The sequence below is a fragment of the Tenuifilum sp. 4138str genome, assembly GCF_041102575.1.
Classification (GTDB): Bacteria; Bacteroidota; Bacteroidia; order Bacteroidales; family Tenuifilaceae; genus Tenuifilum; species Tenuifilum osseticum.
In genome coordinates this window covers 57672-166518 of sequence record NZ_JBGCUE010000008.1, presented here as the reverse complement: position 1 = coordinate 166518, position 108847 = coordinate 57672, and the positions used below count along the sequence as shown (strand labels likewise).

General features: G+C 42.0%; 95 protein-coding genes (1 of these 95 running past the window's edge). 39 read left to right on the top strand and 56 right to left on the bottom strand.

What is annotated here, in order from left to right; all coding sequences use genetic code 11:
* Window positions 1-145 precede the first annotated feature (145 nt).
* Window positions 146-580 (top strand): hypothetical protein, encoded by a 435-nt coding sequence (locus AB6811_RS09310; protein ID WP_369490179.1) that lies wholly within the window; start codon window positions 146-148, stop codon window positions 578-580.
* 43 nt (window positions 581-623) lie between these two features.
* Here the strand turns inward: AB6811_RS09310 and AB6811_RS09305 are convergent, their stop codons facing one another.
* Window positions 624-1517, bottom strand: a complete 894-nt coding sequence (locus AB6811_RS09305) for a DUF3800 domain-containing protein (protein WP_369490178.1) — start codon at window positions 1515-1517, stop codon at window positions 624-626.
* 441 nt (window positions 1518-1958) lie between these two features.
* Here AB6811_RS09305 and AB6811_RS09300 point away from each other — a divergent pair, with 441 nt between their 5' ends.
* The gene (locus AB6811_RS09300; RefSeq protein WP_369490177.1) at window positions 1959-2381 is read left to right on the top strand and encodes an Hsp20/alpha crystallin family protein; all 423 of its coding nucleotides are present in this window, start codon (window positions 1959-1961) and stop codon (window positions 2379-2381) included.
* Between the two features lie 48 nt (window positions 2382-2429).
* Here AB6811_RS09300 and pyrI read toward each other — a convergent pair whose 3' ends face one another.
* The 4 genes from pyrI to AB6811_RS09280 all read right to left on the bottom strand — a co-directional run bounded on the left by pyrI (window position 2430) and on the right by AB6811_RS09280 (window position 5375).
* A complete protein-coding gene (pyrI, locus tag AB6811_RS09295) occupies window positions 2430-2888 on the bottom strand; it encodes an aspartate carbamoyltransferase regulatory subunit (RefSeq protein ID WP_369490176.1) in 459 nt (152 codons plus the stop codon).
* 12 nt (window positions 2889-2900) lie between these two features.
* The gene (pyrB, locus tag AB6811_RS09290) at window positions 2901-3812 is read right to left on the bottom strand and encodes an aspartate carbamoyltransferase (RefSeq protein WP_369490175.1); all 912 of its coding nucleotides are present in this window, start codon (window positions 3810-3812) and stop codon (window positions 2901-2903) included.
* A 63-nt stretch (window positions 3813-3875) separates the two neighbouring features.
* Window positions 3876-4493 (bottom strand): IMPACT family protein, encoded by a 618-nt coding sequence (locus tag AB6811_RS09285; RefSeq protein WP_369490174.1) that lies wholly within the window; start codon window positions 4491-4493, stop codon window positions 3876-3878.
* A complete protein-coding gene (locus AB6811_RS09280; protein ID WP_369490173.1) occupies window positions 4494-5375 on the bottom strand; it encodes a hypothetical protein in 882 nt (293 codons plus the stop codon).
* Window positions 5376-5791: 416 nt separating this feature from the next.
* Here AB6811_RS09280 and AB6811_RS09275 point away from each other — a divergent pair, with 416 nt between their 5' ends.
* The 8 genes from AB6811_RS09275 to AB6811_RS09240 all read left to right on the top strand — a co-directional run bounded on the left by AB6811_RS09275 (window position 5792) and on the right by AB6811_RS09240 (window position 11415).
* Complete coding sequence (locus AB6811_RS09275) at window positions 5792-5926, top strand: hypothetical protein (RefSeq protein ID WP_369490172.1); 135 nt, start codon at window positions 5792-5794, stop codon at window positions 5924-5926.
* Between the two features lie 5 nt (window positions 5927-5931).
* Window positions 5932-6126 carry a hypothetical protein gene (locus AB6811_RS09270; protein WP_369490171.1) on the top strand — a complete coding sequence of 65 codons (195 nt, stop codon included), beginning with the start codon at window positions 5932-5934 and terminating at the stop codon, window positions 6124-6126.
* 554 nt (window positions 6127-6680) lie between these two features.
* Window positions 6681-7496 (top strand): hypothetical protein, encoded by an 816-nt coding sequence (locus AB6811_RS09265; protein ID WP_369490170.1) that lies wholly within the window; start codon window positions 6681-6683, stop codon window positions 7494-7496.
* A 105-nt stretch (window positions 7497-7601) separates the two neighbouring features.
* Window positions 7602-7964, top strand: a complete 363-nt coding sequence (locus AB6811_RS09260; protein ID WP_369490169.1) for a hypothetical protein — start codon at window positions 7602-7604, stop codon at window positions 7962-7964.
* Complete coding sequence (locus AB6811_RS09255; RefSeq protein WP_369490168.1) at window positions 7961-8401, top strand: LexA family protein; 441 nt, start codon at window positions 7961-7963, stop codon at window positions 8399-8401. Before AB6811_RS09260 ends, AB6811_RS09255 begins: the two co-directional genes overlap by 4 nt.
* Window positions 8402-8403: 2 nt before the next feature.
* A complete protein-coding gene (locus tag AB6811_RS09250; RefSeq protein WP_369490167.1) occupies window positions 8404-9666 on the top strand; it encodes a Y-family DNA polymerase in 1263 nt (420 codons plus the stop codon).
* An 81-nt stretch (window positions 9667-9747) separates the two neighbouring features.
* Complete coding sequence (locus AB6811_RS09245) at window positions 9748-11010, top strand: sugar MFS transporter (protein WP_369490166.1); 1263 nt, start codon at window positions 9748-9750, stop codon at window positions 11008-11010.
* Window positions 11011-11022: 12 nt separating this feature from the next.
* Window positions 11023-11415 (top strand): acyl-CoA thioesterase, encoded by a 393-nt coding sequence (locus tag AB6811_RS09240; protein ID WP_369490165.1) that lies wholly within the window; start codon window positions 11023-11025, stop codon window positions 11413-11415.
* 80 nt (window positions 11416-11495) lie between these two features.
* Here AB6811_RS09240 and ppk2 read toward each other — a convergent pair whose 3' ends face one another.
* Window positions 11496-12398, bottom strand: coding sequence for a polyphosphate kinase 2 (gene ppk2, locus AB6811_RS09235; protein WP_369490164.1), 903 nt, complete (start codon window positions 12396-12398; stop codon window positions 11496-11498).
* A gap of 103 nt (window positions 12399-12501) precedes the next feature.
* Window positions 12502-13395, bottom strand: a complete 894-nt coding sequence (locus tag AB6811_RS09230) for a DMT family transporter (protein ID WP_369490163.1) — start codon at window positions 13393-13395, stop codon at window positions 12502-12504.
* A gap of 136 nt (window positions 13396-13531) precedes the next feature.
* Between AB6811_RS09230 and AB6811_RS09225 the strand changes: the two genes are divergently transcribed.
* Window positions 13532-13975 carry an alanyl-tRNA editing protein gene (locus AB6811_RS09225; RefSeq protein ID WP_369490162.1) on the top strand — a complete coding sequence of 148 codons (444 nt, stop codon included), beginning with the start codon at window positions 13532-13534 and terminating at the stop codon, window positions 13973-13975.
* 12 nt (window positions 13976-13987) lie between these two features.
* On the opposite strand, the gene AB6811_RS09220 is transcribed toward AB6811_RS09225, so the two are convergent.
* The 4 genes from AB6811_RS09220 to AB6811_RS09205 form a co-directional block, all read right to left on the bottom strand.
* Window positions 13988-14185, bottom strand: a complete 198-nt coding sequence (locus AB6811_RS09220; RefSeq protein ID WP_369490161.1) for a hypothetical protein — start codon at window positions 14183-14185, stop codon at window positions 13988-13990.
* Between the two features lie 18 nt (window positions 14186-14203).
* A complete protein-coding gene (locus AB6811_RS09215) occupies window positions 14204-14488 on the bottom strand; it encodes a sll1863 family stress response protein (RefSeq protein WP_369490160.1) in 285 nt (94 codons plus the stop codon).
* Window positions 14489-14500: 12 nt separating this feature from the next.
* Window positions 14501-14965 carry a methylglyoxal synthase gene (locus tag AB6811_RS09210; protein WP_369490159.1) on the bottom strand — a complete coding sequence of 155 codons (465 nt, stop codon included), beginning with the start codon at window positions 14963-14965 and terminating at the stop codon, window positions 14501-14503.
* A gap of 735 nt (window positions 14966-15700) precedes the next feature.
* On the bottom strand, window positions 15701-15883 hold the full coding sequence (locus tag AB6811_RS09205) for a hypothetical protein (RefSeq protein ID WP_369490158.1): 183 nt from the start codon (window positions 15881-15883) through the stop codon (window positions 15701-15703).
* A gap of 596 nt (window positions 15884-16479) precedes the next feature.
* Here AB6811_RS09205 and AB6811_RS09200 point away from each other — a divergent pair.
* The 3 genes from AB6811_RS09200 to pepT all read left to right on the top strand — a co-directional run bounded on the left by AB6811_RS09200 (window position 16480) and on the right by pepT (window position 20193).
* Window positions 16480-18465: an OPT family oligopeptide transporter gene (locus AB6811_RS09200; protein WP_369490157.1), complete on the top strand. Its 1986-nt coding sequence runs from the start codon at window positions 16480-16482 to the stop codon at window positions 18463-18465.
* Window positions 18466-18529: 64 nt separating this feature from the next.
* Complete coding sequence (locus tag AB6811_RS09195; RefSeq protein ID WP_369490156.1) at window positions 18530-18916, top strand: four helix bundle protein; 387 nt, start codon at window positions 18530-18532, stop codon at window positions 18914-18916.
* 38 nt (window positions 18917-18954) lie between these two features.
* Entirely contained in the window at window positions 18955-20193 is a 1239-nt protein-coding gene (pepT, locus tag AB6811_RS09190) for a peptidase T (protein WP_369490155.1), read from the top strand.
* Between the two features lie 213 nt (window positions 20194-20406).
* On the opposite strand, the gene AB6811_RS09185 is transcribed toward pepT, so the two are convergent.
* The 9 genes from AB6811_RS09185 to AB6811_RS09145 form a co-directional block, all read right to left on the bottom strand.
* The gene (locus tag AB6811_RS09185; RefSeq protein WP_369490154.1) at window positions 20407-21264 is read right to left on the bottom strand and encodes a hypothetical protein; all 858 of its coding nucleotides are present in this window, start codon (window positions 21262-21264) and stop codon (window positions 20407-20409) included.
* A gap of 25 nt (window positions 21265-21289) precedes the next feature.
* Window positions 21290-22846, bottom strand: coding sequence for a SusD/RagB family nutrient-binding outer membrane lipoprotein (locus tag AB6811_RS09180; protein ID WP_369490153.1), 1557 nt, complete (start codon window positions 22844-22846; stop codon window positions 21290-21292).
* Between the two features lie 19 nt (window positions 22847-22865).
* Window positions 22866-25904 (bottom strand): SusC/RagA family TonB-linked outer membrane protein, encoded by a 3039-nt coding sequence (locus tag AB6811_RS09175; RefSeq protein ID WP_369490152.1) that lies wholly within the window; start codon window positions 25902-25904, stop codon window positions 22866-22868.
* 225 nt (window positions 25905-26129) lie between these two features.
* Complete coding sequence (locus AB6811_RS09170) at window positions 26130-26987, bottom strand: hypothetical protein (RefSeq protein ID WP_369490151.1); 858 nt, start codon at window positions 26985-26987, stop codon at window positions 26130-26132.
* Window positions 26988-27016: 29 nt separating this feature from the next.
* Window positions 27017-28558, bottom strand: a complete 1542-nt coding sequence (locus tag AB6811_RS09165; protein ID WP_369490150.1) for a SusD/RagB family nutrient-binding outer membrane lipoprotein — start codon at window positions 28556-28558, stop codon at window positions 27017-27019.
* Window positions 28559-28578: 20 nt separating this feature from the next.
* Window positions 28579-31689, bottom strand: coding sequence for a SusC/RagA family TonB-linked outer membrane protein (locus AB6811_RS09160; RefSeq protein ID WP_369490149.1), 3111 nt, complete (start codon window positions 31687-31689; stop codon window positions 28579-28581).
* Between the two features lie 662 nt (window positions 31690-32351).
* Window positions 32352-33755 carry a RagB/SusD family nutrient uptake outer membrane protein gene (locus AB6811_RS09155; protein WP_369490148.1) on the bottom strand — a complete coding sequence of 468 codons (1404 nt, stop codon included), beginning with the start codon at window positions 33753-33755 and terminating at the stop codon, window positions 32352-32354.
* A gap of 6 nt (window positions 33756-33761) precedes the next feature.
* Window positions 33762-36851, bottom strand: coding sequence for a SusC/RagA family TonB-linked outer membrane protein (locus tag AB6811_RS09150; protein ID WP_369490147.1), 3090 nt, complete (start codon window positions 36849-36851; stop codon window positions 33762-33764).
* A 211-nt stretch (window positions 36852-37062) separates the two neighbouring features.
* Window positions 37063-37344 carry a hypothetical protein gene (locus AB6811_RS09145; RefSeq protein ID WP_369490146.1) on the bottom strand — a complete coding sequence of 94 codons (282 nt, stop codon included), beginning with the start codon at window positions 37342-37344 and terminating at the stop codon, window positions 37063-37065.
* A gap of 351 nt (window positions 37345-37695) precedes the next feature.
* Between AB6811_RS09145 and AB6811_RS09140 the strand changes: the two genes are divergently transcribed.
* The 5 genes from AB6811_RS09140 to AB6811_RS09120 all read left to right on the top strand — a co-directional run bounded on the left by AB6811_RS09140 (window position 37696) and on the right by AB6811_RS09120 (window position 41458).
* Window positions 37696-38295 carry an RNA polymerase sigma factor gene (locus tag AB6811_RS09140; protein ID WP_369490145.1) on the top strand — a complete coding sequence of 200 codons (600 nt, stop codon included), beginning with the start codon at window positions 37696-37698 and terminating at the stop codon, window positions 38293-38295.
* Between the two features lie 107 nt (window positions 38296-38402).
* Window positions 38403-39860, top strand: coding sequence for an RtcB family protein (locus AB6811_RS09135; RefSeq protein ID WP_369490144.1), 1458 nt, complete (start codon window positions 38403-38405; stop codon window positions 39858-39860).
* Between the two features lie 241 nt (window positions 39861-40101).
* On the top strand, window positions 40102-40308 hold the full coding sequence (locus AB6811_RS09130; protein WP_369490143.1) for a hypothetical protein: 207 nt from the start codon (window positions 40102-40104) through the stop codon (window positions 40306-40308).
* Window positions 40309-40393: 85 nt separating this feature from the next.
* A complete protein-coding gene (locus tag AB6811_RS09125) occupies window positions 40394-41251 on the top strand; it encodes an SPFH domain-containing protein (RefSeq protein ID WP_369490142.1) in 858 nt (285 codons plus the stop codon).
* Between the two features lie 6 nt (window positions 41252-41257).
* Window positions 41258-41458, top strand: coding sequence for a type II toxin-antitoxin system antitoxin (locus AB6811_RS09120; protein ID WP_369490141.1), 201 nt, complete (start codon window positions 41258-41260; stop codon window positions 41456-41458).
* Between the two features lie 347 nt (window positions 41459-41805).
* Here the strand turns inward: AB6811_RS09120 and AB6811_RS09115 are convergent, their stop codons facing one another.
* Window positions 41806-42513, bottom strand: a complete 708-nt coding sequence (locus AB6811_RS09115; RefSeq protein WP_369490140.1) for a 16S rRNA (uracil(1498)-N(3))-methyltransferase — start codon at window positions 42511-42513, stop codon at window positions 41806-41808.
* A gap of 231 nt (window positions 42514-42744) precedes the next feature.
* On the opposite strand from AB6811_RS09115, the gene AB6811_RS09110 reads away from it, so the two are divergent.
* On the top strand, window positions 42745-43242 hold the full coding sequence (locus AB6811_RS09110; RefSeq protein WP_369490139.1) for a metallophosphoesterase family protein: 498 nt from the start codon (window positions 42745-42747) through the stop codon (window positions 43240-43242).
* On the opposite strand, the gene AB6811_RS09105 is transcribed toward AB6811_RS09110, so the two are convergent.
* The 6 genes from AB6811_RS09105 to AB6811_RS09080 form a co-directional block, all read right to left on the bottom strand.
* Entirely contained in the window at window positions 43239-47810 is a 4572-nt protein-coding gene (locus AB6811_RS09105) for a hypothetical protein (RefSeq protein WP_369490138.1), read from the bottom strand. The genes AB6811_RS09110 and AB6811_RS09105 overlap by 4 nt on opposite strands.
* Window positions 47811-47849: 39 nt before the next feature.
* A complete protein-coding gene (prmA, locus tag AB6811_RS09100) occupies window positions 47850-48686 on the bottom strand; it encodes a 50S ribosomal protein L11 methyltransferase (protein WP_369490137.1) in 837 nt (278 codons plus the stop codon).
* Window position 48687: 1 nt separating this feature from the next.
* Window positions 48688-49443 (bottom strand): triose-phosphate isomerase, encoded by a 756-nt coding sequence (gene tpiA / locus AB6811_RS09095; protein WP_369490136.1) that lies wholly within the window; start codon window positions 49441-49443, stop codon window positions 48688-48690.
* An 81-nt stretch (window positions 49444-49524) separates the two neighbouring features.
* A complete protein-coding gene (locus AB6811_RS09090; protein WP_369490135.1) occupies window positions 49525-50607 on the bottom strand; it encodes an ABC transporter permease in 1083 nt (360 codons plus the stop codon).
* A gap of 12 nt (window positions 50608-50619) precedes the next feature.
* Complete coding sequence (gene mazG, locus AB6811_RS09085) at window positions 50620-51414, bottom strand: nucleoside triphosphate pyrophosphohydrolase (RefSeq protein WP_369490134.1); 795 nt, start codon at window positions 51412-51414, stop codon at window positions 50620-50622.
* Entirely contained in the window at window positions 51414-52217 is an 804-nt protein-coding gene (locus AB6811_RS09080) for an SAM hydrolase/SAM-dependent halogenase family protein (protein WP_369490133.1), read from the bottom strand. Before AB6811_RS09080 ends, mazG begins: the two co-directional genes overlap by 1 nt.
* A gap of 174 nt (window positions 52218-52391) precedes the next feature.
* Here AB6811_RS09080 and AB6811_RS09075 point away from each other — a divergent pair, with 174 nt between their 5' ends.
* Together AB6811_RS09075 and AB6811_RS09070 are read left to right on the top strand one after the other, a co-directional pair.
* Window positions 52392-53393 (top strand): PhoH family protein, encoded by a 1002-nt coding sequence (locus AB6811_RS09075; RefSeq protein ID WP_369490132.1) that lies wholly within the window; start codon window positions 52392-52394, stop codon window positions 53391-53393.
* A 10-nt stretch (window positions 53394-53403) separates the two neighbouring features.
* A complete protein-coding gene (locus AB6811_RS09070) occupies window positions 53404-54351 on the top strand; it encodes a phosphoribosylaminoimidazolesuccinocarboxamide synthase (RefSeq protein ID WP_369490131.1) in 948 nt (315 codons plus the stop codon).
* Between the two features lie 83 nt (window positions 54352-54434).
* Here AB6811_RS09070 and pckA read toward each other — a convergent pair whose 3' ends face one another.
* From pckA to AB6811_RS09055, 3 genes are all read right to left on the bottom strand, one after another.
* Window positions 54435-56051: a phosphoenolpyruvate carboxykinase (ATP) gene (gene pckA / locus AB6811_RS09065; RefSeq protein ID WP_369490130.1), complete on the bottom strand. Its 1617-nt coding sequence runs from the start codon at window positions 56049-56051 to the stop codon at window positions 54435-54437.
* 149 nt (window positions 56052-56200) lie between these two features.
* Window positions 56201-57103, bottom strand: a complete 903-nt coding sequence (locus AB6811_RS09060; protein ID WP_369490129.1) for a cation diffusion facilitator family transporter — start codon at window positions 57101-57103, stop codon at window positions 56201-56203.
* 23 nt (window positions 57104-57126) lie between these two features.
* Window positions 57127-58977: an amino acid ABC transporter substrate-binding protein gene (locus AB6811_RS09055; protein ID WP_369490128.1), complete on the bottom strand. Its 1851-nt coding sequence runs from the start codon at window positions 58975-58977 to the stop codon at window positions 57127-57129.
* Window positions 58978-59159: 182 nt separating this feature from the next.
* Here AB6811_RS09055 and AB6811_RS09050 point away from each other — a divergent pair, with 182 nt between their 5' ends.
* The 10 genes from AB6811_RS09050 (at window position 59160) to uvrA (ending at window position 72166) form a co-directional block, all read left to right on the top strand.
* Window positions 59160-62045, top strand: a complete 2886-nt coding sequence (locus AB6811_RS09050; protein WP_369490127.1) for a DEAD/DEAH box helicase — start codon at window positions 59160-59162, stop codon at window positions 62043-62045.
* 183 nt (window positions 62046-62228) lie between these two features.
* Window positions 62229-62879, top strand: a complete 651-nt coding sequence (plsY, locus tag AB6811_RS09045) for a glycerol-3-phosphate 1-O-acyltransferase PlsY (protein WP_369490126.1) — start codon at window positions 62229-62231, stop codon at window positions 62877-62879.
* A 102-nt stretch (window positions 62880-62981) separates the two neighbouring features.
* The gene (thrS, locus tag AB6811_RS09040; RefSeq protein WP_369490125.1) at window positions 62982-64922 is read left to right on the top strand and encodes a threonine--tRNA ligase; all 1941 of its coding nucleotides are present in this window, start codon (window positions 62982-62984) and stop codon (window positions 64920-64922) included.
* Window positions 64923-64966: 44 nt separating this feature from the next.
* Window positions 64967-65503: a translation initiation factor IF-3 gene (gene infC, locus AB6811_RS09035; protein ID WP_369490181.1), complete on the top strand. Its 537-nt coding sequence runs from the start codon at window positions 64967-64969 to the stop codon at window positions 65501-65503.
* A 34-nt stretch (window positions 65504-65537) separates the two neighbouring features.
* Window positions 65538-65735 carry a 50S ribosomal protein L35 gene (gene rpmI, locus AB6811_RS09030; RefSeq protein WP_321586054.1) on the top strand — a complete coding sequence of 66 codons (198 nt, stop codon included), beginning with the start codon at window positions 65538-65540 and terminating at the stop codon, window positions 65733-65735.
* A gap of 111 nt (window positions 65736-65846) precedes the next feature.
* Complete coding sequence (gene rplT, locus AB6811_RS09025; RefSeq protein ID WP_369490124.1) at window positions 65847-66191, top strand: 50S ribosomal protein L20; 345 nt, start codon at window positions 65847-65849, stop codon at window positions 66189-66191.
* Window positions 66192-66322: 131 nt separating this feature from the next.
* Window positions 66323-67045 (top strand): 4-hydroxy-tetrahydrodipicolinate reductase, encoded by a 723-nt coding sequence (gene dapB / locus AB6811_RS09020; protein ID WP_369490123.1) that lies wholly within the window; start codon window positions 66323-66325, stop codon window positions 67043-67045.
* 11 nt (window positions 67046-67056) lie between these two features.
* Window positions 67057-68394: a signal peptidase I gene (lepB, locus tag AB6811_RS09015; RefSeq protein ID WP_369490122.1), complete on the top strand. Its 1338-nt coding sequence runs from the start codon at window positions 67057-67059 to the stop codon at window positions 68392-68394.
* A gap of 79 nt (window positions 68395-68473) precedes the next feature.
* A complete protein-coding gene (locus AB6811_RS09010) occupies window positions 68474-69115 on the top strand; it encodes a WbqC family protein (protein WP_369490121.1) in 642 nt (213 codons plus the stop codon).
* A gap of 255 nt (window positions 69116-69370) precedes the next feature.
* A complete protein-coding gene (uvrA, locus tag AB6811_RS09005) occupies window positions 69371-72166 on the top strand; it encodes an excinuclease ABC subunit UvrA (protein WP_369490120.1) in 2796 nt (931 codons plus the stop codon).
* Window positions 72167-72613: 447 nt separating this feature from the next.
* Here the strand turns inward: uvrA and AB6811_RS09000 are convergent, their stop codons facing one another.
* Together AB6811_RS09000 and AB6811_RS08995 are read right to left on the bottom strand one after the other, a co-directional pair.
* Complete coding sequence (locus AB6811_RS09000) at window positions 72614-73057, bottom strand: hypothetical protein (protein ID WP_369490119.1); 444 nt, start codon at window positions 73055-73057, stop codon at window positions 72614-72616.
* 10 nt (window positions 73058-73067) lie between these two features.
* On the bottom strand, window positions 73068-73985 hold the full coding sequence (locus AB6811_RS08995; protein ID WP_369490118.1) for a hypothetical protein: 918 nt from the start codon (window positions 73983-73985) through the stop codon (window positions 73068-73070).
* Window positions 73986-74141: 156 nt separating this feature from the next.
* On the opposite strand from AB6811_RS08995, the gene AB6811_RS08990 reads away from it, so the two are divergent.
* Window positions 74142-74648 carry a hypothetical protein gene (locus tag AB6811_RS08990; protein WP_369490117.1) on the top strand — a complete coding sequence of 169 codons (507 nt, stop codon included), beginning with the start codon at window positions 74142-74144 and terminating at the stop codon, window positions 74646-74648.
* Between the two features lie 33 nt (window positions 74649-74681).
* On the opposite strand, the gene AB6811_RS08985 is transcribed toward AB6811_RS08990, so the two are convergent.
* The 8 genes from AB6811_RS08985 to gcvT all read right to left on the bottom strand — a co-directional run bounded on the left by AB6811_RS08985 (window position 74682) and on the right by gcvT (window position 82593).
* Window positions 74682-75659, bottom strand: coding sequence for a dihydroorotate dehydrogenase-like protein (locus tag AB6811_RS08985; RefSeq protein WP_369490116.1), 978 nt, complete (start codon window positions 75657-75659; stop codon window positions 74682-74684).
* Window positions 75660-75703: 44 nt separating this feature from the next.
* On the bottom strand, window positions 75704-76375 hold the full coding sequence (locus AB6811_RS08980; protein WP_369490115.1) for a YggS family pyridoxal phosphate-dependent enzyme: 672 nt from the start codon (window positions 76373-76375) through the stop codon (window positions 75704-75706).
* Between the two features lie 140 nt (window positions 76376-76515).
* A complete protein-coding gene (locus AB6811_RS08975) occupies window positions 76516-77757 on the bottom strand; it encodes a DUF1015 domain-containing protein (protein ID WP_369490114.1) in 1242 nt (413 codons plus the stop codon).
* Window positions 77758-77788: 31 nt separating this feature from the next.
* Window positions 77789-78136, bottom strand: coding sequence for a four helix bundle protein (locus AB6811_RS08970; protein ID WP_369490113.1), 348 nt, complete (start codon window positions 78134-78136; stop codon window positions 77789-77791).
* 49 nt (window positions 78137-78185) lie between these two features.
* On the bottom strand, window positions 78186-79109 hold the full coding sequence (locus tag AB6811_RS08965; RefSeq protein WP_369490112.1) for a 3-phosphoglycerate dehydrogenase: 924 nt from the start codon (window positions 79107-79109) through the stop codon (window positions 78186-78188).
* 412 nt (window positions 79110-79521) lie between these two features.
* Window positions 79522-80592 carry a 3-phosphoserine/phosphohydroxythreonine transaminase gene (serC, locus tag AB6811_RS08960; RefSeq protein ID WP_369490111.1) on the bottom strand — a complete coding sequence of 357 codons (1071 nt, stop codon included), beginning with the start codon at window positions 80590-80592 and terminating at the stop codon, window positions 79522-79524.
* Between the two features lie 131 nt (window positions 80593-80723).
* Window positions 80724-81437: a 2-phosphosulfolactate phosphatase gene (locus AB6811_RS08955; protein ID WP_369490110.1), complete on the bottom strand. Its 714-nt coding sequence runs from the start codon at window positions 81435-81437 to the stop codon at window positions 80724-80726.
* 46 nt (window positions 81438-81483) lie between these two features.
* The gene (gcvT, locus tag AB6811_RS08950) at window positions 81484-82593 is read right to left on the bottom strand and encodes a glycine cleavage system aminomethyltransferase GcvT (protein ID WP_369490109.1); all 1110 of its coding nucleotides are present in this window, start codon (window positions 82591-82593) and stop codon (window positions 81484-81486) included.
* 160 nt (window positions 82594-82753) lie between these two features.
* Here gcvT and AB6811_RS08945 point away from each other — a divergent pair, with 160 nt between their 5' ends.
* The 3 genes from AB6811_RS08945 (at window position 82754) to AB6811_RS08935 (ending at window position 86167) form a co-directional block, all read left to right on the top strand.
* Window positions 82754-83116, top strand: coding sequence for an Hpt domain-containing protein (locus tag AB6811_RS08945; protein ID WP_369490108.1), 363 nt, complete (start codon window positions 82754-82756; stop codon window positions 83114-83116).
* A 25-nt stretch (window positions 83117-83141) separates the two neighbouring features.
* Window positions 83142-83474 (top strand): STAS domain-containing protein, encoded by a 333-nt coding sequence (locus tag AB6811_RS08940; RefSeq protein ID WP_369490107.1) that lies wholly within the window; start codon window positions 83142-83144, stop codon window positions 83472-83474.
* Between the two features lie 110 nt (window positions 83475-83584).
* Window positions 83585-86167 carry a M14 family metallopeptidase gene (locus AB6811_RS08935; protein WP_369490106.1) on the top strand — a complete coding sequence of 861 codons (2583 nt, stop codon included), beginning with the start codon at window positions 83585-83587 and terminating at the stop codon, window positions 86165-86167.
* A gap of 39 nt (window positions 86168-86206) precedes the next feature.
* Here AB6811_RS08935 and AB6811_RS08930 read toward each other — a convergent pair whose 3' ends face one another.
* The gene (locus AB6811_RS08930; RefSeq protein ID WP_369490105.1) at window positions 86207-87331 is read right to left on the bottom strand and encodes a hypothetical protein; all 1125 of its coding nucleotides are present in this window, start codon (window positions 87329-87331) and stop codon (window positions 86207-86209) included.
* Between the two features lie 110 nt (window positions 87332-87441).
* A complete protein-coding gene (gene nhaD / locus AB6811_RS08925; RefSeq protein ID WP_369490104.1) occupies window positions 87442-88854 on the bottom strand; it encodes a sodium:proton antiporter NhaD in 1413 nt (470 codons plus the stop codon).
* A 288-nt stretch (window positions 88855-89142) separates the two neighbouring features.
* Between nhaD and AB6811_RS08920 the strand changes: the two genes are divergently transcribed.
* Entirely contained in the window at window positions 89143-90471 is a 1329-nt protein-coding gene (locus AB6811_RS08920) for an alpha-L-fucosidase (RefSeq protein ID WP_369490103.1), read from the top strand.
* Between the two features lie 52 nt (window positions 90472-90523).
* Here AB6811_RS08920 and AB6811_RS08915 read toward each other — a convergent pair whose 3' ends face one another.
* From AB6811_RS08915 to AB6811_RS08865, 11 genes are all read right to left on the bottom strand, one after another.
* The gene (locus AB6811_RS08915; protein ID WP_369490102.1) at window positions 90524-93025 is read right to left on the bottom strand and encodes a TonB-dependent receptor domain-containing protein; all 2502 of its coding nucleotides are present in this window, start codon (window positions 93023-93025) and stop codon (window positions 90524-90526) included.
* A 161-nt stretch (window positions 93026-93186) separates the two neighbouring features.
* The gene (gene nuoE, locus AB6811_RS08910; protein ID WP_369490101.1) at window positions 93187-93675 is read right to left on the bottom strand and encodes an NADH-quinone oxidoreductase subunit NuoE; all 489 of its coding nucleotides are present in this window, start codon (window positions 93673-93675) and stop codon (window positions 93187-93189) included.
* Window positions 93676-93688: 13 nt separating this feature from the next.
* Window positions 93689-95464, bottom strand: coding sequence for an NADH-dependent [FeFe] hydrogenase, group A6 (locus AB6811_RS08905; protein ID WP_369490100.1), 1776 nt, complete (start codon window positions 95462-95464; stop codon window positions 93689-93691).
* Window positions 95465-95478: 14 nt separating this feature from the next.
* Entirely contained in the window at window positions 95479-97272 is a 1794-nt protein-coding gene (locus AB6811_RS08900; RefSeq protein ID WP_369490099.1) for an NADH-ubiquinone oxidoreductase-F iron-sulfur binding region domain-containing protein, read from the bottom strand.
* A 20-nt stretch (window positions 97273-97292) separates the two neighbouring features.
* Window positions 97293-97691 (bottom strand): (2Fe-2S) ferredoxin domain-containing protein, encoded by a 399-nt coding sequence (locus AB6811_RS08895; protein WP_369490098.1) that lies wholly within the window; start codon window positions 97689-97691, stop codon window positions 97293-97295.
* Window positions 97692-97798: 107 nt separating this feature from the next.
* Window positions 97799-98353, bottom strand: a complete 555-nt coding sequence (locus AB6811_RS08890; protein ID WP_369490097.1) for an ATP-binding protein — start codon at window positions 98351-98353, stop codon at window positions 97799-97801.
* A gap of 44 nt (window positions 98354-98397) precedes the next feature.
* The gene (locus tag AB6811_RS08885; RefSeq protein ID WP_369490096.1) at window positions 98398-99138 is read right to left on the bottom strand and encodes a PHP domain-containing protein; all 741 of its coding nucleotides are present in this window, start codon (window positions 99136-99138) and stop codon (window positions 98398-98400) included.
* A complete protein-coding gene (locus AB6811_RS08880) occupies window positions 99135-99473 on the bottom strand; it encodes a serine kinase (RefSeq protein ID WP_369490095.1) in 339 nt (112 codons plus the stop codon). Before AB6811_RS08880 ends, AB6811_RS08885 begins: the two co-directional genes overlap by 4 nt.
* Window positions 99474-99485: 12 nt before the next feature.
* Window positions 99486-100853 carry a [Fe-Fe] hydrogenase large subunit C-terminal domain-containing protein gene (locus tag AB6811_RS08875; protein ID WP_369490094.1) on the bottom strand — a complete coding sequence of 456 codons (1368 nt, stop codon included), beginning with the start codon at window positions 100851-100853 and terminating at the stop codon, window positions 99486-99488.
* A 12-nt stretch (window positions 100854-100865) separates the two neighbouring features.
* The gene (locus AB6811_RS08870; protein WP_369490093.1) at window positions 100866-101282 is read right to left on the bottom strand and encodes an ATP-binding protein; all 417 of its coding nucleotides are present in this window, start codon (window positions 101280-101282) and stop codon (window positions 100866-100868) included.
* 6 nt (window positions 101283-101288) lie between these two features.
* Window positions 101289-101633 carry a DRTGG domain-containing protein gene (locus AB6811_RS08865; protein WP_369490092.1) on the bottom strand — a complete coding sequence of 115 codons (345 nt, stop codon included), beginning with the start codon at window positions 101631-101633 and terminating at the stop codon, window positions 101289-101291.
* A gap of 508 nt (window positions 101634-102141) precedes the next feature.
* Here AB6811_RS08865 and AB6811_RS08860 point away from each other — a divergent pair.
* A complete protein-coding gene (locus AB6811_RS08860; protein WP_369490091.1) occupies window positions 102142-104427 on the top strand; it encodes a hypothetical protein in 2286 nt (761 codons plus the stop codon).
* Between the two features lie 270 nt (window positions 104428-104697).
* Here AB6811_RS08860 and AB6811_RS08855 read toward each other — a convergent pair whose 3' ends face one another.
* Genes AB6811_RS08855 through nuoE (AB6811_RS08845) form a run of 3 tightly spaced genes read right to left on the bottom strand, consistent with a single transcriptional unit; the run spans window position 104698 to window position 108154 of the window.
* A complete protein-coding gene (locus AB6811_RS08855) occupies window positions 104698-106491 on the bottom strand; it encodes an NADH-dependent [FeFe] hydrogenase, group A6 (RefSeq protein WP_369490180.1) in 1794 nt (597 codons plus the stop codon).
* A gap of 17 nt (window positions 106492-106508) precedes the next feature.
* Window positions 106509-107672 (bottom strand): NADH-ubiquinone oxidoreductase-F iron-sulfur binding region domain-containing protein, encoded by a 1164-nt coding sequence (locus AB6811_RS08850; RefSeq protein WP_369490090.1) that lies wholly within the window; start codon window positions 107670-107672, stop codon window positions 106509-106511.
* Between the two features lie 17 nt (window positions 107673-107689).
* Complete coding sequence (gene nuoE, locus AB6811_RS08845) at window positions 107690-108154, bottom strand: NADH-quinone oxidoreductase subunit NuoE (protein WP_369490089.1); 465 nt, start codon at window positions 108152-108154, stop codon at window positions 107690-107692.
* 495 nt (window positions 108155-108649) lie between these two features.
* Between nuoE (AB6811_RS08845) and AB6811_RS08840 the strand changes: the two genes are divergently transcribed.
* Window positions 108650-108847, top strand: partial view of an SH3 domain-containing protein gene (locus tag AB6811_RS08840; protein WP_369490088.1) — the 5' end (the start) only. The gene runs 699 nt beyond the window's last position; 198 of the gene's 897 nt are visible here — the first part of the coding sequence; the start codon lies at window positions 108650-108652; its stop codon lies off the right edge, out of view.

Below are 108847 nucleotides of genomic sequence, written 5' to 3'. Positions count from 1 at the left end.
TAAATCTATGAAATTTATAGAAACTAAAGTACCTGCAATGAAATTGCAGGGTTTTAACCAATTCCTATGATAATAAACAAGCCTTTTGGTGTTGCTAATGAGGATATTGATGAATTGATTAATTTCTATAAAAATATTTAAACCTATGAAGCCGATTAAAATAATTTACAAATTATTAATATCAATAGGGGTAATTATGTTTTTTTCATATGCCAGTTGTGATAAGTGGGTTTGTGGCGATTGGTGGTTTATAAATTTGACAGAACATAAAATATCTGTTGATGTATATTGTTTTGGCAGTATCAGTACTGAATTATCATTCTCATTAATGCCTAATGATTCCCTAAAACAAATAACATGTGACATAGGGTCTTCACCACCGCCATTCGTTTCGAGTACTTGCAGAATAGATTCAATACTGTTAGTTTTTGATGATACTCTAGTATTTAATACCTTAAATTATTGGGAATTCAATCCAGAGAACATTGAGAAGTGGGAAAATTACAACAGGAAAAGTAATAAAAAGTATAACTTTACCGAGTCGCACTACCAAAAAGCGCTTGAGGTGAACGGGTATTAATAATGTAGAAAGTCGTCATCAAACACTTCTGTTACCTTCAATTCTAACATGCACAGAACATACATTTACAAGTTGTATCAGTAAAGTGACGTACGCCAACTATTTTTCCATTTTTTCTATCAAATCGACTTTGAATTCTGTTTAATAGGTCAGTTTCATTGTTTTCAAAATATCTCCTTAATGAATAGCTGCATAAATCAGCTATTTGGATAAGACTTGTAAGTTCTGAATTAACAAAGAATGGGGTTTCAATAATATGTTCAATACTTGTCCATAATGTACCTTGATTATGAAATTTTTTCATTAAAGCCGTATGCTTTTTGGATACTGTTTCATTATTATCATGTACAAGAGTTCCAAAAAGTTCTGAATCATTTTTGCTTTTGCTGATAATTTTCATGTATTGTTCAAACCGTGAAACTAATTGTTCAAATGCTTGTTCATCTACTGTTTGTTTGGCTCTAATAGGATCAAAGTGTATTTTATTTATGCATTCGGCAAATAATCTTGCAAATTTCCAACTACCAATTAAATCGGCTAATTCTTGGATAAAAGCAACTCTTTCATAATATGTTAAGTGAATATAAGCTTCTGTTTGATGATAATTCTTTTTAGTTTGTTTATAGTGACTTTTATTTTGACTCTTTTGAAGTTTGAGAAGTTCTGCATTTCTAAATTTTTGTACCTCATGTCGTCTTTGAGCATAATTCATAGTTTCAAATCCTACAATTCTGCTTTGCTCAATATATTTACGCATTATCCACCCTGTATGGATTTCAGAGCCTTGTAAATCGTATTTTTGTTTTAATGATGATATCCCCCTTTCACATCTCTTCCAATAACATATTGGGATTGACAAACCAGCTAAAACGTAATGACTTGTATTTCCTGGAATGTCAGGAGTTCCTGATTCATCAATGTAACAGAAGTATACCATTAGTGTCAAAAATAAAAAAAGCGACTGGTTTCAAGGAATGATTCCCATGATTGAGACGCTTGGCGACTCTTCCCAGACGCATGTTACAAAATTATAGATTTTTTTTGTAGTATGCAAGTGAAATTATAAAAAATAGTGTTAACACGCAAACATAGCACATGCCAGTATTAGTTGATGTTCGTGCGTTCCAATTAGTCTTGTAGTTTAGTTAATTTGTATATTTTAATAGTTCTGCAATATGTTCTTGTGTTATGAATGTTTCAGGTTCATATTGCTCTTGTTAACGTCTAATTCATAATATTTTTTGCGACAAATTGGCTTGTTTTTGCCTTGTGTGGTGAAAAAATGGCACGAATAAAGGGTTGGCATACGGTTTGAAAAATGCTAGGTGAAAGCATTGATGTCTAACCAAAATAATGGGAGGGTAAAACTATGATGCCAATGTTACGTCGCAGAAGCACTCTACCAAGTCTGGTAGATGAGTTCTTTGGGGATGATTTTATCAGCCGTTTCTTTGACGACAGCGAGAGTGTAACAATCCCTTCGGTAAACATCAAGGAAGGGAAGGACGATTACACCATTGAGGTGGCTGCTCCCGGGTTCGACAAGAAGGACTTTAAGGTTGACTTGAACAACAACGTGCTGGAGATTTCCAGCGAGAAAGAGGTTAAGGAGGAGAATAAGGACGAAAAGGTAATGCGTCGTGAGTTCCGTTACTCCTCATTCAAAAGGTCGTTCACCTTACCCGATACAGCCGACACCGATAAGATTAAAGCTTCGTACAAGGACGGCATCTTAAGCATTATCATCCCAAAGAAGGAAGAAGCTAAGGTTAAACCCGTACGTCAGATCTCGATATCGTAACGGGAAAATGTTAAAAACAGCGAAGCCCCGTTCCCGGGGCTTTACTGTTTATAGGTACTCCATGTGTTCCTGGTCGGTAATTTTTTCGCAGTAGTGGCACTTTAACGACACGCTATTCTTGTCAACCACCTTGAATTTAGGGGTAACCTTTTCAACGTTGGTGATACACTTTGGGTTAACGCATTTTACAATGCCACTTATATCGTTGGGTACTTCAACCAGCATTTTCTCCGTTACCTCATAGTTTTTAATGATGTTGAGCTTGGCATGAGGCGCAACAAGGGCTATTCGGTTAATCTCATCGCGCTCAAAGTACTTATCGGCAATCTTAACAATAGCCTTTTTGCCGAGTAGTTTACTCTCCAGGTTTGTTCCAAAGGTTATTTGGTTTGGTATCCTATCGAGTCCGAGGATGGTGATAACCTTAAACAGGTTTTGCGCCGGTATATGGTCAATTACTGTTCCATTCTCAATGGCGCTAACACTCAGATGTTTCTTGTCTTTCATATCGATATTCTTTTACTTTTTTAGACCTAAAATAAGAGCCATGATCGCCATACGGGTGTAAACGCCGTTTAGAGCCTGAGTAAAGTAGTATGCCATTGGCGATTCATCTACATCAGTATTTATTTCGTTTACCCTGGGCAGCGGATGTAGCACTCGCATGTTTGGCTTTGTGCCTTCAAGCATATAGTTTTTCAGGATGTAGGCGTTTTTAACCTTTTCGTATTCCATGGGGTCGGAGAAGCGTTCGCGCTGAACCCGGGTCATGTAAACAATATCGGCATCCTTAATGTTTTCGGCCAAATCGGTATGCTCCTCATAATTTAAGCCTAACTCATCGAGATACATTTTATACTCCAATGGCATTCGGAGTTCGGCGGGCGAAATAAATGTAAACGAGGCGTTAAACTGGCTCATGGCCATCAGCAGGGAGTGAACGGTTCGACCATACTTAAGGTCACCTACCATTACAATCTTCAGGTTATCGAGTTTGCCCTGCGTTTTGCGAATGGAGTAAAGGTCGAGTAGGGTTTGGGTTGGATGCTGGTTGGCACCATCGCCTGCATTAACAATGGGAACCGGCGATACCTCGCTTGCATAGCGTGCGCTACCCTCCACGGGGTGTCGCATCACTATCAGGTCGGAATAGTTGGCTACGGTGAGAATAGTATCCTTAAGGGTTTCGCCTTTGGATACACTACTGGTTGATGCCTCCGAAAAGCCAATTACCCGTCCGCCTAACTTGTTTACAGCGCTTTCAAAGCTCAAGCGGGTTCGGGTCGACGGTTCAAAGAAAAGTGTTGCCACCACTTTCCCTTCCATGATTCGCTGAATAGGGTTTTTCTCAAACTCCTCGGCAAGGTCGAGCACTCTGAATATCTCATCCCTGCTCAGATCGTTGATTGCTACCAAACTTCTGTTTTTCATAGTTTTTATTTTGTGTTTAAGTATATGGTTCAAAAAAAAGCCCCGATAAACGGGGCTAGTACATCAATCCTCAAATTCAAAATCGGCAATAAGTCCTTCAATCTTGGAGCATCTGGATAGGAACTCGCCTTCCAGTGAGCGCCGAATCCTTACCCTGATAATGCAGGTATTATCAAATTGCTGCTCTAGTAGTTGAAGGTTTAAGTCCTTGGCTAATCGCATCACCTCGTTCATCATGGTGTAACCAAAGGTTACACTGTAAATGGCATCAACGGTTCGGGTGATAATTTTTGCATTGGTTAAGGCATCGTGGGTTGCCGTTTTATAGGCATTTATCAAGCCCGATACGCCTAGCTTTGTTCCCCCAAAGTAACGTATTACCACCACTAAAACGTTGGTTAGGTTAAAGCTGAGCAATTGCCCGTGAATGGGCTTGCCGGCAGTACCCGATGGTTCGCCGTCGTCGTTAGCCCTCCATTTGTCGCCCTTTGGCCCTAAAATATATGCGTAGCAGTGATGTCGGGCATCATAGAATTCTTCCTTAAGCTGCTCAACTATTGCTTTTACTTGCTCCTCGGTTCTTACAGGGTATGCTTTAGCGAGGAACTTACTGCCTTTTTCCTTGTAAATTCCCTCGGCAGGCGAATCGATGGTTTTGTATGTGTCAGCTACTTCAACCATTTAGCTTTGCATAAGTATTACAATTGCCAATACAGAAAGGGCTATCCCGGAAAGATTTGTTTTGCTTGGCCTTTCACCAAATAGTAGCAGCCCAACCAGCGTTCCTGCCAGAACTACCCCCAAATTGTTTATGCCGAAAAGAACCGATCCCTCCAGGGGAGTTCCTTTGCTTCCAACATGGTTCAGCGCAGCAACCATAAAAAACATCGATCCAAAATTTGCCAACCCCAGCAATGTTCCTAGTAGCCATGTTTTGAATTTATGAAAATCTTTGGCTGCATGGGTATTAAAAGGTAGCAGTAGTGAGCCTGTAATGCCAGCCATGGCAAATACAATCGCATTGAACAAGGGATTTAGCTCGTTGGTTACAAAGTATTGCTGTGCAACCTTAACCGATGCATCTACCATTCCAATACCCAAAAAGATTATTAGTGGAAGATATGTTTTAACCGGTTTAAATTTTTCTGTTTTTCTTGGTATTACAAGTAAGAGAACTGCAATTAAGGCAAGTGTAATGCCTGCTAATCGTACTGCATTTAACTTATCGTTTGGGTCAATCAGTACCGATACCAGTATGGGGATTATTACCGACATCTTAGCTGCTACCGATGTTATGGCAACACCGGCTGTTTGCGTACTCTTACCCAGGAAATGGAACATGGTTATGAAAAGGACACCCATAGCCACCATCAGTAGTATGGGTAGTATGCCTAGCTGATAAAACCCCGATAGTTCACCTTTGGCCAAAAAAAAACCAGCTACGCTGGCTGCCAAATAGTTAATGATGATTGCGCTAAAGTTGTTGACTGAAAAGCGGTTGAGTAACTTAAAGGTGATTAAAACTACTGTAGATGATAATATGCAGAGCAGCAAGTAGAACATCCTTTTAGGTTTGTGCAAAGTTATAGCATCTTTCCTTACCCCACAAATTTTTTTAGAGGTAAGTATTAACATACAATTAACATGCAATGTAGTTTTTAAATGAGAACAACCGCAAATTGTCAGCCAGAGTTTTAGCAAAGGAACTCATATTGGCGTCAATGAGATGTTTCGCTACCGCTCAACATGACAATAGTTTCACGAGCAACGAACTCCGTTTCTAGCCCCGTAGGGGCTAAATATTTGTAACTCTAGGGCAGCTCCCCCTCATATGGCGATGCAGGCCATGCATAAGCCAAAGAGCAAGGGGGAAGCGTTGCATCGCAACGGAAAAGCATGGCAAAGAGCGATTTTCGCGTTCTTTCTTGTCTTGATACAAGAAAGAACCAAAGAAAATCAAGGCTGAAAAGCCCGACCCGATGGGTACCCCGTGGGTGGAACTGCTACGCGATACTATTCGCCACGCCTGTGGCGTGACTCATGTGGTATCGCTTACTAAGCCCACCGCCACGTTCCACCCCCGACCCATTGCCGGGTCAGGCTTTTATGCCTGACTCATGTGGTATCGCTTACTAAGCCCACCGCCACGTTCCACCCCCGACCCATTGCCGGGTCAGGCTTTTATGCCTCTGCTTGCTTCTTCCGCTCCATTCCCCCCTTATGGAAAATGGTTGGGGTGAGGTTTTTTTCCACATTCAACCTAGATGACCCCTCTAAATCTCCCCTGAGAGGGGAGACTTTAGTCCTGCAATAAGGTTTCCTAATTGCTTCTCCCCTCTCCTGACAGGAGAGGGGCGGGGGTGAGGTCAATTTCACGTACAACGAACAACGTGCAACTTACACAAATAACTTCTTTTGTCATCCTGAGCGCAGCGAAGGATCTCTAATCGGCCCTAAAGAGATGTTTCGCTAACGCTCAACATGACAATAGTTATACGAGCAACGAGCAACGATTCACGAATAAAGCATACCGTCATCCCGAACACAGCGAGGAATCTCGTTTTTAACCCAACTGGGGTGATCTTCCATTTCAATTGTTCCATAGGTGTTTTTCAACATCAAATTAATGTATGAGAATGTTTGATTTTTTTAGGTTCATGGCATGTTATTTGACGGCTTACGTTAAACCAACTACCTAAAATCTATGAAACACCCATGTAAGGCAGCTTGCACAAATACAGATGAACAACCGAGCGTTTTTTGCGAGCTCGACGAAGTCAAACTATGGGTGTTCCATCCGCTCGATAAAGTTTGTTAAAAGCAAGAGAGTAACGAGTTAGTAATTAATAATATAAATATTTTATACGGATGAAACCTTTTAAAAAGTTAGCCAGTTACATCCTTGTAGTAAGTTTATTGGCTTCTTGTGCAACTCCAAACCCAGTTATCAGGTTAAAATCTAAGGAATCAAATACAACCTGGGAAAGCGGGAAAGAATTTACCAGTTACTTTAAGGATAGCTTTGTGGTTCATTGCGCTTACCATGGTACTACAGATGCCTACATGGTGTTCGATATAGAGGTGATTAACGCTACCGATGAGGATTTTCTGGTTTGCCCCGAAAAAATGGTGATGTTTACCGATAGTGGGAAGTGGGATCCGGTAATCAACCAGATTGTGTACAGCACATTCCCAATCTATGCCGCTGATCCCGAACTAGAAATTCTTAAAAATGAATTGGCGCAATCGCAGATTGAGGCTAATCAGAAAAACCTTGCTACTGCTTCAATTGCAGTAGCTGCATTGGCATTACCGGTAATGGTTGCAACAGCCTCAGCCGATGCCAAGGGTACCAAACAGCGTGCAGTTAACCGAACCGAGGTGGCTGCTGCAGCGGCAGGGACAACCCTTAACTTTGCCGATTTCTCCCAGGAGATGAATAATATCCGAAGCGATCTGATTTACGCATCAACAGATGCATGGATCAATAACTCGCTCCGCAAAACAACCCTATCCAAAAACGAGTCAGTCCGTGGGTTGGTTTACTTTAAAAAGCCCGATCTGAAAAAGTACAGGGATTTACGCATTGATGTTCCCATTGGCGAGAATAATTTCATATCCTTTAACTACAAGGTAAACCTGTACTACCCCTCAAATCCGAATGTTAATCCCGCATATAGGTAGATTTGCTTAACAATCAAGGGAAAAGTCCTGAGGGCCTTTTTTCTTTTTAGCATTCCTGCTAAGTTTATGGTTTAATGTAGTAAATTTGTAAAAAATCTGAATGTTATGGACAGCAGTTCAGCAATTAAGATATTGGTTGATAACGAAAAGGGATTGTCGGCCGATGAACGAACAAAACTTATTGAGGGCGCTGATAGTATTTACATTGATTCAAGGCTCGATTACCACAAGCGGTTAGCCCGAAGGCAAACTGTAAGCTTTGTTTTGCTGATACTTTTTGCACTATTTGCCTTTGGCGTGGTAATGTTTCCTAGCGCCGATCCTTTTACTGCAGGAGTACTAAAAGGATTGGTTGCAGGGTATCTTGCTGCACTCTTTGTTCTTGTTCCTAAAACAACTAAAAACCATTCGCGTATTGCATTTGTTATTAGTGTAGTTAAACAGATTAACTCCCCTAAACAAGCATGAGGCTGATAAAAGCTACACCTAAGATAGATTTCTTTACTGCCGACACAACATCCGACCTTTCACTTCCTTTGGCCGAAGGAATAAAGGCTGGTTTTCCGTCGCCAGCGCAGGACTATATCGATTTAGCCTTTGATTTAAACAAGGAACTTGTCAAGAATCCAAGTTCAACCTTTTATGGTCGAGTCCGTGGCGATTCAATGGTTGATGAGGGGATTAACGATGGCGATATTCTGGTTATCGACAAATCGTTACCACCCACCGATGGGCGTAAAGCAGTTTGCTATATCGATGGTGAGTTTACGCTTAAAACCATTCGGATTAAAAAGGATGGAATCTACCTTATGCCGGCAAATCCGGCATATAAACCCATAAAGGTTACTGAGGAAAACGACTTTGTGGTATGGGGGATTGTAACCTACGTCATCCATAAGTTTTAGCCATGTACGCTCTTGCCGATTGCAATAACTTTTACGCTTCGTGCGAGCGTGTTTTTGACCCTTCGCTCATTGGGAGGCCTGTTGTTGTTCTGTCGAACAACGATGGTTGTGTAATTGCCCGCAGCAACGAGGCAAAAGCTCTTGGTATCAAAATGGGTGAGCCAGCCTTCAAGATTAAGGAACTGATTGAGAAGGCCAATGTTGCTGTCTTCTCATCAAACTATACGCTTTATGGCGATATGAGCCAAAGGGTGATGAATACCCTTGCCAGCTTTACCCCCGATATCGAAATATATTCCATTGATGAGGCTTTTCTTGGGCTGCACGGTTTCAGCTATGTTGATTTAATGGATTATGCCCGACATATTCGGAAAACCACCATGCGGAATACCGGTATTCCCATAAGCTTGGGCTTAGCCCCTACCAAAACGTTAGCAAAGGTTGCTAACCATATCGCAAAAAAGCAGCCACAGCACCAGGGAGTTTATATGATTGCCAACGACCAGCAGCGTGTTGACGCGCTAAAAGGGTTCGAGATTGGTGAGGTTTGGGGAATAGGCCGGCAGTACAGTAAGTTTCTGTCCCGCTATGGTGTAAATACAGCATACGATTTTACCCGAATGCCCGCAGGTTGGGTAAGGCAGCACATGTCAGTGGTTGGACTCCGAACCCAAAAGGAGTTACTGGGAATACCCTGTATTGATTTGGAGCATGCTGCTCCACCCAAAAAGGCAATTGCAACAACCCGTTCCTTTGGCGAGATGCAAACTGACCTTGGATACCTGAGTGAGGCGGTGGCATCGTTTGCGGCGAGTTGCGCCCAAAAATTGCGTAAGCAGCAGTCGGTTGCGCAAGTGGTAATGGTTTTTGCACACACCAACTATTTCCGCGACGATTTACCCCAGTACTCGGCAAGTAAAACCATAACCCTGCCTGTGCCCACGAGCAGCACCATGGAGCTGATACACTACGCCCTTATTGGATTGAAAAGTATATACAAGCCGGGATTCCGGTACAAGAAGGCAGGAGTAATTGTAACGGGTATTTCAACCAACCAGCATATTCAAACCTCGCTCTTCGATAGCATTGACCGGGAAAAACACAGTAAGCTAATGGTGGTTGTGGATAAACTAAACGATAAGTATGGAAGACATACGGTTAAAGTAGCCGCCCAGGGGGCTGGGCGTAAATGGAAATTACGCCAGGAACGTATATCGCCCATGTACACCACTCGCTGGGACGATATTATTACTGTAAAGGTTTAAGTTCCCTTTTTTATTTTGATTTGGCCTCTTCGCTCATCAATATTTTCTATTTTTGGGGTACCTTAACCTAAAACAACTGCAATGAACTCTCAAAAAAGTAAAGGCAATTTTCTGCCTATGCTCATTATTGGAGCGTTATTCTTCATTTTTGGTTTTGTAACCTGGTTAAACGGCATCCTTATTCCGTATTTTAAAATTTCGTGTGAGCTTAGCGATTTTGAGGCTACCCTGGTAGCTTTTGCCTTTTATATCTCCTATACCGTAATGGCTTTGCCGGCATCGTGGGTGTTGAAAAAGACAGGTTTCCATAGGGGCATGACAGTTGGTTTACTGGTGATGGCTATAGGAACCCTCGTGTTTGTTCCCGCAGCGTTGAGCAGAGCATACTGGATGTTTCTGAGTGGCCTGTTTATTATGGGAGCAGGGTTGGCTGTGCTGCAAACAGCTGCAAATCCGTATATCACTATAATTGGACCCCGCGAGAGTGCTGCAAGGCGTATAAGTATAATGGGGATTTGTAATAAGCTAGCTGGAGCCATTGCTCCGCTTATACTGGCCTACTACATCCTTAACGATGGCGATGCCTTTGTGAAATCACTTGAGGGGATGGACAGTATTGCCCGCGCTGCGGCTCTCGATGGCCTAGCGCACAGAGTGATTGGGCCGTACCTGGTAATGACATCAATACTTGTTTTCCTGGGAATTGCCGTACGTTATGCCCCGCTGCCCGACGTGGAAACAGAGGATGATTCCGTAGATTCTGTTACTGATTTCACTAATAAATCAAGTATTTTCCAGTTCCCGCAACTAATACTTGGTGCTATTGCCCTGTTTTTCTATGTTGGTGTTGAGGTAATAGCAGGCGATACCATAATTCGCTATGGAATATCGCAAGGTTTTAAAATTGAAACCGCAAAGGTTTTTACAACATATACCCTTATTGCCATGATAGTTGGGTACCTGGCTGGAATATTACTGATACCAAAACTCATTTCGCAGCGCACGGCTCTCATTGCATCTGCTTTGCTGGGTATCGCTCTAAGTATTGTCGTAGTTTTGGCATCGCCAACTTACTCAATTCTTGCACTTGCACTGCTTGGTTTAGCAAATGCATTGGTTTGGCCTGCCATCTGGCCTTTGGCCATTCACGATTTAGGCAAATTTATTAAAACGGGTTCGGCGGTGCTTATCATGGCCATTGCGGGTGGTGCCATTCTGCCCTTGCTTTGGGGCCGACTATCCGATTCTATTTCGCCCCAAATGGCCTACATTATTCTGATACCATCGTACTTTATAATTCTTTACTACTCTGTGAGCGGCTATAAGTTAAGGAACTGGAAGTAAAACGTAAAAATTATGGAAGTTTTTGAGTTAGAGTTTGAGGTTCGTGATTACGAATGCGACTTGCAGGGTATTGTTAACAATGCTCGCTACCTGAACTACCTTGAACATACCCGTCACAAGTACTTGTTGAGCAAGGGAATCGATTTTGCCAGGTTGCACAATGAGGGCATTGACCTTGTGGTGTCACGTATTGAAATTGACTACAAGTACTCGCTAACCAGTGGCGATATATTTGTTGTCCGGTTAACCACCCACAAGGAGGGCCATTTACGAATGATCTTTGATCAGGAAGTGATTAAAATGCCCGAGGGGAAATTAGCCGTTAAGGCTAAGGTAATTGGCGTTGGGCTAAAAAATGGTCGTCCAATCAAGATTGATAGTATACCGGGCTTTGACAACCTTTAACCGCGATTTATCAATTGATTTTTTTTCAATTGGCGATTTTAAACATTTTGGGCTGCCCGTGCGAGCAGCCCTATTTGCAATTAATAAATTTCGGGAACAAAGTTCTGGTCGGTGATAGGTGGACGAACATAGCTCTCGTCAATCCTTCGGGGTTGGAGCTTAACCGGTGGTGGGGTAAGATCTTCGTAAGGTATGAGGCTTAGCAGGTGATGGATACAGTTAAGGCGGGCACGCCTTTTATCGTCGGCTCGAACTACCCACCAGGGAGCTTGCTTTATATCGGTATGGGCGAACATAACATCCTTTGCCTTGGAGTATTCCACCCAGCGGTTACGCGATTCAATATCCATGGGGCTGAGTTTCCATCGCTTGGTTGGATCGTCGATACGCTCCTGAAAGCGACGTTCCTGTTCCTTGTCGCTAACGGAGAACCAGTATTTAATGAGTATTATACCCGAACGAACCAGCATGCGTTCAAACTCAGGGCATGAGCGTAGAAACTCAGTGTACTCCTCCTCAGAACAAAATCCCATGACCTTTTCAACGCCAGCCCGGTTATACCAGCTTCGGTCAAACAGAACCATCTCGCCAGCAGCGGGTAGATGGGCTACATATCGCTGGAAATACCATTGGGTTTTCTCTTTTTCGGTAGGCACACCTAGAGCAACAATTCGGCAAAAACGAGGGTTTAGCCGTTCGGCTATGGTTTTAATTACACCGCCCTTTCCGGCAGCGTCGCGCCCCTCGAACAGTAAAACAACCTTCAATTTTTGGTGCTTTATCCATTCAAGGAGTTTTACCAGTTCCACATGGAGTTTTTCAATTTCATGCTCATAGGTCTTTTTATCCATCCTATCAACATGCGCCTCTACCGCTTCGTAATGGTCGTTTCCTAAATCAGGCAGGTGATGCTTTTTGGCTTTTTTTGTTTCTTTTGGTTTATCGGCCTTTTTCTTTTTTTTATCCTTTTTGTCCTTTGTCATGTCAAACAAGGTTTTTGACTTTAAAATAAAGGTATGGACAAATAAGGGTAAAGTCAACCCTTTTTGGATAAAATTGATTTAATTTTATTAAAATGACCTGATTTTAAAGCAATTTTGGCTTGCGGCGTAAGCTTGAGAGGTAAACCCCAATCAGGATTATTACCAACGAGACAATCTGTAGTGCTCCAATATGGTCGCCATCAAGAATGCCCCATAGTAGTGCAAAGAAAGGAATAATGTAGGTTACCGATGAAGCAAAAATTGCACTGGTGTGGTGAATAAGGTTATTAAACACAAATAGAGTAATTACTGAGCCAAATGTTGCTAGCACAATGGTAGCCAGAATGCTCGTTGCAAATGCCGGGTGCTGCATGGCAGCCCCAATATCTGTTGATATAAGTATAATACCGGCCGGAATGCCAATCAGGAAAAAGATTAGCGATGTAATTTGCACTCCGGTTAACCCCGATAGTTTAAACCGAATAATATTGGAATTAATGCCATACATCATAGTGGCCAGCACAACTAGCAGTGCATAAAGGTTTACATGGCCAAACGACGAAAAATTTCCGTTGGTTATTAGAATTGATGCCCCAACAAATCCGATTAGAACGCCTATACTTTGGAAAGCATTGGGCCTATGTTTGAATAACAACAAACCCGCAATTACCGTAAAGAAAGGGGTAAGCCCGTTGAGAATGCCTGCTAGCGAGCTGGAGATCTGGGTTTCCGAAAGTGTAAAAAGGAATGCTGGGAAAAAGTTACCCAGTAATCCGCATCCTAGTAGCGGCCAAAAATTCTGGTGGTTTAAAAGCTTTAGGTTTTTTATTGAAATAGGTAGAAGTATCAAAAAGCTAACAAATATTCGGAGCGCAGCCACCTGAACGTAGCTTAGCGCATCGAGACCGCGCTTCATCAGGATGAACGAGGCTCCCCAAACAAAAGCCATGAAAAGCATGGCAGTCCACTGCCAGCGTTTTTTGGATAAATCGAACATTTGACAAGTTTTACCCGGCAAAAGTAATTGTTTTTGGCCTGATGGGTGCTTTTTCCTGTCAACATTTAACAGCCTATTTGTTTCTGCTAATATTGCTTCTCCTTTTTACTATTTTTACAGAAAAATTTACACTGTAATGAGCGAAAAGAACTACGATCCCCGGATGCATACCGCCGAACATATTCTCAACCAAACAATGGTGAGGCTTTTCAATTGTGGTAGGGCGTTCAGTAGCCATGTGGAGAAAAAAAAGTCCAAGTGCGACTATCGCATCCCAAGAGCCCTGACTGATGAGGAACTAAAAACAATTGAGAGTAGGGTGAATGAAGTTATTTCACAAAACCTAAATGTAACCGAGGAGTTTACCGATAAAAGCAATGCGTCAACTTTCCTTGATTTAAGCAAATTACCCGCTGATGCCCCGGAATCAATCAGGGTTATTAGGGTAGGAAACTACGATGCATGTGCCTGCATTGGTCCACACGTGGCTAACACCAAGGAAATAGGGAGATTCAAAATTATCTCGGCCGATTACTCCGATGGAACTGTACGGATAAGGTTTAAGCTTGAAAATGAGTAATTTCAACTCATACTATTTTTTTGCATTTCTTAAAAGTTTTTCCCGAACTATGGGATATACTAACACAGCTAGGGGAGGAGTAATGATTAAGTAAATTATCCACATATTCCGTTCAGGGAATCTGCTACGAAGGACATCGGTAAGAACAATAATCCAAGCAATTAGTAGTAGTACAATCCCTACAATTAGGGAAAGTTTAAATGCATTCATTTGTAAGCGTAGTTTTGGTTAATCGAAAAGCGACCCTAACTTCTTGAAACCCTCCTTGAACGATTCAAGGCTGGAATTTACAGTATCTTTCACCTCGTCCCACTTGCTATCGGCTGCCTGGGCAAGTTCATCGAGTTTGCTTTCCATTTGATTACGAAGCATTTCAAGCTCCTTGACTTTTTCATTGTATTCCTGCCGTACCTTATCGGAGGCATTGTCGGCTTTAGCCCTCAATGCTTCAATTTGGTCGAAAATTTCGTCAATGGCTTTTTTTACATTTTCGCGGTACTCGTTACGTTCCATGGCTCAATATTTTTAGTAAACGTCTCTGTTTATGTACTGGCTGTAATCCTTTAGTTTTGGGGCGTACTCCTGTTCAATAAGTGGCGAACTTATTAGGAAGTCGGCTGTTGAACGGTTGGTGGCTGTGGGAATGTTGTAAACCGTGGCAATGCGAAGCAAAGCCTTAACATCCACATCGTGAGGCTGAGCCTGCATGGGATCCCAGAAAAAGATTAGGATGTCAATCTTCCCTTCCGCTATTAAAGCGCCTAGTTGCTGGTCGCCACCAAGTGGACCCGATTTAAGGCGAGTAAGCTGCAGATGATTCCCGGCATCGTTATTCATCTTGGTTAGGGCCTCCTCAACAAGACGGCCGGTTGTGCCTGTGCAAATGAGCTTGTGCTTTAGTAATTTTGCCCAGTTCCACTCAACCCATTCCACAAGGTCGCGTTTGCGGTTATCGTGTGCTACTAGGGCTATGGTTTTGTACTTATTCACTTTTAGTCTTCATTATTAATTAAATTCTAAGCAAATATAACTAATCCATGTTAGTTTAATCCAAGCGTTAGGTTAAATTACATTTACAAATGGCTTAATCAATGTTGTTTAGTTAAGGTTGTATTTCATGTTGCGCGCAAGCGAAACATTACGCTGCCGTGCTGAGTCCCGATTTATCGGGATAGACTTCGCCGAAGCATCTCATTGCTCTTTTCTCTTCAATCCTTTGAAGAGGTCCCTCGACTTTGCTTGGGATGACAAAAACCCTATCTTCCTTTCTGCTCCCTTGTCATGCTGAGCTAGCCGAAGCATCTCTTTGCCTTTAACCCTTTTTGTTTTTTAGTAACCGCTCTTCGCCATGCCTTTCCGTTGCGATGCAACGCTTCAGGATTGTTCTTTGGAAAATGTATTGCGTGCATCGCAAAATAATTTGAACACCTCAATACCCCGGGTTAAAACCCAGGGCTAATGTGATTTGCCCTTTCAGGGAGAATGATGCACGCGTCGGGAGACGAGCACTAACAGGTGGGGTTACAGATATTACGCCCCTACGGGGCTGGAAGCGTTGCTAGTAACTCGTTGTTCGTTGCTCGTTGTACGTGAAATTGACCTCACCCCCGCCCCTCTCCTGACAGGAGAGGGGAAAAGCAATTAGGAAACCATGTTGCAGGGCTAAAGTCTCCCCTCTCAGGGGAGATTTAGAGGGGTCATCTGGGTTGGATGTGGAAAACAACCTCACCCCAGCCTCTTTTCCTGAGAGGGAATGGAACGGAAGAAGCAAGCTGAGGCATAAAAGCCTGACCCGAGAATGGGTCGGGGGTGGAACGTGGCGGTGGGTTTAGAAAGCGATACCATATGAGCCACGCTGCAGGCGTGGCGAATAGTATCGCGTGGCAGTTCCACCCACGGGGTACCCATCGGGTCGGGCTTTTCAGCCTTGATTTTCTTTGGTTCTTTCTTGTATCAAGACAAGAAAGAACATTTAAATAATTCTTTGTATAGATTTTTCTTTTGCGATGCAACGTCTCAGGATTGTTCTTTGGAAAATGTATTGCGTGCATCGCAAAATAATTTGAACACCTCAATACCCTGGGTTAAAACCCAGGGCTAATGTGAATTGCCCTTTCAGGGCGGATAATGCACGCGTCTGGAGACGCGCTCTAACAGGCTGGGGTACAGATATTACGCCCCTACGGGGCTGGGAACGGCGTACGTTGTTCGTGAATCGTTGTTCGTAAATGCCATTCTGTGTAACACCTTGTTACACTGTGAAACCCTGTGAGACTTATTTAGTTGATGGTTGATGGTTGACAGTTGATGGTTGTTAGTGAGGGTATTGTCATGTTGAGCATTAGCGAAACATCTCATTAGGTCGGTCCGAGATCCTTCGCTGCGCGCAGGATGACAGGTATGTATATTTTTGTTAACTAAACGACATTGAAATTGGATTAAACATTTACTAAAAATTAGTAGGTTTGGGATATTTTGAATCTCAAACCTAAACCATAAAGACTATGTCGCACGAACCTGTAGAAAAAATCAAAGGCCTTCCGGAAAATGCCTACACTGAGCTCCGCGAAGGCGAAGAGTATCAACCAGTAATGCCACCAAGCAAGGCAGTACCTGAGGTTACTGCTTGGAGTGTTATTTGGGGGCTAATCATGGCTATTGTTTTTTCGGCAGCCGCTGCCTATCTCGGGCTAAAAATTGGTCAAGTATTTGAGGCAGCAATTCCAATTGCAATCATTGCTGTAGGGCTATCAACCCTTGCTAAACGCAAAGGGGCACTGGGAGAGAATGTAATTATCCAATCCATAGGCGCAAGTTCTGGGGTAATTGTTGCTGGTGCTATTTTTACATTACCAGCTCTATACATCCTGAACCTTGAGGCAGAATTCTATCAGGTATTCCTGTCATCGTTGTTTGGGGGAATTCTTGGAATTCTATTCCTCATCCCATTCCGTAAATATTTTGTGGCCGACATGCATGGTAAATTCCCTTTTCCGGAGGCCACTGCAACCACTGAGGTACTTGTATCGGGCGAGAAAGGGGGAAAACAAGCTCGTTTACTTGTGGTTAGCGGGTTAATTGGGGGTATCTACGATTTCATTATTGCCACATTTGGTTGGTGGAGCGAGGTGGTTACCACCCGAGTGATACCTGCTGGCGAGGCTCTTGCCGAGAAAGCAAAGCTGGTATTTAAACTTAATGTTGGTGCTGCCGTTATGGGTATTGGTTATATTATTGGCCTCAAGTACACCGCAATAATTGCAGCAGGGTCGTTTGTTGGGTGGTTTGTTATCATACCCATAATCAACTACTTTGCGCCCGGTTTAACTGAGGCAGTAGGCAGTAACATTACACTAACCGTTGGTCAGATGAGCGCCGAGCAGATTTTCAGTAACTACGTTCGCCCAATTGGTATTGGCGGTATTGCCATGGCGGGAATAATTGGGATTATTCGCTCAAGCGGCATTATTCGTAAAGCATTTGGCCTAGCCGTTAGTGAGCTAACCGGAAAGCACTCGGCTATCCCCAAGGAGGAACTCCGCACCCGAAGGGACCTTCCCATGTCCATTATTGCTGGAGGTATCCTATTCACTACCATTCTGCTTTTAGTATTCTTCTACTTTGGAGTAGTTCATAATATTACCCATGCTCTTATAGCGCTTGGTATTGTAATGGTTATTGCTTTTCTGTTCACCACCGTTGCTGCCAATGCCATTGCCATTGTTGGCACCAATCCTGTATCGGGCATGACACTCATGACTCTGATTATCACCTCATTGGTGATGGCATCGGCCGGATTATCGGGAACTTCAGGAATGGTTGCTGCGCTCATTATTGGAGGAGTGGTTTGTACAGCACTCTCAATGGCTGGTGGCTTTATCACCGATCTTAAAATTGGTTACTGGCTTGGCTCCTCGCCCTATAAACAGCAAACCTGGAAGTTCCTTGGGACATTTGTTTCAGCAGCAACTGTTGGAGGCGTAATAATCCTGCTTAATAAAACATACGGTTTTACGGGCAAGGACGCTCTTGTTGCCCCACAAGCTAATGCAATGGCAGCAGTAATTGAACCCATGATGAGCGGAAAGCCTGCACCTTGGGCACTTTACGCTGCAGGGGCCTTCCTTTCGCTTATCCTTACCATGATTGGCGTTCCGGCTCTTGCATTTTCGCTGGGTATGTTTATTCCCCTACACCTTAACACGCCATTACTGGTTGGAGGAATTATTGCACACATTGTATCCACCCGTTCAAAGGACACTTCATTGAACAGAGCCAGGAAAGAGAGGGGAACACTAATTGCATCGGGCTTTATTGCAGGTGGGGCCCTAATGGGAGTAGTTAGCGCCTTACTCCGCCATGGCGGCATTAACTATGTAAACCCAGAATGGTTTGAATCGCACTCCGCAGAAATTCTAGGCTTTGTGATGTTCCTGATTTTATGTGGATATCTGATTTGGAAAAGCCTAAGAGCAAAGGTTGAAGAATAGAGAATCGTGTTTAGTTTTTGGTGTTTAGTTTTTAGGAACTATTGCAAAATTTTATGAGATTAGTATGATTGATTATAAACAATTAGATGTTTGGATAGCTAGCAAACAGCTTGCAAATTCTATTTATACAATTTCAAAAGATTTCCCTAAAGATGAAATTTTTGGATTGACACAACAAATAAGAAAAAGTGCCATTTCAATTCCTTCAAATATCGCGGAAGGCATTGGCCGCAATCATTTAAAGGAGACAACCCAATTCCTTTACATTGCAAGGGGATCGTTATTTGAATTGGAAACGCAAATATATATAGCTTTTGATCAAGGTTATATTGATGCTACAGCTCTTGAACAAATAACGGATGACATTGAGAAATGCAAAAAACTGCTTAACGGATTTATCAACTATTATCTTAAGAAAAAACATGAAGACCACACTAATACTAAACACTAAAAACTAAACACTAAACACTACAAACTAAATAATCCGCCATGATAAACAAACAATTTCTTATCGACCGCTTTATTAGGTATGTAAAGATAGATACCCAAAGCGACGACACTGTAACCGAAAGGTTTCCGAGCACTGAGAAACAGCTGGTTTTGAGCAATTTATTAGTACAGGAACTCAAGGAATTGGGGGCTCAGGAAGTAGAAATTGACCAGTATGGTTATGTGATGGCAACAATACCCGCAAACACCTCAAAAAAGGTTCCGGTTTTGGGTTTTCTTGCCCATGTTGATACTTCGCCCGATATGCCAGGGAAAGATGTTAATCCACGCTTCGTTGAGAATTACGATGGATCCGAAATTATTCTGAACAAGGAGTTAGGAATTGCACTTTCGCCTAAGGAATTCCCTGAACTTAAGAATTATGTTGGGCAAACCCTGATTGTAACCGATGGCACTACGCTACTTGGCGCTGATGATAAGGCCGGAGTAGCCGAAATTATGACAGCAGTTGAGTACCTCATCAAAAGCCCCAGCTTTGAACATGGCAAAATTCGTATCGGTTTTACAGTTGATGAGGAGGTTGGTCGCGGAGTTGACCATTTTGACGTAAAGCGCTTTGGTGCCGATTTTGCTTATACGCTCGACGGTGGCGCAATAGGTGAGCTAGAATTTGAGAACTTTAATGCCGCAAGCGCCAAGATATCAATCCAGGGACGTAACATCCATCCTGGATATGCAAAGGATAAGATGTTAAATGCAATACTTATAGCCCAGGAATTCAATGGCCTGCTACCTGCACATGAACGCCCTGAACACACTCAAGGTTACGAGGGGTTCTACCACTTAATCAAAATGGATGGATCAGTTGAAAAGGCAACTTTTCAATACATTATCCGCGACCACGATCGTAAAAAGTTTGAAGCCCGAAAGGTTTATATGCAGCGCATAGCAGAATATTTAAATACCAAGTACGGCGAAGGTACTGTTACTTTGGAGCTAAAGGACCAGTACTACAACATGCGCGAAAAGGTTGAGCCGGTTTACCATGTTGTTTCAACTGCCATTGAAGCCATGGAAGCAGTTGGCGTTAAGCCAAAGGTTAAACCCATTAGAGGGGGAACTGATGGCGCCCGCCTTTCCTATATGGGACTCCCCTGCCCCAACCTATTTGCAGGCGGCGAAAACTTTCATGGAAAGCATGAATACGTAGCCGTAGAAAGTATGGTTAAAGCAACCGAGGTAATGCTCAAAATAATTGAGCTATACGCATCAAAGTAAGAAAATTCAGCGATAAAAAAACGAGGGAGAAAACTCCCTCGTTTTTTTTCTGAGATTAGTCAATAGAAACACAATAAAACATTAAAACAACTTGTTTCTATTGACTTATCGAGGCAATCCCGACTTATCAAAATCTTTCATTCCGAGATCTCGGAATGATTAGATTTTGTTAGTCGATTCGTCAATTGAAAAATTCAATTGACGAATTTGGGTTTATTTTTTGGTAATGGGTTCCAAAACCTCATAAAATACTCTATACCCACCAGGGGCCAGGTAATGATAGTTAAGGTAGATAAAATCAGTTACCGGATCGTAATGGGAGTAAACCAAGGGATTATTTGGATCACCCTCTTCTACAATATAATCGAACCCAAAAACATTGAAGGTAATGCTGTTGTCAGGATTAATGGTAAGGTATATTGTCTCGCCATAGCTTCCCCATACTGCAAAATTTGTTGAACAGGTATTACCACTCTCAGTAATCAGTTCCTTTATTAGTTGATACTCTCTAGTTGGAAAATTAGGGTGTATATAGGTAATACTGGACAAGTAATACCCCGAAAAACTATTAGCTACCAATACCTCGGTTTGTGAATTGCTGGTAACCTCCCTGCCATCGTCCATTACGGAAACATACTTAAGCATGAAATAGTCTCCAATATCGGCGTTTAAAGGGTCATCGGGTAGAGTATAGCTATCAAGGGTTAATCCCTGTTTCAGCTGTTCCCACGTAAAGGTCTGGCTAAGCAACAATGTGTCGTTCAAGTTCTGGCCACTTACACTAAAGCTGCCGAGTAGTTCAACATTAGAGGCTTCGTCGGTTGCGATGTGGTAAAACTGCTTGTAAACCTTAACCTCTTGTATGGCTGGTCCCAAATAAACCTTAAGTTCGACATCAACACTATTTGATTTCTTTGGTACCAGTTGCACCAACGATGCCGACTCAACCAAACCACCAGTTTTTGCATCGGCAGTCATTAAATCATCATCCTTCAGGCAGGAACTAAAAAGCATGGCAAAAATTGCCAGGAGCAATGTTCCCTTTATGACTTTTGTTTCATATAATCTCATACTCTAATCAATTAATGGTGTTCAACTAATTGTTATCGGCAACATCCCACCAAACCCGAGTATTAAGGTTATCGGCACCCTGTCGAGCAACTGCAGCAGCCAGGTTTGATCCGTTACGGGAATACTCGTCGGAGGGGTAACGTAATCGCTGGGGTATCATCCCTCCATTTAAGCCATCCTCGGCAGGTGTTAGCTGGGGATAACCCGTTCTTCGCCATTCAAACCACGCCTGCAAGCCCTGGTCGAACATGGCAACCCATTTCTGGGTATAAATCTTTTCAAGTTCTTTCCCTGCTTCCCATTTGCCATTGTTGGCAAGAAAATCATTGATATAATCGTCAATATTTCTGGAAACCCCTCCTAAATCGTAGTAGTATGGAACGTTTTCGACAATCTCGTTTGCAAACTGCCTGTACGACTCTTGAATTCCCAATTCATAGTAATCCTGTGCTGTTTCTGTTCCAAACGTTAGCAAACCACGATACTTGGCTTCAGCCAGAAGGAAGCAAACCTCTGCGCGGCTCATAAACATACCGGGAGCATTGGCTTTACGGAAGTATTCACCCAGCTTTGAGGTTCGTTTAATGCCATTACCCAGGTAAGCGGCAGCCTTTGCCGATGTCAATCCATTGGGTAACCCTATCCAGAAACCACCCGCTTGGGGTGTTTCAGCGTAAACTACTATTCGCCAGTCGGGATGATCGTGGTTATTGGTATTGTACATGGCATCAATTAGCGTTTTGCTAACCCTATGATCATCGCGGGTTTTATAGGTCTCGTTAAGCGGATGGTTATTGGGGTATGAACCCATGTAGATTAATGCAGCATTCTGTGAGTTATTGCTGATAATTGGATAGGTTGTGGGATCGGATATAATACCATCTATTTCATTTCTAATGAAGTTTTGTAAATCAGCTTCAGGCCTGTTGGACATTCGCATAAGCAAACGTAAACGCAGCGAGTTGGCAAATCGTTTCCATTTGGTAATATCGCCTCCGTATAGAATATCGCCCTCTACTATTGGACCACCAACCTGGAATAAGTCGTTTGCTTCTTTTAGCTTTTCATTCAATGCAATATAGATTGATTCCTGCGTATCGTACTTAGGGGTATAGGTACTATCAACCTTTAATGCCTCCGAGTAGGGTATATCGCCATACAAATCGGTAAGTACCGAAAAGACATAGCATTTAAGCACAAGGGCTACTGCCTGGTAGTTCCTATTCCCTAAACGTTGCCCCATTTCGTAAATGCGCTGGGCTTCAATTGCGGGCCCTGAATAGAGGTTAGTCCAAACCGAGTTGATAACATCGTTGCGTGGTACATACCTATCCTCATCGGTGTACTGTACTTTGGCCATGTGTTGTACCCAGCATGAGCCAATCTCATGCCCCAGCCAAACATCAAAAACAATATCGGCAACATCCTCAATAGCATTAGCCAATAGCTTATCGGGATAATCCTTGTTTATATCAATTGCATTGGGGTTATTGTTTATTTCATCAAAACTTTTTGTGCACGACTGCAAGGAAACTACCCCAAATACAACTAAGCTTACCATCAATAATCTATATAGTTTCATACTTCATATTTTTAACAAACTAGAACTTAAAGCTTAAATTTACCCCTAAACTGCGCGCTGTAGGATGTTGACCAAACTCTAACCCCTGAACATTGGAGTTGCTAAATGCGGTTTCGGGGTCAATATGAGGTACCCTAGCGTAAAGTATAGCCAAATTACGTCCTACTAAAGAAATGGAAACATTCCGTATTGAGCTTTTACCTATTTTAGGAATGGTATAGCCAATTTGAACCTCCCTAAGCTTAATAAAACTTGCGTCAAAAATGCTGGAGTAGGCTATATTGTTATTATAGGCAGCTTTGTTGTACTCCTCAGCCGAAACAACCACATCATTCTCGGTCCATCTACCCTGTCCATCGGACATTACTCCAACACCCACAATTCCTCCCTCGCGCCCCTTGAGAGTTTCCTTCAAAACCCCAGCATATCGGCCCCAAGTGTTGGTCATAGAGTATATCTCACCACCCCAACGGGCATCAATAAGGGCACTAAGGATAAGGTTTTTAAACCTAATTGAGTTAGTTACCCCAGCAACCCAATCGGGTGTGTAGTTTCCTAACTTCTTAATATCACCCTGTAAGGGTAATCCTTCAATGTGAATTACTTTCCCTTCTTCGTTCCTCATAAAGTCATACCCATAAAGAACTCCAAAGGGTTCACCAGGTATAGCCAGCACATCAAGGCTCCAGTAGCCACCCAGCACATACTGGTCGAGCCCTTCAGCTAACTTCCTAACCCTGTTTACATTCCTGGAAAAGTTTATGCCAATGTTCCACTCAAAACCCGATCGGGTTTTTACGGGTATTCCATTTACCGACAGTTCAACCCCCCTGTTGTCAATCTGACCAGCGTTTACTATGGTAGATGTATAACCGGTTGTTGCGCTTATGGGCATACGGATAATCTGATCATAGGTACTTTGGGAATAGTAGGTTAAGTCAAAAGCTAGTCGGTTCATAAAGAATCGTATGTCAGCCCCTATTTCAAATGAGTTGGTTCGCTGCGGTTTAAGATTTGGATTAGGCAAGTCGTTTGGAATGTAAATTTGTGCCAGCTTGGTACCGGAATTCCAACCATCGTCGAATCTATACACGGGTTGCAACTGGTAGGGATCAGTATCGGCGCCAACCTGTGCCCAACCGGCACGCAGCTTAGCAAAGCTAAATTTTCTGGATTGTATATTGAACAAATCGGTAAGAACGGCCGATACGTTAACCGAGGGGTAAAAGTATGAATTGTTACCCGCTGGTAACGTGCTCGACCATTCGTTGCGCCCGGTAAAATCAAAGAATAATGCATTTTTCCAAATAAACTGACCGTTAAAGTATAAGCTGTTAATTCGCTTTTTGGTAATGTAGTTCATGGTAACAACGGGTACCCTGGCATTCTCAAAGGTGTAAACATCGGGTACGCTAAGTTCAGTAATGTAGGCGCTCAGCGATTGGGTGAACTGTTCCATCCGGTTGCCCCCAAAGTTGAACGAGAAAGCAAGTTTTTCAGTAAACGACTTATTGATCATGAACATAAAGTCGGTATTAACCTCACGGAACGTGCGCTTTGACTCGCTCAGAAAACCATAGGGACTTTCAATATCGCCATAAGCGGAACGCGCATTGTTATAGTTTGTGTAGTAATCAACTCCTATACCTGTCTTTAGGCTTAACCAGTCAGTAAACTTTATGGTTGATGTTGCTTGACCCAACAGCCTGTCCCTATCAAGACCATTAAGGTTCTCATAAAGGGTAAAGTAAGGATTATTGTGATAGCTGTAGTTCCAGTTACGCTTGCTACCATCGGGATACGTGTACTGTTTCAAATCGGCCACATCAACCTGTCGGCCAAACCACATGAACTGCTGCATAACATTCTGCCCGCTATAACCGTATGCAGGAAGGTTTTTACTATATGTATTAATGTACGTTGCATTTGCAGTAAATGCCAGAAATTTATAAGGCGATGCTGTAGCATTCAGGTTAACACTATTCTTTTCCTGGTCAGTATTAGGAATCATGCCCGTTTGCATGGAGTTAGTGTAGGAAAAGCGAACTGCATAGTTGTCGGCAGCGCTCTCAATGGCAATGTTGTTGGAAAAAGTTTTCCCAAGCTCAAAAAAGTTTTTCACATTATCAGGGTGCGACACCCAGGGTGTGGGTTGACGAACACCGCCAACAACAGGCGAGTTCCATTGCGGGATCATCAGCCCAATATCGAGTTTTGGCCCCCAACTCTCATCCACATGGTCGTTGATGCCACCACCTTTACCATCGTAAAATTCAAATTGGCCGTTTGTTCCTTGCCCATAAACATTCTGAAAATCGGGTAAACGCAAAGGCCTTTCGAATGTTGTGGTTGAGTTAAAGCTAACGCCAAAGCGTTTATCGGTATCGGCTGAACGGGTTTTAATAATGATAACCCCATTGGCAGCTCGCGATCCATAAAGCGCTGCAGCATTGGGCCCTTTAAGGACGGTAACACTCTCAATATCGTTTGGATTGATGTCAGCAATACCGCTTCCGCGGTTTACCCCTTCGGTGTAAGTGCCACCAAAGTTTGAATTGTTGAGCACTACCCCGTCAACCACGAAAAGGGGTTGGTTATCGGTACTTAGCGAGTTAACCCCACGAAGCACGATACGCGTTGAAGCCCCAACTGCACCAGATGTGTTGGTAATGATTGCGCCGGAAATTCGTCCCTGCAATGAATTCACTATATTCAGTTCAGGAGTGCGAGCTAACTCTTCGCCTTTTACACTCTGAATGGCATACCCCGTTGCCTTTTCAGCCCGCATGATACCCAACGCTGTAACCGTAACCTCCTTCACTTCAATGGCTTCCTCCTCCATTTCCACATCGATTACAGTACGGTTGGCTATTTCAACCTCCACTGTTTTGTAACCAATGTAGCTAAAGCGAAGCTTTTTAGCAATGGCAGGAACACTAATCTCATATCGCCCTTCCATGTTGGTAACCGTACCAGTAGTGCTACCAACAACAACCACAGTAACTCCCTGCAAAGGCCATGCACCATCGACCGAAGTTACTGTTCCCGTAATTCTCACAGTTTGTTGGGCTAAGATATTCAAAGAACCTATAAACAAAAAAGCTGTGAGAAAGGCACACAGTTTCCTCATAAAATACAAGTTAATAGTTTGGTTTAGGTTTAGTTAATTAATTCACAAACCAAATTTATGATAAATAAGAATATGAGTCAATTTTTTTTGTGAGGATAGTAGCCATAAAAAAAAGCCGCCCCAGTTGGGGCGGCTTAACTAAAAACTTAAGAACTATTCCTTTAAGGTGAATGTTTCCCAGAATACTCTATATCCACCAGAACCCATATAGCTATAGTATAACTCTAATTTCCCGGTTTCGGGATCATAGTTGGATACCTTAGTTGGATCATAGGGATCACCTAGCTGTACATCATAACTCCAATTCTCAACCGATATCGATATCGCATAGTTATTATCAGGGTCAATGGTTATATATATCTTTTCAGCTGGTCCCCAAGTAGCAAAACTTGTCACACAGGTTTTGCTATTCACTGCTAACAGGGTTTTATCATTATCCTCCTCAACGTAAATATTATCAGGGTAAGTACCATATGCGGGGTGCCTGTAAATGAGATGAGCGGTATAATCACCAGCAAAGAAATTTGCAATGGAAATTAGCGTTTGGGCACCAATCACCTCACGCCCATCGTTCCTGAGCGCTTTCAAAGAAAGTGTAAAATAGTCACCAATCTCAGCATTATCAGGATCGGTTGGAACAACATATCCTTTAGGTAAAGTAGGAATGTTTTCAACCAGCTGTTCCCAAGTTACAGTAAAGCTCTTTTCAACAAAATCCTGTGCATTTTCCTCGTTAATATCAATTGAAGTGAGGAATACCTCATCTGAGGTAGCTGTATCGGCATTGTGGGTAAAACTCTTATACACATTTACCTTTTGAACAGGAGTACCTTTATACACCTTGAAATTAATGGTTACAGGCACACCCTTCCAAGGCACAACTGAGGGTGCTTCTATTTTGCCACCTGCAGTTGCATTGGCAGTAATGAGATCATCTGGTTCTATACACGAACTAGCACCAAATGTCATCGCACCAAGAAGCAAGTAGATAAACAATTTATATGTTTTCATATTCAAATGTTTTTAAAATTAATAAATTATTAGTTGGTAGCCCACCATACAGGGGTATTTAAATTGTCTGGCCCCTGACGGTTAATTGCCTCCTGAAGGTTTGCATTATTTCTAGCTCCCTCATCGGAAGGATAAAACAAACGAACAGGAATCTTACCATCGTTTAAGCCATCTTCAGCAGGAGTTAAAACAGGATAGCCAGTTCTCCTCCACTCAAACCAAGCTTGTAAGCCTTGATCAAACATAGCTAACCATTTTTGGTAGTAAATCTCAGGCAAAGGATCGCCGTCACCATCATAATCCCATGCTCCATCACCATTTGTGAAATAATCAGCAATATAATCGTCAATAGTAACACCAGTATTGCCGAAAATTTCTTCACCAAGGCTAACTATTTCATCACCAAACTGGTAGTACGAAGCAGCAACACCATCTTGATAATAATCCTGAGCAGTTTTTGAACCTCCAACTATATAACCTTTTTGAACTGCTTCAGAGAGTATAAAGTTAAGTTCAGCATAGCTCATAAGCATACCTGGAGCATCTGCTTTGGTAAAATAATCACCCAGTTTAGATGTCATTTTCAAACCATTGCCGAGGTAAGCTGCGGCTTTTGCCGAGGTTAAACCATTTGGAAGCCCTACATAGTCACCACCCCCTTCAGAAAGGTTAGCATAAACCATTACCCTCCAATCTACATATGGATTGTTTGTCCACATAAAATCGATAATGGTTTTACTTACCCTGTGATCGTCGCGAGTTTTACGGTTCTCATTAATTGGATTATTGTTAGGATAAGAGCCCAGATATTTAAGAGCAGCATTGTCATCGTTAGATTCAAAAATAGGGTAAAGGCTATTCTGCTGAACTACCATTTTGGTCATTTCTTGAGTTACAAAAGTTTCATTCTTTTTAGACATCCTTAAAAGTAGGCGCAAACGTAACGAGTTGGCAAATTTCTTCCATTTTAAAATATCGTTACCATAAAGGATATCGCCTTGAATCTCTTGTCCATCAGGATCAAGAAGAGTATTAGCAGAATCGAGCTTTGCAATTAACCCTTCATAGATAGCCTGTTGAGTATCATATTTTGGGGAAATTATTCCGTTTTTAGCCTGAAAAGCTTCGCTATAAGGAACATCACCCCAAAGGTCAGTTACAACAGACATGATATAGGCATGGAGAACGTATCCAACACCAAGGTAATTGTTATGACCACGAGCCTTGGCAATCTCAATAATGGTAGCTACATCGTTTCCTGAAGCAGCATAGAAACTTGACCAAACTGCATTAATTACGCTAACACGGGGAACATACCTATCCTCATCGGTATATTGCACCTTAGCCAGGTGTTGTACCCAACATGAGCCAATTTCACCTCCTAACCAAATATCGTGAACACGGTCGGTCATACTTTCAATGGCGTTGGTTAGAAGCATTTCTGGGGCAGCAAGTTCAGTTGTAGGAGCGTTTTTATTGGTGTTTATCTCCTCAAAATCTTTAGTACAAGATACAGTAAGGGATAACAATGCTACCGCAATGATCCCAAACCTTATATATATTTTTCTCATAATCATTTATTTTTTAAGTATTAAAATTTAACACTAACATTAAATCCAAGGCTTCGAGCAGAAGGAAGCTGACCGAACTCTAAGCCCTGAACATTAGTATTACTAAAAGCAGTTTCAGGATCTATATGGGGAACCTTGGTGTAAAGGATAGCAAGATTTCTACCCACAACAGAAATAGATAAGTCGCGGAATGGGAGGTTTCCAATTTTGGGGAAGGTGTATCCCAACTTTATCTCACGCAGCTTAACAAAACTTGCATCAAAAATACTTGAGTAAGCAATATTATTGTTGAAAGCGGCCTTGTTGTACTCTTCGGCAGAAACAACAACATCGTTAGGAACCCAAGACCCATCGAGAGCTTGCTTAACCCCATCACCTACGATTCCATCTTCACGACCAAGTAATGTTTCTTCAAGAACACCAGCATAGCGACCCCAAGTTGTGGTCATTGTATAGATATCGCCACCCATACGGGCATCAATCAAGAAACTGAAGTTTAAATTCTTATAGGAGAATTCATTATTTATACTGCCAATCCAATCGGGAGTATAATTACCTAATACTTTAAGATCACCTTGTTGAGGCAGACCGTCAATATGAACAACCTTACCCTCTTCATTCCTTAGGAAATCATAACCATATAGGGATCCGAAGGGTTCACCAGGAATGGCCATAACTTGGAGGCTCCAATATGAACCTAATACATAACGATCTACACCTGGGGCAAGCTCTACAACCTCGTTATTATTTTTAGCATAGTTGAATGTTAGATTCCACTCAAAACCTGAAGTTGATTTAACAGGCACTAAGTTCAAGGAAACCTCAATACCACTGTTATTGATTTGGCCTGCGTTTATGTTTTTATAGAGGTAACCACTTGCTGGTGAAACGGGTACGCTAATAATTTGGTCAAAAGTTTTTTGGTTATAGTAGGTAACATCAAGGTTAACACGATTCATGAAGAACCTAAAATTACCACCAATTTCAATTGAATTGGTATATTGAGGCTTTAATTCAAGGTTAGGTAAGGTGTTTGGAACATACATGTTGAGGAGTTTAGTTTGATCGTTCCAACCATCACCAAAAGCCATGGTTTCCTGTAACTGGTATGGTGAAGTGTCGTCACCAACCTGAGCCCAGCTGGCACGTAGTTTAGCAAAACTCAATACATCCGATTCAATTTGGAATAAATCGGTTAAAATACCCGATAAGCTAAATGATGGATAGAAATAGGAATTGTTATCTTTAGGTAAAGTACTCGACCAATCGTTGCGACCAGTAAAATCAAAGAAAAGAGCATTGCGCCAAGCGAATTGACCACTATAATACAAGCTGTTTATTCGTTTTTGGCTCATATAGTTGCTTGTACGCTGTGGAACTTTGGCGTTTGATAATGTATAAACACCGGGAACTGCTAACTCATCGGCCGAACCAAAGATATTTTGATAGAACTGATCCATTCTATTACCACCAAAGTTCAGAGTGAATTCAAGATCATCGGTTACCTTCTTGTTAACTAAGAACAAGAAATCGGTATTAACCTCCCGGAAAGTAGTCTTATTTTCATTATAGTATCCATAGGTATTATCAATATCACCCCAAGCAGCGCGACTGGTAGCATGGTTTGTATAGTAGTCAGCTCCTATACCTACGCGTGCGCTTAACCAATCGGTAAATTTGAAACTGAGTTTGGTGTTACCATAAAAACGATCGCGACGATTGCCGTTTAGGTTTTCATGTAGTGTAAAGTATGGGTTGTTGTGATAGTTGTAGTTCCAGTTTCGCTTTGAACCATCAGGGTAAGTATAATTTTTTAGGTCTTTAATATCAACCTGACGTCCAAACCAGAAGAACTGCTGCATTACGTTTTGAGCATCGTAACCATAAGCTGGGATATTGTTACTGTAAGTGTTAACATAGTTTCCTACTGCAGTAACTGTTAAGCGCTTATGGGGGGTTACACTTGCATTCAGAGAGAAATTATTTTTCTCTTGATCGGTATTAGGAATCATACCCTTTTGTGTGGTATTGGTGTACGATAAGCGGAATGAAGCATTTTCACTACCACCATCAATTGCTATGTTATTGGTATAGGTTTGCCCCAGCTCAAAAAAGTTTTTAACATTATCGGGATAAGAAACCCATGGAGTTGGAACCCTATTTCCAAGACTATCAAGAGGTGAGTTCCACTGGGGAATCAACAGTCCGATGTCAAGTTTTGGTCCCCAGCTCTCATCGGTACCATCATTGATTCCACCACCTCTACCATCAAAAAATTCGAACTGGCCATTTGAACCTTGCCCGTACTCATTTTGAAAATCGGGTAAACGAAGAGGTGTTTCAAAGGTTGTGGTGCTATTTACTGTTACACCCAAGCCTTTAGCCTTTTGTCCACCTTTTGTTGTAATAATAATAACACCATTTGCTGCACGAGAACCATAAAGTGCGGCAGCATTGGGGCCTTTTAGAACCGAAATGCTTTCTATATCATTAGGGTTGACATCGTTGATACCACTACCACGATTAACGCCATAAGTACCGGTGTTACCAAAGTTGCTGTTGTTTATTATAACGTTGTCAACAACAACTAAGGGTTGGTTGTCACCCGACAGCGAATTGGCACCACGAAGAACAATACGTGAAGAAGCACCAACGCCACCTGAAGTGTTAGTAATAATTGCACCAGCAATTTTACCCTGTAGCGAGTTAACCACATTGGTTTCACGTGCTTTGGTAATTTCATCACCTTTTACACTTTGAATGGCATAACCAGTGGCCTTTTCAGCCTTTTTAATACCCAAAGCGGTAACAACCACCTCCTGCATCTCAACAGCTTCGGATTCCATTACCACATCGATTACCGATCGGCCGGCAATGGCAACCTCCTGGGTTTTAAACCCCACAAAGCTGAAGGTGAGGGTTTGAGCATTGGCGGGTACGGCAAGCTCATACTTACCATCAGCATTGGTGGTTGCACCAATGGTTGTACCCTTTACGAACACTGAAACACCCGGCATGGGCATTCCATCCTCGGAACTAGTAACCGTTCCGGTAATCCTTACCGTTTGTGCCTGCACAATGGTTAAGCCAGCAAGCAGCAAACCTGCAAGAAAAACGCTTAGTTTTTTCATAGAACAAGTTTTAGGTTTACAATAGAGGTTAGTAAATTTTCAACAGGGCTAATATATGCTAAAGAATTCAAAAAAACAAGCCATTCTATTAAATTTATTTAACAATCTAATGAAATGAATTTTAAAGCCTAAAAAAGAAAGGCGAAATGTACAAAATACAGGCTGTTGTTAAGATGAATTATTCTAATGGAAACATATGGGCTCTTCAAAAAAGAAACTATTGTGTTGATAGCCTTTTGTCAGTCAACTAGAAACCAGCTCTGGTGGGGAGCAACCTGTCAGGAATACCTTGATCAACTATTATGGTTATAAATGCTGGCGTTTGTTTGCCTTTATTCATTGAACATTCCTAATGCATACAACCCATTTATACCTTATCTTTTCGTTTTTGGGCTTAAACCACCAAAAAGTTGTTGGCAAACGTTAATCCTAAACGTTTAGATACGATTGTTTAATAAATTTTTCTTCGTCATTTCCAAAACAAAAACATTTATTTCCTTACTTTCACTTACTCCAAAGTTCGATATTTATTGGAGTTAAACACTATGTCATCCTGAAATATGTCCATTAAGCCTAAAATTACAATCAAAAAAATGGTACAAAGCAAAGAGGGTGCCATATAAAAACCACGACACCCTCTCAGAAAGAAATACTATTTATTATTAATTATATCCGTAGTTTTGCTGCATGTTAGGGTTGGCATTTAACTCTGATTTAGGAATTGGGAAAGCATAATTATAAGAACCATATGTAGGTCCATTATGACGCTGATTTAATGGATCAACCAAGGGAATATCCTTGCCTGTTCGAGCTAAATCATCAAATCTAAAACCCTCAAAGCATAACTCACGCCTACGCTCATTTAAAATATTGTCTTTAGTAATCGTGGCATAGGCGCTTGCTCCACGTTGGGCAGGAATTAGATTCAGATAATCTAAAGCAGTTAATCCATTCAAACCAGATTGTCCCAATTCAAATAGAGCTTCGGCATAATTTAAAATTACCTCCTCATACCTGAACAGAATAATATCATCAGAATAGTCACTTGCAGGATATTTCCCTAAATTTGTAAGATATGCAGGTGCTTGGGGGTCATATCCAATCATACTAGCCGATGCCCTTACATCAGTTGGTTCAAAGATTGAAAGTAAATCATCTAGCACTCTCACATCACCATATGATGCACCTCTATATATGTATTGCAATCCATTAATATTATTATTATCAACACTGCTATACGCTAATTCAAAAATTGAATTTACGGGTGCATCCTGTTTCCACATATCAACAAACCCAGCTTGAGGTACAATTTGAAATTGCTCTGAAGAAATAATAGCTTCACAAGCAGTTTTTGAAATGTTCCAATCTCCAAAGTAGGTAGCAACTCGAGCCTTTATAGCATTAACAGCATATGTGGTAACATATTGTTTTGATGCCTCATTGTATGAAGCATTCATAAGCGAAAGTGCTTCATCTAAGTCATCATAAATAAATTGTTTTACCTCAGCAACAGTATTACGAGCAGGAGCTATATTAGAACCTTTATATTCCTTGATATAAGGAATACCAACATTATTACCATTTGTAACATGTTGTTGACCGTAAAGTTTAAGCAAATCGAAATGAGCTAAGGCTCTGATAGCTAATGCCTGGCCAACGTAGTGATTAATTTGACCTTCGTCACCATCTAAACCAGCATTCTTTTTAGATATAACTATATTGGCAGAAGCTATCACTCTGTAAATTTGAGTCCAAGTATCAGTTGCATAGGCATCCGTATTACCCATATCCATTGAAGCAGGAGTGATTATACGACCTGAATTACCATTTGCATAGCAATTATCTGAGCGAACTTCTCCGTAAACAATAAAGTCTCGACCATAGTATGGGGTTGTAGTAATACGATTGTACATGCCGTTTAAAACACCCCTGAGATCTTCAACCGTTTTGATGCTTGTTTCCACATCTTTATTTTGCGCTAAAGTAGGCTCTAGGTCATTTTCAGTGCAAGAAAACATAGAAAATGATAGCGCAAAAACTGTTAGTATTAATATTTTCTTCTTCATTTTATACTAGAAATTAAGATTTATACCAAAGGTCATAGTTTTTACAGGAGGGTTAGTAAACCTGGTAAAGCCGTCAGCTCTAACTTCGGGGTCATACTTCATGTCTTTATCCTTAACCCATGTGTAAAGATTATTACCTCTTGCAAAAATAGATATAGTACCCTGATAACCAATTTTTGTTAATAGGTTCTTGGGTAGATTATATCCAATAACTATATCTTTTAACCTTACATAATCTCCATCAAAAAGGAACCGGGTAGAAGAACGCGAAGCATTATAGCCAGTACCATCAAATGTAACCATTGGAACATCAGTAACATCACCTGGATTCTGCCATCTCCTCATCAAATCCTCCACACCTTGATAGAGGTCAAATGAATATCTACCAGAATGCCATGTATAAAATGACCAATCTTCAAATACTTGATGACCTCCAGCAAAGTATAAATTGGCATCAAAATAGATTCCTTTAAAATCTATATGAACAGAAGCACCTCCTGAATAGGTAGGAGTTGCACTCTTTCCTTGTAGTGCCTGTCTTGCTGCATAATAATCATTGGTAATTCCTTCTGAATCGTCTTTTCCGTTGATATACCATTGAGGCAATCCAGTATTTGGATCAACGCCTGCATACTTTCTAAGATACCATTCGTAGATTGGATGCCCTACATCAATCTTTCGTGTACCAGTTTCAATCACGATGTAGTTACCCTCACCATCTTTTGCAAGTTTTGTTACTTCATTAGCGAGTGTAGCAAAATTGAACGAAACATTAGCGTTGAAGTCTTTAGACTTAACAATGTCAACGTTAATGATGGCTTCAATACCCTTATTGACAACTTCACCAACATTTCGAGTAACAGTACTATGGCCTGAAGTTAGAGACAAGGGTACATCTTGTAAAAGGTCAAAGGTTTTCTTGTTAAAGTAAGCAATTGAACCACTAAAACGATTCAAAAATCCAAAATCGATACCTAAATCATAGTTGTTATTTTTTTCCCAGGTAAGGAAATTGTTGCCATAGCCCGAAGGGTAAACAGCACCCTCTCCTGCATAATCAGCATCAAATGCGAGTAACGCTTGGTATGCATTAAGACTAATGCCTGAGTTACCACTTATACCATAAGAAGCTCTTAAACGAAGGTTGTCAATGAAAGTAACATTTGACAGAAACTCTTCTTTACTGATATTCCAAGCAGCACCAAAAGACCAGAAGTTACCAAACCTATTACCCTTGGCAAATCTTGAAGAACCCTCACGTCTGTAAGTAAAGTCTGCAATATATTTACCTTGGTAGTTGTAATTTAACATACCTAGATATGAAGCATTCATCCAATCGGTGTAGGATGATGATGCATCTTTATTAGCTCCAGCAGAAGCAACATTTGTTAAACCATCGGTAACAAAACTTTCACCATAAGCATATACATAACGATCTTTATTCTTTTGATATTCAACCAAAGCCATTGCTTGAATATTATGATCACCAAAAGAATAATTATAGGAAAGAGAGTTTTGGAATACGTAATTAAAAATTCGTTGCATACTCTCTTCAACAGTACCATTCTCACCAAAACTATCACCGTAGTTTCTATTCTGATAATTTTTATAGTTAATAAATGAGAAGTCAAGAGATGCAACTGTCTTGTATTTTAACCCTTTAATAATTTCCCATTCCAATTCGTTATTGGTAATACCTCTGGTGAAATCATTATATTTAACATCGTGATCCTTAAGGTATAACCAGTTATAAAGGTTTCCAACATTTAAATTTGGAGTTCCATCTGGGTTTTTAGGGGCATACCAAGGCGACATGAAATACTTTGACATCATTGGGTTGGCAAAGTAAGCCGACTGTTCCAAAAGCAAACCATTTTGGAAAACATTAGATACATTATTGTTACTTGAAAGTTTAATCTTCTCCGTTAACTTTTTGGAATAATTTAGCACTCCGCTAACCCTTTTAAAATCAGCGCCTACTGTAATAGATTCAGTTTTATTGTAGCCTAACGAAGCATAGAAAGAAGATGAGTTATCGCCTCCAGTAGCTGAAATCTGAATATTTTGCATAGGGGCATTTTTATTTCTCATTGCATCATCCCAATCGTTAACTGGTCTTCCGGCGTCAATCCATGCTTTTAATAGTTGGGCTCTAACATAAGGTGTTGATGAAGTTGGTAATGATAAAGCCCAATTATATGCTTGATCTTCAGTAAATCCATAAACAGTACCATAAGTATTATAAAGGGCTTCAAGGAAAAGCTCTTCGCGTTGTGATCCTGTAAGAACCTTGCGACCTTCAACAGCCTTATTCTGGAATCCATAAAACGCGGTTGCTGAAAATTGAGTCTTTCCTACTTTCCCTTTTTTTGTAGTAATTACAATAACACCGTTTGAACCACGAGCACCATAAGCTGAAGTGGCAGAAGCATCTTTCAATACCGAAATTGACTCAATGTCGTTGTTGTTAATCGCAGATAAAGCGCTTAGAGTACTCATATATGAACCAGCTCCTGACAAGTCACCGTTAATAACGGGTACCCCATCAATTACAACTAACGGTTCATTTGATGCACTTAAAGAGCCTGCACCGCGAATTCGAATATCTTGAATTGAACCAGGAGTACCAGAAGATGCAGAAATTGTCATACCTGCAACCTTACCTTGCAGTGACTGATCAACAGAAATTACAGGAATATCCTTAAGAGCCTCACTCTTTACCTGAACAGTAGAACCAGTTAAAGAATTTTTAGTTCTTGTCGTATATCCTGTAACAACAACCTCCTCTATCTGCTTCGATTCGGGTTTCATAACCACATCGATAACACTGCGGCCAGCCACAGCAATATCCTGTGTTTCGTACCCCACAAAGCTGAAGGTGAGGGTTTGAGCATTAGCGGGTACGGCAAGATCATACTTACCATCCACATCGGTGGTTGCACCAATGGTTGTACCCTTTACAACAACTGAAACACCCGGCATGGGCATTCCATCCTCGGAACTAGTAACTGTTCCGGTAATCCTTACCGTTTGCGCCTGAACCAAGGTTATACCGGCCAGAAGCAAACTTGCAAGAAAAACGCTTAGTTTTTTCATAGAACAAGTTTTAGGTTTACAATAATAGTTAGTTAAGTATATTATTTCCGCTGCTAATATATGTAACACTTTTTTAAAAAGCAACCGTTTTCGATATATTTTGTTAACAAAACGAGTGTTAAAAATGAAAAACTGAAACACTTTTTGTTTATTAAATTGATATACAATTTCTTATAAATATCTTAGAATGTTGAAATAATCCAACTGTTCGTTATAATCTGTAGGGCAACTTGGGCAGAACCTGAAGTATTGTTGCCGTAGAATAGATGTGCCAAGTAACACCCATATCCCTTTTATTTGGATTTCCCAAAATCGCACTTTGGAATGCTTCCCTTTTGCAATGCAACCTTGATACGCCACCCTTTGTATTAAAATAGCGTGCATCGCCATAAATATTTGGAATATCGCCATTCCCCAAAACGCTGGCTCTCAATTTGTCGTTACGGGGTGTATTTCCCCTTGGTAATGGGTAGCGAGGCTGTTCGGCATTCATGATATGATACGGAACACAAATGATACGGATTTGGGGGATTTGCACGGTGAAATACTGCAAGTAACCCTATGTGAATCGGTGACAATGATTTAGTTAGCAGAACTAATGATAGTCCTTAACCGTTAAACGCTAACTGTTAACCGCTCATGCGCCACAATTAATCTTTTACCCCTTAACTTTTCACTTTTCCGTCCGGTCTGTGTAACCTTTTTCACCTAAACCTGGTATAAGTTTAAAAGAAATTTGCACTAAACTACAATTATTTGTATTATTGCATTGAAGTTTAACCCTAAAAAACTAATTGCCTATCGATAGAAACTCTACGCGCTAACCAAATTTAGGGAGGTAGCCGTGAATACTACAAGTCGTTCCGACTGTGAGTTTTTGTCGGATTTTATTGCGGGCAATAATTCAGCTCTTGAAGCATTATATAAAAGGTATGAACGTAAGGTTTACACCTATGTGTTGCTAATGGTACGAAAACCCCAGTTGGCTGAGGATATACTTCAGGAGACCTTTATAAAAGCCATTAAATCGGTTAAGGAAGGTAAGTACTCCGAAACAAACCGTTTTGGCTCGTGGCTAATGCGTATAGCGCATAATATGGTTATTGACCATTTCCGGCAAAATAAGCAGTACCGCGTAATATCCAACAACGATTTCCCGATGGATATTTTTAGCACACCGCGTTTTGCTGAAGCTACGGTTGAGCAACGCTTGGTGTATGAACGCGTGCTGTACGAAGTACGAGCGCTTATCGACTTTTTGCCCGAAGAACAGCGCGAGGTGGTCATGCTGCGCTTTTACGGCGACCTTAGCTTTAAAGAAATTGCTGAGATTACCAATGTTAGTATCAACACAGCTTTAGGACGTATGCGTTACGCGTTAATCAATCTGAGGAAAATGGTGAAAGAGAAAAACCTTAACCTTGAGTTTGAAATGGCTTGGTAGGTTGACCTACTGGATTATGGTTGTTAGCTGACGGCTGATGCTTGATAGTAATTGCTATACCACCCGTAAAACAAAGCGCTAAACACTAATCCCTAAACACCGAACCCGTGGGAAAGAACAAGCTAAAACCCAAGGAACTTCACTTTCTGAAAACAAAAGGGAACTTCGATGTTGCTGCTATTTGCCGTGAAGCCAATATCATACTCCGTAGCCAGCGTGTTACAAAAGGTGAACTACTACAATACCTAAGCAATGCTGTTGAAACACCTGAAGTAATTGATACCGACAATCGGTTTAAAACGCTTGCCCTTTACCTACAGACTAAAAATATTAACAGTGTTGATTCAAAAAGCAATGAGCTGCAAGGTGAGGTTACATTACGTAAGCCACTTAGCTACACAATTTATGGAGCCGAGGGTATAGAGCCCGGAGCAATTGAACAAATGGAAAACGCCATGAGTTTGCCCGTTACTCTTGCGGGTTCACTTATGGCCGACGCCCACGAGGGGTACGGTTTGCCCATTGGTGGTGTTTTAGCCACAACCGGAAACGTTGTTATTCCATACGCCGTTGGTGTTGATATTGCCTGCCGGATGTGCATGTCCGTTTATCCGATTAATCCACAGATTTTTGGAACCAAAAGTGAGATGTTAAGCCAAATCCTGCTCCGAACTACCATTTTTGGAGTGGGAAGTAAGAATAAAAACCATATCGACACTTCGCTTTTTGACAAAAAGGAGTGGTCGGCAACAAAGGTTATAAAGCAGTTCCGCAATCTGGCTTACAGCCAGTTAGGAACATCGGGTGGCGGTAACCACTTTGTGGAATGGGGCGAGTTGCGCATTACCGAGTTCGACCCTTTGCTTGGAGTTGAGCCCGGTTGCTACCTGACATTGCTATCACATTCAGGATCGCGGGGGTTTGGCAGTGAGATAGCCCTTTACTACTCAAAGCTTGCCATGGAAAAGGTGAAACTACCAGGCAAAGCCCGTCATTTGGCCTGGCTCGATTTGAATAGCCAGGAAGGACAGGAATACTGGCTCGCCATGAACCTGGCCGGGGAATATGCATCGGCTAACCACCATGAAATCCACGCCAAGGTTGCAAGTGAGCTGAATGAGAGTCCCCTAAGGATGATTGAAAATCACCATAACTTTGCATGGATTGAGAGCCTTCCCGATGGACGTAAGGCCATTGTTCACCGGAAAGGCGCTACACCCGCCCACCCTAATTCACTCGGAATCATTCCAGGCTCAATGGTTCATCCTGCCTTTGTGATAAAGGGCAAGGGCAATCCGGCTTCGCTTTCATCGGCATCGCATGGAGCTGGCCGTAAAATGTCCCGATCCAAAGCGTTACAAACGTTTACCCAGGCTGATCTAAACTACATCTTAGAGAAATGGGGCGTAGAGCTTATAGGTGCAGGGCTCGATGAGGTGCCAATGGCATACAAAGATATCGATACAGTAATGGCCTACCAATCCGACCTTGTAAGTGTGCTTGCCAAGTTCTACCCCAAAATTGTGAGAATGGCTAACCCGGAACGGAAACATCGCTGGGAATAATCCCAGACTCGCCAATTGAAAAATTCAGTTGACAAATCGAACATCAAAGCTTTATCATTCCCAAATTTCAGAATGTACGATTTGGATAGGCAGGGATTACCTGAACAAGTCGATAAAACCAAAACGTTTGAGGACTTATAGGGTGCCTACTGAACTATTCTGAATAATTTTTTTTCAACTTTAAGCAATACCTTACGGTACATATACGTTTTGATATTGAAACCAATCAACCAATTTGCCTATGGTAAATTTCTACGCAGTGCGAAACAAAAGAGTTGATAGTAAATCCAAAAAAGGGGCATCGCGTAATGATGCCACAGGGCATAATACATATAAGCAAAGAGAAATTGAAAGGTATTTTACTGATTACCTAAGTAAACTCGAAAAGGTAACACCGCCAGCACCCGAAAAACAATTCTATCAACTTTTATCAAAAATTAAAGATTAAGGCCGAAAAAAAAATCGGCCTTTTTTGTTGACTTTTCTATAATTGATTAATATATTTACAATATCATTTTAATATCATTTTAATAATGACAACTATGGAAAAAGAATTTCATCCCAAATCGGGCTACCTGATGCTGGCAGCCTGGTTTATTCTGGTAGCAGCAACCATTAGCCTGTTGATTTTAACAGAATCGCCATGGTACGCTATTGGCTTTTTACCAATAGTGCTGATTATGCCAGGGTTTATAGTGGTAAACCCAAACGAATCGGCAGTGCTGATACTTTTTGGAAAGTACATGGGCACCATAAAGCGCAACGGTTTTTTCTGGACAAACCCATTCTACCTAAAAAAGCGAATATCGCTTAGGGCACGCAACTTTAACAGCGAGCCCATTAAGGTTAATGACAAAGTTGGTAATCCCATAATGATTGGGTTGGTGCTTGTTTGGCGCGTAAAGGATACCTACAAGGCATCATTTGAGGTTGATGAATATGAACACTTTGTGGTGGTGCAAAGCGATGCTGCACTCCGGAAACTGGCAGGAATGTTCCCATACGACAACTTTGAACACGAGGAGGAAGAAATTACCCTACGAGCAGGCGGCGAAGTTGTTAACCATAAGCTCGAAAACGAGCTAATAGAAAGGTTAACCATAGCAGGTATACAGGTGATTGAGGCCAGAATCAACTATATTGCTTACGCATCGGAGATTGCGGGGGCAATGCTTCGCCGACAGCAGGCAACGGCAGTAGTGGCTGCCCGAAGCAAAATTGTGGAGGGTGCTGTTGGAATGGTTCAAATGGCGCTCGACCAGCTATCGCAGAAACAAATTGTTGACCTTGACGAGGAGAAGAAGGCGGCAATGGTTAGCAACTTGATGGTTGTGCTATGCTCCGATGAATCGGCAAGGCCAATTGTAAATGCCGGAACACTTCACCAGTAGTCATCCATGAGTAAAAAGAAAACATTTGTGTTACGAATCGATCACGAAAAGTTTGCTGCCCTGGAAAAATGGGCAGCAGACGAATTTCGTAGCACCAATGGGCAAATAGAATGGATTATTGACCAAGCACTCAGGAAAGCCGGAAGGCTTAAAAAATCCAGGTTAAAGGAGAAGGGAAATCAAAGCGATGAAAACCAAGAGGGTTAGAGCCAAGTAAACATGCCCAAAATGAGGCTGTGGAGACTTTGTGAAGGGTCAAGCTTTAATGGCTGGTAATACTGGCGCTAAGCTTTTTAATCCGAATTATGCGTTTTACAAAGCGTAATCGATTAAGATTTGTATTTTTTCAAAACATCTTTAAAAACACAAAATCGCTATTAAACCAAATACATAATGTAGCTTGGTAAAAATTGTCTCCTAACGATTAAGTTGGTTTTAACATTCAGAATCGAAAATTTACCACCCTTTACTTGTGCAGCTACAAATACACGTATTTTTTTTCAGTTTGCGATGTGTAAAGCACTAAATGTGCTCGATTTACTTGAGGCATAAGGTTATACGCCATTGATCAGGTTTGCGGTATGGCAGGCTACAACGCCAGCCGTTTCGGTCCGTAACCTCGATGTGCTTAGGCTAACCTCCCTGAAACCACTATTTAGCGCAAGGTTTACTTCGGCTGGAGTGAAATCGCCTTCGGGGCCAATGAGAACCAGTACACTCCCACCCCTCTGGATAACCTGCTGAAAAGGAGGTAAATCCCAGCTATTACAATGAGCTATTGTTTTAAAATCGGCCTGATGGGTTGATTTTATGAAATTTTTAAATGGTTGAATTGCATTAATAGTTGGCAGGTATGCCTTTACCGATTGCTTCATGGCTGAAATCAAAATCTTTTGCAGCCTATCAACCTTAATATCTTTACGCTCCGACCTATCGCAAAGCAGAGGGGTAATGGTATCAACACCAATCTCGGTAGCCTTTTCCAAAAACCATTCAAACCTTTCTATGTTTTTTGTAGGCGCAATGGCAATATGCAGATTAAAAGGCCTTTTACCGAACTCATGCTGGGTTGAAACAATTTGAACTAAACAGCGTTTGGGGTTGTCATCGGCAATACGGGCTTTATGCAGATTTCCACGACCATCGGTAAGGAAAAGCTCATCGCCTAACTGCATCCGTAGCACCCGAATGCAATGCTTGGACTCGTCCTCAGGTAGCCTATACTCATCGCCTTCAATTTGTGGGGCATAAAATATCTGCATGGGAATAGCGATTCAAGGTTTAAATTGTAATACCGTGATTATTTTTTGTCAAGCTAAACATAGCGCAATACCTCGTTGGTCATTCAGTAGTTCAATTTTTCCTGCTATAGTTGAACAGATTGATTAGAAATACAATATTAGCTCAGGAGCAATACTTAACCAGCATTGATGCAAATTTACAATTTCGACCGAAGTTTTTAACTTTGAGTTGGCAAATTTCAGAATAAAAAGATGAAAGCAATTGGCATCCTATCGGATACGCACGGATTTTGGGACAAAGGGCTTACCGAATTTTTTGAAACATGCGATGTGATTTGGCATGCAGGTGATATTGGATCGCTTGAGTTGGCCGATAATTTGGCTAAGTTTAAACCCTTGCGTGCCGTTCATGGCAATATTGACGACTACAAAACCCGACTGGTTTATCCCGAAACACAGCTGTTTACAACAGAAAACGTAAATGTACTGATTACCCATATAGCGGGTACCCCAGGACATTACGATCAAAAAGTTAGGGAAATCCTTAAGGAGAAAAGGGTAAATATCTTAGTGTGTGGACACAGCCATATACTGCGTGTAAAGTACGATAAGCATTGGGATATGCTATACGTAAATCCGGGAGCAGCGGGTAACAGCGGTTTCCATCAGGTAAAAACAGCAATTAGGCTAAAAATTGATGGTTCTAATATTTTTGAACTAGAGGTTTGGGAAAAAAAGAGGGGCATTTAATCATCTTCATTCCTCTCCTTATTTGGGTTTTCGTCATCGGATTCAACCGGAATATCGGACTTAATGCCAAAGGCTAACTCCTTATAGCGGCGCTGAGCTATGTTTAGCTCACGTTTTGATCCAATCATATACTTATAACCCATCATTCCTTTTGAAGGTTTTACCTTTCGCTCTCTTGATTTTTGGGAGGCAATGGGATTATAAAATTCAGGATTGGTGGCACTGACAAACATTACCCCATTGGCATAGTAAAACGAGTAATACTCGTTGTCGCCAAGATGGATGTAAAGGATTAACCTATCGTTAAAGCGTCCTTTGTAGTACTCAATGAACCCATTCACAAAACGGTTTACCTGAATATTACCAATTGTACCCACACCAATTTTCCCAACTGAAACAAACGATTTATTCTGAGGATCCCACCTCAATTTAACATCGGAAAGCATAATGGTACTCTCCAGGCTTTTGGGCATCTGTGTAAATGAACCAAAAAGGGAAAGTTGACTTAACGCTTCGGGCAACTCCTTGGGATCAAGCCAATCGTATAGCATTTTACGGTAAAGCTTACGGCTTAAGTCAACCTTATCGAGAGTGATGGAACCGCTTAGCTGGGCGGCTATAGCCTCAAGGGCTTTTTGGTTGAAATGAAAGTTCAAACGGACGATTGCATCAATGGTTACGTCGTTTTTCTCCAGTTTATGGATTACGCTACCGTAAACCTGCGAGGTAACATGGCCTAACTTTATGGGTAATCGCACGTTGCCCTCACCAAAAGCCCAGCAGTAGTCCTTTTGGAGGCTAACGCTATTCCCTGATGAATCGGGGTTATCTAACTTGTATAGGGGAGCAATGGTAAAACGGCGGTTTTTATTGTTGAACTCCATGTATCCTGTAGCTGTTACCAGCGATGAATCCTCCCAGAACTTGCGACTGCGCAAAAGACCACCATACAATTTTAAAGAATCCTCGGCAATGGCTGTTCCGCTAATTAAGCGATGGAGGTTCATGTTGCGAGGATCAGGGCCAATTGGGATTAAAACCCGCTTGGGATTGATTGACGATTCAAATCGAACCCACTGACCAATGGTTCCTGGGCAGTTGTAAATTGGCTTTGCCCCACCCTTAAAGGAAAGGAACTTTTCAGGGGCACTGAGGCTAACGCTACCAATGTAAGCAAAATTTGGGCTTAACCTAAAACTATCGGGCTCAGTTATCGTACCCTCGGCATAGGTATTCATATTGTTATCAGAGTAAACCTTTGGAAAGTAGATGGTTTGTATTGAATCGCGTTCATCAACGTAATCGTAGTATGCCGAACCACCGTAGCTTTTCCGTCCGTTAATCTTAATCTCAGCGTCATGCAAAACATGGTACGCCGTTGCATTGTTAGCCCTAACCTTGGCATTGGTGAACTTATACATACGTTTGGTAGCATCCACCTCAACCTTTTTGTTTTTTGGAAAAACCGTAGCATCGGCAGTTATAATATACTTAACACTATCGGCAACCAAATGTATTCTATCGGTATTGTAAACTGCCCTTGGTGCGAAGAAGTATAGTGAGTCCTCGGCCGGCTTGGTACTGAAAAACAGATTTCCACGGGGTATGCTGTCCCTATCAACCATGTTGCTAACCCTAAACTTTCCGGCCAAAACATCTTCCTGAACCATTAATGTTTCAAAGTAAACCTTATACCCTTTGAGGTCCCATTTAAAACGGTCGTGGTAAGTACTATACCTTAAAGCATCGAGCGAAGCAAAAATGCTTTTGCCAACTCGGCTGACCTCGCCAAGCATGTTTGCAAAGTTAATAGTCGCCTTGACCTGTGCAGTTTCAAGGGCAACGCTATCGGTATTAGTTTTAAAAATAGTTAGTGTTGACTCGTTAGTGGCTAGCGCATTTGAGGAGTACTCGAATAGCGATGACGAGAGTTTGCCATTGGGCACATTCAGTAAACCAGCTCCGGTCAAGCCCAAGGGCTGAAGCTGTAGGTCCCCGCTAAAAGTTGCCAAGCTATCGTAAAGCACAAAGGGTTTTTCACCTTTGGATATAAACATCCTATCAGCCTTAGGGAGCCATTTGATGCTATGTTTATTGCCTTTAACATTTGGAAACTCAATGCCAGTCTCCCTTTTTGCAATATGAAAGCCCGTAGATACAGTAACCATTGAATCGGGGAAAAGCATCATTCTATCGGACTGTGTAGTTGATGTAATATAATCGATACTACCATCAACAAAAAGCCCCTGATTGCTCAGGTCGATTTTATTAAAAACCCACCCCTTACCTTTATAGACAGCCATGCCCTCGGAAGGAGTAGTAGTGATAAAACCAAGGGAGTTATCGGGACGAATACGGAGCGTTTCCTCAATGGGGGCGAGAATATTACCGGAGTACAGAATTCCCTTGAAATTCATGTCAGCCTTTTCAAAGTTGTCCATGTTTTGGTAAACAAAAGGCTGAATTTCAAAGTAAAAGGAGTCGCGTTTATAAACGCCCCCGTATATGTAAGATGCATCGTAGTAAACGTAAGACTTGCTGGTACAGTTGAATATGGGGTACTGCGGGTTGTACTCCCTACCCGACTTATTGTAGGGTTTATCAATAAGTATATCGCCTGAGATTATGTGAAGTGCATTGGCTACCCCCTGCAATATCCTTCGACCGTAGTTATCGCGGTAATCGGTTTGGTAATCAATAATCAGCGAATCAACTTTATTCAACTCAACCTTAAACTGCGAATAGTCAAACCTGAATGCTTTACCGTAAAAGGTAAATAAACCAGCCCTAACGCTACCTCCAAACTCAAAATTCCTGTTTTTCTGGAAGGTAATACTTTTCTTGTATGGGGAAATAAATACGTTTTGCGAATCGCTCACAGAAATATAGTTTACCCCCTCAATGGCAAGATTTAAGTTATTTAAATCGAGGCGAGCATTGGGCTGTGTACCGGGAGTAGTGGATTGAAACCTGATGACATCAAAATCGGTTCGGCCAAAACGGGCCATTACATTATACTTTAACTTATCGGTGATGGTAACCTCGTCGGTTTCAAAATTGTAAAGCACATACCCTAACTTGGCTAAGCGCATCATGGCTATTTTAACTTCCTCAGGCGCTCTGCGCACATGTACAGCCAAATCGGATGCTAAAAAAGTGTTACTTTTAATCCTACGAGTATAGTTCCAAACGGTAAGCACAGGATGGAACTCACTGGCATCCATCATGCTATCGAACAGGTCTTGATTGAAAAAGTTCTCCGACTCAAACTCAGCCTTTGATATTGAAGCGCCTAAGCTGCTACCAAAGGTAATTTCATCCTTTTCAATACTCCATGTTAGCTGGTTTGACCAAAGGTTGATTTTGTGGTATGAACTGTAGAAAGGACTTTGAGTGGTTAACCTATCGGTAGGGTTTACCATTACAGTTCTTGTAGGATTATGGTATGCAAACGATAAACCGTTATGGTATATTGAGTCTTTATCAATGTAAAAAACAACCTTGGCTTTATCCGAGCTTAAGCGCGACTGCTCAATTAAAACCATTCGCCCCTCGGCCACCATAAAGGGTTTTCCCTTTCGGTGAACTGTTACCTTGGCCAAACCACCATCGGGGCCAATTCCAACTAACTTGGAACCTGTAATACTGAAATTTCCTGAATAGTCAACATCCTTAAAGATATTCTTAACCTCAAACCATTTCTGGTAGGGGTTAAACTCAGGGTAATCAACTATTCCCGACTGGTATATTGGCGTAACCTTATCCACAATTCTGCCAAGAATAGGTTTTTTGAAGTACTCAGGATAATTTAGCAATACAGAATCGGCTGTATATTCACTTTGCCTTAGCTCAATTCTGTACCTATTGAGTGCCACAAAAATTTTTGATTCGTCGAATTTTGAACGAATCCATGTAACCTTACCGTTTTTCCCCTCCCACGACTGCTTAATTATATCCAGATTACCCGATGTTCCTCTTATAAAAATACTATCGGTGCGATTGTTCCTGCAAATCAGGTTGATATTCTGGAAGTTAACCAGCAAATCGTTATTTTTTAAGGTGAGGGTATACGAATTTGCTGGTAAAACCTTCCATGTGTGGGAAGTATTTATGGAAATAAATGAACTATCGATAAGAGAACCAGAAAAACGAATCAATGTTCGGAGATTATCGGATTTAATAAATCCATCAGCCAATGCCTTGTTTAAGTAACTGAACCATGTTTCGAACTGATTTTTTGCATACTGGTTGCGGTAAAAATCTGCTATGAGTTTTACATAGCTTAGTATATAAGACTTATCGTCGGGCAAAACCTCGAGAATCTGATTGGCCGTACCAATAATTGCCTCTTTTTTTGATATTTCGATAGTATCGGAAAGCCAAAATGCCGGGAATCCCTTTAAAAAAACCTCTTCCTGCTCCTTCACTTTATCGCTTACAAGCGAATTAAGTTCCGCAGGGAAAAGGGGTACCTGGCCGGAAAACTTCTTATCCTGGCTATTGAACACAGCATACAGAAGGCTAAATGCGGTAAGCAGCAGCGCAATTATCAATATTCTTCTATACACATAAGATTTAGCCATATGAAAGCCGATACATAATAGAAACTACTTACGGAAAGCAACCATAGCCCAATTATCCCTATAATTAACCTCACTAAACGATAGGCCTAACCTTTCGGCAGCATTCCTGAGCGTTTCAACATCATCCCTTAAAATGCCACTCATGAAAATACTTCCACCACTTTTAAGGCTGTTAACGTATGCAGCCATATCGGCTAAAAGGATATTAAGGTTGATATTGGCAAGAATCAAATCGAATGATCTTCCTTTAAGCAGCTCTGCATCGCCTAAATAGGCCGTGATGCGTTTGCAGCCATTATTGTCAATGTTTTCCAGCGTGTTGCGGTAAGCCCATTCATCGTTATCGATAGCCACAACGTTTTGCGCACCGCGCATTTCGGCAAGAATGGCAAGCACACCGGTTCCACAACCCATGTCGAGAACGGTAAGCCCCTCAACCTGATGGTTGAGAAGCGCCTCAATCATCATGTGTGTGGTTTGATGGTGACCCGTTCCAAACGACATCTTTGGGTCGATTAATATCTCGTAATCGGTTTTTGGGGTATCGGTATGGAACGATGCCTTTACCAAACATCTGTTATCGACAATGATTGGCTCAAAATTCGACTCCCACACCTCGTTCCAATTCTTGTCGGCAATACTGTTCAGCTCATAATCAATTCTAACACCCTCAGGCAACTCAATAAGTCCAATAAAATTGGCAGGTAATTTTTTTAGAGTTGCAGTATTAATGTACGCCAGTAGTTCGGGTTCATTTTCCATGAAACTCTCAAAGCCCAACTCGGCAAGTTGGGCAATGAGAATTTCAGCTGTTTCGGCTGTGTATGGTTTGATCCTTATTTTGAGTTCGGTGTAACCCATCCTAGAACGATTTTGCAATAGCAATAAAGTCAGCTGCAACCAATGAGGCGCCACCAATTAATCCGCCATCAACATCGGGTTTAGCAAAAATTTCAGCGGCATTGGACGGTTTACAGCTACCTCCGTAAAGGATGCTAATAGAGTCAGCAATTTGAGAGCCATACTTGCCAGCAATCAGATTACGGATGTAGGCATGCATTTCCTGTGCCTGTTCGGTAGTGGCAGTTCTACCAGTGCCAATTGCCCAAACGGGTTCGTAAGCAATAACAACCTGCTTAATGCTTTGCTCATCGAGCGCAAATAGCGATTCCTCAACCTGTTGCTTAACAACCTGAAAATGTTGATTGGCTTCGCGTTCATCCAGTTTTTCGCCACAGCAAAAAATGGGCATCAGATTGCTTGAAAGGGCTTGCTGAATCTTATCGTAAAGCTGGGAATTGGTTTCACCAAAGTATTCGCGCCTCTCGGAATGTCCGATAATTACATACTCAACTCCCATAGCGCCAAGCATGGCAGCTGACACCTCGCCGGTGTAAGCACCCGATTGCCAGCGTGCACAATTCTGGGCTCCCACTGCAACACGGGTTCCGCTGGCTAGTTTTGTTACCTCGTTCAGGTGAGTGAATGGTGGGATTACTACCAACTCAACACCGCTTGAAACCTCAGCTGATTTTGCTATAACATCCTTGGCAAGAGCCAAACCTTCGGAAGGCAATGTATTCATCTTCCAGTTCCCAGCAACAATTTTTCTTCTCATCGCAATCGATTTAAATTAAGTATAATCATTCAAGCATTAATTAACCTTTTGCTATCAAATTTACAACAAAATTCCGATACATCAGCCGATTCTGACCCTCGGGTCAAGAATACCATATAGTATATCGACCAACAGGTTTACTATGCTAAAAATTACAGCAACCGTAAGAACGCAGCCAATAACAAGGGGCACATCGTAACTATTAAGCGCGTTTACCATAACATAACCAAGTCCTTTCCAGCTAAAGATATACTCAACAAATACAACACCAGCCATCATTGAGGCAAACCAACCCGAAATGGATGTTACAACAGGGTTCAGGGAATTACGGAGAGCATGTTTAAAGATCACCTTCCTATAAGGCAATCCCTTTGCTTTAGCTGTTCTGATATAGTCCTGGCTTAATGTTTCCAGCAATGAGCTTCGCATTAGCTGGGTGATTATGCCAAGTGGACGTAAGCCAAGAGTTAATGCAGGCAAAATGATGTTTTGCCATTTAAGATGAATCCCTTCCCCTAAATCATCAACTTCCCAAAGATTACCGGTAAGGTTAAGTCCTGTATACTTGCCAAGCACTATGGCAAAAAGCCAACCTATGAGTATGGCAGCAAAGAATGATGGCAAAGCCATACCTAGCGCAGAGTTAACAAGCAGCAACCTATCCCAAACGCTATCCTTGTAAATTGCGGCAGTTATCCCCATTGCAATTCCAACAATTGTTGCAAAGAGTATTGCCACCAGTGCAAGATAGAATGTGTTGGGCAGAGTTGACATAACAACTGTGGAAACAGGTTGACGACTTTGGTATGAACGACGAAGGTATGGCTGTTTTGCTACCAATACCCTATTCGATGCCATTTTCCCAAGCACTAAGGGTTTCCCATAAATAAGTGTATCGAGGTAAATGGAACTTTTACCATTACTTGGATTATGCACCGATAGTGGCGAAATGTCGTTTAAATACTTCAAGTACTGCTTCCAAACCGGTAGGTCGAGGCCTAAATCGGTACGTGCTGCCTTTACGGATAGCGAATCGGTTCGTTGGCCAAGAACCATGCGAGCGGGATCGCCAGGAATAAGGTTAAAAAGAATGAAAACCAGACTGGCAACGCCAAAAATCACCAGAAACGTGTAAAACAATTTTCGAACAAGGTATAGGAACATTTACTTTAAATGTTAATCGAACCTTTTAGCCTCTTCCCAAATCTCGTTCATCTCATCAAGGGTCATATCCTTAAGTGAGCGTCCCATCTGGATGGTTTGTTGTTCCAGGTAGGTGAATCTTTTCATAAACTTTCGGTTTGTTCGTTCCAGCGCGGTTTCGGGGTCAACCCCATAAAGCCTAGCGGCATTCACCACGGAGAAAAGTAAATCGCCAAATTCTTTCTCAATGTCATCGGTGGAATTGGTTACCTCAACCTCATGCCTAAGCTCATTGAGTTCTTCCTGAACCTTATCCCAAACCTGGGAACGTTCATCCCAATCGAACCCAACGGCCCGTACTTTTTCCTGAATTCGATTGGCCTTTATGAGTGCAGGTAAAGCCGTTGGAACCCCTGAAAGAACAGTTTTATTGCCATCCTTCTCCTTAATTTTAAGCTGCTCCCAGTTCTCAACAACCTGACTCGCATCGTTAACCTTAACATTGCCGTAAATATGAGGATGACGATATATAAGCTTGTCGCACAGCGAGTTTATAACATCAACAATATCAAACCGGTTATCCTCCTCTGCAATTTTCGAGTAGAAAACAATATGCAGCAGCAAATCGCCAAGTTCCTTGCGGATTAGATTGTAATCCTTTCCCAGAATTCCCTCGGAAAGTTCATAGGTTTCCTCAATGGTTAATGGGCGGATTGATTCAAATGTTTGTTCCCTATCCCAGGGACATTTGGCGCGCAAGTCGTCCATGATTCCGATTAATCTTTGAAAAGCTTCGCTTGCACGTTGTTTTCTATCGCTATCATTCATCACCGTAAAATTTTATCGTCGTAAAAACGAACCATTATATTTGAGCCAACTGAGAGGTTGTACATTTGAGCGGCAAAACCTTCGCGGACAGCTATCTCAAGCAAACCCAAGGAGTTGAAAAGCGCAAGCAAATCGCCCTTTTCTACATCCTTGTATGAATTACTTAGCTTGCTTATTCCATGCGAGAACCGATGAACATATATGGAGTACTTTCTGGACTTCCGAATAGCTTCGAAATCGTCGCGAGTGATGTTGGTTATTGCATTAAAGTAGGAATCGATATATATAACGCTTCCAGTAATCGCATCGTTTTCAGGGATTGGCAGAATAGGCGTAAACCTTTTAATACCCGATGCTTCAATGGCGAAATCGGTTTGGCCATTTTCGGAAAGTAGTACCTCCAAAGCCAGTATTACCGAATCCATTGAACCAAAACTACGGGTGTCATCAACAGGAATTGCATGGACCACTTCGGGCAAAACATCAGCAATTAACGATATGGTCCCGTTATCAGGTGTAATGAAGTAATGGCCCTGGTATTCAAAAAAAAGCATGCGCATGTTGTCCGAGGTATCGCTATTCACCATGCAAATATGAATTGACCCTTTAGGGAAATGGCTAAAGGAATGCTTTATCAGAAATGCAGCATGCATGTAATTATACGTAGGTACTTTATGGCTTAACTCCACAACCTTCAAGTTGGGCGAAATGGAATAAAGTTTCCCGCAGAGCATCCCAAGGTAGTAATCCTGGTTGCCCCAATCGGTGGTAAGAGTTACAAAACGGGTATTGGTTGCTTCCATTTAAGAGACCAAAAATCAATACAAAAGTAAACCAGAAAATTAATAATTTCAGAATTTAGCCTGCTAAACTTACTAACCATTTAGCTGTTAGTATTTTTTGATATCTTACGGTTACAAACACAAAAATTTGACTGGTTTTAGATTATCTTTGCATACATAACCCAACAGGTATTAATGGCAGCAGGCGAGAGAACTATCATTATTGAAGGGATTGACCCCTTGGTGCTTTATGGGGTTAACAATACCCGCTTCGACTTAATAACCAAGCACTACCCAAAGCTAAAAATCATCGGAAGAGGGAATACTATTAAGGCTGTTGGCGATGAGCAACTTATAGAGGACTTGGATCAGAAAGTTCATGCCATGGTTGACTTTCACATCAAGTATGGGTACTTAAGTGAAACCAATATCAAAGATATCCTGCAAAACAACCCTGAATCCATTGAAAAGGCAGAAGAGGACATAACCGATGTGCTGGTTTACGGCAACCATGGTAAAATCGTAAAGGCTCGAACAGTAAATCAGCGCAAGCTGGTAGAGATGTATGAAAGTAACGACCTGATTTTTGCCATTGGTCCGGCTGGATCAGGGAAAACATATACAGCCATTGCCCTTGCGGTAAGGGCGCTACGCAACAAGGAGGTAAAACGCATAATATTGACCCGCCCAGCCGTTGAAGCTGGGGAACGCTTGGGCTTTTTACCTGGCGATATGAAAGAAAAGCTTGACCCATACCTGCAACCCCTTTACGATGCCCTACACGATATGATTCCCCCAAAGAAACTCCAGGAGTTTATGGAAGATGGTACTGTTCAGATTGCCCCACTTGCCTACATGCGCGGCCGTACGCTCGACAATGCCTTTGTAATACTTGACGAAGCCCAAAACACCACTCTCAGCCAACTGAAAATGTTTCTTACCCGTATGGGAAGCAACGCAAAGTTCATTGTAACAGGCGATATTACACAAATTGACCTGCCAAACAAGGATGACTCAGGCTTAGTTAAAGCAATCAAACTCCTGGAGGGAATAAAAGATATTGCAATAATATACTTTGATACCCGCGACATCATTCGCCATAAGCTGGTAAAATACATAGTAAACGCATTTGAGGAGGCCAAGGGCAAAACCGATATTCAAACCGATGCGAAAAGTGATGATAATCAAACCAAATAAAACAAAAAAGATGAAAGCAATCACCCGCACCGATTTCAAGTTCCCCGGACAGGTTTCAGTGTACCATGGGAAAGTACGCGATGTGTACAACATCAACAACCAGTTTCTTGTGATGGTGGTAACTGACAGGATCTCGGCCTTTGATGTAATCCTTCCCAAAGGGATACCATTCAAGGGTCAAGTCCTCAACCAGATTGCCAACAAGTTTCTTGACGCAACTGCCGATATTGTTCCTAACTGGAAAATAGCCTCGCCCGATCCAATGGTAACAGTTGGACACTATTGCGAACCCTTCAAGGTTGAAATGGTGGTGCGCGGCTACCTGACAGGTCATGCTTGGCGTGAGTACAAATCAGGCAAGCGCTCACTTTGCGGCGTTCCCCTTCCCGAAAGCATGAAGGAGCATCAAAAATTCCCGAAACCAATTATCACTCCCACCACCAAAGCCGAAGAGGGGCACGATGAGGACATTTCACGTGAAGAGATAATTGCTAAAGGCTTAGTAAGCGAAGCCGATTACAACCTTCTAGAAAAATATACACTAGCATTGTTCGAGCGGGGAACCCAGATTGCTGAGAAAATGGGTCTTATTTTGGTTGACACCAAGTATGAGTTTGGCAAAAAGGATGGGAAAATATACCTGATTGATGAAATCCATACTCCTGACTCATCGCGGTACTTTTACCTTGATGGTTACAATGAACGGTTTGAGAAGGGCGAGGAGCAACGTCAACTCTCAAAGGAATTTGTCCGTGAATGGCTCATGGCCAATGGTTTCCAAGGTAAGGAGGGGCAAACCGTACCCGAAATGACCCCTGAATTTATTGAGCAGGTATCAAACCGCTACATTGAGCTGTACGAGAAAATTACAGGCGACAGGTTCCAAAAGGCTCACAGCGACGAGGATATTCTGAATAGGATTGAGAAAAACGTTAAGGCTTTCTTACAAAGCATGTAGTATTGAACAAGAATAAGAATGGCTACCATAATGGTAGCCATTCTTGTATAGTAATCTTTGGTTTTGATTTTCTCGGAGAACAGTTACAGCATAGGCCCAGCAGCAACCAATCGTTGACCCCACTCGTTATCAGTAAAGGTCTTAAAGTTTTCGATAAATTTTTGGGCAAGACTCCGGGCTGCTGCATCCCAATCCTCAGGATTCGACCAGTGGTTACGTGGGTTTAAAAGCTTGGAATCGACACCAGGCAATGCCTTAGGTATTTGAAGGTTAAAAATTGGAAGAACATCGAACTCAGCGTTATCGAGGCTACCATCCAGAATTGCGTTGATAATGGCACGGGTTGAGGGCAAATCAATTCTACGCCCAACACCATAAGCCCCACCAATCCAGCCGGTGTTTACAAGGTAAGCCTTAGAGTTGTGTTGCTGCATTTTTTTAACAAGCTCCCGAGCATAAACCGTAGGGTGTAACATCAAAAAGGCCTGCCCAAAACAGCTACTAAAGGTTGGCTGTGGCTCAAGCACTCCCCTCTCAGTTCCTGCCAGTTTTGCAGTAAAGCCACTTAAAAAGTGGTACTGGGTTTGGTTAGGAGTTAGCTTTGAAACCGGGGGTAAAACACCAAACGCATCGGCGGTTAGGAATATTACATTCTTTGCATGTCCAGCACGCGAAATTGGTTTAACAATATTCTTAATATGGTAAATTGGGTATGATACTCGCGTATTCTCTGTTTTACGTTTTGAATGGAAATCGATATTGCCTTCGGCATCCACATCGAGGTTCTCAAGAAGAGCATCGCGCCGGATGGCTGCAAAGATATCGGGTTCTTTTTGTGGGTCAAGGTCAATGCACTTGGCGTAGCAACCTCCCTCAAAGTTAAATACACCCGAATCGTCCCAGCCATGCTCATCGTCGCCTATAAGGGCTCGATTAGGGTCAGCCGAAAGGGTAGTTTTACCTGTGCCTGACAGCCCAAAGAAAATTGCCACATCGCCAGACTTGCCAACATTGGCGCTGCAATGCATCGATGCAATACCCTTAAGGGGTAGGTAAAAGTTCATTACGGAAAAGATACCCTTTTTCATCTCTCCACCATACCATGTGCCGCCAATCAGGGCCATTCGCTCAGTAAGATGAAAAGCCACATATACCTCGCTGTTTAGGTTTTGCTCCTTCCAGTATGGATTGGTGGTTTTGGATGCAACAAGCACAACAAAGTCGGGGTTAAAGTTTTTGAGTTCCTCATCGGAAGGCCGAATAAACATATTTTTAACAAAATGTGCCTGCCAGGCAACCTCCATGATAAAGCGAACGCTCAGTCGGGTATCCTCATTAGCCCCAGCGTAAGCATCAACCACGTATAGCTTTTTGCCATTAAGCTGCTTAACGCTTACATCCTTGAGCTTTTCCCATACCTCTTGCGATATGGGTTTATTATCGGAACCCTTTTTGCCAGGCTCGGCCCACCAAACGTCATTTTCGGTATTTGGCTCTCGAACCACATACTTATCTTTGGGTGAACGGCCTGTAAATATGCCAGTGTCAACATTTACTGCTCCAAGTTTGGTTACAATACCTCGCTCATAACCCTCAAGATTTGGGTCGGTTTCGTGCTCATAAAGTAAATCGTACGATGGATTATAGTACAACTCCCTAACGGAATCAATACCGTACTGCGATAAGTCAATCATTTCCACAATTTTTTAAGAATAAATAATTGAGAATTATAAGCAAATGTAAATATTTTAGTTTATGCAAACGATTTTTTCAGCATGTTTTGTATCATATTGTTACTTTTAAGGGAAATAATGTAGATAATCGTACACCTATTAAATCCCCAAAATGATTAATCGATATGCTTGCAATGCTTATCGGTAGTTTGAGGTTCTATATGTATAGTGGCATCAATGCCAAGCTCCAAGTGTATGGCATCTTCAATTAATGAAATAATTCTATGAGCCTGTTCTATGGTCATTTGATTGGGCAGCCTAACATGAAAGGTAAGCTCTTGATGCATTACATAGTTATGGATATGGAAGTGATGGGGCTCCATTCTATCGTAGCCCTGCCTCGAGACAATCTCCATTACTTTTTGAACAAGATCATCGGATGGTACCTCGCCAAGAATTACCACTGCGCTATCGGTAATCACCTTAATGCCTGAGTAAAGAATGAGCAGAGCAACAATGATACTCAAAACTCCGTCGATCCACCAAAAGTACTTGCCTACAAAAATACCCACAAGCACAATGACCGATGAAAGGGCATCGCTGCGGTGATGCCAACCATCGGCTGTAACTGAAATTGAGCCTGTGCGTTTACCTATTATGAAAGCTGCCTGGGCAAGTCCTTCCTTTGCAACTATTGATACCACAGTTGCTACAATTGCCAGAGTTCCATAGCTAGTACTCACCCTATCCCTGATTTTTGCAACACCTTCCATGGCAAAGTAAAAGGCCACAAAGGCAAGCAGTGCACCAATAAGCAAAGAAACCACTAGCTCCGAACGTCCATGCCCAAAAGGATGATCCTTATCGGCAGGCTTTTGCGAATATTTTATGCCAAGCAGCAAAACAATTGAACTGATTGAATCGGAAAGGGTATGCCAGGCATCGGCAATAAGCGCTAACGATCCTGTAACCACTCCAGCCCAGTACTTTAGTACAAAAAGCAAAGTGTTGATTAATATAGAGAGCCAACCCTCAAAATTAACCAGGCGGGTATTTCCGGAATTAAACCGATAATTCATGATAAAATTTTAATGTAAATCCATTAATAGCAGCTGCATGTGATTGTAAAATCGGGGGCATACCTTACTATGAACTGATTTGAATTAAGCGTAAACCCCTCTTTACTCGTATTGAGCTTGAAGTTAGTTTGAAGCGTTCTTAACCTGTAATCTGAGAGACAGGGAGTGAAACCAGGACCAAACTCTTTGAGTGCATTAATAAAGTAAAAGGCCACATCGTAACCTAAAAAAGAGAACTGTGTTGGCTCCGACCGGAATTCCACCCTGTATTTCTCAACAAAAGTTTTCACATCACTTTGAGAGTAGTCGACAAAGAATGGCGAGAATACATGAGTATTCAATGCAAAAAGGTAATCGGGCGGAAGGTTTTTAAACTTACGCCAACGCGAAGGGCCATATACCTCAGTGTTGAGGTTATAGTACGATTTTACAGCATATAAACTGCCAAGTATTTCGGCTACAAACGGTTCATCGTCGGAAGGCACAATCACAACGTTTACGGTATCGCGTTTTAGCATCTTCAGCAACCTTTCCTGAACATCAACCGATTTGTAAGCAGCAGTTTTATGGTAGTACCGGGAGAAAGTTATACCATTGCTTGTAAAGTTTTGGGTTAGAAGCGAATCGAAATGCTTCAAACTGGGCGAGTACCAGACGGTTGAGTCATAAATCACCAGGTAGTTCTTACTGGAATCAACCTTCAAGTTCTTCACAAATATTTCTAACTGGTTTTGAAGGGTTTGGCTAACCGAAATAATATTCTGCTTATCAGCCAACCCCTCTTTATTGCTGTAAATGGGCGATACAAAGTTGATATTATTATTAGCGGCAAATTGAGCAACAGGCTTAACCTCATCGAACATATAAGGCCCAACCACTAATTCAGATTGTGCAATATCAGTGCTATTCAGAATTTTAGCAACCTCCTGTGGCGAGCGCTTTGTGTCGCGCACGTTTAGGTTTACCGAAATGCCCAACTTTTTTAAGGTATCAAGGGCTAACAGGAACCCCTCGTAGAATTCAAGCGAAACCTGTGTTATTTGAGTTAACTGCCCTGTGGGGTCCTGAACATCTTTTGGGTCAACATCATCAACCTCAACCTGGGTTTGGCTGCTGGTTTGAGTAAAGGGCAATAGCAATGCGACATTATACGGATGACCATCGTAGGTGTAGCTATTACTGCAGGGCGATGCTTTCTCCAGCCCATCGGTATTAACTTTGGCCTCAACAGCCTCAGGAACAGGTACCAATTTGGGTTTGGGTATCCGAAGGGTCGTCCCAAGCTTTAAGCCATCCTTGATTAAGTCGTAGTTGTAATACTCAATCTCTTTGGGTGAAACACCGTATTTCCTGGAAATTGCGAATAAGCCTTCGCGGGGTTGCACCTCGTGCAAAATAAATTCTACCGAATCAACAGCGGGTTGCTGCTCAATATCGCTTATCTGCTTTTTGGGAATGCGAAGGGTTTGACTTATCTTTAACCCTTCCCTTGCTTCAGGGTTCAACTGTAGTATATCATCCATACTCACATTGTACATTCTTGAAATGCCAAAAAGGGTTTCCTTGCGTTTAACAATGTGGTAGATATAATCCTCGTCGGTTTGGGTTTTCTTCACTTTAGCCGGTATTTTTAGAGCTTGTCCCACCTTTAACCCTGCGTATATATCGGGGTTGTTTATCGCAATGTCTGACTGGCTTACGCCATAAGCCTTACTGATAGAGTATAGCGTTTCACCCTGCTGGACTATATGAACAAAGTACGTTTTCCCATCGACACGTACCTTATCCTTTGATATTTTTACCTCTACTTCCTGCGAAAACAAAATGTAGGAAAATGATACCAGAGTTAGGAGTGCAAGTATTCTTTTAATCATTGCAAGTAGTTTTATGAAAATGTTATTCCGAAATGGGTCCGAATACAAACTACAAAAATACACAAATCAATCAATTCAAACCCTATGCCTAATGCTGTTTTAAAACGAAGAAAGTAAAAATTGACACATAAAAAACATTAAGCTACGCATATTTTTGTTAAAATTGCAGTAAAATAGCCTAAATGGATTCAACTGATACACAATACATCTTTGCGATTGCTTTGCATAGGCACAGGGAGTTGGGTTTGGTGGCAGGAGCCTATCTTATCAATCCAATCAGCGATGATACCTATAAAATTGAAAAGAATGTTATTGTCGATTCAGCAGTTATTCATTCCGACAGGATTACAACCGACCAATCGGAAATAATACGTAGCATTCAGGAAATATCCGAAAAAAGTCTCATGAAGCTATTTGGACGCGATGCAAAAACATTCAACGAACTTCTACAAAAAGTTCAAAGCGACGAAAACCTAAACAGCTACATCAGGAACTACATTGACCGAAGAGTATGTAAGGCCGTTGAAAAAGCTGCATCGGCCAATATCCCGATATACATCAGAGAGCGTAACGCCAATAACATTTACAAGGAAAAGCAATTAACCTACCATACCGATGTTGCATCGCCCATATTCAGGTTCGAGCTTGATGAGCTTGGCATGAAGTATTCCCTGAAGATTCAACATCAATCTTCCATTTTAACTTTATTGCCCGGTGTGTTTGAATTACTTACGGTTGAACCATGCTTAATTCGGGTTGCAAATGGCATATATAAGGTTGAAGGTATTGATGGCCGAAAGTTTGTACCCTACATGACCAAGCAGTTTATTACAATACCCCAGCAATCGGTACAAAAGTATATGGAAACCTTTGTGCTGAATGCTGTTAGAAGCAACCAGGTGGAAGCCGTGGGATTTGAAATCAACGAACAAAAAAACAGGCCTAAACCCATACTCACGCTCGATGAGCGCCTATCAGGCGGAGCCTGTCTCACCCTTAGCTTTCAGTATAGGAATAAGGTTATTTCGGCAAATACGCCTGCTGTTAATGAGGTAAAGCTATCGTTCCGTAATAACTCATACACGTTTACCCGGCTTACCCGCAACCCCGAGAAGGAAGAAAAAATTAAACAACAGCTTATTAAAACCTGGCGCCTAACAAAGGTGGGAGAAAACGAGTACTTTCCAGGTAAACCCGAAAATGGCGAGTTTGACCATTACCAGGTGATAGAATGGCTGAATACCAACTATAAGCTGTTACAGGACGAAGGTTTTGAGATTCATCAAAAGTTTAGGCAAACAAATTATTACTTAAGTGGCTTTGACCTTAATTTGAGGCTTACCGAAAGTATCGATTGGTTCGACCTTTACGGCATGGTTCGTATTGGCGAATTTGAAATCCCCTTTGTTTACTTTCGCAAGCATATAGTTAAGAACATTCGCGAGTTCACCCTCCCCAACGGTCAGGTTTTCATTTTACCCGATGAGTGGTTTGCCAAGTACAGAACCATTCTTATGCTTGGCAAGGAGGAAGGCGAAAGCATTAAGCTGTCTAAAGCATCGGCAGCAATTATTGCAGGCAGTAGCCTAGAAACCCAGAGTATTTCAAGTTTCGCAGAAAAACTAAAAAATATTAACGCCAAAGGGGTAACCCTACCCCATGGCCTTCAGGCAAAACTACGCGAATACCAAACTCTTGGTTTTGCCTGGCTAAAAACATTGGTTGAAAACGGCTTGAATGGCTGTCTTGCCGACGACATGGGCCTTGGAAAAACATTACAAACCATAACACTTTTACTATCGGAACTTGAGGCCAACGATTTTAAAACCGGACAGGAACACTGTTCGCTGGTTGTTGCTCCCACGTCAATAATTTACAACTGGCAAAAAGAGTTCGAAAAGTTTGCGCCACAGGTTAAAGTTGGCATTCACCATGGAACCCAACGCGACAAGAGCCACAAAATATTTCAGCAAAACCATGTTGTGATAACTTCTTACGGCACCATACGGAACGACATTGACCTTTTCAAGGACTTTGCATTCCGCTACGTGGTGTTGGACGAGAGCCAAACCATTAAAAACCCTGCATCTAAAATATACAGATGCGTTCTGTTGCTTAAGACAAAGAAGAGCTTGTGCCTTAGCGGAACACCTATTGAGAATAACCTATTTGACCTATGGTCGCAAATGAACTTCCTAAACCGTGGGATGCTCGGCGGCCTTAAGGTATTCCGTGAGGAATTTGCCATTCCCATTGAGCGCAAGAATGACGCCGAAAAGCAGAAACAGCTAAAAAAGCTCATTGAACCCCTGGTAATGCGCCGCACCAAGGAGCAAGTTGCCAAGGAGTTACCACCCCTTACCGAGCAAATCATCTACTGTGAGATGACCGACGAGCAGGGCAAAGCCTATGAGGCGGAGAAATCAAAAGCCCGCAGGTTGATACTTGACTCCCTGGAACAGAGTAAACCTGAATCGTCAACCATCAATGTTCTTTCAGCGCTCACCCGTTTGCGTCAGCTGGCCAACCACCCGGCCATGCTCGATGAATACTCAAACCTGTCGTCGGGTAAATTTGAGGAGGTTACGCAAATGATTGAAAGCGTAATTGCTGAAAACCATAAGATACTCATATTCTCATCGTTTGTTAAACATCTGGCACAGGTTGAAACCTACTTACAAAACAACGGTATAGGTTACGAAATGCTAACCGGTTCAACAACCGATAGAAGCGATGTAGTGGAAGGGTTCCAGAACAATCCTGAAAAGAAAATCTTTTTGATTTCGCTTAAAGCCGGCGGTGTTGGACTAAACCTAACCGCAGCAGATTACATTTTTATTCTTGACCCATGGTGGAATCCTGCCGCCGAGATGCAGGCAGCATCGCGCGCGCATCGAATAGGGCAAACCAAGAGTGTGTTTGTTTACCGTTTTATTACACGAAACACGGTGGAGGAGAAAATTGTAAAGCTGCAAGCCCACAAGGAAAACCTTGCCCACGAATTTGTCAACTCCAATAATCCGATGATACTCCTTAACAAGGAGCAGCTTATTAGCCTTGTTGAGTAGGGAAATGTCCCTACCCAAATTATTTAAATCAACCTGCATTGCGGTTAAAAAATATTAATCACAACCTAAAGCATATATTATTATCAACTATTAATCAATCATTTACAGAATTTGAAATTTAAAAATCGATATAAATAGATATTCTTTCGCCATCAAAGTTTGTATCTTTGCAGCATGGAAACTATGCTCAAAATTGCCGTAATACTTGCGGCATATCTTTTAGGCTCTATACCTACATCGGTTTGGGTAGGAAAAATTTTTTACGGAATCGATGTTAGGGAGCATGGCAGTGGTAATGCCGGTGCAACAAACACCATCAGGGTGCTTGGTCTTATTCCTGGAATATCGGTCTTTATAGTCGATGTGCTTAAAGGTTACCTTGCAGTTCGTCTGCTATACCTAACCGATTTCTATATCCCTAAAACAGGAATGTTTATAAACTTTCAGTTGTTTTTGGGAATTGCAGCTTTGCTTGGCCATATATTCCCCATTTTTGCTCAGTTCCGTGGGGGAAAGGGTGTGGCAGTGCTATCGGGTGTTGTTTTTGCCCTTCACCCCTACGCCACTTTGATAGTATTTGGAATTTGGATAGTATCGGTGCTAATCACCCGATACGTTTCGTTGAGCTCCATGATTGCAGGATTTTCGTTCCCACTGGTTCTGATTTTTGTTTACCGCACCACTAACCCATCGCTTATTACTTTTGCCTTTATACTGGCAATCCTAATGCTATTCACCCATCAAAAGAATATCGAGCGTCTGGTAAAAGGCGAAGAATCAAAGTTTTCATTAAAGAAAAAGGGTAAAACCAATCAGGTTAACCCCAAACAATAACTCAACAATTGTTGTTTTATTAAACAAGCCCAACCACGCATGAATGTGGTATGAAATATTTTTATAATTTTGCAAGTCATTTTGAATTGATATTCTACTGTTATGATTAAAATAACTTTTCCTGATGGGAACGTGCGGGAATACCCCAAAGGTGTTACCGGACTTGAAATAGCCAAAAGCATTTCGGAACGTTTAGCAGCCGATGTTTTATCGGTATCGGTTAATGGTGAAGTGTGGGACCTTACCCGTGGCATTGAAACTGATGCCACCGTTAAGCTACACAAGTGGGACGACCCAGAGGGAAAACATGCCTTTTGGCACTCATCGGCACACCTTATGGCCCAGGCCGTTGAAGCGCTTTACCCCGGCGTTAAGCTGGGAATAGGCCCAAGCATTGAGAATGGGTTTTACTATGATATCGATTTTAACGGACACACCATATCGGAAGAGGATTTACCTAAGATTGAGCAAAAAATGATGGAGTTTGCCCAGCAAAAGCAACCCATCGTTCGCAGTGAGATTTCAAAAGCCGAAGCGCTTAAGACCTACCAGGAAAAGGGCGATCCTTACAAGGTGGAACTTATATCGGATCTACAGGATGGAACCATATCGTTCTACACCCAGGGCGAATTTACTGATCTTTGCCGTGGACCACACCTTCCGAATACGGGCTACATTAAAGCCATAAAGTTGCTCAGCATTGCAGGCGCATACTGGCGTGGCGATGAAAAAAATAAAATGCTTACCCGCATTTACGGTATCACCTTCCCCCAAAAGAAACAGCTCGACGAATACCTGACCCTGCTTGAGGAAGCAAAAAAACGCGACCACCGTAAAATTGGCAAGGATTTAGAACTATTTATGTTCTCGCCCAGTGTTGGCCCTGGTTTACCATTATGGTTACCCAAGGGTGCTCAACTTCGCGAGCGCTTAGAGATGTTCCTTAAACGCGTTCAAAAGAAATACGGGTATGAGCAGGTAATTACCCCGCACATTGGCCAAAAAGAGCTTTACGAAACATCGGGCCACTGGGCAAAATATGGGAAGGATAGTTTCCGTCCCATAACTACTCCACAGGAAGGCGAGGAATTCCTTCTTAAACCCATGAACTGCCCCCATCACTGTGAAATTTACAAATCCAAACCGCGTTCATACAAAGATCTTCCGCTCAGGCTAGCTGAGTTCGGAACTGTTTACCGTTACGAACAAAGCGGTGAATTGCACGGCTTAACCCGTGTTCGTGGATTTACCCAGGACGATGCACATATCTTCTGTAGGCCCGACCAGCTCAAGGAAGAGTTTGTAAAGGTTATCGATATTGTTCTATATATCTTTAAAACTCTCGATTTTAAAGATTACACCGCACAGATATCGCTACGCGACCCGAATAATAAAGAAAAATACATAGGCTCTGACGAGAATTGGGAAAAGGCTGAAAAGGCTATAGTTGAGGCGGCAGCAGAACGAGGCCTAAAAACCGTAACCGAACTTGGTGAGGCTGCATTCTATGGCCCAAAACTCGACTTCATGGTTCGCGATGCTATTGGCCGCAAGTGGCAGTTGGGCACCATCCAGGTTGACTACAACCTGCCCGAGCGCTTCCAGCTGGAGTACATTGGCGCTGATGATAAGCGTTACCGCCCCATTATGATACACCGCGCTCCCTTTGGGTCGATGGAACGCTTTGTTGCCGTACTTATTGAGCATACAGGCGGTAAATTCCCGCTATGGCTAACACCCGACCAGGTTGTAGTGCTACCCATTAGCGAAAAATTTAACGATTATGCAAAAAGTGTTTCAAAATTCCTAAATAATTACGATATTCGCAGCCTGGTTGACGACCGCAACGAGAAGATAGGTAAAAAGATAAGGGACAACGAGTTACGCCGAATCCCTTACCTTTTAATTGTTGGCGAAAAGGAACAGGAAGCCAACCTTGTTGCTGTTCGTGTTCAAGGCGAAGGCGATAAAGGCCAAATGAAACTTGAAGAGTTTGTAAACCATATAAAGGCTGAAATTGATAATCAGCTTAAGGAAATTTAGTATTAACTAAACGTTAGGAGGGCAAAACTATAGCAGCACCTAATATCAACAAAAAGTCGGATATCGACACTTACCCGATAAACGAAGAAATTCGGGCTAAGACCGTTCGACTGGTTGGCGAAAACATTGAGAATCCGGGCATTTACCCCATTAGCCAGGCACGTCAAATGGCCGAGGAGATGGAGTTAGACTTGGTAATGATTTCTGATAAGGCCGATCCCCCGGTTTGTAAAATACTGGACTATCAGAAGTTCCTTTACCAGCTCAAGAAGAAGCAAAAGGAAATTAAGGCTAACGCTCAAAAAATTGTGGTTAAGGAAATTAGGTTTGGGCCCAATACCGATGATCACGATTACAACTTCAAGTTGAAGCATGCCATCAATTTCCTTCAGGAAGGTGCTAAGGTGAAAGCCTACGTGTTCTTTAAGGGACGTTCCATTCTTTTCAAGGAGCAAGGCGAAATACTACTTTTGCGTTTTGCCCAAGACCTTGAGGAGTATGGCAAAGTAGAGCAGTTGCCCCAGCTTGAGGGGAAACGAATGATTATGATAGTATCCCCAAAAAGCACAAAGAAGAAATAATAAACCATTAGTAATCAAATAAATACAGTGTAGAATGCCAAAAACAAAGACTCATTCTGGTTCAAAAAAGCGTTTTGCTTTAACCGGAACAGGTAAGATTAAAAGAAAACACGCCTACAAGAGTCACATTTTGACTAAAAAGGAAACCAAGCAAAAGAGGAATTTAACTCACGTTGCTTTGGTTGACAAGGCCGATGAAGGGCATGTTAAGGCAATGCTTGGCTTGAAGTAGTTTTGTTTTCTTTTAGTTTGTGTGTTAGTTTACTTTAATGTTTAACAGAATGAATTAGCCACTAAGAGTTCAAAAACGTTGAACCGCTAATCATTCAAAAATCGTAAAAAAATGCCACGTTCAGTAAATGCAGTAGCATCGCGCAAGCGCAGAAAAAAAATTCTTAAACAGACGAAGGGAAATTTCCTTGCGCGTCGTAATGTTTGGACGGTTGCAAAGAACACCTTGGAAAAAGGTTTGACCTATGCTTACCGCGACCGTAAGAAGAAAAAGATTGAATTCCGTGCCCTATGGATTCAGCGTATTAACGCTGCAGTTCGTGAGTATGGTATGACCTACTCCGAATTCATGGGCAAAATCAACCAGAAAGGGATTGCTATTAACCGCAAGGTTTTGGCTGATTTGGCCATGAACCACCCTGAGGCTTTTAAAGCTATTGTTGATTCTGTAAAGTAACCAGTAAAACAGAATAAGGTTAAAGGGGCTAAATGCCCCTTTTTTTGTTAATTTTGATTAACTTGCTGCTGTTTATATCATTTCTCGTCATCTTTTAATAAATTGCAGGCAAAAATAAGGTGTTAAACAAAATGCTAAGAATTGCATTAATTGGCTACGGTAAAATGGGGCATGAGGTTGAGGCTATTGCCCTTGAGCGTGGGCATACCATTGTCCTGAGAATTGACAAGGATAACATCAATGACCTTAACACTGAAAACCTAAAAAATTCCGATGTAGCCATTGAATTCACCTCGCCGAGCACAGCCATGCAAAACATTCAAGCCTGTTTCGATGCTGGAATTCCTGTGGTATCAGGAACAACCGGCTGGAACAACCAACTTGAAATCATGGTTAACAAGGCCCGCAATGGCGAGGGAACGTTGTTTTACGCATCAAACTATAGCATTGGTGTTAACATCTTTTTCAAGCTGAATAATTACATTGCTTCCATACTTGACAGGATAGGAATGTATCAACCATCAATAACCGAAATACACCACACCCAAAAGCTTGATGCTCCAAGCGGTACTGCCATAACCATTGCCAATACACTGTGCAACCAAATGAAGGCATACGAAGGCTGGAGCTTAATCCCCGATAGTGCAGAGAGAAAAATCCCAATTGAGGCAATTCGAGAGGGTCAAGTTCCCGGTACTCACATTGTGACCTTTACATCCGAACAGGATATCATCACTCTAAAGCACGAGGCTAAGAGTCGCAGAGGATTTGCACTTGGAGCGGTATTAGCCGCTGAGTTTCTCAGCTCCCGCAAGGGATTTTACAGCATGGACGATTTGCTTAAACTTGACTAAACCACAATACCATGTTTCAAAAAGTAAAAGATTTCCTAAAAAACAAGTATTTCCGATTTACATTTGCAGCCATAATTTTTATACTCTGGGTAGTATGGATTGGCAACTACTGGCTGCTTCTTGGATTACCTATCATTTTCGACTTCTACATCACCCAAAAAGTAAACTGGACATTCTGGAAGAAGCGCGGACAAAAGAAGACCGTTCTGATTGAATGGGTTGATGCCATAATATTTGCAGTTGTTGCGGCAACCCTAATCCGAATGTTTTTTATTGAGGCATACACCATACCAACATCATCGATGGAGAAATCGTTGCTGGTGGGCGACTACCTATTTGTGAGTAAGGTTGCCTACGGGCCTAAACTACCCAACACGCCAATTTCATTCCCATTTGTTCATCACACCCTGCCTTTTACAAAATACACCAAGTCGTTCATTGAGTGGCCCCGTTGGCCTTATAAGCGTATTGCTGGTTTTGGTCAGATAAAACGCAACGATGTGGTTGTATTCAACTTCCCCGAAGGCGATACGGTCTGCCTGCAGGATCAGAATTCAAGTTACTACACCCTGGCAAGAATTTATGGACGCGACTACATCCGTCAAAACTATGATATTATTTACCGCCCTGTTGATAAACGCGAGAACTATATCAAGCGTTGCGTTGGCATTCCCGGCGACACCATTCAGGTTATCCATGGTAGCCTTTTTGTTAATGGCAAAGAGCAGGCAAAGATTGGTAAAAGACAGTATAACTACCAGATAAGAACTAATGGCTCTACCATTAACCCAATACGGTTTGAAGAAATGGGTATTGCCCGTTCCGATATCAACTACAATGCGCAGGAATCGGTTTACATCCTTCCGTTAACCGAGGAAATGCTGGAACGTTTTAAAACCTTTAGCAATATAACTGAAATAACCCGAAACGAGAATACTGACTCCACAGTAATGTGGAAGTTAATTTTCCCCCACGATCCCCGCTATAAATGGAACGAGGATAACTTTGGGCCCCTATGGATACCCAAAAAAGGTGCAACCGTTACCCTCACCACCGATAACCTGCCACTCTACCAACGCATTATTGATGTTTACGAGAACAACGACCTGAGGGTTGAAAATGGCACTATTTATATTAATGGTGAACCAGCAAACTCTTATACATTTAAGATGGATTACTATTTCATGATGGGCGATAACCGACATAACTCGGCCGACAGCCGTTTTTGGGGATTTGTACCCGAAGACCATGTGGTAGGAAAAGCTTCGTTTATTTGGCTATCGCTCGATAAGGATAAACGTTTTCCTGCCAATATTCGCTTTAAGCGTATGTTTACAACCATTAAATAGGCTAAACAATGGCTACATAAAAACCTGTTGGAGGGGAATGGCACCCGCAACAGGTTTTTTAGTTCAATAAAAGCGTACAATGTCCAGTAAAACCATACTACTTAGCACAGCGTATTTACCGCCGGTTCATTACATGTCCGCCTTACTTAGTGCCGATAGAATTATTATTGAGGCACATGAAACTTACCTTAAACAAACCTACCGTAACCGATGCGTAATACTCAGCGCAAACGGTCCATTACCCCTTGTAATCCCTGTAATAAAACCAAAGGGCAATCATACCGGTATAACCGAAGTTATTATTGATTACTCTACCGGTTGGAACAGGAATCATTGGCGTGCCATCGAATCGGCTTACCGAACTTCCGCATATTTCGAATTTATTGCCGATGTACTAAAGCCCTTTTACAGCAACCCTTTCAATACCCTGTGGGAGTTCAACAATGAACTCCTAAAGGCAATTTTGGACTTCCTTGAGCTACCCGTTAATATCAATTTTACAAGTACCTTTCATAAAGTTGAACCCGAAGGAGTATTGGATTTACGTTACGCAATTAGCCCAAAGGCTAAAATGCCTGAAACCAGCTTGCACGCTACCCTACCATACTTTCAGGTTTTTGAACATCGCTTTGGGTTTACTCCCAACCTCAGCATTATTGACTTACTCTTTAACGAGGGGCTAATGGCAAGAGAGATATTAAGGATAAAGGATAAAGGATAAAGAGCCTGTTCCGCATTAGCGGGAATAAAAGTTCAAGGCTTGAGGTTAAAGGTTTGAGGTTATAGGATAAAAAGACATAAATTAGATTTCCATTTAGTTACACCATTTTTCAAAGTTATGATGAAAGGGTTGGCAGAGATATTCAAAACAAGGAGACTTGTGAAGGAAACTATAATTTCAGAGAATTTGAACAAGCATCATAAAAAAATGGTTTTGAAGTAATACCTTTGTAGGTTACATTTTTCCATTTCATCAATGCAAAAGCACGAAAAGGTAATATCGGTAAAAGGCGCAAGGGTTCATAATCTTAAGAATATCAATGTAGATATTCCCCGTAACAAGCTGGTAGTTATTACGGGTGTATCGGGTTCCGGAAAATCATCGTTAGCATTCGATACCATTTATGCCGAAGGGCAAAGGCGATACGTTGAGAGCCTATCGGCTTACGCCCGTCAATTCCTTGGTAGGATGAGTAAGCCTGAGGTTGACCTTATTAGCGGTATTCCGCCGGCCATTGCCATTGAGCAAAAAGTTAACACCCGAAATCCCCGCTCTACCGTAGGCACATCCACTGAGATTTACGATTACCTTAAGTTACTTTACGCCCGTATCGGAAAAACATACTCTCCCATTTCGGGCCGCGAGGTTAAGCGTCACTCGGTTACCGATGTTGTAAACTTTATCAGTGCCCATCAGCAGGGAACACGCATGACCCTTTTAGCACCTATTGCCGTTAACGGCAATATCAAGCTGAAGCTTGAGGAACTAAACCGCGAAGGGTTTACCCGAATTGATATTAACGGTAAAGTGATTAGGATTGATGATGCTCAAAACCGTGAACTTGTCGATTTGGCTGCTGCCAACACAAGGTTGATAATAGATAGATTTGCCGTTTCGGTAGATGAAGATTTTATTAGCCGGATAGCCGATTCGGTTCAAACCGCTTACGCAGAAGGAAATGGTTTTTGCATTCTTTCTATCGAAACCGACGAAGGAATACGGGAGGAGCAATTCTCGAACCTATATGAACTCGATGGGATAAAATTCGAACAGCCCACCGAGCATCTTTTCAACTTCAACAATCCACTTGGTGCTTGCCCAAAATGCGAGGGTTACGGCAAGGTAATTGGCATAGACGAGGATTTGGTAGTCCCCAACAAAAGCCTTTCCATTTACGAGGATGCTATTGCGTGCTGGCGAGGCGAGTCAATGGGTTGGTATAAGGACAGAGTAATTGAGTATGCATCGGCGTATAACCTACCTATCCACACCCCATACCACAAATTAACTGAGGAGCAGAAAGCATTGCTTTGGAATGGCACAAGGCACTTCAAGGGTATTTACGATTTCTTCGCGGAGCTTGAGGAAAAACGATACAAAATACAATACCGAGTTTTACTCTCACGCTACATGGGCAAAACCACATGCCCGGTTTGTAAGGGTGGACGTCTTAGACCTGAAGCATCGTATGTAAAGGTGGCTGGTTACACCATTCAGGAGTTAGTTAACATCCAGATTGAAGAGCTTTACGAGTTCTTTATGAACATCGAGTTGGATGAGCACGATGTCACAGTGGCAAAACGTTTGTTAACAGAGATTCGAAACCGTTTAGGATACATGGTTAATGTTGGGTTAGGTTATTTAACCCTTAACCGTTTGTCCGCTACCCTTTCCGGGGGTGAGTCGCAACGCATTAACCTTGCCACATCGCTTGGCAGCAGTTTAGTGGGGTCGCTCTATATACTTGATGAGCCTAGTATTGGTCTGCATCCCCGCGACACCCATCTACTTATCGATGTTCTTAAAAATCTGCGTGATCTGGGAAATACTGTGCTAGTGGTAGAGCACGATGAGGACATAATGCGCAATGCCGATTACATTATCGATATTGGGCCGCATGCAGGCCTACTTGGAGGTGAGGTGGTTTTTGCCGGAGAGCCAAGCCTAATCAACTCTGCATCCACTAGTCTTACCGCTAAATACCTGAACGGAACCGAAAAAATTGAAGTTCCGTTTAAGCGTCGCAAGTGGAATAGCTATATTGAGGTAAAAGGGGCACGCGAGAATAACCTGAAGAATATTGATGTAAAGTTTCCGTTAAACACCCTCACAGTGGTTACAGGGGTGAGCGGTTCGGGCAAATCGAGCTTGGTTAAGGGAATACTATACCCTGCCCTACTCAAGGAAATTACTGGGAGTGGCGAGCGGGCAGGCCAGCACGACTGCATAGCTGGCGATATTCGTCTTATTTCCGGTGTGGAAATGGTTGACCAAAACCCCATAGGCAAATCATCGCGCAGCAACCCTGTTACCTACCTCAAAGCGTGGGACGAAATCCGCAAGCTGCTTTCAGAACAGCCCTATTCCAAAAGTAACGGTTACGGCCCATCGCATTTCTCCTTTAACATTGATGGTGGCCGTTGCGAGGAGTGCCAGGGCGAAGGGGTTATTCACGTGGAGATGCAGTTCATGGCCGACCTAACCCTAACCTGCGAGAGCTGCCACGGTAAACGTTTTAAGGACGACATCCTTGAGGTAAGGTATAGGAATGCCAATGTGTATGACTTACTGGAAATGACTGTTAACCAGGCCATAGAGTTCTTTGAGAAAGGCAAAGGAAGCCTTGAAAAGAAAATCGTTGAAAAGCTAAAGCCTCTGCAGGATGTAGGTTTAGGCTACATCAAACTAGGGCAATCGTCGAGCACCCTTAGCGGTGGCGAGAGCCAAAGGGTTAAGCTAGCATCGTTCCTGCTCAAAGAGAATACCGATAAACCTATCCTTTTCATTTTTGACGAGCCTACCACTGGCCTGCATTTTAACGATATTAAAAAGCTGTTAAGTGCCTTTGATGCCCTAATTGCAAAGGGACATAGCATTGTTCTGGTGGAACACAACCTTGAGGTTATTAAGTGCGCCGACTGGATTATTGATTTAGGTCCAGAGGGTGGCGATAATGGTGGACACTTAATTTTTTCAGGCACGCCAGAACAACTTGCCTTGATGGATAACTCCTACACGGGTAAGTTCCTCTCTGCTAAGCTTAACCATTAGGTATAGCAACAAAAAAGCCGCCTAAAGCGGCTTTTATTATTTATGTAAGTAATTGAGGCGTAATGGACAAAATTCAGGCTATTTTTTAGGTAGTTTGTTCTAATGGACATTTTTCAGGCTTTTTATTTTAATGTTTTTCGAAAGAAGCAAATAGTATTAATAGATTTGTATGTCAGGTAAGCAGAAACAGGCTCTGCTGGAGAGCAACCTGTCAGGAATATCCTGACCGACTGGAATGGTCATAAAGGCTGACACTCGTCAGCCTTTATTTATTGACAATTCCAAGAGCAGATGCCTTCGAAAACTCATTTAATAGTTTTTTTTCAGCTTGACACTTAGCAAAAAAAGCAAATCTTCCATTCAAGGCTTTCAAATTCTCCAAAGTTCGATATTTATTGGAGTTAAACACTATGCCAGCCTGAAAAATGTCTATTAAGCCGTAATTGATTAGTCAGTTTTAAGGCCAAACATAATAGCCACACACCCACTCTTCAACTCCTCATTTTTACCTGATGATACAGGCACCTTAACAAGGATTATGAGCTGTTGGGTATTTTCAACCTTGAAATCCCATGAGGTGGCAAAATTGTTTTTAGCATTTGTGTATAACACCTTACGGTCAACATCCATTACCATAAACTCAATCTTACTAAGAGTTTCAGAGCCGCAAACGGATATGCGATACTGCTGACCAGCATAGAAGGTCTTGAAAAGTTCAGCATCTTCACCCTCGGTTAGTATTGCTGCATTGTAGTTACCATCGTGAACATAGGGCGAAAGTTCAAGCCTACATATCTTTTTGGCAAAGTTCTTACACTGAGCATTGGACGACGAAGGGAGTGCAAGAAATAGAACAACTGCCGAAACAAGTATATAAATCGATGATCTCATACGAACCATTTTATGCTGTGTATTTATTACGCAATTCAATCACTTTTGTTTTAAGCTTTTTAAAAGCTTCAGGGCTTACGGTTGTAACATTCTTCGATTTCAGTGTAGCAACCTTCGATTTTCCATCCTGTATAACTTTTACATCCGATACTGTGATTTTTACATCGTTGTATACCTTTTCAAGTTCAAGCATATCGGAATACAGCTCCCTAACATCGGCATTGCTATTGCTTTGCTCCAGAAGTTTAAGAACGGTTTGTAGCGATAACTTCTGATCGATAATGCGATCGACCATTTCGTTATCAACCTTATTGATATCCTCAACCAGCGAGGTGGCAATGTAAAGGCCCTCAATCCATCCACCAACAAGAATAATAGAACCGACAGCTACCCTATCGTCCTCCTCCAGGATGGAGTTGGTGTTGAGGAATGTTTCCGATATGGTCTCTAGGATAACATCGCGGTTATTGATATTCTCCTCCAGCTTCTCAATTACCGAATTGTCAATTGCATTTAAAATTCCTAAACCCTCTGCCATTTTCTTTGAAACGGTCATATACTTAATGGTGGCCTGGGTTTGGTCAAAAAGGCTTGCATAGCTCAAATCGGTGCTATAAATGCCCAGGTTAAGCGCCATGCTCTTGGTAGTATTGTATTTTGATGCGTTCTCTATGGGATTGAGCAACTCCTCATTGTATGTTGCCCCTGAGCGCTTAAGTATCATTGCAGTTTCCAGCGGCGATGGCAACGAGTAAAAAATCTGTTTAACCGATTCAATGCTACTAACCAAAGCGCTATCGGCAGCACCCTGCTCTTCGGATACCTGGAGCATCTGCTCCGATTCCCTATTGCATTTACACGAAATGGCAAGCACGGCCATAGCAGCCATAGCCGATAGGAGAAGTATTCTTTTCGATCCTTTATGCATAATGGAACCTTTGGGTTTAAATTTTCAACAATCGACAAGTAAATATACTATAATTTTATCAAAATCAATATCCAGTCTCAATTTTTTAGGTAAACAAATGATTTTAAAACCAAAGTAAAACCAAAAGCAATACCTTTGTAAAAAATTTTAAACCCTATGCAGCCCAACAAGGCAGAACAGTTCCAAAAGACTATCGAAGCGAGTTCCGACGAGGCAATTATTGGTTTGCTTACTGAATTGAGGGAAACCGGTGAGGACTATATGCTTCCAACAATACTTAGCTTGCTTTTCAGCACGCGTTCGGAAAAGTTGAAGAACGAGGTTGTAAACTTCCTGGTTGACCTAAAAAACAAATCGAGTATTGATACAATAGTTGAGGCAATAAGGCAAAACAAGAGGTCGAAAGATATTCACCTGTTGGTTTCGGTTTGCTGGCAAAGCCGCCTGGACTTTACTCCTTACGTCGATACTTTTATCGACATAATGGAACACGGCAATTACCAGGCTTGCCTCGAGGCTTTTACCGTGATTGAAAACATGACCGAGAATTTGAACGGAGAGCAACTTAACGATTTGAAAGCCAAAATCAAATCCGTCAAAGGGGATAACGCTGAAACTAAACCCCTAATTGAAGAGTTGGTGAAATTACTGGATGAACTATAAAAAAAGAACCGCCAGTTGGCGGTTCTTTCATTTTTATTCGTAGTTTGAAAAATACTTCATAAACTGGCTTCGCTCGTACTGCGTTGGGTCGGCAATGGAGCCAACATTAAGCTTACCCCTGAAATCGGATATCGTTTTAAAGCCTTTCTGGTTCATCCATTCTGTAAGGGTATTGAGCATAACTTCTATATGCTTAGGCCCGTTTCGGTAAATAGCAGAGCAAACTTGAACCGACTTGGCACCTGCTAGTAGCATCTTTACTAAGGCCTCGCCATCGTGAACACCTGTTGAAGCCGATATGTCAATTTCAGGAATCAAATGGCTGGCTATGGCTACCCACCTTAGGGTATATCGCAAATCCGATGGATTGCTGAAAATGTCGGCGGGCACCACCTTCATTGCATGAATGTCGATATCGGGCTCAAAGAACCGATTAAAAAGTACAACCCCTTTGGCTCCCCGGTAGCGAAGGTGCTCAACCACATTTAAGGGATTGGTAAAGTGCGATCCTAACTTATATGCAACAGGGATAGTTATAACCTTTTGCAGTTTCTCTGCAATGCTATTGTAAACTTGCTCATACTCCTCAGCCTTACGCTTAGGGTCGAGCGGCAAGTAGTAAATATTTACTTCAAGCGCATCGGCTCCAGCCTCCTGAATACGTGAGGCAAACGATAGCCATTGGTTATCGCTCAGGCAGTTTATACTAGCAATTACTGGGATATCAACCGATTGCTTTGCATTTTTGATTAGGTTTATATACTCCTGAACATTGTTGGCCGATACATAGTGCTTCAGGTAATCGGTTGCTTCGGTATAATCGGAATACTTTTCCAGGTGATTTACCTCATGGAGGATTTGCTCCTCAAATAACGACTTAAGCACTATAGCACCAGCACCAAATTCTTGGTATTTTTTAATGCGATCGACCGATGAGTTTAACCCGGAACTACTGACAATTAACGGTGAACGTAGCGATAGCCCCAAGTAGGATGTTTCTAGTTTAGCCATGGTTAAAGGTTTTTGAATACGATTGAAATTTACAAAAATTTAGTTTAGGTATAGCTTCGGTGTCCAAAAATATTACTTCCTATTCGTACCATGGTGCTGCCCTCCTCAATTGCAATGCGGTAATCGCTGGACATACCCATGGATAGCTCTTTAAACCAGGGTTGATTCTGGAAGTAGGTTTGTTTAACCTCGTTGAACAGCTTCTTAAGAAACCTAAACTCCATTCGAACCTGTTCCATATTGTCAGTAAATGTTGCCATTCCCATAAGGCCGCATACCCTAACATTTTGTAACTGCTTAAACTCCGGATTTTGAAGTAGTTCATGGAGTTCATCGGCCGATAGGCCAAACTTTGTCTCTTCCGATGCAATGTAAACCTGTAACAAGCAGTCAATAACCCTATTGCACTTTTGCGCTTCCTTATCAATTACAGATAGCAACTTTAAGCTATCGACTGAATGAATAAGCGACACAAATGGAGCAATGTATTTTACCTTATTGGTTTGTAGGTGCCCAATTAAATGCCACTCAATATCTTTTGGCATTTCATCATACTTTGAAATAAGTTCCTGCACCCTGTTTTCGCCAAAAGTTTTATGCCCGACATTATACGCCTCCATAATCACACTCACGGGGTGAGTTTTACTTACAGCAATCAGCTTAACATGCTGTGGTAATTCATTCTTGATTTTTTCTAGTTGCTCAGGAATGCTCATGATTACATAGTGTTTAATGCAAAAATAAACACTTTTGGCTTAGCTCCACTACAGGCTACACCATTTTGAAAACGATTGTTGAACTATGGCGATAAAAAAAGACTCAGCAAATGCTGAGTCTGTTAAAATTTCATTTTACACTATTCCAAGGCGTGGATTACCAAGCCGCTACGAAGCTTAGGCTCAAACCAGGTGGTTTTTGGAGGCATGATATTACCTGTATCGGCAATATCAATAAGTTGCTTCATGGAAACAGGGTAAAGCGCAAAAGCCACTTTCATCTCACCGCTATCCACCCTCTTTTTAAGCTCACCTAAACCACGGATGCCGCCAACAAAATCGATACGCTTTGAGGTTCTTAGATCCTTGATATCGAGGATAGGATCGAGCACAAGGTTCGACAGGATAGTAACATCCAGAACGCCAATGGGATCGTTATCGTTGTAGGTGCCAGGTTTAGCGGTTAGGGAATACCACTTACCTTCCAGGTACATGCTGAAATTGTGTAGTTGCTGCGGCTTGTAAATCACTGAGCCTTTTTCCTCAACCACAAAACCTTCGTTAAGTTTTTGAAGGAACTGTTCTGGAGTAAGACCATTCAAATCCTTAACTACACGGTTATAGTCAATAATCTTAAGCTGATTATCGGGGAATATTACGGCAAGGAAGTAATTATACTCCTCGTCGCCACGGTGGTTAGGATTGGCATTCTTTTTCTCAAGTCCCACACGAGCCGCAGCAGCAGTACGGTGGTGACCATCGGCAACGTAAAGGGCAGGGATTGATGCAAATATTTCAGTGATACGCTTAATGGTTGCCTCATCGTCAATTACCCAGAAATGGTGGCCAAAGCCATCGTCGGCAACAAAATCGTATTCCGGTTTTTTGCTTGTCACTACGTTTGTTACAATCTCGTCCATCTCCTTATGAGCGGGGTAAGCAAAGAAAACGGGCTCAATGTTGGCGTTTTGGATGCGGATGTGAATCATTCTATCCTCTTCCTTGTCTGGACGAGTTAACTCGTGCTTTTTGATACGTCCCTCCATGTAATCCTCAAAATGGCAGGCAGCTACCAGGCCATACTGAGTTCTACCATCCATGGTTTGGGCATACACGTAGTACATATCCTTGGGGTCCTGAACCAACCAGCCACGTTCCTTCCATTTGCGGAAGTTCTCCACCGCCTTATCGTAAGCCTGTTGGGTGTGCTCATCGATTATAGGATCAAAATCGATTTCGGGTTTAGTGATATGCAATAACGATTTTTCCCCTGCTTCAGCTTTTGCTTCCTGTGAATTAAGCACGTCGTACGGACGTGCAGCCACCTCCTTTGCAATCTCCCTTGGTGGACGAATACCCTTAAATGCTTTAATTTTTACCATAATTTAAACGTTAAATGTTAAACGTGAGACGTTAAACGGTTTTCAAATATCGAATTAATCCTAAAATAACTTGCTTTAATTTGTTCAACTTTTTTAAAAGCTCATCGATTCCATTAACAAAGCCCAATTTTGAAGCAATTATTATTTGCGTTTCCAATTCAGCCAATGAGCCAAGAGAGACATAAAGGAAATTTATGGTTTCCTTTGAACTACCCCTAGCGCATCCCTCGGCGATATTAGATGGTATCGAGATAGTTGAACGTCTTATCTGTTGGACCAACCCAAAATTTTCCTCTTTCGGAAAACTCTGAGTTAAGGAATATATCTCAACTGATAAATCAACGGCAACTTTCCAAGCATCTAATTCCTTATGGTCCATCCCTAAATTAATTCGGATAACGTTTAACGTTTAACGCCTAACGTATCAACTACTTATTTACCTGAAAATTTTTATCGCCATTCTTGATGAATGCCACAATTTGACGGGCAGCAGCTAAGCCTGCGTTAATGTTTGCCTCGGCGGTTTCAGCACCCATCTTCTTGGGTGTGGCAAATACCCTGCCCGGGAACTTCTCAACCAGCTCAGCATGGCAGTCGGCCATGATATCAGTGGCATACTTTAAATCGGTACGCTCGGCAAGAACCTTTTTGAGGCCCTCCTCGTCTATCACCTCCTTACGGGCAGTGTTCACAAGGGTGGCACCCTTGGGCATTTTGCTCAGCAAGTCGTAACCAATTGATTTTTTTGTTTTATCGTTGGCCGGAATGTGAAGCGAAACGTAGTCGCACGAGGAGTAAAGCATCTCGATGCTATCAACCACTTTAATACCGTCTTTTTCCATTACTGCCTTATCAACAAAAGGATCAAAGGCATAAACCTCCATGCCAAATCCCTTTCCGTACTTGGCAACCAGTTTGCCCACGTTGCCATAGGCGTGAATACCTAATTTTTTACCAGCAATCTCAGAGCCTGTTCCGGGCTGGAAAAGGTTACGGGCCATATAGATCATCATGCCAATAGCTAGCTCAGCAACTGCATTTGAGTTTTGACCAGGAGTATTCATTGCCACAACTCCCTTAGCAGTGCAAGCAGCCAAATCGAGGTTGTCGTAACCTGCACCGGCACGAACCACTATCTTCAGGTTCTTACCTGCATCAACAACTTCCTTGGTAACCTTATCGCTGCGTACGATAAGTGCATCAACATCGGCTACAGCCTTAACCAAATCGTTAGGATCGGTGTACTTTTCAAGCAAAACCAATTCAAACCCGGCATCCTCAACAATTTTTCGTATTCCTTCCACAGCAACCTTTGCAAAAGGTTTCTCAGTGGCCACTAGTACTTTTGTCATAGATTTTAAGTTTTGAGTTACTTTATTGGTTCATTGGTCAGAAATCAGAATTAGGATATTAAACTCATGAATCTCCTTAATTCTTTAGGTTACTTCGGTTTCGTGTCGACTTTTTAGATGAATCAAGCATTTTGCTTTCTTCAAGTTATACACTGAACTGCACCTATCCAACCTAAACCCATCTATAAAAAAACCGAAATATCCTAGCATTTTGCGATAGAGCCCTATAGATACCTGGGTACCTTTTGTTCCAAAATCCATTTTTCACAATTCCTTCTAGCAAAGTTTGATGAAGGCTCATGGAAAATGGCTTATTAATTTGAAAAATACTTAAAGAGAGAAAATGATGAAACCTTAATTCTAAAAAAATGGGCTGAACAGGAATGAACCCATTCAACCCATTTATATTAAATTAAGCATTTTGCTTCTCAAACTCCTTCATGCAGTCAACCAGAGCCTGAACACTTTCAATAGGCAAAGCGTTGTAGGTTGAAGCGCGGAAGCCGCCCACAGAGCGGTGACCTTTAATACCAACCATTCCGGCCTTCTTTGCAAAGTCCATGAAAGCTTCCTCTTTATCCTTATACTCAGGTTTCATAACAAAGCAAATGTTCATAATAGAACGCGAATCCTTTTCGGCAGTTCCAACAAACATTTTGCTATTGTCAATAGCATCGTAGAGTAGTTGAGCCTTCTTCTTGTTTAGCTCGTTGATTTTTTCAACGCCTCCAATTCCCTTAAGCCATTTAAGGGTTTCGCGCATGGTGTATATTGCACCGCAAGGAGGTGTATTAAACATTGATCCATTTTTAATGTGGGTGCTGTAGTCGAGCATTGTAGGAATCTTGCGCTCAACTTTGCCCAGGATATCCTCACGGATAATAACAAAGGTAACGCCGGCAGGGCCAACATTCTTTTGAGCGCCACCGTAAATCAACCCATACTTTTTAATATCAACCGGACGGCTCATGATATCGGAACTCATATCGGCAACCAGGGTTACCGGCGAATCCATATCATACTTAATCTCAGTTCCGTATATTGTGTTGTTGGTGGTAATATGGAAGTAATCCACATCGGTTGGAATGGTAAACCCTTTTGGAATATATGTGTAATTCTTATCGGATGAGGAAGCAACGGTAACAACCTCACCAAAAAGTTTGGCTTCTTTCAGAGCCTTGTTAGCCCATACCCCAGTATCAAGGTAGGCAGCTTTGCTTTGGAGTAGGTTGTATGGAACCATGCAGAACTGTAAGCTTGCACCGCCTCCCAGGAAAAGAATATGGTAGTTTTCTGGAATGTGAAGCAATTCACGCCAGAGTGCTTTGGTTTCCTCCATAATTGCCTCAAACTCCTTTGAACGGTGCGAGATGGTCAGGATTGACATGCCAATACCATCGAGGTCGAGAACTGCTTTGGCAGTGTTTTCAAGTGCTACTTCGGGCAGGATACAGGGACCTGCATTGAAATTATGTTTTTTCATGGCGTTAAATGGTTTAAGTTTTCAACTGTTATTGCAAGAATAGGTCAAATTTCAAAGATTTTTTTCAAATTTCCTAAATAAATGTTATCAAACAGGAAGTTTGAACCGTTTTTTAACAATCGTTTGCAATGCTAAATTAAAGGCACTAACTTATCCTCTTTGAGAACTGGAATTGTATCGGTAACATCGGAGGTAAAGCAGTAACCAATAACATCATCCAAGCCTAACTTTTTAAGGCGATGCCGCTGAGCTACTTTTTCAACGTAGCTGGTTAAATCTACTTTAGCCACATTCCAAAGATCAATAGCAGCGTTGGTTGAATCGCATATGGTCTCGAAACGGCCAGTGGTTAAAAGCCTTTGCGCCAATGCTCCTGCAAAAATGGCATCCTCAAGACAGAACTTGCCTTTCCAACCGGCACACATGATAAGTATATCGCTTGAGCGGGCGTTAAGGTAACTTTCAACGGCAGAGATATTTAAAAACGAGGCTATAACCACCTCCTGGGCATCACGTCCTAAAGTAATTGCATTTGTTCCGTTGGTGGTGCTATATACAATAGTTTTCCCGTTAACAGTTTCAGGGGTAAAGTAAAATGGAGAGTTTCCAAAATCGGCAAAGTCGAGCTTTTGGCCATTGCGTTCAGCAACCACAAGATAGCCATTGCGTTTATATTCATGAGCCTCCTCAATGCTGCGCACAGGAATTATCTCCTTAACCCCATTGTGAAACATGGTGCAAATTACTGAGGTTGCCCTGAGGATATCAACCACCACAACTATTTTACCGTCTTTATCAAAGTGCTGAAAGATGGTAGGCGAAAATGCAACTTCAATCCTTGGCATGGTATAGTTTGATTTAAAAAAAGGGGGCTGTGCCCCCTTTTACGGTTTATACTTTTGCTAAGTGAAAGGGAGGCTTAACAATTTTAGCCTTTAATTTCTTATCGCGAATACCAATATAAATCTCATTGCCATCGTTCCAGTGGCCTTTCTTGATATACCCCATGCCAATACCCTGCTTACTCATAGGCGACATGGTTCCTGAGGTAACCTCGCCAATTTCGTTACCTTGAGCATCGTAAATCAAGTAGTGTTGGCGGGGTATTCCGCGATCAATCATCACAAAGCCCTTCAGGCGGCGATCGGTTCCCTCGTTTTTATGCTTTTCCCATACATCGCGGCTAATGAAGTTCTTGCCGGGGACAAACTTGGTTATCCAGCCTAAGCCTGCCTCAATGGCCGAAGTAGAATCGTTAATATCGTTTCCATACAAGCAGAATCCAGCTTCCAGACGGAGCGTATCGCGGGCGCCTAATCCAATTGGCTTAATGCCATACTCAGCACCTGCCTCAAAAACAGCCTTCCATAGTTTATCGGCATCCTCGTTGGCGCAGTATATTTCGCATCCACCAGCGCCGGTGTAACCTGTAGTAGAGAATATTACCTCCTTAATCCCTGCAAATGGGATTTTCTTAAAGGTGTAGTATTCCATATCAACCACATTCTCTGTAGTTAACTTTTGCATGGCCTTCAAGGCTAAAGGACCCTGAATGGCAAGCTGCGCAAATTCGTCGGAAGCATTATATAGCTCCTTACCGGGAGTTAAACCAAACTTTTTACCCTGCTCGCAAAGCCAGTTCCAGTCCTTTTCAATATTAGCAGCATTCACCACCAAAAGGTAGGTTTCAGCATTAACCCTGTAAACTAAAAGGTCGTCAACTATTCCGCCCTTATCATTCGGGAAACAGCTATACTGAACTTTACCGTCGAATAATGCTGAAACATCGTTACTGGTAACGGTTTGGAGAAAATCGAGCGCTTTAGGGCCTTTAACCCAAATTTCGCCCATGTGCGAAACATCAAAAACACCAACTTTCTCACGAACAGTTATGTGCTCGTCGTTAATACCAGAATACTCAATGGGCATATTATAGCCGGCAAATGGTGCCATACGGGCTCCAAGCTCTATATGGTACTTTGTAAATGGTGTATTTTTCATTGGTTTTATGTGTTTATTTAAAGTACCACAAATCTATGATTTTTATTTGTTTCTTGTTATTTAAACCGATTTCGATGTAAACTTTTATGCTTATGTTTTTCAACATATCACATTTTTTTAGTAAATTTGAAAGTAGTAGTATTCTCAATCTTTTTTAAAGATGGCTACCGATCAGGCAACCCACCATGTAAACCTCGATTTTCTGAAAGAGATTTCGGAAGGGAGTACCGATTTGATGCGCGATTTGATTAACCTTTTCATTACCCAGGTACCCACCTTCTCTGAGCAAATGGAAATCTACCTTAAAAATCAGGATTACTGCACCCTGGCAAAACTGGCCCATAAAATTAAGAACTCGGTGGCCATGATGGGAATTGATGAGCTTACATCCGATATGAAAAAACTTGAAAACATTTGCACCAGCAAACCCAACGATGACACTGTAAAGGTTTACGTGGAAAGGTTTAAAAAAATATCAGGCGAGGCTTCTGTTGAACTACAACATATTCTTGAATCGTTATAAGTATAAACTCTAAAAACTTACATATATGATTGATGTTGAAAAAATTAACGATGTATTGGTGATCTCGTTCAGCGAAAATAGCAAGCTGAATGTAACCGTTACACAAAAGATTAAAACTGAAGTTATAAAAGTGATTACTCCAAATGCAAAGGTAGCATTAAACCTAAGCGGTGTTAGCTATATCGATAGCACAGGTTTTGGCATGTTGCTATCAATACTCCGTCATTGTAAAAATTCAAACGCCACCTTAAAGCTATGCAACATCAGCCCTGAAGTAATGGAACTCATCAAGTTGTTACAACTTCAAACCGTGTTCGATATAAGGGAAAGCGTTGACGATTGTATTAAGAGTTTTTAATCGAAAGCATCATACTTTAAAAGCCACGATAAAACTCGTGGCTTTTTTACTTGTAAACCATTTGAAAACCAAATAGTCAAAGGGAAGTAACCAACCTAAATCAAAATAGTATGAAACGTGCAATCACATTGCTTTTATCCTTTACTATTTGGATATTGTTTTCACATGCACAGGTAATAACATCGCCGGAAGAGCATTTCGGTTTCACGCCCGGAGCCGATCGTATGCTTTTCAAGTACGATCAAGTTGTTGAGTACCTTAGAAAGGTTGAAACCCAAAGTCCAATGGTTAAGCTAACACCAATTGGTCAAACAGCTATGGGAAAAACTCTTTATGCGGTATTTGTAAGCAGTAAAGAGAATATCGCTAACCTTGATAGGCTTAAGGAGATTAACAAACAGTTAGCCATTAACTATTCCCTAAACAATGCTGAAAGGGAACAAATGGTAGATCTAGGCAGGGTTTTTGTGATGGCTACCCTCTCCATGCATTCCACTGAGGTTGGGCCTACCCAGGCTCTTCCAACAATAATTTACAGGTTGATTTCTGGAAATACGTTCAGCAATACTCTTAACAACGTTGTTTACATGGCAGTTATTTGCCACAACCCCGACGGGATGGACATGGTTGTTGATTACTATAACCAATTCAAAGGAACAAAATACGAGGGTGGCCCCATGCCTTTCCTTTACCAAAAATATGTTGGTCACGATAATAACCGCGATTTTATTACCCTAACCCAACCGGAAACAAAAGCCATATCCAGGCTAACCAGCCAGGAATGGTTCCCTCAAGTTATGGTTGAGAAGCACCAGATGGGACTAACGGGTCCCCGGTACTTTGTACCGCCCTACCACGACCCAATAGCCCAAAATGTTGATGCAGAACTTTACACTTGGTCGAACCTTTTTGGGCAAAACATGCTAAACGACCTTACCTCCAAGGGTTTGCAGGGCGTTAGCCAACAAAATCTTTTTGACAACTACTGGCCGGGCTCAACTGAAACCTGTTTGTGGAAAAATGTAATAAGCATGTTAACTGAGGCAGCCAGTGCCAGAGTTGCCACTCCCGTATATATTGAACCAACTGAGCTAACCGGCACCTCGAAAGGGTTGGCTGAGTATAAAAAAGGTGTAAACATGCTTTTACCATGGCCTGGCGGCTGGTGGCATTTATCGGACATTGTTGCGCTTGAAGTTGAGTCAACCATCTCAATGCTACAAACTGCCAGCAAGTATAAGGAACGAATTCTAAGGTTCAGAAACGATATCTGCAAAAAACAGGTAAGCCTGGGTAAAACAATCGCTCCCTACCATTATATACTTCCAGCCAATCAGCAGGATCCAAGCGAGCTTGTTTCGTTAGTAAACTTGCTCAAAGAGCACGGCGTAAATGTTTACCGGTTAAAGCAAAGCATCACTATACAGAATCAAAATTTCCTTTCTGGCGATATTGTTGTTCCACTTGCACAGCCCTTCCGGATGTTTATCAAAGAGGTGATGGAACCCCAGGAGTTCCCTGAACGGCGGTTAGAGGAGGGTGGAAAAGTATTGGAACCATACGATATAACCAGTTGGTCGTTACCATTGCATAAGGGTTTAACCTGTTTTACCATAAATAACAACGCTATTGACAACAGCATTATTGAACCCATACAATCAAGCTTCACGCTAAACCAAAAAACGTTACCCGAAAAAGGCTTTGCATTACTTCCTTCAACAGTAAACCAGTCCTATAAATTGGCAGTTAAATGCCTAAAGAGTGGCGTTCAGGTGGAGCGAACTAACGAACATACTGTGTTCGATGGCATTGAATTACCAGCAGGAAGTTTCTGCATTCCCCTGAATGAAAAAACCAGACAAATACTTAACGATGCGAATTTTAGTATAATGACTTCAGATGTTAAACCCAACAATACCAGCATCAGCAAGATACGTCGGATAGGTTTACTTGAATCGCAGGTTCAAAGCATGGATGCAGGTTGGACTAAGTATATCCTCGACACCTACGAAATTCCATACACTGTTATAAATCCTTCGCAGGTTGCCGAAGGCAACCTACTATCGAAATTCGACCTGATTATTATTCCAAACACCAACGCAACCCTGCTCAAGGATGGCAAATTCAAAAGGAATGGGCAAGTTATTCCGCCGGTTTACCCCGAAATTTATACCAAGGGAATGGGACAGAAAGGGATTGAGGCCTTAACCGAATTCATTCAAAATGGAGGAACCGTTTTAGCTTGGGAGCAGGCAACTGAACTGTTTGAGGGAACGTTATCACTCAAACAGGGTAATGTTTCCGAGGAGTTTATGTTACCCTTTAAGAATAACGCAAAGGAAGTTCAAAAGCAAGGCTTTTCCTGTCCCGGCTCTTTAGTCAGATTAAAGATAAAACCTGTTTACCCATTCACTTTTGGACTTGCTGACGAGTTGGGAATTTTCATGCGCGATAGCTACTTGTTTGAAACCCAAGTTCCTTCGCTCGACATGGATCGAAGAGTAATTGGATACTTTGAAGGGAAGAGTAAACTCCTAAGCGGTTACCTTAAAGGCGAGGAGTTAATGGATGGCATGACCGCAGCAATATGGCTCAGGAAAGGGAAAGGACAAGTAATTTTGCTTGGTTTTAGCCCAATATTCAGGGCATCGGTTCCTTCAAACTATAAAATTCTTTTCAACACAATCTTGTAAAATAGCCAAGGGGTTGCAAAATGCAACCCCTTATTTTCTTTAGAGTTTTTTCTGGAAAATCCTATAGCGTTTGTAAACAACACCGCCCATTTTTTCCATCTCGGCACGCATCTTATGGTTTGTTTCTAGCTCAAGGTGGCTATCAATAATAGTCATACCTGCTTTCTGAGCCTCGTGTAGCAATTCGGCCCCCATCCAGGTATCAAATCCTAAATTCCTATACTGCGGATGAATGGCGCCAAGCAAAAGACTTAGCGTTTTTGAAGTTCGCATTGCTCTTAAGATATGAATAAACCCTAATGGAAAAAGGTATCCCTTACTCCTTTGAATACCGGGACATATATCGGGAATACCCAGAATGAAAGCCAATGGCTGATTGTGGGCATTAGTTATAACCTTCAAAAAGCGGGGATCGATAAATGAAAGGTATTTTGCAGCAAGTTCCTCCATTTCATCGGAATCCATGGGGTTAAAACCATAGATATCAACAAAGGTTTCGTTAACCAGTGAAAGAACGGGTTTAATGAATGGTTTGATATCGCTTCTTTTGGAGAAGCTAAGCATTCTAAAGCCGTTGGCTCGGGATTTAACCCGTTGAAGTATGTGAAGGTAAAAGTCGGGTAGTTCATGGGGAACAGGAACCTTGTATACCACCAAATCAATGTCCTTCTCAAACCCATATCGGTTAACAAATTCAACAAGGTAGGGGTAGTTACAGTTCGAAGCCAGAACAATTGGTTCATGGAAACCCTCAACTAGTAAACCCTGAGGGTCTTTATCGGAAAAACCCATGGGGCCAATTAACCTATCCATACCTTTTTCCTTTGCCCAATTCTCAACCTCTCCCAAAAGTGCCTGTGCAACATCGTAATCCTGAAATGTTTCCAGATTGAAAAAGCGGGCTGTTTTTTCGTTATGGATTTGGTTATATCGCTTGTTGATTATCCCCATTATTCGTCCTACAGGCTTACCCTCATTTAAAGCGAGGTATAGCACGGTATCGGAATACGACATGGCTCTGTTTTTCCTGGGATTGTAAAAATCCCACTCATCGGAGTAAATGGGAGGTACCCAATTCTTATGTCCTTTATGGATTATTGCAGGTAAGTGAATGAATTTTCGGAGATCCGTTTTGTTCTCTACCTTGACTATTTGAATGCCCATTTAAGTAATTTTAGGATACAAACCACAACTTTAAAAATTATTTGAGTGATAAACAAAAAAATCCGCAGTGAAATTTCTCACTACGGACTTTGCTTAGTCAATACGCAGTATTACCCAAACATCAAAAAATATGTAAGTATTCCAGCAAAGTACCCAAGTAATGCTAGTAAACTGATGTGTTTTAAATACCACATAAAATCGATTTTTTCAAGTCCCATTACAGCCACACCAGCGGCAGAACCAATAATCAGAATGCTACCTCCTGTACCAGCACAATAAGCCAAAAGACTCCAAAAATTACCATCAATCACATAGGTTGAACTTGTTGCGATTGCAGTGTTTACCAAATCTAGCGAAACCGCAGGATGCATACCCATGGCTGCAGCTACAAGTGGAACATTATCTACAACCGATGAAAGAATACCTATAAGAATGTTTGGTGGATAGGGACTTGTAAATGACCTATCGAGCCATTGCGAGAGCAGGGTTAAATGCCCGGCCGTTTGTAAGGCGTCAACAGCCATAAGGATACCCAAAAAGAATAGTATGGTAGGAACATCTACATTCTTAATAACACGAGCTACTGTGCGTTTCTCCTTTTCATCAAGGTTATGCTTACGGTGATACATCACCTCAGTGAATATCCAAAGAACCGATAAACCTAAAAGCATTCCCATGAATGGAGGCAAATGGGTTAACACCTTAAATACTGGTGTGAACAGCAAAGCACCAACACCCAGAATAAAGATTAAGTGGCGCTCCCGACGGGTTGCAGGAGTTACCGAATGAATCTTTTCTGAACTAGAATCGTGGCTCTGGGCAAAATCGCCTTTAAGGGTAAATGAAAGTGCTACGAGTGGGACTATTAAGCTAACTAAACTAGCAAGGAAAAGCTTTGGAACAATACCAGCCGTTGTTACATTACCCTTTATCCAAAGCATTATGGTTGTTACATCGCCAATAGGCGACCAAGCCCCGCCTGCGTTTGCAGCAAGTATAACCATTCCAGCGTACAGCCATCTATCGTGCTTGCCATCAATAAGCTTGCGAAGCAAGGCCACCATAACAATTGAGGTTGTAAGATTATCCAGAACTGCCGAGAGGAAAAAGGTAACAAACGATATTATCCACAAGAGCTTAACTTTATTGCGGGTCTTAATCCTATTGGTTATTATTTTAAATCCACCATGCTGGTCAACAATCTCAACAATAGTCATTGCTCCCATTAGGAAGAATAGAATCTCAGAGATCTCTCCTAAAAACCCAAGAATCTGATTATCTGCAATATAATTAACATACTGTTCCCATTTTGGCAACGATGCCAAATCGGGATGACCGTTAATAAACTCCCCAAACCTTCCACCAATATCAGTACCTAAAATTCCACCAGCATCTAGAATTAGTAAAACCCATAAGGCAACACCAAGAAAAAGTGCCGATGCTGTTTTGTTTACCTTGATATTATGCTCAAGTGCAATAGCTGCATAGCCAAGAACAAAAAGAACTACCATTAACAAAAACATAGCATTATACTTTTTAAATTTGGGTGCAAATGAATAAAAGAATTTTCATATTGAAAAATATAGATACTTTTATTTACTTGTTAATCGATTAACAGATTGCAACGTTTCACATAAAGCGTTTAATATGAAACACCTATGTAAGGCAGCTTGCACAAACACAGATAAACAACCGAGCGTTTTTTGCGAGCTCGACGAAGTCAAACCATGGGTGTTCCATCCGCTCGATAAAGTTTGTTAAAAGCAAGAGAGTAACGAGTTAGTAATTAATAATATAAATATTTTGTACGGATGAAATCATTGATAAATTCAGCAAGAAACTTTTTCTTACCACTCCTTTTGATTTTTACGATTAATTGCTACCCCCAGGGGAGCGAAGATCGTATGCAATGGTTTTCCGATGCAAAATTTGGAATCTTCATACACTGGGGCATATACTCGTTGGGAAATACATCTGAATCCTGGGCTTTTTACAACAAACAGGTATCGCATGCCGACTATATGGCGCAAATAAACCTTTTCAGCGCGGAGCGCTACAATCCTGCCCAGTGGGCAAGGCTAGTTAAGCAGTCGGGAGCAAGGTACGTTGTTATCACAGCTAAGCATCACGATGGAGTTGCAGTGTGGGATACCAAACTCAGCAACCTCTCCATGGCAAGGCAATCGCCAGCATCCCGCGATGTTCTATCGCCATTTATTAAAGCTTTACGGGAACAAGGATTGAAGGTTGGAATTTACTTCTCGTTAATTGATTGGACACACCCCGATTACCCCGGATTTACAAGAGACTCGAACCGTTACAATGTAGCCGATGACACCTTAAGGTGGCAACAATACCTAAACTTTTGCCACGGGCAAATTGAAGAGCTTATGCAGCTCTACTCCCCTGATTTAATCTGGTTCGACGGCGACTGGGAGCACTCGGCCAAAGAGTGGCAAGCCAAAAAAATTAGAGAAATTATTCATAGGCATAACCCAAACACCATTATTAATGGCCGATTACAGGGTTATGGCGATTACGATACGCCAGAACAAAACTTTCCGGTAACAAGGCCTAACCTGAAATACTGGGAACTTTGCATGACCATGAATAGCTCCTGGGGATACCGGGTAAACGATACAATCTATAAAACTCCCTTTGAAATAATAAGCATCCTTACCGATGCCATCAGCATGGGTGGAAACCTGTTGCTTGATATCACCCCAAAAGCCGATGGCTCAATCCCGGAAGAACAGGTTAAAACCCTTAACACCATTGGGAACTGGATTGGTAAACATTCCTATGCAATTTATGGCACACTACCGGGTTTGCCTATGGGGCACTTCTATGGCGCTACTACCCTTTCAAAGGATTCAACATCGCTATTTCTATTCCTCCCGGCCAAAACCTATGGCCAAATCATGCTGAAAGGAATTAACAGCCCAATAAAAAAGGCAACAGTTTTGGGAACAAACCATGAACTACTTCATAAAGTTGTTGGAAAAATTTCATGGTGTCCGGTTCCAGGGCTCATCTTCATTGATGTTCCCAAGGAACTAACTGACGGCTTGATGACCGTAGTTAGGATTGATTTTGATGAACCAATAAAACTTTACCGAGGGAAAGGTGGTTTAAACTAAAAGGAAAGCCGCTCAAAACAAGCGGCCTTCATCCAACCTAAACCAGAAAAAACTATTCAAGCATATCAAAAGAATCATCGGAATCAACCCTTCTCTCTGGTCTCATCTTATAGTTGTTAATTCTGTAAGAGAATCCAACAAATACTACCCGGCTTTCGCGCCAGCTTTCGTTATACGAGTAAAAGTTTGTATCCCATGAGCTATACTTCATTTTTTGGGTATTAAAAATATCGCTCACCCTAACTGTGATAGTTCCCTTTTTATTTAGCACATTGATGCGTGCACCTAAATCAACCCAGTACATCTCCTTGGTTTCACCCTGCGCACCACCTACCATATGGAAACCTCGGCCTGAACCGCCTACAGTAATTGATGGTGCACGGTAGTTTCCGGTCAGCTGAATATCAACATTCTTTCCAATGGTAAAAAACGAAGCCAACTTAACGTTCCAGGAACTACCCTCGTTAGCTCCGCTAACCACATCGCCAAACAGCTTAGAGTAGTAGTAGCTATAGCTGGCGTTAATTCTCCACCATTTAGCAATATTCTGTGTTACAACAGCCTCGGCACCTATGCTCTCATAGTGCGATAGGTTGATAAAGGTAGTGAGTGTTGGTTGAGTTGCCACGGTATCAATAACAGTCATTCGTCTGGAGAAGCCATTTCGGGTATCGCGGTAGTAAACCGATGTGGTAATCTTTGTCTTTGGGAAGTTGAGGTTGTGGCTTAAATCAATTGAGCTGGTAAACTCAGGCTCAAGGTAGGGGTTTCCCTTCGACCAGTTAAAATTATCGGAAGTATTTAGGAATGGGTTTAACACCCTAGCGTTTGGTCTGTTTACCCTGCGGCTATATGAAAGTTGAAGGCTGTTAATGGAGTTTGGTTCCCAACGGATATGCGCACTGGGAAACAGGTTCAACCTATTTACATCAGCAACCTCATTGGTTGTTCTCTGGTCTGACTTTGAGTGTTGGTCCTCAACCCTCAAACCTAACTGGTAGCTAAACTTTCCGTTAGCAAAGGTGTTTGAATAAATTCCATATGCGGAATAAATCTCCTCATTGTAAACAAAATGGTTGGAGCGGTTAGCGTCAAAATCCCATGTATTGCCTAATGAATTGAAGATTTTATAAACGTAGTCGGCATCGCTTCGTCTTATTTGCGCCTTTATTCCAGTCTCTATCCTTCCTCCATTCCCAAATGGTGTAACATAGTCGGTTTGAAAAGTAAAGGTGTTCATCCACCCGTCGGTTTCGGCGCGTTCAAGAGCAGTAGTGGGTACGGTATTAAAAATCTCCTGCTGGTTGATATTATTTAGGTTGTTATAAGCATTACGCGAAAAGAACGCATCGGCGGTCCACTCCTTACCGGGAGTATCGTATGTTCGCTTGAAGTTGAGCGAGTACTCATGACCAAGGCCATCGTTGGAGTTTAGTGAAATTCTTGTATTCTGTAAGGTGTTACTATTGAAGTTAGAGTAGCTATTCGATAACACATTATTATCCATGTCGAACGTACGGAAATTTAAGTTTCCGGTGAACGAAAGGGTTGTCCTGGAGTCAATAAAATAATCGGCTCCGCCACGTATGTTGTGAAAAAACATGTTCGATTGTCCCTCGGAGTTTTGCGAAAGGAATGAGGAGTCGGCACCACTGTTAAAGAGGGTTACCCTATCGCCAATAGAAAACCTATCCATTTGCCCCCTGCGAAAGCTATAATTGGCAAACACGTTTACCTTATCCTGACGCCAATTCATGTTTACGGTTGCGTTATACTTATTCCCGGTTCCAGCATTTAAGCTTACCATTCCATTATAACCAGGTTCCTTACGTTTTTTAAGTACTATGTTGATAATACCGGTTATTCCATCGGGATCGTACTTGGCCGATGGGTTTGTAATAACCTCAACCCTATCAATCATTTGAGCAGGTAATTCTTCCATGCTGTTTAACATGGATGGACGGCCATCAATGAGAATATTGACGTTAGAGCTGCCCCTTAAACTTACATTACCATCGGTATCAACCTCAACCGATGGGATATTCTGTAGTACATCGGACGCTGTTCCTCCCTCAACCGCAATATCCTTATCAACATTGAAAACCTTTTTATCAAGGTTATGGAGCAGCATTTTCTTTTCGCCGGTAACAACAACCGCTTCGATATTCTCACTGGCTGCCAGTATTGAGAAAGTTCCCAAATCGACCTTTGGGCTACGTGGCGAAACCATAATTCCGCTTATCCTTCTGCTCTGGTAGCCTATAAATTTTACGTCAATATAGTACCGGCCGGGCATCAGCTTTTCCATCATAAAATTACCTGATGCATCGGTAAGGGTTCCGGTTACAAGTGAGGAATCCTTCTGTTTATAGAGCGCAATGTTTGCAAACTCAACACCATTTCTATCTAGCGAGTCGATAACCTTTCCGGTAATCACCCCGTTAAAGTTGCTCATGTCAAAACTCTGTCCACTACGGCCCTGCATTCTATCCTGAGCCATGGAGGTTACTGTAACTGCTGCAATAACCCAAAGCAGTAAAATCTTTTTCATCATAGTTTATTCCTAAAATTCAACATTAATTAAACACCGATATGACACACAGGTTTAATTAAACTTGCGTTAAGAAATACAAAAAAAGTTAGGGGCTTACAAAAAATGTAAACCCCTAAACATAACCAACCTAAACTAATACCTGAAATCAGGCATTATGCTGTTTATTGCTCTTCGTACTCCTTAATAATATCCTTTACACCATCGGGCGAAACACGGCCATACACCTTTTCACCAATCAGCACTACTGGAGCAAGTCCACAAGCACCAACACAGCGCAGGCAGTTTAATGAAAACTTGCCATCGGGTGTGGTTTCACCCACCTTAACGTTAAGTATCCGTTTAAATTCATCGAGCACCTTTTCGGCACCACGAACGTAGCATGCTGTACCTGTACAAATGCTAATCGGGTGCTTACCCTTAGGTATCATGGTGAAGAACGAGTAGAACGTTACAACACCATACACCTTAGCAACCGAAATGTTTAACTCGGCAGCAACTACTTCCTGAACCTCAGCGGGTAGGTAACCAAAGGTTTCCTGGGTCTTGTGTAATACATTTATCAGTTCGCCCGGGTCGTTGTTAAACGACTTGCATATTTCCTTAATCTTGGCTACCTGTTCGGGTTTAAGCTCAAGCTTTATATGTGACATTTGTGTTTCCTCCCTATTTAATGTAGATATCCTTTTTCTTGCTGAAATAATGAGTGTGTAGCAGGTGGTGTGCCTTTTCGCTCATGGGCTTGCCCAGGAACTCCTCATAAAGTTTTACTATGTAGGGGTTCTCATGCGATTTGCGAATTGGTTTACCAGCATCCTCACGGTAAATAGCCTCCATACGAGCTTTGATAATGGCAGAGTTACCGTGATGCAATGGTTGACCACCTCCACCAATACATCCACCGGGGCAAGCCATTACCTCAATGGCATGGTAATTTGCCTTACCCGAGCGTACATCCTCCAGTAACTTGCGGGCGTTACCCAATCCATGGGCAATTCCAATGTTTATTGGCAATCCATTGAAATCGATGGTTGCTGAACGGATCCCCTCCATACCACGGAGTTCTGTAAAATCGATCTTGGGCAGAGGTTTGCCAGTATAAACCTCATATGCTGTACGAACAGCAGCTTCAATTACACCACCTGTTGCTCCAAATATTACAGCAGCACCAGTTGACTCTCCTAACGGACGGTCAAAATCATCATCGGGCAACTCCTCAAAGTTGATGTTAAACTCCTTGATAAGGTGTGCTAACTCACGGGTTGATATTGAGAAGTCAACATCCTGATTGCCATCAACCTTAAACTCATCGCGTTGGCACTCATACTTCTTAGCCAAGCAGGGCATTACCGATACAACAACTAATTCTTCGCGTTTTTTGCCCAACTTCTCAGCAAAGTATGATTTGGCAATTGCACCAAACATCTGCTGTGGTGACTTAGCGCTCGATGGTACATCGAGCATATCGGTAAAGTTGTGTTCAAAGAAATTAACCCAACCCGGGCAGCAACTGGTTAGAATGGGTAACTTAACATTCTTGTCGCCGTTCAGGAATCGGGTTAGCCTGTCGAGTAGTTCGGTACCTTCCTCCATAATGGTTAGGTCGGCTGCAAAATCGGTATCGAAAACGTAATCAAAACCAATCTGGCGTAAAGCGGCAACCATCTTACCAGTAACTAAGGTTCCGGGCTTCATACCAAACTCCTCCCCTAGAGCCGCACGAACCGCAGGTGCAGTTTGTACAAGTACGGTCTTTGTAGGATCGGCAATAGCACGAATAACCTTTGTGGTATGGTCAACCTCGGTTAATGCGCCGGTGGGGCACACCGCCACGCACTGACCACAGTAGGTACAGGGCGATTTTTCCAAATCCTGCTCAAAAGCTGGTGCAACAACAGCCATAAAACCACGGTTTACAGCGCTAAGCGCACCAACGGTTTGTACCTCATTACACATGGTCTCGCAGCGACGGCACATGATACACTTATCAACATCACGGATGATAGATGGAGAAAAGTCCTTTTTGTATGTTGACATCTCAGCGTATTCCTGACCGGGGATCTCGCGAATCCCTAGTTTAATAGCCATATCCTGCAAGTCGCAACGACCGCTCTTAGGACAGGTTAAACAATCCTTTGGATGGTCGGAAAGGATTAACTCCATTACAGTGCGACGTGCGTTAATAACACGGGTGGTATGGGTTTTAACAACCATACCCTCAGCGCACTCAGTTGCACAGCTGGGAGCAAGGTTTCTGCGTCCTTCAACCTCAACCACGCAAATACGGCATCCGGCAGGCTTGTTTTCAACTCCCAAATCGTGGAGTTCCATGTAGCAAAGAACAGGAATATCAATACCCAACTTCCTGGCTGCCTTGTAAATTGTAGTACCCTTGGGTACTTCAACCTGTTTGTTATCTATTGTAAGTTTTACTGTTTCCATTGTTATCACCCTAATTATTTAATGCTGATAGCATCGAATTTACACTTCTCCATACATGCACCACACTTGATACAGATTGACTGGTTAATCTCGTGTGGTTTTTTGCGTTCGCCACTGATTGCATTTACAGGGCAGTTGCGGGCACAAGCCGTACATCCCACGCAAGCTTCTGGATCAATAACATACTGCATGAGCGATTTGCACTGACCCGATGGACATTTCTTATCAACCACGTGAGCCACATACTCATCGTAGAAGTTATCCAGGGTTGATAGAACGGGGTTTGGCGAAGTTTGTCCTAAACCGCAAAGCGAGGTATCCTTAATTACTTGCGATAGGTTGCGTAAACGCTCTAGGTCCTCCATGGTACCCTCGCCCTTGGTAATGCGTTCCAGTAGCTCGTACAGACGCTTGTTACCAATACGGCAGGGAGAACATTTTCCGCAGCTTTCCTCAACGGTGAAATCGAGGTAGAACTTGGCAACCGATACCATACAGTCGTCCTCGTCCATAACAATCATACCGCCCGAACCCATCATTGAGCCTGCAGCAATCAGATTGTCGAAATCAATTGGGGTATCGAGGTGTTTCTCGGTTAAGCAACCGCCCGAAGGACCACCAGTTTGAACAGCCTTAAACTTCTTTCCATTCTTGATACCACCACCAATCTCAAAAATTACCTCGCGCAGTGTGATACCCATTGGAACCTCAATAAGTCCTACGTTGTTGATTTTACCTGCAAGCGCAAATACCTTAGTACCCTTGCTCTTTTCGGTACCAATTGATGAGTACCAGTCGGCACCCTTCAAAATAATGGGTGGTACGTTTGCAAAGGTTTCAACGTTATTCACGTTGGTTGGCTTGCCCATGTAACCACTTTGTGCAGGGAATGGGGGTTTGTTGCTTGGTTCACCACGTAAGCCCTCCATGGAGTGGATAAGGGCAGTTTCCTCGCCACAAACAAAAGCGCCGGCTCCGTAGCGTAATTCGATATCGAAGCTAAAACTGGTTCCAAAGATTTCGCTTCCCAGCAACCCATACTCACGAGCCTGATCGATGGCAACCTTTAGGCGTTTAATGGCAAGTGGGTATTCAGCACGAATGTAGATCAAACCCTTTGTGGCGCCAATACAGTAACCGCAAATGGCCATGGCCTCCAGCACTGAGTGTGGATCGCCTTCAAGAATTGAGCGGTCCATGAAAGCACCGGGGTCGCCCTCGTCGGCATTACATACTACATACTTTTGGTCAGCATGGTTTTTGCTGGCAATTTCCCACTTTAAACCGGTTGGGAATCCCCCGCCTCCACGACCACGCAAGCCAGATTTTTTGATAATATCAATAGTTTGCTGTGGGGTATATTCAGTAAGCACTTTACCTAATGCTTGATAACCCTCACGAGCAATATATTCATCAATATTTTCAGGGTTAATGAATCCGCAGTTGCGAAGCGCAATACGCATTTGCTTGCGGTAAAAACCCATATGCTTGGAATCCTCAATGGTAGCCTTCTTGGTGGGATCAACATAGAGCAAACGCTCCACCTTACGACCCTTTACTACATGCTCCTTTACAATTTCGGTGGCATCTTCAGGGTTAACCTGTGTGTAAAATGTATTATCGGGCAATACTTTTACAATTGGACCTTTCTCACAAAAACCAAAGCAACCGGTCATAATAACCTGAACTTCGTCCTGTAGGTTATTGGCTGCCAGCTCTAGTTTTAGTTTCTCTGCTATTGCATCGCTTGAGGAAGCTTTACAACCTGTGCCTCCACAAATTAGCAGGTGCATTTTATACTTTGACATTACTATTACCTCCCAGTTGGTTATTTGTTATCAATTGACTCGTAGTTAACGGGAATAATACCATCAACCAGTTCACCGTTCTTAATGTATTTCTCAATAATCTCATCGGCTTTTTTGGTGTCAACATAGCCGAAAACAACAGGGTCGGCATTGGGTAATTTTACCTCAATGGTAGGTTCGGCATAGCAGTAACCCATGCAACCGGTTTGTGTTACAACAGCGTTTATTCCACGCTTTTCCAGTTCCTCAAGCAGAAAATCCATTACATTTTTTGCTCCCGAAGCAATACCGCAGGTAGCCATAGCAACCTTAATCTGAACAAGGTTCTCTGCAGCTTCGCCCTTTTCCCTAAGGTCGATTTTGGCTTGCAGGGTCTCCTTCATCTTTTTCAGATCGGCAAGCGACTTTACTTTTGTCATAACTTGTTCTCCTTGTGTGTATTTGGTTGGTTTCGTAATATTAACCTAATAATTTTCTGCAAAATTAAATTCAATTGTTAAGCAATTAACAATTGAAAATATGTTTTTCAGCTTAAATTCGTTATTTGTAATTCGTCTAAATTCGAATAGATATACTCCTTAACCAGCGGGTAAACCGATGGCTCGTTCAACGGAACCCCATCAAGCGCTTGGCGTAACTCCGATGTAGATACCGAAAATTCGGTTGTATCAACAACCACGCTTACCTTGAACTCAATATCAGGGTAGGAACAAAGGAGCAGCGCAATGGTGCCGCCCAAATCGCCTAAAGGTAAACAATCGATGTGTGACCTAACGAAACGCGCTTTAAGAGCAGTGCCTACTCCCGGTTCTGAATCGATACTGAATGTTCCTCCGGTAAGCTCAGCATTCTGCTTTAGCAATGGGATTCCTAAGCCCACCTTACGGGTTGTTCGGGTTGTGGTAAAGGGGTCTACTACCCGCTTCAAAAATTCTTGCTCCATACCCTTGCCATTATCCTTGACAGTGAACTCAATATAATCATTTGCGGTGTTAATTTCAATGATGATTTGTATCACTTTGGCGCCGGCAACAACCGAGTTCTGAACAATATCAAGGATGTGAAGCGATAAGTCCTTCATTCTCCAATTGTTAATTTATATCGATTTTAAACAAAGTGTCAAAGCTATATCACAGGCAATACCGTTGAACTGCCTGTGTTTAGTATGGAATCCTTAAAACACTTAAACGATAAACTTTCCAGATTATACTCTGTAAAGGAAGTTCCTATTTGGTTAGGAAAATGCGAGTCGGAATTTCGGATGAATTGCGTGTTGGGTTTTATGGGGTTGTTTCGCTTGAAAGCATCCACCGTGGTATTTCTTGAAATCTCAAGTGCATCGTAACTTAGCGATGGCGGCACAAAGCCAAGCTGGCTGGTAACACTATACTTAGGCCTATCAACATGTGCCGGAATAAAAACCCCACCTATCCCATGAACAAACCCGGCAACCTCATCGATACCTTTCACCAGGGCTGCATGAAGGAGGTAGTCAATCTCCTGAACTATTTCGTCGTGCTCATTTACCACTACCTGATAGCCAAAAATATCGGGGTTGTTAGGGATTCGGGTTATGTTTTGCTCTATGAATGCCTGCAGCGACTGGCGCTGATCCTCAGTATCGACCAGGCAAAGGCAGTGTATTTCTTCACGGGTATTAACCTCGGCACCGTATAGGCAGTAAATGCCATGCTGTTCAGCCAGGGTTCGTATTAGAGGGCCATGGAGGGTGCTGTTATGATCGGTAACCGCAATAAGTTTCAGCCCCATTTCAGCGGCTCGCATTACAATATTCACCGGGCTCATTTCCAGGTCGGCACATGGCGATAGAACCGAGTGAATATGTAAATCGGCCTTAACTATCATTTTTTGTTGATAAGATTATACAGCTGGCCGCTTATCTCAAAGGCTTGCAGGTTGGTTCCCAGGACTGGAATAGCCTCGTTGTTACTCTGTGCCATGGTGTTAGCCTCAGGCTTAAGACCCTTGACAAGAATAACGGCCGAAATATCTTTAAGCGTGGCAACGGCCATTACATTAACATGAGTTTGAAGCGTAATCCATACGGAACCGGCAGGGGCATTTCCCATAACGTCGCTCAGCAAATCGGATGTATACCCTCCAACTACCTCCTTGTTTAAACCGGCCTCACCGGAGTAAACCTTCAGGTTTAGTGCATCAACTATATCTTTTACCGTCATATATTGATATTTTTACTTGTTCCTGATGGGTTTGTCGCAATCCTTGCGGAACCGGTTCTCACCCCAAATTCTTTTCATGATCCGGAACGAGTGTTCAGGGTCGAGCTTGTTTTGCTCCATGATTTTTTGGAGGAAAACGCATTGCGAAACCGATGCGCTACCCTGCGCAACATCCTCGGCAAGCGCAACGCACGAAGGGGCGCCGCAAACCCCGCAGTCGATACCGGGTAGGAAGCACATCAGCTGGTTAACACGCTGCATCTTAAGCATGGCCTTTGCCATATCCTCATCGAGCTTTAGCATCGACCTTGGGCTAAGCGGGCTCAGCGTAGTTCTTCCGCTAATGCTAGCATCGTATTTTACTATCTTATCGTTGGTTTTATTGATACTCCAAACCGATACCTTACTTGCGTTTTGGCGAATTAGCTCGGCGGCTAAAAACCGATTCCCCGGCGCAAGGATACCTCCCGCACAGCTCTCATCGCATGCGCGGAGCTCAAGGTAATCCACATCTTGAATTTCATCGTTCTCCACCTTCTCCAGAAACTCAATAACATTCCATATTCCATCAATAGCCAGGCATCGGCCATCGATACACGATGCTTCGCCGTTGGTTAATGCCCAAGAGTAACTCCGGGGGCTAAGCTCCGAAATGATTTTTGGCTCATTTCCCGCAGGTAATTTACCTTTTATCTCACGCAGAATTCGGTTATAGATAAAATCCATGTTGATAATCCCATCTATCTCCGACTTTTCTTCTCCCTCGGGATGTCGTACAGCAACAATTTTGGCAGCACAAGGGGTAATGTAGAATATTCCAATTTCTTTTTCAGGAACACCTTGCTCCAAAAGGCTTGTCTTTATATATGTTGCGGTAAGGTCCAATGGTGGTCTGACCAGAGCGATATTCTCAACAAGCGAGGGAAACTTAACCTGAATTAGCCGGACTATTGCCGGGCAAAATGATGATATTACCGGTTTAACCTCGGTTGAAGCAATGTAGCTGTTCAGCTTGCCAATTAAATATTCCACGGAATCCTCCACCTCAACAATGGATGTAAAGCCAAGGCTCAGTAAGGCTTGCGCAACATCATCGTGTGATATCTCCTTTGAAAACTGCCCTAGTAGAACGGAAGGAATAAGGGCAATGCGGTGTTTATACGAAAAAATTTTACTGAAATCGTCCTGTTGAACCGTAATGGCATGGGTTGGGCAAACCCTGTAACACTCACCGCAGTCGATACAGCGGTTGTTAATTAGCTTGGCTTTTCCGTTTACAACCCTCAAGGCCTCGGTTGGGCAGGCTCTCATACAGTGCGAGCAGCCGATGCACACATCGGGAAGAATTTTTAACGCATGGTAGAATTCCAAATCAGCCACAGCTATCCTCCGCTACTCCTTAAGGTTAACCTCAAACTCCAACCGTGTTCCTACGCCAACAACGCTAGCAATCTTCATTTTATCGGTATTCTCTTTGATGTTTGGAAGTCCCATACCTGCTCCAAAACCCATTTCCCTTACAATTGGCGATGCGGTAGAGTATCCGGGTTTCATGGCCAAATCAATATCGGGGATTCCTGGTCCAACATCATCAAGCACTACACGAATCTTATCGGTCTCAATATCAACATATATTTTACCCTGAAAGGCATGAGCAACAATGTTAACCTCCCCCTCGTACAGGGCAACCACCACCCTTTTAATAATGTTAGGGGAAACATTGAGCTGCTTTAAAATCTTTTTCACCTGGCTCGATGCTTGCCCAGCCCTAACAAAATCGCCTCCCTGAACCCTGTACTCAAAGTGCATATGCTATTAATAAACCGGTTTTACACCCTTACTGTAAAGAATGCCGGCAGCCCTGAACATGGTGAAAGGGCTTTCGATAAGAACAATGCCATTATCCTCGGCCAGCTGAATCATATCCTCGCTAATGGTTTTATTGCGAACAAACACAATTGCAGGTATATCGGCCATCTCGGCGGTTCTAACCGCCTGCATGTTGGCCAAACCTGTAATTAGCAACAATTTGTCAGCGCGGACAGTAAGCACATCGCTCATCAGGTCCGAGGCAAAAGCATACTCAATTTCCCTGTCGAGCATAGCGTGGCCGCAAACCACATTACCATCAACCAGCCGGGCTAATTCCCCTATTTTCATTCCAACCGTATTTTGTGTTTACACCAAATGCTTGCAATAGCAATTCCGTTACAAATATACGTTATTTTACTAACATTGTTACATTTATAACAGATGCTTAAGAACACAAAATATCAAAACCCGTCCGCCAGTGCAAGTTAGCTGAAAAAGTGGAATAAAAGAACTTGGTTAGCCGTTAACCGTTAAACGTTAGCCGTTAAACGGCTACAACCTTAAATTGATTGCTCTACAACAAGTAATGCTGTGTGTACATGGTGGCAAAACAGAGACTCACAGTGAAAATCCTCTAAATCAGTGTCATCTGTGTTCTATTATACTTCACGAACAATTTCATTCGTAAGGTAAAATGGTTCAAAAAATTAATAAGCCCATTCTATGATTTTTAAAAAATCTTAAATTTGAATTTAGTAAGGCTCTTGTCATACATATCCACCCAAATGGAGTGTATTGTATGGTTTTATCATACATATAAATGAATTACAGCCAAGCTTAAAAAAAGATATAGACAATGACCCCTGAATATATAATTGAAATATGTGTAGCGATTGATATTGCGATTTTGAGTATTGCTTATCCAATTATCATTGACAAAATTTCAAACATTGGCGACAAATACTCATCTGAATATATTCATGTTATTTTTAATAATGAAATCCCTCAAAGACAAATAATAATAAAAATTAACAACAAAGAATACAGAATTTCATTTTTCAATTTGACTCTCTATGCAACACTTTTTTCATTTATTTTTTTAATCTTCAAATTTGAACCTCTCTTTGGTTGGGACAATTGGTTAATAAACAATTCAGCAAAACTCATTGTGCTCATCTTGACAATTTTTCTTATTATACAATTTTTCATTTGGTTAGGGAAAGTGGCTTTATATAATGGAAAATCAAAGATTCTTTTAACTCACATAATTAGCAAATACAACAAGTCAAAGGCAGGCACAGAATTACAGAGTTATAATTTGAAAGCAATAAACGAACTTGCATTTTACGCTATAGAAAAACAAGACGAACACCTTCAAGAAACTTTACTTGAATTTTATTACACCGTATTTGCAAATATTCGAAAGAATCACGATAAAACTAAACCATTGGTTTACCCTATTGATTTGTATTTTCTTGTTAGTAAGATCAATGAAATAGCAGCAGAAAACAAAACTAAACTGAGAGCAATCGAACATAGTGCTGTTAGTGGATTCTGGCTGTTAGGCAAAGATTTTGAAGATATTCCAATCTCAGATGAAACATATAGTTGGCTTTGGAGAAACATTTATACCATTTACGACAATCCACGTTTGGTGGAAATGTTTTGGGCAAATTCAAGTCAATATTTTAAATATAATTTAAAATCTTTTTTTCCTAAATATGATTTTGGAAAAGAAAAACCTGTAATTACAAATCAGGAACAAGTTGAAAAAAGAGAAACTGAAAGAAAACGGTTTCTTGAATTTCATTATGCACTTGGTGGATTATTGCTCTACCAGAAACAGTATAAAACACTTAAGTATTTATTTGAATACTCACAATCTAAACCACCCAAATATGTTTTGCTCCCAGAGACAACAACCGAAATATTTTATTGGTTTGAATATTTTTGGAATGAATTTAAACACAAAATTCCAATAGGTTTTAGATATGGCTTCCCCGAACTTAACAATTTAGGAAACATAGGTCAAGTTAATTATTGGATTTGTAGTTACATCTCTATTCTATTCTTAAGACAATACACTCTACATCAATATTACATTTATCAAAACTTTACTGATCTACCAAATCTTCCTAATAATATATTGGAACTTAACAGCTGGCTTGATAGTATATCTTTTTTTGAAAGAACTTTAAATGAATTACTTTCTAATAAAGAATTGATTGATGCACTTGAATTTGAAAAACTAGTAGAATCAAACAGGGCAAATTTTATTGCTTTTATTAATGATTTTAAGAATGATATAAAAAACAAAATCGGACAGCATAAACTAAACGCAAAATTATCTGATGAAAAAATAGAGAATTTTTATTCTAAATCAAATGAAATAATTTCAAATTCTTTTTCACTATATAAACCTATCTTCATAGAAAAAAGCGAAGAGCACTTAAAAAGTGACCTTAAATTAACAATTAATGGCGAACAGATTTTAATGCCAAAGTATGCATTTACAGATTCAGATATTCCACTTTTAAATTATGATACTTTTTTTGCAGACACAATAGCAACAAAGAAAATTGAGCGATACATCCCCCTTGCATTTCATATAGCAAGGACTAAACGTTATTTGCTAAATAAAGAAAATTTGCTTTATGCTTTATCAAAAATCATTGCCAACAACAATGATATAGTCATTGTTGGAGTACAGCTTGGATACCAAACCAAAGAAATTCTTGACAATAGTGATTTTAAAAATTCGATTCTTTACATTCCATCAACAGAATATGATTTAAAAGACACATTATTTGTTTTAAGAAAAAATGACTTGCCTGCTATTGAACATCGAGACATTAAAGAAGAAGAAATCGAAGAATTACAATTGAAATGTATAAATGAACATTTAAAAATTTATGCTTCAGTAATTGACATAAACTTAGAAGAGAATATGGCGATTAAGGACAAATGGAATTTTAATAACGAACTTGATAACGAAGATTTAAAAGTTCAATTGACTATTGCATTTCTATGCATCATATATTGGAAAAAAGAAAGAGAAATTATTCAAATCAATGTTGCTTCGGAGTTTAGAGAACAAGGAATACAAAATGACATTAACGATGTGGAACCTCTTTCAACTTGACAAGAAAAAGTGAAAGCCAGCCTGTAACCATGGGTTTTGCGTCAGGCGGGTTGACGTGCAAACTAGCAACTTTGTGCTTCTATTCATGTTCAGTGCTGGTTGATCCCGCAGGTGCGGAACTCCGAAACCGGCCCGAACGCAAAGCCGAAACTGTTAAGTCTACCTGTTTTTTGTGTTTCTATTTGACTCATCGCGGTTAAACCAAACGTTTACAAAAAAAAGGCAGGGAAAATGTTATCCCTGCCTTTCATATTCATGGTTTAAAAAATTCTAGTAGCGTTGACGCTCCTTGTAATGAGTATGTAGTAGTTCGTGCGACTTATGGCTATTGGGTTCATGGAGGAACTCCTTGTAAATAGCAATAACCTCAGGGTTCTCGTGCGATTTACGTATAGGCATTCCGGCATCCTCGCGATAAATAGCCTCGGCACGTTTCTTACGGATTTCCTCGTTGGTAGGTATAGGCTGACCACCGCCACCAATACATCCACCGGGGCAGGCCATAATCTCAATGAAGTGCCAGCTACCCTTGCCATCGCGAACGGCATCCATAACCTTCTTGGCATTGGTAAGACCGTGAGCAACAACGGTTTTTAGCTCAGCGCCTTCCAGGAACTTCCACTCGGGTTTGGTGCCCTCAATCTTAATGGCTGCCTCACGAACGCCTTCCATACCACGAACCGGGGTGATGTTTAGCCCGTTGAAAGGCACCTCGCGACCAGTAACCACCTCGTAAGCGGTACGTAGGGCTGCCTCCATAACACCACCGGTAGCACCAAATATTACTGCAGCACCGGTTGAAGCACCCATTATGCTATCGTAGTGTGATTCGGGTAGTGTGCTAAACTCAATACCTGCCTGCTTAATCATAATGGCAAGCTCGCGGGTGGTGAGTACATAATCAACATCCTTGAAACCGCTTGAGCGCATCTCAGGCCTATCGGCCTCAAATTTCTTGGCCGTACAAGGCATTATTGAAACTGATACAATCTTAGCCGGATCAATATTCCTTTTTTGAGCATAGTATGTCTTGGCTAGCGCGCCAAACATCTGCTGTGGCGACTTGCAGGTTGAAAGATTATCGAGATACTCGGGGTAGGTATGCTCAATGAACTTTATCCAACCGGGTGAGCAGCTGGTAGCCATTGGGAGCTTAACTGAAGGATCTTTATCAACCAAAGCCTTCTTCAGCCTACCAAGCAATTCAAAGCCCTCCTCCATGATGGTTAAGTCGGCTGAGAAATCGGTGTCGAGAACTGAATCGAAACCAAGGCGTTTGAGGGCGGTAACCATTTTGCCGGTAACTATCTCGCCAGGCTCCATTCCCAGTGCCTCGCCAAGGGCAACCCTAACTGCAGGAGCAGTTTGAACAACCACATGCTTGTCTTCATCGAAAATGGCTTGCCATACCTCATCAACGTAGTTGCGTTCAATAAGCGCACCGGTTGGGCAACGGTTAACGCACTGTCCGCAGTTGGTACAAACCACCTCGAACATAGGATTCTCATAGAAAGTTGAAATCTTCATCTTGTCGCCCTTGTAAGCTACACCTAAGGCGCTAACGTGCTGCAACTCCTCGCATGTACGAACGCAGCGCTGGCAGCGGATACACTTGCTATCGTCCTTAATAATTGAAGGGGAGTAAGCATCCATCTGGTAGTTCTTGTGGGGAACAAGATCGATAAACATAGGCTCGGAAATCTTGTACTCTGCTGCTAAATCCTGCAGCTCACAGTTCCCGTTTTTATAGCAGGTGGTACATTTAGCATTATGCTCTGAGAGCAGTAAATCAATAATATGCTTACGAGCAGTACGAACTTTAATAGTGTTGGTGCTGATCTCCATACCCTCAGCAACAGGCATTGCACACGAAGCAGGAAGAGTACGCGATCCTTTCATTTCAACAACACACACACGGCAGTTACCAGCAACGCAAAGGTCGTCGTGGTAGCAGAGTGTTGGAATATGGATATTCAACTTTTTGGCAGCCTGCAGTATAGTTGTTCCCTCATCCACGGTAACGGGCATGCCATCAATTATAAGGTTTATCTGTTTTGCCATAATTGGTTCAATTTTGATCATTAGTAAATCATTTCTTCCCTAAAGTTCTCAACAATTGAGAAGAAGGAGTTAGCCACGCTTTGGCCTAAACCGCACTTTGCGGTTATTTTCATGGTTTGAGCAAGTTTCTGAAGCTGTTCCAGGTAGTTAGCATGCTTTTCGCCCTTCTTAACCGCCTCGATACCCAGCTTAAGCTGCTGGCAACCCACGCGGCAGGGGGTACACTGTCCACATGATTCCTCCTCAAAGAATTCGAGGTAGTTATGCAGTACGTTGTACATTGAACGTGAGCTATTGAAAAGCATCATTGAACCGCCAGTGGGGACTCCTTCGAAACCAATAATGGTATCCTTGAACTTTTTGCGGGGAACGCAAAAACCTGAAGCACCCCCAACCTGAACTGCCTTGGTGTCGCCATCGCCAAACTCCTGAACAAACTGGTCAACTGTCATACCAAGTTCCAGCTCATAAATACCGGGTTTTGGGGTATCGCCTGAAACGGAGAACACCTTTGAACCGCGAGAATCGGCAGTACCAAGTTCTTTAAACTTGCGAGCACCGTAGCGGAATATCATGAAAGAGTAAACCAACGTTTCAACGTTGTTAATAACGGTAGGTTTCTTGCGGAAACCGGAAACGGTTGGGTAGGGAGGCTTATTGCGGGGTTCGCCGCGGTCGCCTTCCATTGACTCGAACAAAGCGCTTTCCTCGCCACAGATGTAAGCGCCGCTTCCCATAACAATTTTTATGCGGAAGGGGATTTTAAGATCATTGAGTATGGAGTGGAAAATCTCAAGCTGATTTTCAAGTTCCTTTAGCAAGAAACGGTACTCACCACGGAGGTAGATAAAACCTTCCTTGGCGCCAATTACCTTGGCGCAAATGGCCATACCGCCAAAAACCTTTAGGGGAACCTGGAATAGTATTTCGCGATCCTTAAAAGTTCCGGGTTCGCCCTCGTCGGCATTACAAACCACATATTTTTCAGGGTCGGGTTGTTCACTGGTGAATTTCCACTTCAGGGCTGTAGGGAAACCAGCACCACCCCTACCTTTGAGTCCTGACTCAAGGAGTTCGTTGATTATTTCATCGTTGTTGCGCTTATAGGCCGACTGTAACACCTGTTTGAAGTCGCAATCCTTATCGAAAATCAGATCGACACGACGTAAGAAGTTGTTTGACATAATCGAATCTCCTATTATTACTTTTTCATGTATTCATTAATAATCTCACGAACCTTCTCCGGGGTAAGTTCAGTGTAAGCCTCGTCGTTAATGAGCATAGCGGGTCCCTTATGGCACCAACCCAAGCAGTTTGTTTCGAGTAACGAGAACTTACGGTTCGAAGTTGTTTCCCCCACCTTAATCTTGAGCATATCCTCGAGCTCCTGGATGATAAGGTTTTTGCCTTTCATGGCGCACGAAATGGTTCTGCATACCCTAATTACAAACTTTCCCCGGGGCTGAGTATCGAGGAAGGAGTAGAAAGTTGCCGTTCCATATACTTTGGCGGCTGACATGTCGAGTTCACGGGCAATTTCAGTCATTGCCTCACTTGAAATGTAGCGCTCCTCCTGAACCACACCCTGAAGAATGGGTATCAAGCTCTCCCTTGACCGACCGTACTTGTCGGCAAGATTTTTCACTAATTCCTTGGTATCCGTCATAACCTTAAAATTTAAAAATTGCTTTTTGTTATTCTGTTAACACTGTTACTTTTATAACATCAATATTATTTCTAAAACATTGATTTACTTGCCTAAATATATATAGTTAAATGAATCACAAACCTGATTTTTGTCATTTTTTTCACTGAAACGACTGAAAAAGCTAAAATTTAGAACCATTCAAAGTAAGAAAGTTACGGATTGAAACCTTGGGTTGTATGACGCTGGGTTACTGAAGGATAAAGGATAAATGTTTAAGGTTTAAGGTTTAAGGCTTAAGGCAGGCTTAAGGCTTAAGCTTCAAGGTGTAAGGTTTAAGATAAACAGGTAATGGTTACATGGTTTAAGATGGGAGGAGGGGAAACATTAAATGCATATAATGACGAAAACTTGGTTATCAGAAACAAAAAAGCAGCTTAAGCCCTTTACCACGAAGGGTTTGGTGTGAGAAAAAACAATTCTTACCTTTCTAATTATTAAAAAGTGCTATATACAATGGCCTATTTGTTGCAAAGTGATACATTTGCATTGGAAATGGTTTGGGACATAATGAGCTACAAGTCAACTTGGTATATTTTACTCCTATTTTGCCTATTCGCCCTAACGGCATGTGTTAAACCAGGAAATTATGGCATGCGCGACAGGTATGTAGTAACTACCCGTTCGCTATACGTACGCACTGCACCATCAACC

Excerpts from the sequence above, each read along its gene's own strand:
- AB6811_RS09255 (WP_369490168.1), top strand. The coding sequence starts at position 7,961 with ATGAGGCTGATAAAAGCTACACCTAAGATAGATTTCTTTACTGCCGAC.
- thrS (WP_369490125.1), top strand. The coding sequence starts at position 62,982 with ATGATTAAAATAACTTTTCCTGATGGGAACGTGCGGGAATACCCCAAA.
- AB6811_RS08975 (WP_369490114.1), bottom strand. The coding sequence starts at position 77,757 with ATGGTAAAAATTAAAGCATTTAAGGGTATTCGTCCACCAAGGGAGATT.
- AB6811_RS09080 (WP_369490133.1), bottom strand. The coding sequence starts at position 52,217 with ATGGAAGCAACCAATACCCGTTTTGTAACTCTTACCACCGATTGGGGC.
- rplT (WP_369490124.1), top strand. The coding sequence starts at position 65,847 with ATGCCACGTTCAGTAAATGCAGTAGCATCGCGCAAGCGCAGAAAAAAA.
- lepB (WP_369490122.1), top strand. The coding sequence starts at position 67,057 with ATGTTTCAAAAAGTAAAAGATTTCCTAAAAAACAAGTATTTCCGATTT.
- AB6811_RS08965 (WP_369490112.1), bottom strand. The coding sequence starts at position 79,109 with ATGACAAAAGTACTAGTGGCCACTGAGAAACCTTTTGCAAAGGTTGCT.
- AB6811_RS08990 (WP_369490117.1), top strand. The coding sequence starts at position 74,142 with ATGCAGCCCAACAAGGCAGAACAGTTCCAAAAGACTATCGAAGCGAGT.
- nuoE (WP_369490089.1), bottom strand. The coding sequence starts at position 108,154 with ATGACGGATACCAAGGAATTAGTGAAAAATCTTGCCGACAAGTACGGT.
- ppk2 (WP_369490164.1), bottom strand. The coding sequence starts at position 12,398 with ATGACAAAGGACAAAAAGGATAAAAAAAAGAAAAAGGCCGATAAACCA.
- AB6811_RS08995 (WP_369490118.1), bottom strand. The coding sequence starts at position 73,985 with ATGCATAAAGGATCGAAAAGAATACTTCTCCTATCGGCTATGGCTGCT.
- AB6811_RS08880 (WP_369490095.1), bottom strand. The coding sequence starts at position 99,473 with ATGACGGTAAAAGATATAGTTGATGCACTAAACCTGAAGGTTTACTCC.
- rpmI (WP_321586054.1), top strand. The coding sequence starts at position 65,538 with ATGCCAAAAACAAAGACTCATTCTGGTTCAAAAAAGCGTTTTGCTTTA.
- AB6811_RS08930 (WP_369490105.1), bottom strand. The coding sequence starts at position 87,331 with ATGGGCATTCAAATAGTCAAGGTAGAGAACAAAACGGATCTCCGAAAA.
- AB6811_RS09055 (WP_369490128.1), bottom strand. The coding sequence starts at position 58,977 with ATGATTAAAAGAATACTTGCACTCCTAACTCTGGTATCATTTTCCTAC.
- plsY (WP_369490126.1), top strand. The coding sequence starts at position 62,229 with ATGCTCAAAATTGCCGTAATACTTGCGGCATATCTTTTAGGCTCTATA.
- AB6811_RS09070 (WP_369490131.1), top strand. The coding sequence starts at position 53,404 with ATGAAAGCAATCACCCGCACCGATTTCAAGTTCCCCGGACAGGTTTCA.
- AB6811_RS09180 (WP_369490153.1), bottom strand. The coding sequence starts at position 22,846 with ATGAAACTATATAGATTATTGATGGTAAGCTTAGTTGTATTTGGGGTA.
- AB6811_RS09060 (WP_369490129.1), bottom strand. The coding sequence starts at position 57,103 with ATGAATTATCGGTTTAATTCCGGAAATACCCGCCTGGTTAATTTTGAG.
- AB6811_RS09115 (WP_369490140.1), bottom strand. The coding sequence starts at position 42,513 with ATGCAGATATTTTATGCCCCACAAATTGAAGGCGATGAGTATAGGCTA.
- nhaD (WP_369490104.1), bottom strand. The coding sequence starts at position 88,854 with ATGTTTTTGTTAATGGTAGTTCTTTTTGTTCTTGGCTATGCAGCTATT.
- gcvT (WP_369490109.1), bottom strand. The coding sequence starts at position 82,593 with ATGAAAAATACACCATTTACAAAGTACCATATAGAGCTTGGAGCCCGT.
- AB6811_RS09120 (WP_369490141.1), top strand. The coding sequence starts at position 41,258 with ATGAGTAAAAAGAAAACATTTGTGTTACGAATCGATCACGAAAAGTTT.
- dapB (WP_369490123.1), top strand. The coding sequence starts at position 66,323 with ATGCTAAGAATTGCATTAATTGGCTACGGTAAAATGGGGCATGAGGTT.
- AB6811_RS08970 (WP_369490113.1), bottom strand. The coding sequence starts at position 78,136 with ATGGACCATAAGGAATTAGATGCTTGGAAAGTTGCCGTTGATTTATCA.
- AB6811_RS08905 (WP_369490100.1), bottom strand. The coding sequence starts at position 95,464 with ATGGAAACAGTAAAACTTACAATAGATAACAAACAGGTTGAAGTACCC.
- AB6811_RS09260 (WP_369490169.1), top strand. The coding sequence starts at position 7,602 with ATGGACAGCAGTTCAGCAATTAAGATATTGGTTGATAACGAAAAGGGA.
- AB6811_RS08915 (WP_369490102.1), bottom strand. The coding sequence starts at position 93,025 with ATGATGAAAAAGATTTTACTGCTTTGGGTTATTGCAGCAGTTACAGTA.
- AB6811_RS09285 (WP_369490174.1), bottom strand. The coding sequence starts at position 4,493 with ATGGTTGAAGTAGCTGACACATACAAAACCATCGATTCGCCTGCCGAG.
- AB6811_RS09220 (WP_369490161.1), bottom strand. The coding sequence starts at position 14,185 with ATGAATGCATTTAAACTTTCCCTAATTGTAGGGATTGTACTACTACTA.
- AB6811_RS09265 (WP_369490170.1), top strand. The coding sequence starts at position 6,681 with ATGAAACCTTTTAAAAAGTTAGCCAGTTACATCCTTGTAGTAAGTTTA.
- AB6811_RS09170 (WP_369490151.1), bottom strand. The coding sequence starts at position 26,987 with ATGAAAACATATAAATTGTTTATCTACTTGCTTCTTGGTGCGATGACA.
- AB6811_RS09230 (WP_369490163.1), bottom strand. The coding sequence starts at position 13,395 with ATGTTCGATTTATCCAAAAAACGCTGGCAGTGGACTGCCATGCTTTTC.
- serC (WP_369490111.1), bottom strand. The coding sequence starts at position 80,592 with ATGAAAAAACATAATTTCAATGCAGGTCCCTGTATCCTGCCCGAAGTA.
- AB6811_RS09240 (WP_369490165.1), top strand. The coding sequence starts at position 11,023 with ATGGAAGTTTTTGAGTTAGAGTTTGAGGTTCGTGATTACGAATGCGAC.
- AB6811_RS08895 (WP_369490098.1), bottom strand. The coding sequence starts at position 97,691 with ATGACAAAAGTAAAGTCGCTTGCCGATCTGAAAAAGATGAAGGAGACC.
- AB6811_RS09150 (WP_369490147.1), bottom strand. The coding sequence starts at position 36,851 with ATGAAAAAACTAAGCGTTTTTCTTGCAAGTTTGCTTCTGGCCGGTATA.
- AB6811_RS09185 (WP_369490154.1), bottom strand. The coding sequence starts at position 21,264 with ATGAGATTATATGAAACAAAAGTCATAAAGGGAACATTGCTCCTGGCA.
- AB6811_RS09245 (WP_369490166.1), top strand. The coding sequence starts at position 9,748 with ATGAACTCTCAAAAAAGTAAAGGCAATTTTCTGCCTATGCTCATTATT.
- AB6811_RS09250 (WP_369490167.1), top strand. The coding sequence starts at position 8,404 with ATGTACGCTCTTGCCGATTGCAATAACTTTTACGCTTCGTGCGAGCGT.
- AB6811_RS08945 (WP_369490108.1), top strand. The coding sequence starts at position 82,754 with ATGGCTACCGATCAGGCAACCCACCATGTAAACCTCGATTTTCTGAAA.
- AB6811_RS08860 (WP_369490091.1), top strand. The coding sequence starts at position 102,142 with ATGACCCCTGAATATATAATTGAAATATGTGTAGCGATTGATATTGCG.
- AB6811_RS09305 (WP_369490178.1), bottom strand. The coding sequence starts at position 1,517 with ATGGTATACTTCTGTTACATTGATGAATCAGGAACTCCTGACATTCCA.
- AB6811_RS09010 (WP_369490121.1), top strand. The coding sequence starts at position 68,474 with ATGTCCAGTAAAACCATACTACTTAGCACAGCGTATTTACCGCCGGTT.
- AB6811_RS09125 (WP_369490142.1), top strand. The coding sequence starts at position 40,394 with ATGACAACTATGGAAAAAGAATTTCATCCCAAATCGGGCTACCTGATG.
- AB6811_RS08955 (WP_369490110.1), bottom strand. The coding sequence starts at position 81,437 with ATGCCAAGGATTGAAGTTGCATTTTCGCCTACCATCTTTCAGCACTTT.
- tpiA (WP_369490136.1), bottom strand. The coding sequence starts at position 49,443 with ATGAGAAGAAAAATTGTTGCTGGGAACTGGAAGATGAATACATTGCCT.
- AB6811_RS09075 (WP_369490132.1), top strand. The coding sequence starts at position 52,392 with ATGGCAGCAGGCGAGAGAACTATCATTATTGAAGGGATTGACCCCTTG.
- pyrI (WP_369490176.1), bottom strand. The coding sequence starts at position 2,888 with ATGAAAGACAAGAAACATCTGAGTGTTAGCGCCATTGAGAATGGAACA.
- AB6811_RS09225 (WP_369490162.1), top strand. The coding sequence starts at position 13,532 with ATGAGCGAAAAGAACTACGATCCCCGGATGCATACCGCCGAACATATT.
- AB6811_RS09165 (WP_369490150.1), bottom strand. The coding sequence starts at position 28,558 with ATGAGAAAAATATATATAAGGTTTGGGATCATTGCGGTAGCATTGTTA.
- AB6811_RS09090 (WP_369490135.1), bottom strand. The coding sequence starts at position 50,607 with ATGTTCCTATACCTTGTTCGAAAATTGTTTTACACGTTTCTGGTGATT.
- AB6811_RS08870 (WP_369490093.1), bottom strand. The coding sequence starts at position 101,282 with ATGCACTTTGAGTACAGGGTTCAGGGAGGCGATTTTGTTAGGGCTGGG.
- AB6811_RS09205 (WP_369490158.1), bottom strand. The coding sequence starts at position 15,883 with ATGGGTACCCCGTGGGTGGAACTGCCACGCGATACTATTCGCCACGCC.
- AB6811_RS09130 (WP_369490143.1), top strand. The coding sequence starts at position 40,102 with ATGGTAAATTTCTACGCAGTGCGAAACAAAAGAGTTGATAGTAAATCC.
- AB6811_RS08920 (WP_369490103.1), top strand. The coding sequence starts at position 89,143 with ATGAAATCATTGATAAATTCAGCAAGAAACTTTTTCTTACCACTCCTT.
- AB6811_RS08980 (WP_369490115.1), bottom strand. The coding sequence starts at position 76,375 with ATGAGCATTCCTGAGCAACTAGAAAAAATCAAGAATGAATTACCACAG.
- pyrB (WP_369490175.1), bottom strand. The coding sequence starts at position 3,812 with ATGAAAAACAGAAGTTTGGTAGCAATCAACGATCTGAGCAGGGATGAG.
- AB6811_RS09200 (WP_369490157.1), top strand. The coding sequence starts at position 16,480 with ATGTCGCACGAACCTGTAGAAAAAATCAAAGGCCTTCCGGAAAATGCC.
- AB6811_RS08940 (WP_369490107.1), top strand. The coding sequence starts at position 83,142 with ATGATTGATGTTGAAAAAATTAACGATGTATTGGTGATCTCGTTCAGC.
- AB6811_RS08900 (WP_369490099.1), bottom strand. The coding sequence starts at position 97,272 with ATGTCAAAGTATAAAATGCACCTGCTAATTTGTGGAGGCACAGGTTGT.
- AB6811_RS09110 (WP_369490139.1), top strand. The coding sequence starts at position 42,745 with ATGAAAGCAATTGGCATCCTATCGGATACGCACGGATTTTGGGACAAA.
- AB6811_RS09050 (WP_369490127.1), top strand. The coding sequence starts at position 59,160 with ATGGATTCAACTGATACACAATACATCTTTGCGATTGCTTTGCATAGG.
- uvrA (WP_369490120.1), top strand. The coding sequence starts at position 69,371 with ATGCAAAAGCACGAAAAGGTAATATCGGTAAAAGGCGCAAGGGTTCAT.
- pepT (WP_369490155.1), top strand. The coding sequence starts at position 18,955 with ATGATAAACAAACAATTTCTTATCGACCGCTTTATTAGGTATGTAAAG.
- AB6811_RS08885 (WP_369490096.1), bottom strand. The coding sequence starts at position 99,138 with ATGATAGTTAAGGCCGATTTACATATTCACTCGGTTCTATCGCCATGT.
- AB6811_RS09275 (WP_369490172.1), top strand. The coding sequence starts at position 5,792 with ATGGGTACCCCGTGGGTGGAACTGCTACGCGATACTATTCGCCACGCC.
- AB6811_RS09215 (WP_369490160.1), bottom strand. The coding sequence starts at position 14,488 with ATGGAACGTAACGAGTACCGCGAAAATGTAAAAAAAGCCATTGACGAA.
- nuoE (WP_369490101.1), bottom strand. The coding sequence starts at position 93,675 with ATGTCACATATAAAGCTTGAGCTTAAACCCGAACAGGTAGCCAAGATT.
- AB6811_RS08985 (WP_369490116.1), bottom strand. The coding sequence starts at position 75,659 with ATGGCTAAACTAGAAACATCCTACTTGGGGCTATCGCTACGTTCACCG.
- AB6811_RS08850 (WP_369490090.1), bottom strand. The coding sequence starts at position 107,672 with ATGTCAAACAACTTCTTACGTCGTGTCGATCTGATTTTCGATAAGGAT.
- AB6811_RS09280 (WP_369490173.1), bottom strand. The coding sequence starts at position 5,375 with ATGTTCTACTTGCTGCTCTGCATATTATCATCTACAGTAGTTTTAATC.
- AB6811_RS09000 (WP_369490119.1), bottom strand. The coding sequence starts at position 73,057 with ATGAGATCATCGATTTATATACTTGTTTCGGCAGTTGTTCTATTTCTT.
- mazG (WP_369490134.1), bottom strand. The coding sequence starts at position 51,414 with ATGAATGATAGCGATAGAAAACAACGTGCAAGCGAAGCTTTTCAAAGA.
- AB6811_RS09310 (WP_369490179.1), top strand. The coding sequence starts at position 146 with ATGAAGCCGATTAAAATAATTTACAAATTATTAATATCAATAGGGGTA.
- AB6811_RS09160 (WP_369490149.1), bottom strand. The coding sequence starts at position 31,689 with ATGAAAAAACTAAGCGTTTTTCTTGCAGGTTTGCTGCTTGCTGGCTTA.
- AB6811_RS09195 (WP_369490156.1), top strand. The coding sequence starts at position 18,530 with ATGATTGATTATAAACAATTAGATGTTTGGATAGCTAGCAAACAGCTT.
- AB6811_RS08865 (WP_369490092.1), bottom strand. The coding sequence starts at position 101,633 with ATGAAAATAGGGGAATTAGCCCGGCTGGTTGATGGTAATGTGGTTTGC.
- AB6811_RS09155 (WP_369490148.1), bottom strand. The coding sequence starts at position 33,755 with ATGAAGAAGAAAATATTAATACTAACAGTTTTTGCGCTATCATTTTCT.
- AB6811_RS09145 (WP_369490146.1), bottom strand. The coding sequence starts at position 37,344 with ATGAATGCCGAACAGCCTCGCTACCCATTACCAAGGGGAAATACACCC.
- AB6811_RS08890 (WP_369490097.1), bottom strand. The coding sequence starts at position 98,353 with ATGAAGGACTTATCGCTTCACATCCTTGATATTGTTCAGAACTCGGTT.
- prmA (WP_369490137.1), bottom strand. The coding sequence starts at position 48,686 with ATGGGTTACACCGAACTCAAAATAAGGATCAAACCATACACAGCCGAA.
- AB6811_RS09300 (WP_369490177.1), top strand. The coding sequence starts at position 1,959 with ATGTTACGTCGCAGAAGCACTCTACCAAGTCTGGTAGATGAGTTCTTT.
- AB6811_RS08935 (WP_369490106.1), top strand. The coding sequence starts at position 83,585 with ATGAAACGTGCAATCACATTGCTTTTATCCTTTACTATTTGGATATTG.